Below are 110031 nucleotides of genomic sequence, written 5' to 3' on the forward strand. Positions count from 1 at the left end.
ACCTAAAAAATGGCGAAGCCTTTAAAACATGACCACCGTCAAAGACGGTGGTTTTTTAGACTGAAATAAAAAACAAAAAATAGTTTTGGTAGCTAAGTTATTAATCGTAATATTGCAATATAATAGTATTGACTTGAAATGGGACTTACCAAAACTGAAATATTTACAGATCAACAAAACGAAATTGCTTTAATAGCCAAAGCCATGGGTCACCCTGCACGTGTGGCTATTTTACAGCATTTGTTTAAAACAAACACCTGTATTTGTGGCGATTTGGTAGATGAAATTGGTTTGGCACAACCCACCATTTCCCAGCATTTAAAAGAACTAAAGCAAGTAGGTCTTATACAAGGCACCATTGAAGGTACCAGTATTTGCTATTGCATTAACCAAGATAAATGGGCACCTATAGCACAACTTTTCAACGCGTTTTTAAGTCAAAAACCGTCTAACGACAGTAGTTGTTGCTAAAAAAATTTAGATATATTAATCGTAATATTACAATAAAACTATGAAACTTTCAGAAATTAAAAATCACCTAAGCCAATTAAGCAGCATCGCGTTTAAACTACCAGATGGCAGTTTAGTACCCAGTCATTTTCACGTTACCGAAGTGGGTAAAATAACCAAACACTTTATAGATTGTGGCGGTACAGTAAGAAACGAAACCGTTGTAAACTTTCAGCTTTGGAATGCCAACGACTACAACCACCGTTTACACCCCGAAAAGTTATTGAGTATTATAAACCTTTCAGAAAAAGTATTAGGTATTGAAGATTTGGATATTGAAGTAGAATACCAAGGCACCACCATTGAAAAATTTGGTTTGGAGTTTGACGGTAGCAAATTTATACTAGCAACAAAACAAACCGATTGTTTGGCAAAAGACCAATGTGGTATTCCTGTAGAAAAACCAAAACTAAGATTATCCGATTTAAACGATGAGCCTTGTTGCGCTCCTGATGGCAATTGTTGCTAATAAAACAACCTAAAATATCTGAAAATGGCATTATTAAACCCAATACAAACTACCATTGCTGGTTTGCCGCTAGAAAGTGTTACCACAGAACGAAAAAAAACGCTTCAGCCCTTAATTGATTTTATTAAAAGTAAAGTAAACACCCAAGAAGACATTCGTATTAACTTTATTTGTACCCACAACTCACGCCGCAGCCACTTATCGCAGGTATGGGCACAGGTTATGGCGAAACATTTCAACATTAAAAATGTGTTTTGTTATTCGGGTGGTACTGAGGCAACAGCGCTATTTCCAATGGTAGCAAAAACCTTAAGCAATCAAGGGTTTCAAATTAAAACGCTATCAGAAGGCAACAACCCTGTTTACAGCATTAAATATGCCGAAAACGAACATCCTATTATTGGTTTTTCTAAAACTTATGACGATGCCTTTAATCCTGAAAGTGCTTTTGCAGCGGTTATGACCTGCTCTCAAGCCGATGGTGGCTGTCCGTTTATTGCTGGTGCCGAAAGACGTGTATCTATTACGTTTGAAGACCCAAAAGCCTTTGACAACACCCCAGAACAGGCCGAAAAATACAGTGAACGCAGTTTACAAATTGCTACCGAACTGGGTTATGTGTTTTCTCAAATAAACTCTTAACACATGGCTACTCAAAAAAAACTAAGTTTTATAGATAGCTATTTAACACTTTGGATATTTATAGCCATGGCCATAGGCGTTGGTTTGGGGTATTTTATTCCCTCGTTCCCCAATGTAATAAACGGTTTAAGCAGTGGGACCACAAACATACCCATTGCAATAGGATTGATTTTGATGATGTATCCACCACTAGCAAAAGTAAATTTTGCCTTATTGCCAAAAGTGTTTAGCAACACAAAAGTATTATCGATATCCTTGATACTCAATTGGATCATAGGACCTGTTTTAATGTTTATTTTGGCAATTACCTTTTTAAGGGATTACCCTGAATATATGGTTGGACTTATTTTGATTGGATTGGCACGTTGTATTGCCATGGTATTGGTTTGGAACGACCTTGCCGAGGGTAGTAGCGAATACGGTGCCGGTTTAGTGGCTTTAAATAGTATTTTTCAGGTATTTGCCTATAGTTTTTACGCTTGGATATTTATTACCGTACTGCCTCCCTATTTCGGTTTTGAAGGTGCTATTGTAGATATTTCCATTGCCACCATTGCCGAAAGTGTTGCTATTTACTTGGGAATCCCCTTTTTAATGGGAATTTTAAGCAGATTGATTTTGGCTAAACTATATGGAGAAACATGGTACAATACTAAATTTATCCCAAATATTTCGCCAATTACATTAATTGCACTGTTGCTTACCATTATTGTGATGTTTTCATTAAAAGGCGAGTTAATTGTAAAAATTCCATTCGATGTTTTAATCATTGCCATACCTTTGCTACTATATTTCACCATCATGTTTATTATCGGCTTTTTTATGACCAAAGCTTCAGGAGCAACCTACGATAAAACAACAGCTGTAGCATTTACTGCAGCTGGTAATAATTTTGAATTGGCTATAGCCGTTGCCATAGCTGTTTTTGGCTTGAATTCTGGGCAAGCTTTTACTGGGGTTATAGGACCTTTAGTAGAGGTACCAGCGCTTATATTACTAGTGAGGGTTTCATTTTGGTTACGGAAAAAATACTATAATAAAGTAATGGTTTCAAATTAAATAAATTTTTCAAGCAAAAAACAATAAGACTTCTATGAGTTTATTTTAACAATCTAGTATAGAGCAAATGGCAACAGATTTAGACACTTTTTATTTCAATAAAGACGAACCTAACAAAAGCTGTTTGCTTACTTTACGTAGTATTATCTTAAAGCAAGATGAGCTAATAAGTGAAACTATTAAATACGGAATGCCTTGTTTTTGCTATAAGAAGAAAATGTTCTGTTATTTATGGATTGACAAAAAATCAAATGAGCCTTATATATTATTTGTTGAAGGGCAGCACCTGGAACATCCAAAATTAGAAACAGGGAATCGGAATCGCATGAAAATATTTAGGGTAAACCCAAATGTAGATATCCCGATATATACCGTAGAACTATTACTGAACAAGGCTTTGGATTTGTATAGAAACGGTACGATAAACATCAAATAAAAAAGCGCCCAACTATATTGCTATAATCGGGTCGCTTCCCTAACAAAAAAACCAAAAAACCAAACCTTCAAATCTGGTTTTTTAAAAATAATTTTCCTTTTTCATCTGTTAGTAACTTATATTTCCTTTTTAATGAATCCCTCAATTAAAAGTATCCCTCTTTTTATATTTTAAAACGTGTAGGTAATGCTTCCTTTTATAAAAAATGGTGTTCCTGGTGTAAAGTGAATTTCTTCAACAGATTGTGCTTCATTCTGAAGCCTCGATTCGGTGGCGAATTGGGTTTCATTCCATTCGGTATCAAATAGGTTTTCAATAACCACACCTAAAGTGATGTTGTTAAACTTGTAATTGGCATTAAAATCGGTTACAAAATAACCAGTAGCCACAATACTATTATCTTCGTTTGCTGGTCTATCATCTACATATCTGTATCGGATACCTCCAGAAAAACCATTTAAGTTATTAACTGAAATACCTCCTGCCATGGTAAAATCGGGTGCCAACGGAATGTAATTTTGTCCGTTTGGATCTTCAGTACTACGGGCATGTGTATAAGTAGCATCGGTATCAAAGAACAACCAATTGGTTAATTGGTAACGCAATCCTAAATCGGCTCCATAACGGGCTGTTTTACCGCTAGGTTCTACAATGCCTGCATCGCCTACGTATACAAACTCTTGTTCTAAAAACAAATACCACAATGCCGAATTCACAATAAGTTTAGGCACCGGTTTCCAAACAGTTCCTAAATCTAAACCATAAGAGCGTGGTAATACTTCTTTTCCTTGTTGGCTCACCACCACTCGGGTATCGTTGGAATGAAAGCCCATGCCCGATTTTAAATACAGTTGTAAATTGGAGGCTGCATCATAATAAAAGTTAAGTTTCGGGCTTAAAATAGTTTTTGTTTCTGCTTGCGATGTGTAGTTTGTTTGCAACTTATCATTATATAAAAACTTAAAATAATCCAAACGTAATGCTGGAGCTATTTTAAATTTACCAAAATTGAACTGCACATTGGTAAACGCACTCAGGTTGGTTTGGTTTAAATCGCCCAACTGAATTTGTTCTAAAGTCGTACTGCGGTTTAAGGTGTGCGATAACTCAATATCATTTACAATATCATGCCTAAGGCTAATGCCCCATGTGGTGGTAACCTCGGTAGTACCCAATCGCGATTCGTTGGTTATAGCCGTATTAAAACCTAATATGCTTCGGTTTTCCTTTTGTTTAATTTGGTCGCCATTCACAGCATCTTCTAAAAAAAATGTAAAATTTGAATATAGTTCGAAGCCATAATGCGAATAAAACGCATTGTTTTTTAAGATGGAATTATCAGAAATATACTTGTTGAATTCTACATTAAAATTGGTACGCTCCGTATTACCGCCCTCGGTATCATCAATAGCACCAAAACGGGTTGTGTTTCCATTATCCACTTCCCGTTGCGGGATTTGACCAGAAGCATCCCACCTACTTGTAAAATGCGATAAGGTTAATGAAAGTTTATCGTTATTGGGTGAAAAGCTTACATATTTCCCAAACAAATTCAGTCTGTTAAAATTTTGTGGCGACTCATAAGGACCATCATTGGCAATATACTCTGTAGCTAAATAGGCATTTTGATTTTTTGTATTCTCTAATAAATTAAACAAGCCAAGGGTACGCAGGCTGTTAAATTGACCAACAGATAAGGCTACCGAGCTTTCTTTTAAATAATCTTTAGTGGAAAAATCAACATACCCTGCAGTTGCAAAATCACCGTGGTTGGCATAGTACGACCCTATACCAAAGTCTATTTTATTAACCGTTTCTGGTATTACAAAATGTAAATCACTGTATCCCTGCCCATGTGCATGCGATACCATATTTATGGGCATCCCATCAACCGAAAGCGAAATATCGGTACCATGATCTATATCAAAACCACGTAAAAATATTTGTTCAGCTTTACCGCCACCTGCATGTTGACCTATAATTAGACCAGGAACTTTACGTAGAATTTCTTGAGAGGAATTCACAGGATTGGTGTTGATATCCAATCTAGTAATAGTGCTAACAGGATTTAATGTTTCAGTAATAACCAATTCATCTAATTGAAATGATTTTTCTTTTAATGAAACGGTTAGTTTAGTTTGAAAATCTGAAGTATTCAAAGCAATCGTTTTATTATGAAACCCTAAAAGCCCAATTCTTATTGAGTCTCCAACCGCATTATTTTCCAAAACAAACACCCCGTTTTCTGATGAATGCGCATGACTTTTTGATTTTAGATTGTAAATATAAGCCGCCTCTAAAGGTTGATTAGCTTCATTAACTATAACACCTTTTATTTGTTGCGCTGATGAAACAGTTACAAATACTAATAAGAAAAAAAGTAGGTTAAATTTCATGTCTTTTTAAATTTTGTTGATTTCAACTTCCATTAACGGACCGAGCTCAAAAGTACTTTCCAATAATTCTTTTTTCAAATTTTTGGCTTCTTTTAATTTACCATTCGCTTTATAAACTTGGGCTAAATGAAATAAGGTATGTGGTTCTTCGGTTTTACCAGACACATATTGCTCCATAATATTTAAAGCTTCCTTGATTTGTCCTTGTTTGAAATATACCCACGCCAACAAATCGTAAGACTGTGGGGTTGGCCTATTGGCTATTTCTATTTTAGCTAAAGTCAAAGCTTCATCTAAATTTTCAGAGGCATCTGCATACAACTGTGCGTTATAGGTATTGTACATATCGCCATAAGATTCGTTTTTAACAGCTGCTTTATATAATGCCAATTCTTTGTTATACATGATGGCATCTCCTTTATATTCTGCAATTTCAGCTTTCAATAAATGATAATCGGGTGCATGGTATGTTTTGGTAACCGTATTTAAAATGCGAAGGGCTTCATCTGGGTTTTTCTCGTAAGAATACACAATCCAAGCAATACCTTTTTTGGCGTAAGCATCATTAGGAAACAACTCCAAGGCTTTTAAAAAGTGATTATATGAGGCTTCAATATTTCCGTGATGCCCATAAAAATCGCCTAAATTAGTATAAATCCATTGCTTTAATTGCGGTGTGTTTGCTAACTCTGCTTTATCTCTGGCTTTTTCCAAATATTTGATAGCCGCATCTAAATTACCTCGGTGATCGCTCCATTTGGCTACACGTATTAAATAATCGAAATCGCTATCATCGCTAAACTTATCTAAATAGTTTTTTGCTAATTGATAATTGCCCAACTCTAAATGCACATCGAACATCATTTTTTGAGTGCCTTCTAACTTATCGCCGTGAGATTCCGCTTTGGTTAATAATTTCAAGGCTTTTCTAAATTTGTGTTGTGATATATAATTGGAAGCCAATCCTTTTAAATAAGAACTGTTGCTATAATTTGTAATGCTATTCAATTCTAAATAAGCATTTTCAGCATTCTTAAGGTATTCTATATTACCTGTTATTGCGAATAAATGACCGTAAGCTCCCGCCATTTTTGCCAAATATGGAAATTGGTTGGGTTGCTTTTCTAACTTTTGTTGCCAAAACACCAATTCGCTTTGGGCATTTTGCAATGCTGTAGCATTTGAAGATTCCAAATAAACATTATATGCATTGGTATCTGTTATTTTTTTTGAAGATGTTGAATTTGTACAACTTAACACGGATGCAAGTACACAAAACATCATTATAAATTGTAATTTCATTGTGTTTAGGTTTTAGGTTTTTGTTAAAATAAATTCTGGAACAAGGAGAGACGATGTTTTACTTGCTCCAGAATTAAAAGTTATGCTTCTACCAAGGAGAAGCTAGATATGGAAATGAGGCAAGAAAAGGTTTATCGTTAGCATCAACATTATCGTTAGACAATCCTGGGTTTTCAGAAAAATCTTCACCACCAAAAATCAACAATAACTCTACAGTAATTACATCATCAGCCAAGGCTCTACCTGTTAATATATTAGTACCATCAAAAAATGTGGTTTTGGTATCTAACGACACATTTAACACATCGGTAGCTAAAAGCCCTGTAAATGCTGCTGCATCTTGACCTAAAGCATTTTTACCCCCATTAGCATATGCTGGACTTAAAGCCAATAAATTGCTTTGGAACATGCTTTGAAACGCTGCACTTTGAGCACTGGGTTTGGTAACATTAAACATATCTTTACTTGCAGCCGATACAAATACCGTGTTTACTGCTGGTCTACCCATTTGATCTTCTTGCATATAGGTTCCTGCTAAATCTGGAATGCCCAATTGGCTTTTCCCTGAGCCATCTGTATCACAGTTAACTAGCATAAGAGAACTTAATACTACTCCTAAAATTGTTTTTATATTTTTCATAATTATCATTATTAAATTCTTAATTTATTTTATTGCTTTCTTTTAGATTCTACCCATGTATTTATTGTTCCCGAACCACCAATCATTGATTTTGGTACTTCAACAACAATAGATAGTACATTTGATCCTGCAAAAGTGTCGCTACCTGGATTATTAAAGCTGCTTGCATTACCCCCTATAATAGCACTGTACTGTGCAAAATCCATAAAGAAAGGATCGTCGCGTGGACCGGCAAAAACACTTATACCACCTTTGGTTGCAGTAATAGCATCCATTCCATAAGGTGTAATATCTACAGATACAGCGTCTTTGGCTCCATTAGCATTTAAAACGCTCATTACGCCAGTTGATCCAGGTTTTTTTGGTCCAATCACATACATCCTTCCGTTTTTGGCAATGGCCTGAATTACTAAGTCTTCAACATTGTCGCCAGTGTTATCGATATTAAACTCAACCATAACGCTCTCGTCAAAAGCTGCAGTTATAGTGTTTTCAGGACTTAATAGTCCCTGCACGTTAGCAACAAATACCAAATTACTTGTGCTTTCACCTTGGAAGGCATAAAAATCTGTAATATCACTGGTACCACCTTGCACCGCTGGTGCATCGATGTGGTCTGCCGCAATTACGAAGTAACTAGCTACCGCTAAAACTCCAATTCCTAAAATTTTCTTTAAATTTTTCATACGTTTTGAGATTTAATTATTAGTTATTTATTTTACTCTCACACATACCTACGGAAAAACTTAAAGAGCGGTTTTGTTAAAATTTTGTTAATGAAAATATTTGCTATTAATTCAGGTAAAGCATTACTTTTGTATGCATAAACAAAAGTGCTATGAACCCATCAGCTAACGGCTGGATAAAAAAACTGCTTAAAGAAATTGCAAAAAACAATTCGTTTTTAAATGTTGAAAGCGAAACCTTTTACAATGCTTTAAGAGATTGTGGCTTTATATATGGAAGTAATTTTGATGTTGTTTGCAATATTTTTGCCAATAAAGACTTTACAGATGAGGAGCTTTCAAAAACGAATTTGTGTTTAGCATTGCTGTACACGCACAAAAATGCCGAGGTTGAAACACCTTTTGTTGATAGTGTTATTAATTTCTATACTGAGATAAATGAACTTAAAACCTCATTTTTCTTAGGGTTACTTGGTGAAAAAAAATCTAACGAACAATTAGAAAAAATAATACACAAGCGTATTCAAATTGATGACAACTTCATCACCAAGAACTTTAATTATTTTATTATTAACGCTCTACTATATGTAGATGTTTTGGCATATAATGAATACTTAAAAAAAGAAACCATCTCTATTGAATACGTGAAAAACCTAGAATCTTCTATTGAAGCTATTTCTCTAGGTGCTTTAAACTCAAAAGCTTCAAAAAACAAATACGACGAGAGTTTAATAAAACTGTTTGAATCGTCGTTGCGCTATCATAACAACACCCCCATCAACTACCACGATGCCATTAAAAACATAAAAACCCCGCTAGAAAAATATTATATTCTAGACTTGGCATGTATGGCAACTTGGAGCGACAAAAACATTGATAAGCAAGAACAACAATTTTTAAATCAGTTAAGCAACAATTTACAGGTAGACGCTATACATATAAAGCAATCCATGAAAACGGTAAACACCTTTTACAACGTACATAGAGACGAAATTGCTTTATTGAGTTCCAGCAACATGGCGCAGAGTTTTTACAACAACTCCAGTAAAATGGTAAAAAAACTGATTACCAGAAATAGCAAACGCCTATACCAAGAGTTAAAGGACAGTAAAGAGCTTATGGTGTTGCTAACCAAGTCTACCCAACGCGATTTAACACCTATTGAACAGAAAAAAGTACAAGAACAGTTGTTGGATATTTTTAAATCCATACCAAGTCTTGCTATTTTCCTGTTACCTGGAGGCGCTTTATTATTGCCTTTGGTAGTAAAATTTATCCCTAAATTATTACCATCGGCTTTTGATGAAAACAGAATTGAGGAATAATAATTTAAAGTCTCAATTTTTTCATTAAATTTACAAATACTTCTTACTAACAAATAAAACCCAACTTATATTTTGAAGAAATCGTACTCCATTGAGGAAATTAATAGCATTTTAAATGGCGAGTTAATAGGAAACACTACGCAAACTATTGAAGGCCCTGAACAATTACAAAATGCTAAAAGCAACCATATTTCCTTTATAGGAAGTGTAAAATACACTAAATATTGGGCCGAATCAAAAGCCTGTGCTGCCGTAATAAACGATAATTTAAAATTAGAACCTGGTGAAAATAGGGCGTTAATAAAAGTGAAAAATGCCGACTTAGCCATGGCTAAAATATTGGAACTTTTCAATCCGCCGCCACCGGTTTTTGACACCGACATCCACCCTACTGCTGTAATACATGAAACCGCAAAAATTGGAAATGGTTGTAAAATTGGTGCCAATTGCTATGTTGGTAAAGATGTTGAATTAGGAGACGCTGTTGTTTTATATCCTAATGTATGTGTGTTTGATGAAACCACTATTGGCAACAATACGGTAGTATGGTCTGGTACGGTTATTCGTGAGCGTTGTATTATTGGTAGTAACTGTATTTTCCATACCAATGTAAGTATTGGTGCAGATGGTTTTGGTTACAGACCAAGTGATGATGGACGAGGACTTGTTAAAATACCGCAAATTGGTAACGTTATCATTGGGCATTATGTTGAGATTGGTGCAAATTCCTGTGTAGATAGGGCCAAATTTAGTTCGACTATTATAGGCGATGGTTGTAAAATTGACAACCTGGTACAAATAGCGCATAACAGTATTATGGGGCGCTCATGCATTATGGCCGGACATAGCGGACTTGCAGGTTCGGTAACTTTGGGCGATGGTGTTATTATTGGTGGCAGTGCTTCTATTAAAGACCATACCACCATTCATTCTGGTGCTACCGTGGGGGCTGGTTCTGGTGTTGTAGGCGATGTGGAAGCTGGAAAAACCGTTTTAGGATATCCGGCGCAAGATGCCAGAGATATGCTAAAACAATGGGTGGCCATGCGCCAGTTTATGAAAAAACAGTAAACCTGTTTTTGTCCTTGTAATTTTATTAAATTTACTTGGTTTTGCGTTAGGGATTGAAGCGGAAAGCCCACAGTGAGGCACGAACGAGGACTTGTAGTGGAAAGCCCGACCCTTGCGGTAACGCCCAAATAATTATTTATATTAAAAGCATTTAATTTATACATGATACGTAATATTGAAAACATAGAATTACAGTATTTAACTTTACAAGACTACCAACAACTTAAAGAGGTGATGATTGAGGCCTATGAGAGTATGCCGGGGTCTTACTGGAGGAAATACCATATAAAATCTTTGATTGAAAAATTCCCGGAAGGGCAAGTAGTTATTAAAGTTAATGGGCAATTGGCAGGTTGCGCCCTATCTATTATTTTAGATTACAACCAATTTGACGACCACCACACCTATGAAGATATTACGGGGAATTTCACATTCAGCACACATACCGATAGAGGCGATGTGCTGTATGGTATTGATGTGTTTATAAAAAAGGAATACCGAGGTTTACGCCTTGGTAGACGTTTATACGATTACCGAAAAGAATTGACGGAAAAATTAAACCTTAGAGGCATTGCATTTGGTGGTAGAATACCTAATTACCATAAGTACGCTGAGCAAATGAGCCCTAAAGAATATATTGATAAGGTTAGAAGAAAGGAAATTCACGACCCGGTTTTGAACTTTCAAATATCGAACGATTTCCACCCATCTAAAATATTAAAAGGCTATTTGGAAGGCGATACGGCTTCGGGAGAATTTGCGGTACTTTTAGAATGGGACAACATCTACTACGAAAAGAAAACCAACAAAGCCATTACCAAGAAAAAAGTGGTGCGCCTTGGTTTGATACAATGGCAAATGCGTTTGTATAAAGACATGGAAGAACTGATGCAGCAAGCGGAGTTTTTTATAGATTCGGTGTCGGCATACCGTTCAGATTTTGCCTTGTTTCCAGAATTTTTTAATGCACCTTTAATGGCAGACCACAACCACATGCCCGAAAGTCAGGCTATACGGGAATTGGCAGCACACACGCCAACTATTGTTCAAAAGTTTTCGGAATTTGCCATTTCATACAACATCAACATTATTACGGGCAGTATGCCTGAGTTAAGAGGCGATTTGTTATACAATGTGGGGTATTTATGCAAGCGTGATGGGAATACCGAGCGCTACGAAAAACTACATATCACACCCGATGAAGCCAAAATTTGGGGCATGCAAGGTGGTAACGAATTAAAAACCTTTGATACCGATTGCGGAAAAATTGGTATTTTAATTTGTTACGATTCTGAGTTTCCTGAATTGAGCAGAATACTTGCCGATGAAGGCATGGACATCCTATTTGTACCGTTTTTAACCGATACCCAAAACGGCTATTCCAGAGTACGTCATTGCGCCCAAGCACGTGCCATTGAAAACGAATGTTACGTAGCCATTGCGGGCAGCGTTGGCAACTTGCCCAAAGTACATAATATGGATATACAATTTGCGCAATCTATGGTGTTTACCCCTTGCGATTTTGCGTTTCCTGCAAACGGTATTAAAGCGGAAGCCACTACCAATACCGAAATGATTTTAATTGCCGATGTAGATATTGATATGCTTCGCGAATTAAACCAGTTTGGTAGCGTTAGAAACTTGCGTGACAGACGTAAAGATTTGTTTGAGTTGCGGAAGAAATAAACTAAATTTAAAATTATATATTTAGAATCCTGATAAGTTTATCAGGATTTTTTTATTATTTGAAATTCACTATTGACTTTGTAGAAAATTTCAACTAAATTCGTTTGACTTTAGTTATAAAAATTAAAATGATTTCATATCATCTAGTTGTACGCAATGATGAAAAACCTACTAACAATATTTGTTTTTGTAATTATAATTATAGCTTGTAAAGAAAAATCATCTGAATTTGAAAGCAACGAAACTGTTGAATATTACCCAAACAAACCTAACCTAATCTTCAAGAAAACTGTAAACCTGACAGACTTTGATAGTGTTTATTACTTTTATGACAACGGCATTCTGTTTAAAAAAGGCAAGCAATTTAAAGAAAACCAAAAAATCGGAATTTGGAAATTATATGACCGAAACTCAAACTTACGTGAAATTAGAGAATGGTTTACGATAAATGGAAAGTCAAGGGCTAATCGTGTTTGGCATCTAAGTGAAAAAGGTGATACTCTTGCTTTGAGATATCAAGATTCAATATATAAACAAAAAGAATTTATTAATGACACAACATATTTTAGAAATACTAATTACGACATTGTCTATTTTAATCGAGACACTATTAAATTAAACGAACCTATAAGGGGTTATATTGAAATAGGAACAAGAGTTTTAAGACACTATCCAAATTATCATGTAAGAGCATGTATAGCAACAGAAGACAAAAACTATAATTATGATTTTTCAAACACAAAACAAGTTAAATTAGATACTTTCTACGACCTAACAATTAATACAATAAACCAAAAATGGTTTGAAGGAGCGAACTTTAACCAGCTTGTAGTAATTGGAAAATATTTTGATACAACCGGCGATAAAACAATTCGCGGTTTTTATGAGCAATACTCCTACGGACCATTTGAAAAGGACGAAAACGGACAAACTATAGATAGTATTATTAGCTATAAAACATTTTTCGAGAAGAAAATTCATGTAAAAGATAGCCTTAAAATAAATCACAGCGTACAACATATATAAAAAATTGCTAGTTTTAGCTAAATCAATGTTAGTTGCTTGTTTGTTTACTTCCGTATAAATAAACATTAAAAGAACCTACCTCAACCCCTAATAAAAGCTTAATTTTTTTAAACATGAAACCAACACCAGAACACAACAACCGTATGGCGACCATGACATTTGCTTCTGTCTATCCACATTACGTGACTAAAGTTGAAAAGAAGGGCAGAACAGAGGACGAATTACAACAAGTTATTGAATGGTTAACAGGTTTTAACAAAAAACAAGTACAGACACTTATAAATGAAAAAGCAACGTTTAAAACCTTTTTTGAACAAGCAAATTTAAACCCCAACGCCCATTTAATTAAAGGCGTTATTTGCGGTTACCGTATAGAAGACATTGAAAACACATTAACCAAACAAGTAAGATATTTGGATAAATTGGTTGATGAATTGGCAAAAGGGCGTAAAATGGAAAAGATTTTAAGAAAGTAAATCTATTGAGAAACTTTACTCAATGGAAACCCTACTTTAACCACACTTTGTAATCTTTCACGCGATCGCGGGCAACAATGACCTCATCGTCGTTAAAAATGTTTGGCTTTATTTACAAAAACACTTAGCTCTAATTGCAAAACTCATTGTTTTACAAAGAACCTGCACATTGAGCAAATATTTAAGTATCATTAAAAAAGCAGGTTAACGAAAAAACAATTGTTTAATCGTTTTTGTAAGAAAAACTGATTAACATTGCTTAGATTTTACCTATTATATTTAATTATTTTATACTGACCTTTTATTCTACTATATGAAAACCAAGCTACTTTACATTACTCTCCTTATTCTATTATTCACAACTTTTAAAAGCAACGCACAACGATTAGTTAAAAGTTTTGAAATGCCAACCCCAATTACCACTGTTTTTCTTAATACTATAAAAGTTGATGCTGAAAACAGAATTCTACTATCGGGAAAAATTGATTTTTATGATGGCATTAAGCAACCCAATCTAATTAGATTAAACTCTGATGGTAATTTAGACCCAAGTTTTAACTCTAATTGTGAAAGCATATTAAATGACATCGACTTTCTATCTACCGGAGAAATAATAGGTGTAAATAATGATTCTATTTATAAAATAAGTTCATCTGGTATAATCATCAAATCTATAAAAATTGAACCTTTTATAAGTATTGTTATTAAAGATGATAACATTTATGCTGTTTCTGAAGCTTTTGGTTTTAAAAAATATAATTCAAATCTCAATCTAGATGCTGTTTTTAAACAAGATAATGTCTTTGCTGGTGGTAATGCAAATGCTGTTGCCATTCAAGGAGATAATATTTTAGTTGGAGGAAGCTTTACTGAAGTAAACGGTTTTACCAAAAATTTTATCGCAAGATTTGATACTGACGGTAATTCTGATAATACATTTGAAACTAATTATACAACAAGTTCTATTTCTAGTCTAATGGTTCAAAATGATGGAAAAATCATCATTAACAAAGGTAAAACCAGGCTAGAAGTAAATGGTGCCATGGATTCTAGCTATGCTCTAGCAGCATCCGTTGGAAATGGATTAGGTACTGCTTTATTTCAAAATGATAAAATATTATTAGTGGCATATTTAAATAGTGAATTTGCGACACGTAAATTAATAAGGTTAAATAATGATGGTTCACTTGACAATTCATTTAATATGGTTGATACTAATAGTGATGAAATGGCATTAATGGCAGACAATAGTATTTTAACTGGTTCAATACTTTATAATTTGGGATTTACAAAATATTCTTCTGAAGGTGTTTTGATAAGTGAATTTTCTCCACCAATTTCAAGTATTGGTTTTTTTGAAAATGCAACTTACTTTAATGGGAGTATTGTTCTCACGGGGGATTTCTATGCACTTAATGACCACAATACTTACCAAATAGGAAAGATAGATATTACTGGAGTAGTTGATTCAAATTTTACCGTAACTCGTGATATTGTACCATACAGAACTGGAGATGTAAAGATTAAAGATAATGACCAGATTTTTGTTGCGCAAGGAAATAAGCTGTTAAAATTAGACAACACAGGGAACCTTGTAAATGGTTTTAATACACCAACTGAATTAATCAAGCCTAACAGTGTTTATAACGATACTTATTTTGCTAGTAAATTTCAGCTTTATGAAAATGAAAAAATAGTAACAGCTGGTCCCAATGGCGTTTATTTATTGAACTCTGATGGCAGTCAAGACACAAATTTCGCATATCAAAAAACAGCCGGAGGCAGTAGTACGGCCGTCGGACTGGACTTACAATCTTCTGGAAAAATAATTAGTGGAAATATTTTCACCGAAGTTAATAACATTCCTGCAAACGGTTTGGTAAGAGTCCTCCCAGACGGTAATGTAGATGAGTCATTTGACATTGGTGATGGCCCTAATCCCGATACCCGTATAAGAGGCGTCTATGTATTACAAAATGATGAAATTATTGTCAGGGCTTATGATCCTAAAGCTCTTGCAGATGATCCTACTGTTAACAGTGGAGGCTTCAATAATTTGAGCAGTAACCTTCAAATTTATAAATTAGGTATTAACGGCAGTCTTGATACGGAATTTTTAGACAACCTTAACTCCAACTTCGCTGAAGCAAGCAGATATGGAATAGGAATTAGCTACATGGAAGATTCGTTTATATTTAATTATTATGATGCTGCATCTACACCTTTTTCTTTGGCAAAAATTGATTTTAACGGTAATAAAGACAATAATTTTTCTATTGAAAATGATGTTAAACTAATGGGAGGTAGAGGTATAATAAATATAGATAAGCGGATGTTTTTAGTCATAGCAGATTTAGAAATAAAAGCAACTGGAGCCATAAAAAAAGGCGCTTTATTTATTGATGATAACGCACCAATAGTTACTGGAACTATTGAGAATTTAACAACACCTCAAGATACCCCTAAACTTATTTCGGTTACAGATTTAACAATAGAAGATCCTGACAATGCTTTCCCTGATGATTTTGTACTTACCGTTTTAGATGGAGAAAATTATACTGTTGTAAATAATACAATCACGCCAGATTTGGGTTTTTTAGGCTCTCTTAGTATAAATCTTGTTGTTAATGATGGACAAGGGAATAGTCAACCTTTTCAGATTAATATTGAAGTCACTGAGTCTTTGGGATTTGAAAACGATTTTTCAAAAAACCTTTTTTCCGTTTATCCAAACCCTATTGAAAATAGTTTACATATTAAACCTAACAATCTAATAGATACTTTTAAAATTAAAATTTCGGATACTAATGGCAAGCTGATTTACTTAAAAGATGGTATAAAAAATGACGTTGAAACTATAAATTTAAGCACATTGCAAAATGGACTCTATATACTTCAAATTGTTAGTAAAGATAACGTTGAAACTATAAAATTACTTAAAAAGTAGCCACTTGGTTTCTGTGTGTTTACTCCAACCACGCTTTAAAATCTTTTATACACACTCCGTCAACAATAATGGCATCACCTCTATACGAGTTTTAGTTTTAAAGTTTTATATGCTGAATGATTGATTCGTTTTTTATTTCAAATTTGGCATCTTCCCATTTTGGAGGCCCCATAAAACCTTTAGCATTGTTGGAACATCCATAATCTTCTTTAGGAATGCCCATAAAATTAGTATCCATTTTATTATTATCATTTTCATCATGAAACATAGATACAGCATAAGTACCGTTAGGAATATTTTTAAAAGTTACGGTGCAACTGTTGTTTTCAATATTTTCAATATTACCCTTTATTCCCTTACCTAAAAAAGTGGATTCTGAATTGTAAAGTGCCGCAAATACTTTTCCATTATTACTTTTAATGTTTGAAATAACAACTGTTATATCGTTTTGGTTAGATTCCTGCGCATTTAAAGCTATAACACTGAAAAGCGATAGGCAGGTTATTTTTATTAGATTCTTCATGATGGTTTTTTTATTAATTATGATACAAATATCAAACATCTTAACTGGTTTTTAAAACACGACTTACCCAACTGTTATTTTTTATGGATGGAATGTAATTTTTAAAAATACCTTCTATATTAGGCTTTAGTACAGACAAAAATGAAGCGTGTCACATTGAGCTCAGTCGAAATGCTATTAAAAACGATATTTCCAATATCTTCAACTGCGCTCAGACTAACACAACTCAATGTATTTTTATTTTTGTCATGTACTATAATTTTAGGCATAAAAAAAATCAAAAGACATAACATCTTTTGATTTTTTAAATATGGTTGTTAAACAAAACCACTATTGTTCATATTTAAAATAAATAGGCACAGCATAAGCTACTCTAACGGGTCTTCCGCGTTGTTTGCCTGGTTGCATTTTTGGCAATAGGCCAATAATTCGCTCAGCCTCTTTTTCTAAAATCTTGTCTGGGCCTCTAGAACGTATTCCACTAGTATTCCCTTTGGAATCTATAATAAATACTACCGATACACGCCCTTGAATACCAAGCTCCATTGCTGTTTCCGGGTAATTAAAATTCTTAATTACATGCTCTTGTATTTTTTTTTGAAAACATTCCTTCGTTTTACTTTTCGATAGGCCTTCGCAACCTGGAAACACAGGCACATCTTCAATAACGGCAAAAGGCACATCAACATCTTCTTCAATTACAGCTACCTTAACATCACTTACCCCTACACCACCTACTTCTCCTTTGTAGTTTGAAATAGCTTCACTTTGGTCTGTTTCACTGCTTATCATAACAGTTTCTTCGACCTCTTTTATATCGTCAACTATTTGAATATTTTCACTTATTGCTACGGGAACAGCAGCAGGTGGTGGCGGATTGTAATTCACAATGGGTATTTCTTCCTCTGGTTGCGCTTCCATAGTTATAACACCAATATCAACCTCGTTTTTCTCATAAGTTTTATACTCTAAAGCTTGCCAAGAAAAAAACAACATCAGATTTAAACCCATGGCAAAATACAAACTACTGTTTCTGCCAATTTCTAGTTCCGGATTTTTTTTACCAGATAACATGACACTTAGAATTTATTATACTAAAATTACTGAATATCGATGGCATTAACTATGACTTTTGTCATATAACTTTGTTAAATAAAACTGAAGCCAACTTCAGACAAATCAAATATGGCAACCCAAATTTGATGTTATTTTTAATGATTTTAGGATGATTTTTTAACGAATAAGACCATGTGTTTTTTATCTTTTTAAAGAAGAAAAAAGGAATAAAAAAGACCGCTTTTCAAACAACTATTTCATCATTTTTTTGGCAAGTAATTCTCATCGTATTTGAAAGATAATTTGAGCGATTTTTTCCTTTCAAAATTGAATAGATTCTTGCCATTTGAACGATGTTCATTTTTATGCTTTTAAACCAAAGAAGCGTTTTAAAAATAAGGTAGCATTTTTATTTTTTAGCCATTATTTTTTTTATAATTTTCGAGCAGTTTATTAACCTTAAATAAACTTTACACGCTTTTTCTACTTGCCAGTATCTTAAGACCATTGTCGAACGAAACACACCCTTTTTTTATCGTTTTAAGGCTTAAAAAGCTATAATAGACAAAATCTATACTATATGTTCAAAAATTTAAAAATCAATTACTTAAAATAATTATAGTAAACTATTACTTTAATTTATTAAACGGACGTATAATAAGTCGTGCTGCCTTATCAAAATTGATATAATTATAGCACCAATTAAAGAAAACCACCACTCTATTACGAAAACCTACCAAGGCCATAAGGTGTACAAACATCCAAACAAACCACGCAAAAAAGCCACCAAATTTATAGTGTTTCAAATCTACAACCGCCTTGTTTCTACCCACAGTTGCCATCGATCCTTTGTCTATATATTTGAATTTTTTAAGCGGTTTTCCTTCTATTAATTTGATGATATTTTTACCCAAAAGTTGCCCTTGCTGAATGGCTGGTTGTGCCACCTGCGGATGCCCATTCGGATACTCTTCTGAAGCCATTAAAGCAATGTCTCCAAGAGCAAAAATATTGCTGTATCCTTCCACCTGATTATAGGCGTTTACTTTGTATCGATTGGCGCGCTCCATTAAGGCTTCAGCTTTCAATCCTTTTACCAAATCTCCCGTAACACCTGCTGCCCAAATTAGGGTATCAGACTCTAATTCCAGACTTAAATTAGTCGTTACTTTTTTACCATCGAAGTCTTTTACAAAAGTATTGCAATGTACAAGAACCCCTAACTTAGTTAAAAATCGTGCCGCTTTTTTTGAAGCTTCTTCACTCATAGTTGGCAACACTCTAGAACTACCTTCCAATAAATAAATTTGCATATCCGCTGCAATCAAATCTTTATAATCCCGAGGTAAAATATAGTTTTTAAGTTCTGCAATCGCTCCTGCAAGCTCTACCCCAGTTGGTCCGCCTCCTACAATTACAAAATTCAATAAAGCCTTTCGGGTGGCTCTATCACTTGTTATAGCGGCTTCTTCAAAGTTTTGCAAAATCAAGCTTCGTATATTTAAAGCCTGAGGTACTTTTTTCATGGGCATGCTAAAGGTTTCAATGGCCTTATTACCGAAGTAATTTGTTTTGGTTCCTGTGGCAATCACCAAATAATCGTAACCAATCACCCCAATATCTGTATGGATTTCATTGGCATCAGCATCAATATTTCGCACTTTCGTCATTCGAAAATACATATTGTTATAACGCTTTATAATTTTTCGAAGCGGATATGCAATAGAATCCGGCTCCAAACCTGCCGACGACACTTGATACAATAAAGGTTGGAATGTATGGTAGTTTCGCTTGTCAATCAACACAACTTGTACTGGCTTATTACCTAATGTTTTTGCTAAATTAATACCGGCAAAACCACCGCCAATTATTACAACTCTAGGAACGCTTACTTGGGGAATATTCATTGAAAAAGAAATAAATTTTATTTTTTTTGCAAAGATACCATGCATCAGGTTTAAAAACTATTTTTAAATTTAATTTTATATTGGTGTAACATTTTAAAACCTAAAGCTACTTACATAGTAACCAAACCATCAACTTGAATAAAGAATTAGAACATAGTTTTGTTGAATTGCTAGAAGCGCATCAAAATATCATACATAAGGTATGCCGTTTGTATACCAACAATTATGATGCGCATAACGATTTATTTCAGGAAATAACCATTCAGCTTTGGAAAGCATATCCAAAGTTTCGTGGCGATGCTAAATTTAGCACCTGGATGTATCGTGTAGGGTTAAACACCGCCATTACGCTTTATAGAAAATCGAAACGTACCATAAATACACAAGATTTTGAAGGCGTTGCGTTTAAAATGACCGCAGATGCTTATGACGACACCGAGGAACAACAACTCAAAATATTATACAAAGCCGTACACCAATTAAACGACATTGAAAAAGCGCTTATATTTTTATACTTAGAAGATAAAGATTATAGAGAAATTAGCGAAACCATGGGAATTAGTGAAGTGAATGCCCGAGTGAAAATGAACAGAATTAAAACAAAACTTAAAACCATACTAAACCCCTAAGGCTATGGACGAATTAGAGTTACTTAAAAAAGACTGGAATAAGGATGCCAATAAGTATCCCAAGCTTACATACAACGAAATCTACAAGATGATTTTAAAGAAATCATCCTCTATCGTAAAATGGATATTCATTATAAGCGTATTGGAATTTATTTTCTGGACGGCCCTTTCTCTATCCTTAAAAGATTCCGAAAGCATGAAACGCTTCGAACAGTACAACGCCGAAGCCATTTTCATCCCCCTTATGGTAATAGGCTATATTGTTTTAGCGTACTTTTTCTACCTGTTCTTTAAAAACTATAAAACCATTTCAGCTACCGATAGCACAAAAGTTTTAATGGAAAATATCTTAAAAACCAGAAAAACGGTTAAGTATTATGTCGCATTTAATTTAGTCTATCTGGTAGCTTCAACTGTAGTGGTATTGTTTTTGGAATTGGACAGAGACCAATTGGTCATAAACAAAGCGCAACTGGCCGCCGCCGATGGTGAAATACTTAAATTCTACGCGGTTTTTATCATCGCAACCGTATTGGTTTTAGCAGCAGCCATAGGTATTTTACTCTTGTTTTATTGGCTTATTTACGGTATTTTACTAAAAAGGCTCAACCAAAACTACAAAGAATTAAAAAAACTGGAAGTTTAAACTATTTGGGCGCTCCCCATATCCTGAAACAAGTTCAGGAACTGGGTCGGGTTTTCAACTATATCTTTTGTTTTTTTGTCATTCCTGCGAAGGCAGGAATCCACTATTCAAGTAAGTAGTGTCTATTAAAAGTAATTTCCATTAACAAAGAAAAACAAAAGTATGCCGTTTCAACCCCTAACGCACCCATTTCGCAGCTAAAAGCTAAAAGCTTAAACCTAACACATACCGTCATGCTGAACTCGTTTCAGCATCACATTATTCAAATCCATTAAGTACTCTTTTCATCGCGACCCTTTTACAAATTCTAGTAAACGTAGGCTTGATACTTTTTTAAACCAACCTAAAATCTACAAACTCAACCACATCACCAACCTGCATCGTGTTCAAATGGATATTTTCCACCCGAACACGCACTAAACGCAAGGTAGGAAACCCCACTGCCGAGGTCATTTTACGCACCTGCCGAAACTTTCCTTCGCTTAAGGTTATCGAAATCCATGATGTTGGTCCATGTCTAGCATCCCGTATTTTTTTGGACCGCTCTGGCAAGTTCGGTGCGGCATCCAGCTTAAAGACTTTACATGGTTTGGTTTGGTATTTTCTGCCATCAAAACCAATCTCTACCCCTTTTGATAATTGAGCCATAGCCTCACTTGTTATAGCGCCATTTACCAAAGCATAATATTCCTTTTCAACTTTTTGGCTGTTCACAAAATCACTCATTTTACCATCGGTAGTAAGCAATAACAAACCTTCCGATTTTTCATCCAACCTACCAATAGGCATGATCCCTTCAGGAAAATCGTGTAACAAACCCAAAAACTTTTTAGATTGCTGCTTGCTATCATTACTTCCAAACTGACTTAAAACGCCATATGGCTTGTAGATGATGAAGTGTCTGTGCATAGTGTATATTTATACAATAGTAGAAATTCCTTTTTAGGCTTAAACAAGACCTCACAGGTTTTTAAAACCTGTGAGGTCTTACATTATTTAGCTGCTTTCAAAATACTAAAAACCAATTCCTTGGTTGGTTTCTGTCCGTTTATTTTTTCTCTTACGGTATCAAAAGTTACTTTAAAGTCGCATCCTGATTTATAGTTACTGCACCCATAAGCCGTCTTTCCTTTTATTACGGTACCTTTCTCACACTTGGGACAGATCAATTCATCAGGAATTTCCTTGGGCTTTTCCGCTTTTCGCTTTGGCTCAAACTTAAGCTTGAAATTTTCATCAAAACGCAACAACCCCTCCACAGTACCCGTACTTATTTTAAAGTCCTTTAAATTCACCGTAGAACCTTTTTTAAGCAACCTAATGTATTGCTTCTCCGATATTTTTTTATCTGCATAGGTAAACGGCAACACAAAATCGCAGCCTGCTTTGTAATTACCACAACCGTAAGCCGATTTCCCTTTTATAATGGTGGCCTTTTTGCATTTAGGACACTCTTCGGCCAAAATACCTGCTGCTTTCTTTTTCTCTGCTTTGGCTTGCCTTTTTTGAACCGTGGCCGCATGCGATATGTTAGCACGTGTGGTTTCACTACACACTTCGTACACCAAAGCATCTACCATGCGTTTCATGTTGTTTATAAAGGCACTAGCGGTAAACGCGCCTTTCTCAATATCCTTTAATTGCTTTTCCCATGAGCCCGTTAGTTCTGCTGATTTCAACAAATCGTTCTGAATAGTATCTATCAACTGAATGCCCGTTTGGGTTGGCAACACTTGTTTTTTATTTCTAACAATGTATTTACGCTTAAAAAGGGTTTCAATAATGTTCGCCCTTGTAGAAGGACGTCCAATACCGTTTTCCTTCATCAAATCGCGCAATTCTTCATCGTCTACTTCTTTACCTGCGGTTTCCATAGCCCGAAGCAAAGAAGCCTCTGTAAACTGATTGGGTGGTTTGGTTTCCTTTTCCAAAAACGAAGGCTCATGTGGTCCCTTTTCGCCCTTTACAAAGGTTGGCAATAAATCGGGTTCTTTTTCTTTAGCGTTTGGGTCTTCAAACACCACACGCCAGCCTTTTTTCAATATTTCTTTTCCTGTGGTCTTTAATGATACGTCGGCTGCTTTTCCAATAACGGTAGTGTTGGATACATCACAATCATCATAAAACACCGCAATAAAACGCTTTACAATAATATCGTACACCTGTTGTTGGCTGTAGGGCAAATTACTTTGCATGCCCGTTGGAATAATGGCATGGTGATCGGTTACTTTTTTATCGTTAAAAACCTTGGGCGATTTTTTTATCTTTTTTCCTAAAAGCGGTTGGGTTAAAGTAGCATAATTAGTCAGTTTTTGTAAAATGCCCGTTACTTTTGGATAAATATCGTTCGGTAAAAAGGTGGTATCTACTCTGGGGTAGGTAATTACTTTTTGCTCGTATAGGGTTTGGGCAATTTTCAAGGTATCTTCTGCTGAAAACCCAAACTTGGTATTGCAATACACCTGCAAGCCTGTTAAATCGAAAAGTTTTGGGGCATACTCGTTGCCTTTTTTCTTTTCAATAGATACTATTTCAAAATCGCTTTCCTTTACTTTATTGGCCAACAGTTCGCCGTCTTCCTTGTTTAAAAAACGCCCTTCTTCATAACTAAAAAGCGTTTCGCGGTACATGGTTTGCAATTCCCAATACGGCTGCGGTTTAAAGTTTTCTATTTCCTTAAAACGATTGACCACCATCGCCAAGGTTGGCGTTTGTACACGCCCAATAGACAATACTTGTTTGTAACCACCATGTTTTACGGTGTACAAACGGGTAGCATTCATACCCAATAACCAATCACCAATGGCTCTGGAAAAGCCTGCGTAGTATAAATTATCGTAGTTGGCAGATGGTTTTAAATTTTCAAAACCTTCTTTAATGGCTTCGGTGGTTAAGGAAGAAATCCATAAGCGTTTTACTTCGCCTTTGTATTTTGCCTCGTTCATTACCCAACGTTGAATGAGCTCTCCTTCTTGCCCAGCATCCCCGCAGTTTATAACTACTTCGGCTTTATCAAATAGACTTTTTACTATTTTAAATTGCTTTTGGATGCCCGAATTTGCCACCACTTTGGTTTCAAATTTTTCAGGAAGCATGGGCAGGTTGTTTAAATCCCAGCTTTTCCAATAGGGCTTATAATCGTTGGGTTCTTTTAAGGTGCATAAATGCCCAAAAGTGTAAGTTACTGCATAACCATTACCCTCGTAATACCCATCGCGTTTGGTATTCGCACCCAATACGGAGGCAATTTCGCGTGCTACACTTGGTTTTTCGGCTATACAGACCTTCACTTCTTTCCTTTTTAATTGAAGCCGCAAAATAGGAATTTAGAAGTTGGTTTAAAAAAGGAATTGTTAGGAGTTATTAACGGATTTAATTGGTTCTAGAAGTATTCGTTTACAAACTAGTTCCATGAATCATGTAACTCAATAAAAATATTGTGTAACACCTCCGTAAATTAAGAGCCTACCTTTGACATGTGATATATTTCACACCCAAATAACAAATAAAAATATGAAAATTAGAACAATTTTAATGTCCCTATTCATGGTGTCAGTTATCTTATTCACTAGTTGTGATAATAATGATGACCCTAATAATGAGCCACCTGCAACTATTAATGAAACCTATCCTACTAATAATACAGCGGGTGTTTCACGTAATGCAGTTATTACCGCCACATTCAGCGAGCCAATGAATGCATCAACTATCACGACTTCCAGTTTTACTGTAAAACAGGGAACAACGAATGTTTCTGGATCGGTTGACTATTCTGGAAATATCGCAACCTTTACGCCAACAAATAATCTTTCTGCTGGTAAAATTTATACAGCCACCATCACTAGAGACGTAAAAAACCTTGAGGGTAAAGCTATTGCTGCCAATATGGTTTGGAATTTCACCACTGGCGGTACTTTAACCACGCTTAATGCCGTAAACCTTGGTGCATCAGCAAATTATGTTGTTTTGGCTAAAACAGCCATTAATAATTCTTCTACTTCAACCATTGTTGGTGATTTGGGATTAAGCCCTGCTGCAACATCTTATGTTACGGGATTAGCTTTAACCAATGCCACAGGCTATGCAACATCGGCACAAATTACCGGTAAAGTATTTGCGGCTGATATGGCTGCTCCTACCCCTATTAATTTAACTACAGCTGTTGAAAATATGATTACTGCTTACAACGATGCTGCGGGTAGACCTTCACCAGATTTTGTTGAATTTGCAACAGGAAACATTGGAGGAAAAACACTTTCACCAGGGCTTTACAAATGGACCAATTCTGTGACCATACCTTCGTCAATCACCTTTTCTGGTACAGCTACGGATGTTTGGATTTTACAGATTGCAGGCAACCTCAACATGAGCGCCGGTATTAATATAACTTTAACCGGAGGTGCACAAGCTAAAAACATTTTCTGGCAAGTAGCTGGTGATGCTACTTTTGGAACCACGTCACATTTTGAAGGTATTTTACTTTCAAAAACAGGAATTACATTGCAAACAGGAGCGAGCATGACAGGTAGAGCGCTAGCACAAACTGCAGTTATCCTTGACGGAAGTTCAGTTACGAAACCGCAATAAGGGATAGCACAAGTAAATTATAATAACCTAAGAGATGAGCCTTTCGGTTCATCTCTTTTTTTTTTATGGATTTAGATTATATATTGAATTTGAAATCAACGATTTAGACCTAGTTTTGAAGTGGCATTTTAGCCGTTATTAACGGGTTTTCATAGGTGGCAAATCAAACGCTTTGGCGTCATGCTCAAAATGGTTGCGGTGTGCGCCATCGCAAAAAGGCTTGTTGGCTGAGTGCCCACAACGGCAAATGCCCAATACGTCTCTACCTTGTAAACCATATACATTGCCTTGGCTATCTACTATTTCAAAATCGCCCTCTACTTTTACAGACCCGTTGCTGTTTGGACTTACAATAAAAAGTCGGACATTTTTTTTAAGACCTATGCTACATTTTTAAATTGATAAAATTCTTGTTCTACTTCATAAGGAGTTTTATACCCTAAAAAAGAGTGTAAACGTTTTCTATTATACCATATTTCGATGTACTCAAAAACAGCAGTTTTAGCCTGTTCTATAGTTTTAAAATCACCATCATAAATAAGTTCTACCTTCAATGTTTTAAAGAATGATTCAGCAACTGAATTATCCCAACAATTTCCCTTTCTACTCATAGATTGGGTTACCAAAGGATTGGATTTAATAAAAGTTCTAAATGTTTTTGAGGCGTATTGTATTCCTCGATCAGAGTGAAATATTAAATCCATGTTTATGGTACGCTTGCTTACAGCCATTTTCCAGGCTGGAATTATAGTTTGATCGGTATGTAAACTTGTACTTAATGACCAACCATTACCTGCCTATCAAACAAATCAATAATTGTTTAGGTATAACCACCCTTGATTAGTTTGAATATAGGTGATGTCGCTAACCCAAGCTTCATTTAATCTACTGGGATTAAAGTTTCTGTTCAATAAATTTCTGCAAACCGGATAACTGTGATTGGAATTTGTGGTAGCTTTAAATTTTCTTTTGTGTTTGCTTACCCAATTGTTAGACCTCATAATTTTAGCCACTCTAAACCTGGATATACAGTAGCCTTTACGTTTAAGTTTTTCTGCTATTCGTGTAGAGCCTATCGTTTTTTACTCTGGTCAAATTCCTTTTTAATCAAATCCGTAAATAAGCTAAGTTCCAATCTTCGTTTTGATGGTCCAGCCGTATACCACCTATAAAAACTACTCCTACTTATTTTAAAAACCTTGCACATCCTCTTAGGTAGGATATAAATGTTTATAGCTGGCTATAAATCCATAGATTTCCCATCGCTCTTGGAGAAGATGTACACGGCCTTTTTTAATATCTCAAGTTCAAGTTCCTTTTCTCTAAGAGCTTTGCGCAGTCTTTTAACCTCTAATGTGTCATCAGGTACTGCTTTTTCTGGCTTAGGAGATATTGTTGTTTTGGCTGCCTTTCGCCATTTATAAATCCTTTGGACTTCTAAACCCAACTCGTCTGCTAATTCTTTTATATTCTCGCGTTGATAACTTAACCGAACTGCTTGCTCCTTTAATTCAGGTCTGTAATATCGTTTTTTCATGTTTCTAAGATATTTGTTTTATAACAAACAGTCTTAAATTTTATGTCCGAGTAAAGGTAGCAACTCCAAGTTAGGGACGCTAACTTTAAAGCACAAAAAAAATCCCAAGCAAAGCTCAGGATTTTATATTATTTTAATTGATAATTATTAATTACCAATTGTTAATTGTCCATTACCCTTCTGGGTGCATAAAGCGTTGTTTAGCTAAAAGCTCCTCTTCGGTTTCTACATGGTCATCATCAGGCACACAACAATCTACAGGACATACCGCAGCACATTGTGGCTCATCATGGAATCCTTTACACTCGGTACATTTATCGGGTACAATGTAGTAAATCTCATCGCTTACAGGTTCTTGTGCTTCATCAGCATCCACCTCTGTACCGTTGGTTAATACCACTTTACCTGATAAACTGGTACCATCTTTATAGCGCCAATCGTCTGCGCCTTCATATATTGCTGTATTTGGGCACTCAGGTTCGCAAGCACCACAATTTATACATTCGTCTGTTATAATAATTGCCATAGTGTATTTTCTTTCTAACTTTGTATTCGCAAAAATAACGCCAAAAGTATTCATAACCAAATTAAGCATGCAATTACAACAAAGAATTTACGCATTTGTGAAATTAGGAGATTTTTTAAGTCAATTTTCTAATGAAATTATTCAAAAGAAAAATAATATTGAACACAACGACATATTCTTTGAAGGTTTTAAACATCAATTAAAATTGGCAGAAGAACACAATGGCTGGTTTACAAAGGAAAATATAGCCTTTGCCATAAGCGGTTGGGTAGCTTCTTTAACCCAAGAAAATTTAACCAAATGGCTTGACCCTTATAATATGGGCACCATTACCCCAAAACAAGTGGCCATTATTATGGCTGGAAATATTCCGTTGGTAGGCTTTCACGATTTTTTATCAGTGCTCATTACAGGGCACGATGTTTTGGTAAAACAATCATCAAACGACAAACACCTCCTACCCTTTTTGGCTAAATATTTAGAATTTGTGGAACCCGGGTTTAAAGGAAAAATTACGTTTACCGAAGATAAAATAGACAATTTTGATGCGGTCATTGCCACGGGCAGCAACAATACGGCACGTTATTTTGAATACTATTTTAAAGGAAAACCATCTATTATTAGAAACAACCGGAACTCGGTAGCTGTTTTAACAGGACAAGAAACGGAAGACGACCTAAAAAACCTAGCGGAAGATATTTTTAGATACTACGGGTTGGGTTGCCGTAACGTTTCAAAACTTTTCATCCCTAAAGATTATAATTTCGATGCCTTTTTTAATGGCATGTACCACTGGCATCCTATTATTGATAAGGCTAAATATGCTAACAATTACGACTACAACAAGGCGGTGTATTTAATGAGCGAATTTGATATGCTTGAAAATGGGTTTTTAATGATTAAGGAAGATGCCAGTTACGCATCGCCCATTGCCACCGTTTTTTATGAGTACTACAATAACATTTCAGAACTAAACGAAAAGCTTAAGGCAGATAGCAGCCAAATACAGTGCATCGTTTCTAAAGGTTTTACAGAAAACGAAATAGCTTTTGGTGCTACACAAAAACCTGAACTTTGGGATTATGCGGATAGTGTTGATTCTATTGAATTTTTGTTAGCAATTTAATAAAAAAATTATTGAATTTTTACCTTAAAATTTCTAATTAATTAGCAACTTTGCATCTTTAAATTCAACAACACAAATGAAGAAACACAACTTTAGTGCAGGACCAAGTATATTACCACAAGAAGTCATCCTTAAATCTTCTCAGGCAGTGCTTGATTTTAATAATGAAGGATTATCTATTTTAGAAATATCCCATAGAAGCAAAGCTTTTATTGATGTTATGGAACAAGCCAGAGCATTGGTTTTAGAGCTTATGGGACTTGAAGGTAAAGGCTATAAAGCATTATTTTTACAAGGTGGCGCAAGTACACAATTTTTAATGGTTGCCATGAATCTTTTAGAAAAAAGAGCCGGCTATTTAAATACAGGTGCGTGGAGTGCTAAAGCTATTAAAGAAGCTAAGAAATTAGACGATATTTACGAAGTAGCATCTTCTAAAGAAGCTAACTTTAATTACATTCCTAAGGCTTACGACATACCTGAAGATTACGATTATTTCCACTGTACATCTAACAATACCATTTTTGGTACACAAATGAAAGCGTTCCCTAACTCACCAATCCCTATGGTTTGCGATATGAGTAGCGATATTTTTTCACGTCAGTTAGATTTTTCACAGTTTAGCTTAATATATGCTGGTGCTCAAAAAAATATGGGGCCTGCAGGAACTACATTGGTTGTTATTAAAGAAGATATTTTAGGAAAAGTTTCTCGCAACATTCCTTCAATCATGGATTACAAAATCCATATTGAAAACGGTAGTATGTACAATACACCTCCAGTATTTTCGGTTTACACATCTATGCTAACTCTAGAATGGATTAAAAATTTAGGTGGTATTAAAGCTGTTGAAGAACTTAATGAGAAGAAAGCACAAGTAATGTATTCTGAAATAGATTTAAACCCATTATTCAAAGGTTTTGCTGCAAAAGAAGATCGTTCGTTAATGAATGCTACGTTTACTTTAGAAAACGAAAATTTAAAGGAAACTTTTGAAACCATGCTTAAAGAAGCTGGCATAAGCGGTGTAAACGGACACAGAAGTGTTGGTGGATACAGAGCATCTATGTACAACGCCTTACCAATTGAAAGTGTAAAAGCACTTGTTGAGGTAATGAGCGAATTGGAAAGCAAAGCATAAAATTAGTTTGCAGTAAGCAGTAACAGTTTTCAGTGCTTACTCAAAATTGAAAAACAAAAATTATAATTTTTCGCGTTAGCGGAAATAAAAAATAAAATTAATCAGAAGTATAAAGTATAATCGTTCTCGAAACTTTTAACTTTTAACTTTTAACTTTTAACTAAAAAAATGAAAGTATTAGCAAACGACGGTATTTCACAAACTGGTAAAGAAGCTCTTGAAAAAGGAGGTTTTGAAGTGATTACAACAACCGTAGCACAAGAACAATTAGCAAACTACATAAACGAAAAGCAAATTGACGTTTTATTGGTGCGCAGTGCAACCACAGTACGTAAAGACTTAATTGATGCTTGCCCAAGCATTAAGATTATTGGTCGTGGTGGTGTTGGTATGGATAACATTGATGTAGATTATGCAAAAGGCAAAGGACTACATGTTATCAATACACCGGCTTCTTCATCACACTCTGTAGCTGAATTGGTATTTGGTCACTTTTACGGATTAGCACGTTTTTTACATAACTCAAACAGAGATATGCCATTAGAAGGTGATGCTAACTTTGGAAAACTTAAAAAAGCATACGCTAAAGGTGTTGAATTAAAAGGAAAAACTTTAGGTGTTTTAGGCTTTGGACGTATTGGACAAGCCACTGCAAAAGTAGCTTTAGGTGCTGGTATGAAAGTTATTGCGTTCGACCCATTTTTAGAAAAAGCTAATTTAGAATTAGAGTTTTTTGATGGTCAAAAAGTAAATTTCGAAATTAAAACGATTTCTAAAGAAGAAGTTTTAAAACAAGCTGATTTTATTACGTTACATGTTCCTTCTCAAAAAGAGTACGTTATTGGTACTCCAGAATTTGAAATGATGAAAAAAGGTGTGTTTATTGCAAATGCAGCGCGTGGTGGCGTGGTAGATGAAGTCGCTTTAGTTAAAGCTATTGAAAGCGGAAAAGTAGCTGGTGCTGCTTTAGATGTTTTTGAAAACGAACCAAAACCAGAAATGCAATTATTAATGAATTCAGGTTTATCGCTAACACCTCATACAGGTGCAGCTACAAACGAAGCCCAAGATAGAATTGGAACCGAATTAGCGGAACAAATAATAAGCATCTTAAAATAGGAAACAATAAAAATTGTGACCTTATAGATTTAATGGAGTCCTAACTTGTAGTTAGGACTTTTTTTGTACCTTGAAATGCCAACTTTTTAAAAAGTTAAAAGTTAAAAGTTAAAAAATCATAAATCGTGAATCGTGAATCACAAATCGTAAATCATAAATCATAAATATAAAAATCATGTCAGGAATTTTAGACCTATTAAACAGTGATCTAGGAAAAAACATCATCAATGGTGTTTCAAATCAAACCAATCAACCACAAAACAAAACGCAAGAAGTGTTAACCATGGCATTGCCTGTTTTAATGGCAGCCATGAAACGTAATGCGGCAACACCTCAAGGCGCAGAAGGATTACTTGGCGCTTTAAATAGTGGTAAACACGATGGCAGTATTTTAGAAAATCTTGGAGGTTTATTTAGTGGTGGTGTAGACGCCAATGTTTTAGAAGATGGAAGCAAAATACTTGGGCATGTGTTAGGTGGCAAACAACAAGCCGTTGAAAAAACTTTAGGAGCTAAAGCTGGCATGGATGCCAATTCGGTAGCACAAATTTTAAAAGTAGCGGCTCCCATACTTATGGGGGTTATAGGAAACCAAGCCAAAAAACAAAACGTAAACAGCACCAGTGGTATTGAAGGATTGTTAGGCGGGTTACTTGGTGGCAGCTCTGCTAAAAACGAGCAAAGCTTTTTAGAATCTATTCTAGATGCCGATGGCGATGGCAGTGTTATAGATGATGTTGCTGGTATGGTTTTAGGCAGTTCTAAAAAGAAAGGCGGACTTGGTGGTTTACTAGGTGGACTTTTTGGAAGTAAATAAAAACAACTTTATACATTATTCAAAAGAAGCTGTTTGAAAAGTATCAACAAGTGTCATTCTGAATTTATTTCAGAATCTTAACTCGTTGATAATCAATATTTATTAGAAACTGAAACAAGTTCAGTTTGACAATATATAGACTTTTCAAACAGCTTCTTTTTTTATTAAATCAATTCAAAAACAAGCATTTAAGGAATGATTTTTGTAATTTTAAGTAAAAAGAAAAGACTATGTTACTAACTCAAAAACAGGGTTTACTCATTCATGCTTTTATAAAAGTACATTGGGTAGTAGTTTTGGATAAAAAAACTTAAAACGATGAAATCAATTATATTCATATTACTCATTTGTGGTTTTGCTATTGGTTGCAATACTACAAGGTCCAGTACTTCTAATAAAAATGAACTGTTACAAAATACCAAGTTTAGCGATACCGTTAGCATTTCTAATGAGGAATTGGAATACGAAATCATTATTATAGAACCGGGTTTTAACTCTTGGTTAGTAAGTATTGCTAAACCTGAAGGCTACTACTCACAACAGTATTTAGAAAACAGAAATTTAATTTATGTTAATGAATGGAACAATCGTGTGATACAACCGCAACGCTATAACCCCAATTTATACGAAATGCAAATTGATTATCAGAGCGGTATCGATTATGGTTACGAAGTAAACTACAAGTTGTATAACTATTTTATTTATTTTCAAATAACATACAACCAAAGATTAGGGCCATTTATTCCTCGAATTTAAACTTGTTTACTTACTTTTGCACCATAAATAAGGTTTGTGGAAAAATTAAAAGAACGCTGGGGCATTGAACAGAATTGGCAAATAATCATAATTTTGATTGTATTTGCCATTACGGGTTCTACCGCATCATTTATTGGAAAGCCCATATTAAATTATCTAAACATTACTTCTGAAAACTTTGGAAGCTTTGGCTATTGGGTGGTTCGTATTGTTTTACTATTCATCATGTACCAATTTATGCTGGTTTTCTTTGGCTGGTTATGTGGGCAACATAAATTTTTCTGGAATTTCGAAAAAAAGATGTTAAAACGCATTGGCTTTAAACGTTTTGTAGATTAATGCAAAAGGTACAGGAACATATCGCATTTAAAACCATCACAATAATGCTCGCATTGTTGTTGTTAGTTCCTGCTGGTGCTAAATTTGTCCATATTTTTGCACATCATAAACATGATATTTGTAAAGGTGAAAAATCAACACATTTACATGAAATAAATACGGATTGTGATTTTTACAAATTCAAATTAAGTACGTCTTACAATATTACTTTTTTTAACGTTGAATTAATTTCTCCTAAGGAAAGTACTTTAGAAATTGTTTCCCAATATCAATTTTTAAGCAAGTTTCAACGTTTACAAACAGCACTCCGCGGGCCTCCTTCTTTAATTTAATAGTTCAAAATTCACTGAAAACCATTCAGTTAAAAACATTATTAAATTAAAAAAATACTACATGCGAATATTATTAAATACGTTGCTATTCCTAGCAATTACAAACTTATATGCACAAAATTCAATAACAGGAACCGTTGTTGATACCAATACAAAACAAGGTTTAGTTTACGCTAATGTCTATTTTACAGAGATTGAAAAAGGCACAGCAACCGATGAAAACGGTTTTTTCTCATTAGAAAATATCCCTTCGGGACAATATAAAGTTTTGGTTTCCATTTTAGGTTATGAAACAAAATCGGTTAACGTAAACATTCCCAACACCACAAATTTAGAAATAGCATTAACACCTTCAGCCATTGAAATGGAAGCCGTAATAGTTTCTACGCCGTTTCACAAACTTCAAAGCGAAAATGTGATGAAAGTAGAACACGAAACCATGCAAAATTTAAAAGCGAAAGGGGCCATAAATTTATCGGATGGAATTACAAACATTGCAGGTGTTGAAAGTGTAACAACTGGTTTAAGTATTGGAAAACCTGTTATTCGTGGGTTAAGTTCCAATCGGGTGTTGGTTTATGCCCAAGGGGTACGTTTGGAAAACCAACAATTTGGAGACGAGCACGGTTTAGGGCTAAGCGATTCGGGTATTGAAAGCGTTGAAGTTATCAAAGGCCCCGCTTCCCTACTCTATGGTAGCGATGCGCTTGGTGGGGTGCTTTATTTAAACCCTGAAAAGTTTGCCCAAAGCAATACTTCAAATGCCGATTTTAGTGGCAATTATTTTAGCAATACCCAAGGGTTCAATACCAATGCTGGATACAAATCGTCCGACGAGCATTATAAATTCCTGTTTAGAGGAAGCTTAACCGAACATGCCGATTACCAAACCAACGACTATCGTGTTACCAACACACGTTTTAGAGAGCAAGATTTTAAAGCTGGCTTGGGTTACCAAAAAAACAGTTTTAAAACAGAGTTTCGCTACAATGTAAACAATTCCAAATTGGGAATTCCTGAAGATATTGGCGAACAATCTACAAACAAAACACCCTTACTTCCTTTTCAAAATATAACAAACCATCTGTTCAGTTCAAAATCGACTGTATTCTTCAAAAACTCTCGTTTAGATATTAATTTGGGATACATTTATAATGATAGAAAGGAGTTTGAAGAACACCACCATCACGAGGAAGATGAACATGAGGAAGAAGAACATGAGCATGATGAACATGAAGAAGAAGCATTAGAAGCAGCGCTTCACATGAAGTTAAAAACCGCTAATTATGATATTAAATACAACCTGCCAAAACTAGGGAAGTTTGAAACCATTGTTGGTGTACAGGGTATGAACCAAATAAATACCAATTACGGCGAGGAACAATTAATTCCAGATGCTACTACAAATGATATAGGAGTGTTAGCAACCTCACACATTCATTTCGAAAAAGTAGATGTACAATTAGGTGCGCGTTTTGATAACCGAAGTTTAGATGTTGCCACAGGTTTGCAAAAAGATTTCAACAGTTTTAATGGTGCTTTAGGCTTTAAAACCAATATTGCCAACAACATTACGGCTCGTGTAAATTTTGCGTCTGGGTTTAGAGCGCCCAATTTGGCTGAGTTAACTTCCGACGGGTCCCATGAAGGCACCAACCGCTATGAAATTGGAAATCCTAATTTGGATAATGAACAAAATTTCCAATCGGATGTCGCGTTAGAATTTAAAAATGACCATGTTGAGTTTTTTGTGAATGGATTTTATAACAAAATCAACAATTACATTTATCTATCGCCCGATGGGACTGAAATTGATGGGGATCCGGTTTTTGTTTATCTACAAAACGATGCCAATTTATATGGTGGTGAAGTTGGGCTGCACATACACCCGCACCCTTTAGATTGGTTGCATATAGAATCGAGTTTTGAAACCGTAACCGGAAAACAAGCCAACGATGATTACTTGCCGTTAATTCCCGCAAATTCATTAACAAATATTTTAAGGGTTGAATTTGAAAAACCGTGGTTTAAAAAAGGCTATGCCTTTATAAAATTAACAACCACGTTTAACCAAAATAACATAAGTGCTTTTGAAACCAGTACGGATGGTTATAATTTACTAAGTGCTGGATTAGGTGGTAGTTTCAAACTGTTTAATAATGAAGCTTCTATTACTATATCTGGAACTAATTTAACTGATAAAACCTATATAAACCATCTATCACGTTTAAAACCCGATGGTATTTTCAATATGGGGAGAAATATAACTATTGGATTAACTTATAATTTGTAAATTTATAAACCTAATAGAAGTAATTTGATGTTGTCTTTTTTTCTTTTAAAAATTAAAAAAAATCAATTTCACAAAAATTATAGAAACTTACCCCTATTAATACTACTTCTATTAGGTTCATTTTCAATTATATATTCACAAAACAAAATTGTTGATAATTTAGCAACTCAAATAACCAATTTATCAGAGCAACATATTTCTGATATAGTTTATCTACAAACAAGCAAAAGTATTTATGAAACCGAGGAAGATTTATGGTTTAAGGGTTATGTATTAGATGCTCAGTTACTTTTACCATCCCTAAAAAGCAAAATATTTTTTGTTCAATTAATTGAAGACAAAACAGATAAGTCCGTTTGGGAAGAAAAATATGAAATTGAAAATGGTTTTGTAAATGGACATCTGTATTTAAACGATTCCTTACAAACGGGTTCTTATACACTGGCAGCCTATAGTTCACATTCATTCTATAATGATACCAAAGAGTTTCATGCTCTACGCAAATTACAGATTCTTAAAAACATAAAAAGGAAACCAAGACAACAATTTGCAACAAAAGATAGTATTTTTAATTTCACAATCTTTCCAGAAGGTGGCGATTTGGTTTCTGGCATTCAAAATAAAGTAGCCTTTAAAGCTGAAAATTCAAAAGGCTTTCCCATTGATATTTCGGGCACCTTATATGAAAACAACACTCCAATAACAGAGTTTAAAAGCACACATGCCGGTATGGGGAGCTTTCTGTTCACTCCAAACCCAAACAACAATTATCATATACAGCTTACCGAACCTGAAAAAGACAATATTTATAATTTACCTAAAATTCTTTCAAGTGGAAAAACATTACAGTTATTGAATATTAATAAAAACCATGCCTTCTTTAAGGTTTCTCAAAGTTCCGATTTAACAGAGAAGCCTATTTATTTAAGAATACAGTCCAGAGGTATTGTATATAACATTGCCATGGGTACTTTAAACGAAGAGCTTCTTATTAAAATCCCACTAAAAGATATACCGCAGGGCATTGCCGAAGTCACCCTTTTTGATGAAAATGCAGTACCAGTGGCCGAACGTTTAATCTATGTAAATCCTCAACAAAAACTAAACATAAAAACCGTACTTAACAAAAGTGAATACCTAACCAGGGAAAAAGCAGTTCTTAAAATTAAAGTAACGGACCAAAACAATGAGCCTGTTGTGGCCCATTTAGGTTTAAGTGTCTTTGATGAGATATATAACAATAAACTGGATACCAAAAACATACTAACACATTACTATCTTTCCACACAGATAAAGGGGAACATTTACAATCCTGCATATTATTTTAACGAGGACAATAAAGACAGGCACGAAGCATTAAACTTATTATTACTAACTCAAGGTTGGAGACGCTATGTATGGAACGAAGCTAATTTAAAAGGACATAATGAACATTTCCAGCACCTTCTTTCAGATAGTATCGTTGGACACATAAGGTTAGAAAATCCCAACAAAAAACCAGACCAACAAGGACAAAAAATTGTAATGGCATATACTCCCGATTCATTGCGAGGTAAAGATATGATAATGACCAATTCCAAAGGAATTTTTAATATTGACTATACCCATCTTAAAATGGCAGAGAAGGGTTATTTGTACATAAAACCTATGACACCTGTGAAACCTAAATATGTTATTGATATTAAGGATGTATCATTTGAGAATATCAATACACATCGACAAAACCTAACATTAAAGTATCCTCTTACTAAGCAAGAAAAAGAAGAACAAAAAGAAGATTCAATAGATAACTTTATTTTGCCCGACAATATAAATAAACTAGAAGAGATAGTTCTTTCCACAAAGAAAAAGCAGATATTTAGAGACAAGTACTTAGGTACTTTGGATAGTTTACTAAAGTTTGATATTAGAGATTATGTATGTAGCTATGGTAATTTAAATTGTATAAATCATCCCGAAGATTATAATAGAAAACCTATTGAAGGCGAAACATACTTGGCTGAGGATAGAATAAGTAAAATTACATACCGAACAAAAAAATATACTGAAGAAGAAATTCTAAAAAAATTCAACTTAAAAATGCTAAAGGGTAATTATGGCAAACGAGAATTATACCAGCCTGTATATAATGAAGAAACTATAAATGACCCTTTTCCTGATTATAGAAACACCTTGTTTTGGAAACCAGACATAATCACCAATGAGCAAGGAGAAGCTGTTATAGAATTTTATTGTTCGGATATAAACACAGGCTTTATGGGAATTATTGAAGGTGTTAATGGCACTGGGTTAGTGGGTAATGAAAATTTTAAATTTAAAGTGATTAAAAATTAATCTTTGCTGTGAGTGTTAATTTTTAATTTCTATTGCACTTTCTTCCTTACTAAAAACATAAGTGTAAATCCACATAAGCGTAAAGGTTGGAATCACATCAAAACCAGGCAAAGCTTCTTCAGTAAAACTTATTACCCCAGCTATTTTTCCCGCTTTACCTTTATAAAGTTTGGTCATTAACCATCCTGAAAGTGGTGCCCAAACAATATCTGAAAACTCGCCAATACCTGGAATTAAAAAAGAAACATAGCCCAAAGCATCAAACAGGATTCCTAAGGCTAATTTTGTGTATTTATTCATTCAAATAATATTAATGACTTCAGCAGAAACAAAAAACATACCAAAACTACTTCCCTATTAATTTTAGAAATTCGTTTCTAGTTTCTATTTTTTCAAACTGCCCGCGAAACCCCGATGTGGTCGTTACCGAATTTTGTTTTTGTACCCCACGCATCATCATGCACATGTGCGACGCTTCAATAACCACAGCAACACCTTGTGGTTTTAAAGTATCGTTTATACAATCCAAAATTTGCTCGGTTAAACGTTCCTGTACTTGTAATCGGCGTGCAAATATATCAACAATTCTTGGTAGTTTACTCAATCCAACAATATGTCCGTTTGGTATATAGGCAATGTGTGCTTTCCCGAAAAAAGGTAAAATATGATGCTCACAAAGTGAATACAATTCAATATCCTTTACAATGACCATTTCGTTGTAACTCTCTTTAAACATGGCGCTTTTAAGAATTTCAACTGGGTCTTGATGGTATCCTTGGGTTAAAAATTGCATCGCTTTGGCGGCACGCTCTGGGGTTTTCAACAAACCATCGCGCTGGGTATTTTCACCTAAATCTTCAATAATGTTTTTGTATCGGTCTTTAACATCATCAGTTACCTGCATGTTGTATTCTTCAATGGTTTTATAAGGCATTCTTTAAGTTTTTATCATACTAAATATAAAGTATAAATAGGACATAACAATAAAAACGATTCTTAATTGTACAGAACGGCTTAAAGTAGTATTTTCACAACATTATTTACAAGCTATGATTCAAGCAACAAACATTCATAAATATTACGGCGATTTACAGGTTTTAAAAGGTGTTGATATTCATATAAAAAAAGGTGAAGTTGTTTCTATTGTTGGGGCTTCGGGTGCTGGAAAAACTACTTTACTCCAAATTTTGGGGACTTTAGATAGAGCCTCTTCAAAAGAAAATTTTCAATTGACTATAAACAATACCAATATAAGTTCGCTTAACGATAAGGCTTTGGCCAAATTTAGAAATGAACATATAGGGTTCATATTTCAGTTTCATCAATTACTACCTGAGTTTACTGCTATAGAAAATGTGTGTTTACCTGCTTTTATAAAAGGTACTAAAAAGAATGATGCCGAAAAACGTGCTAAAGAATTACTGGATTTTTTAAGTTTATCGCACCGTTACAACCACAAACCCAACGAACTTTCGGGTGGTGAGCAACAACGTGTTGCCGTAGCTAGGGCTCTTATTAACAATCCAGATTTAATTTTTGCCGATGAACCTTCGGGAAACCTGGATAGTGAATCTGCCGAAAATTTACATAGTTTGTTTTTTAAACTTCGTGATGAATTTGGACAAACTTTTGTGATTGTAACCCACAACGAAGAGCTTGCTAATTTAGCCGATAGAAAGTTAACTATGGTAGATGGAAAGATTGTTAATTGATTTTTTTCTTTATACACAAAGCCATCAATCCTATCATAGGACCTACTGCCAATATGATAAAAAGATAATTTACTGCTATGACACTCTTTAAACTATTTAAGAGCTGTATACTAATTATTGTAATAAAAAAACCTATTGAATTAACTATAGTTAGAGCGGTACCTTTATGTTCTGGATGCGCGTTTTGAGCAACCAAGGTTGAAAATAATGGTGAATCCGCTACAACCACCATACCCCAAAAAATAAGAAACCCTACAAAAACAATTTCTGAATCGAATATAAAAAACAAAGGAGATAGTAAACAGCACAAGCATGATAAAGCAAGTGAAATAGCTGCTACTTTTTTTGAACCAAATGTTTGAGATAAATAACCAGACCAAATACAGGCTACTCCGCCCAAGGCAATAATAACAAAACTTAAAACAGGAACATTAAAATTAGTTTTAGGATATATCATCACATAAGTGGTAAGTAAAACTGGAACAAATGCCCAAAAAGCATATAGTTCCCACATATGTCCAAAATACCCAAAAGCAGCCGAACGAAAATTAGGAACTTTAAACACCTTGTAAATAATTGAAAAATCTAGCTTGGTAATAGGTTTTCTAAATGGCCCATTTGGCACCAAAAGCAACATAAGCATTCCTCCCAAAACAGCTAAAACAGAAGTAATGTACACTACTAATTTCCAAGAAATAAAGTCTGATAAACCTTTCAACAAGTGAGGAAAAGCGGTTCCAATAACAAGTGCTCCCACTAAAAAGCCAAGTGATTTCCCTAAACCTTCTCTATAAAAATCTGAAGCTATTTTCATTCCTACTGGATATATTCCAGCAAGAAAGAAACCTGTTAAAAACCTAAGCAATAATAAACTTTTTAAGCTGTTCCCATCAAAAACAATACACAAATTGAAAGTAGCCCCTATTACAGCACTAATAAAAAACACTTTTGAAGGCGGAAACCTATCTGTAATAGTTAACAGTGCAAATAAAAATGATCCAAAGATAAAACCAAATTGAACAGCTGAAGTTAAATGCCCTAGTGCGGAGGCTTTCAAATTAAAAGTACTTACCAAATCTCCCATAACACCATTACCTGCAAACCATAATGAGGTACAGCAAAACTGAGAAAAAACAATTAAAGGTAAAATTCGATTGGAATGCTTCATTATAATATAACTCACTACGAATTTAACTTTTTAATTAGAATAAATTAAAAATAAACAAAGGGATTATTACAGCTTATTTACAGCGTGCAATAATCCCTTTTATAAATTTTAACAGTAAAAATACTAATTACCAAAAGGATACTCTTTCCCAAATATGGTAATCATTTTAGTGGTATAATTTAATTTGATATCGTCAATATTACCAACGCTAACATCTAAAATACCAGACTTAATATTTCTTGGCAACAACACAAAATGAAGCGATTCTTCGGTAGTTAACGAATATGTAATGCCTTTAGAGCTTACACCCGATTGTGTGCCATCAAGCATATATTCATCATCCCAAATATTAAGTGGTGTATCAGATCCTGCTACCCAAGTTCTAGTGGAATTCTCCACATAATTGATGCTTCTACCTGTACTTGAGGTTATCTTTCCATTTTCGATGGTAACACTGTATTGTAAATCGCCATCACCGTTTTCTCCTAAATTATTTACAACATGAGTACCTTCAACTTTATAATCATTATGGTAATAGTTGTTAAAAGTAGTCGTATGCTTGCTGCCTTCTACACCATACCAATTGGTTGAAACAATGGTTGCAATTCCTTTACGGGTAATACCATCTTTACCTAATACACCATCTTGATAATCAACCGTTATGGTTTTAGGAAAGGTGGTGAAATCTAAAGGTTCAATGGTTATTATTGGACCATCAGCTTTTGTTTGGCTGCTTTTTGAACTTGATGCTAAATTTTCTGAACTTAAAACAGCATCGCCACTATTGTTACCTGCATCTTGAAAAACTTTATTCACTATGGCATATTCATTTAATACTTCGATAGCTGATGCAGAATCAACTGCTTTTTGTAATTCTTCTTCACAACTCATAAAAAAAAGTGCAAGAATTGGGACTATAATTTTCTTCATATGACGTTAATTTATTTGTGCTAAATAACGTTATAAATTTGAGTTTTAGTATATCGGGGCTTTCAAAACTCACCTTTCAAAGTTAAATTTTACCTTTTATCGATTATTTTTACTGTTTTCTCCTTCTTATATTTTCTGCCGTACCATAAAAGAATACCAGTTACTGGCAAGGTAGCGGTAAGTAAACTAACCAAAAATGCAATGATTTTTCCCGGTAAACCGCCAATGGCTCCTATGTGTATATCGTAATTCATACGAAGTATTTTTTCGGCCACTTTGGCATCGCTGTATTTGCCGTAAACCCCTGGCGTTTCAAGTTCTTCCAACGTGTTTTGGTCGTAAAAGCGGAAATCGGTATCATAAAAAACATCTTTACTGTTCGAAACCTCCACATAAACACTCGACGAATCTGTTTTGGGATAATGCAGCTCGTAACTTAGGGCATTTGGTAATTCTTGCTTTAGTTTTACTATTAAGTTATCAATCGCCAACATTTCGCTATCTAAAGGCGTTTCACTTTCATTTTGTGGAATGATAAACGCAGGCACCTTATCGCCACCCGCTGTTTTGTAAACCACATATTTCATCCAGTTATAGGACATTACCGTACCTGTAAATGCCAAAATGAGTGCGAGCGAACAAATGTAAAACCCAACAATGGCATGTAAGTCGAAGTTTTTTCGTTTCCATCGTGTTGTGGGTTTCCACATAAATTTTAAACGTTGCTTTAAGTTTTTACGTTTTTTGGGAAGCCATAAAATGAAACCTGAAATGATGATTAATATGAATATTAAAATAGACACCCCCACTATTTGCTCACCAATTTCTTTTGGAAACCATAAACGCATGTGTCCTTTTAATATGAACGAAAAGCACCCGGAAAGATGGTTTTCCACATGCATCACTTCACCTGAATACGGATTTAAAAACACACTTTGATAGAATTCTGGTTCAGCATCATAATAAATGATTTCAATAGCTTCTTTACTATTGTTAAAAATGCTTCCGTGAATGGTATTGTTAGGAAACACCGAACTTCCAATGGTTTTAACTTGGGTTGGGGTTAAAATGGGTTTATTCTGAATTTCAACCGTATAATCATCAAGGTAAAGACTTTCAATTTCATCTTTAAAAGCCCAACAACAACCAGTAATTGCCACCACAAAAACCACAACGCCTGTTGCTAATCCTAAAATTTTGTGTAGACAAAGAATGCTTTTTTTAAATGCCATATGTAAGAGGAAAAGAGGCTGTTTAAAAAGTGTCATTCCGTGTCATATTGAGCCTGTCGAAATATTTTAACTTACTAATAATTAGTATCGGTTTCGACAAGCTCTACCTGACAACGCAACTATAACACACTTTTTAAACAGCCTCTTTCATATATTTAATGATTAAAATCTATAAGTAACATTTGCCAATAAGGTGCGCGGTGCTTGCGGATTTATGGTAGACCAACCTTTATAATACTGTTTATTAAACGCATTATTCAATTTAAGGCTAATGGTATAGTTATCTACTGCATAAAAAACCGAAGCGTTTACAATGGTGTAGCTTGGTAAAACAAACTCACCAGTTGATGCGTAGTTTATAGCTAAACGTTCACTTGCACCATTAAGTCCGAAACCTAAACCAAAACCATCTAAATTTCCTTCTTGAAATTCATAATTTGCCCAGAAATTATATAGGTTTTTTGGACCAGCTTCTAAGGGTCTTCTGTTTAAGATATTGGCATTGTCCGATTTTGTAGTTTCACTATAGTTATTACTAAATCCACCACGAATGTTTAAGCCATTTATTGGATTTGCGTTAATTTCTACCTCAAAACCTCTACTTACCACTTCACCGCCTTGAATTTTGTTAAATGGCGAATCTGGATCTGTAATAACCCTGTCGGTTACTTTAATATCATAATAACTTAATGTAGCATTTAATCTGCTAGAAAAAAGGTTTGTTTTAACACCAAACTCTAACTGATTTGCTTGTTCTGGATCGAATGTTTTTAATGTTTGTGGCCCTGTACCTGGGTCGCCAACCAATGCTGGCCCTACGTTTTTGAAGCCATTTTGGTAATTAGCAAATATTGATAATTTATTTAAAATTGGTTGATACATCAAACCTAATTTAGGTGAGAATGTGGTTTGATCGTAATCATCCGTTGTGCTTGCTAAAGAACCTTCATTATCAAATCTATCGAGACGAAGCCCAACCATTGCTGAAAAATTTTGGGTAAAATTCAACACATTTGATGCATAAGCACTATAAATATGATATTTAGATTTTGAGTTTCCAACCGCTTGTGAAGCTAAAATGGCATCAACTCCTGAGGTAGATAATGGGTAACTATCGGTTTCAACGTCCGCTGTAAACGGGTTATCTCCACTTGCACCTCCTTGAGGCGTTACGTTACCGTAAAAAGCATAGCCCGTACCATTATCGGTTCCTGTGGCTGTAAAATAATCTAATCCTACAACTACTCTATTTCTTAAAGAACCAATTTTAAAGTCGCCTATAAAGTTTTGCTGAAAATCGGTTGTTTGTGTATTCGCATTTTGCTTGTTCAAGAAACGTGAAAATGTATTGTTACCCAAAACCAAATAATCAAATAAGTAGGTATAATATCCTTTTGTTGATGTAGAACTTTTTGAAAGTAAGGTTTGGGATTGCCAAGTATCAGACAATTTATAATCCATTTGAACCCTATAATTTTGAGTAGGATTTTCAAGTGATAAATCGTTACTGGTAAAAGATAATTTATTGTTATAATTCAACTCTTCCAGATTTGCAGCTTCCGTTGGAGCGCTTCTGTTCAAGAATAAAAATGTTGGGTTTGTTTGTTCCGCTTGCGTAATTTCACCATAAAATGAAAACGACAATTTGTTATTCACTTTATAAGATAGAGACGGTGCAACAAAAAACGATTTTCTAAATCCTGCATCTTGAAAACTTTGTTCTGTTGAATAGGACGTGTTCAACCTGAAATAAATGTTATTTTCTTTATCTAATGGTGTGTTAAAATCTGCTGTAATTTGATTTAAACCATAAGTACCCGAAGTAAACGAAAGCTCTCCTCCCTTACCTACATAAGGTTTTTTGGTTACTACATTTATTAAACCTCCATAAGAAGTTACAGAGTTGCCAAATAAAGTTGCCGATGGTCCTTTTACCACTTCAATATGTTCAATATTAGCGGCATTTATGGTACCGTTGGTTAAACCAGGTAAGCCATTCACCAATTCTGGTTGTACAGAAAACCCACGTAGCGAATAATACCCTGCACCATCGCCACCACGACCCGTAGATGTCCATAACCCTTCTACACCAGGAGCATTTTTAAGGGCATCGTCAAAATTTATTACTAATTGCGATTGCAACAATTCGTTAGTAATAGTGCTATAAACCTGTGTGTTTTCAATATCTTTTAATGGTAATTTAGAAACATAAGCGGTTTCCTTTCTTGAAAATTTATTGGTTCTATTTCCGTTGATAACAATTTCGTCTAGAATTTCATCGCCTTCATAAAGTGTAATAATACCTAAATCGATGGTTTCGTTTGTGTTTACTTTAAAAGGAATTTCTTTGGATTTAAAACCTAAGTAAGAAATAGCCAATATATAATTGCCACTTTGAAAATCAGAAATTTCAAAGGCACCTGTTTCATTCGTTTGCGTGCCTTTTATAGTATTCTTAACACTTACGTTTACCCCAAATAATGAGCTGTTGTTACTGTCTTTTATGATGCCTTTAACGGTTCCGCTTTGCGAAAAACCAAACATATTTAAGGATAAAAAAAGAATAATGGTTAGTTGTTTTTTCATTTGTTTTTATTTAGACTTAATATAAATAATTAATTTTGACGCAAAAATATATACAACTTTTAGTTATTGCAAATTATTTAGAATAAATCTAAACAAAACTTTTTAAGTGTTTGATTAATTATAATTTAAACTGAAGATTTGATGCATAAAAAGTAAAAAATTGCCTTATTTTTGAATTTTAATACGGAATACATTGAACAAAAACGAACTGAAAGACTTTCTAGATAGCAAAGTACTGGAATACAACAATCCCAAGTTTATTGAAAGCGACCCAATACAAATACCGCATCAATTTTCGATAAAAGAAGATATTGAAATTGCTGGTTTTTTAACTGCTACCATTGCTTGGGGCAATAGAAAAAGCATCATTAATAACGCCAAACGATTTATGGAACTGCTTGATAGTTCGCCTTATGATTTTATCATGAATCATGAAGACACCGATTTGGAAAAACTACAGCCATTTGTACATAGAACGTTTAATGGCGACGATGCCATTCAATTTATAAGCTGCCTAAAAAACATCTATTTAAACCATAACGGACTGGAAACTGTGTTTGCAAAACATGCCGAAAGCCATTCGGTACAAAACGCCATTTCAAAATTTAAAGCCACCTTTTTTGAAGTAGAGCATTTAACAAGAACACAAAAACATATTAGCGACCCGTTGAAAAATTCGGCAGCAAAACGCATTAACATGTTTTTACGTTGGATGGTTAGAAACGATAACACTGGTGTTGATTTTGGTATTTGGAACAGCCTCTCACCTGCTCAACTTTCATGTCCATTAGATGTACATTCGGGGAATGTAGCACGGAAATTGGGCTTATTAAATCGAAAACAAAATGATGGCAAAGCGTTGTTGGAATTGGATACTGCTTTAAGAAAATTGGATGCTAATGACCCAGTGAAATATGACTTTGCCTTATTTGGTTTGGGAGTTTTTGAAGGGTTTTAATTAATTATAAAATTCCATTAAAATAACTTTACCTTGCTCATTATAGAAACTCCATCCCTCAAAATATTTTCCTTCCTTATATTTTCCTTTACTTTTTAACTGCCCGTTAGGGTAATACGCTTCCCAAAGCCCATCTTTAATACCTTCAATAAATTTACCTCTATAATTTAATTGACCATTTTCATAGTATGCTTCCCAAAGTCCCTCTTCCTTGCCATCAACATAAAACCCTTTGATTTTAATTTTTCCATTTTGATGGTATGCCTCCCAATTTCCATTCCTTTTATCATTAATAGAATTCGAAATTATATTTGGTTGTCCATCTTTGCTATTTTCTTCTATTGGTACAATTAAAATTTCATTTTCTGAATTAAGTTTTTTGGAATCTATATAATTATAGTGCATATTACTAAAGTTTCTTGAGGTCTTTTCTTTAATATATTTTTCGTAGTCTCCGGGTGAGTGATTTGGTTGATTTGGAATATTAAAACCATTTTCTGGAGTCGCTAATACCGATGATAAAACGGATGCTAAAACATTTTCTTTTGGTTCATAATATTCTCTATTATTCAACTTTATCCAACCTTGATTATCAGGCTTACCATCTACAACAATTAAATATTTTTTAGCTTCATTTTTCCTGTTAAAGCGCATTACTTTACCTGTAACCAAAGTAGTATCTTTCTTTAAATAGAAAACACCCTTAATCTCAATGACATCTTTTAAATTAATTTCATTAAAATTATGTACAACACCCTTCTGAGCTTCACAAACAATTGAGAATACTAGTATAATTGATATTATTATTTGCTTCATAATAAAATTATATAAAATTCAACAAAAAGCGCTACATATATTAAAATACCATTACTAAAGGCTAAAGTAACTTAGGGGAAGAATCCATTCTGTTTTCCAGTTGGTTAAACAATTTACGAAAAATTGTAAGTTAACTCAAATGTTAAAAGTTAAATTTTTAAGTAAAATCACAGAGAACTAGCCTTACATTTATGTTCTTAGAGGATTAGAACATTACCTACTAAATATGATTTTACCTTATTTGGTTCAGGAGTGTTGGAAAATTTTAGTGCGTTACGATTTCAGCAGAAAGCGCAACTCTGGGGTAACATCATAAAAAAACGATTGACAAATATGGTTCATCAATCGTCAATCTTAATTCGTAATTCGTAATTCGTAATTCGTAATTCAAAAATTGTAAATCACATTAGCCTTTTAACCAAGCGTCACGCAAGGTTTTTTGAGCTGCCGTAGCATCGGCTTTTTCCATAATGCCTTCACCTGTTGTGTAAGTTGGTGTGGTTTTGGTTTTAATAACTACTTCTTTACCATCTCTTACCAATTTTACTTCAACATCTTTTCCTGGTTTCCACATAAATACACTTTGTAAAACTTCGTTAGCGTTTTGCATGGTAAGGTCGGTACCATCTATGGTTTTTATAATATCGTTTGGTTGCGCTCCATTATCGGCCCAAAAACTATTTTCTAACACTTTATCGGTAAAAAATATGGTTCCAGATTGTGGGTCGCCACTAACTATGGGAACTCCATTAATTAAAATATAATTGGTTTCTACTTTGCCTTCACCAATTTCCAATCCTACTTTTTCGAAAAACTCGTTGTAGTTTATAGGAATATCGCCCGCTACGTGCATAGTTAAAAAATCGTGTACCGATGGATAGGTCATTTTTGAAATCTCCTCAATAAGCTTATCGTCTTCAAACGGTTTGTTTTTTCCGTATTTATTTGATAGTTCTTTCATCAAAGACAAAATACCTCTATGACCGTTACTTTCTTCACGCATTAAAATATCAATGCACATACCAATTAATGCCCCTTTTTGGTAAACATTATAGTACTCATCCTTATATGGCGCTTTTAAAACATTCTCACTCATAATGGTAAAACTCATAGCATCGTTCATGGTTTTTGAACGTTGAATTTTATCCATCACTTTATTGTAGAACTCATTTTCGTCTATCAAACCTTGGTTTATTTGAAATAGATTGGCAAAATATTCGGTTACGCCTTCGTACATCCATAAATGTTTTGAGAAGGTTGGGTTGTTATAATCAAAATAATGCACGTCTTCAGAATGCACACTTAATGGTGTTACTATATGAAAAAACTCGTGAGATACTGTTTCTAACATGTTTTCTGCCAAAGTGTCTTCATCCATCGACTCTGGCATTACAACTACTGTAGAGGTATGGTGTTCTAAAGCACCAAATCCTTTTGGAGATTCTTCTTTTTCTTCAGATAAATACAAATAAATATCATAGCGAGGTGTAGAATTAATGTCGCCCAAAAACGTTTTTTGGGCTTGCATCATCTTATAAATAGTTTCTTTTAGGGATGCTGCAGAGTGTACTTTGTTGGGTGAATACACACTTAAAACTACTTTAATATTACCAACTTCAAACTCTTCAACACTCAAATTACCATACATCATAGGGTTATCTGTAATATCAAAATATCTGGTTGCAAAATAGCTCGTAGTTACACTGCTACCATCTTCACTGGTTTTTGTTCCTGTGTTTTGCAATGCCGAAGTGCGTATAAAATTGGCTGGGGCAGTAACATCCAATTTATATTGATTGTTCTTCAACACGTCAAAATACCCAATAAAACCATGTAGGTTTAATACATAATTATCGGGCTCTATATTTGTTCCTGCTGGAGAAAAAGGGTTTTCGGACCCAATTATACCAGAAACTTCAGTATCGTATGTATCGTTAACCCAATACGTTATTTTATCTAACTGCTTTGCGTTTTTAATAACCCAGGTGTTAACATCCGTTTTGGTTACAGACATTAGGTTTCCTTTGTAATCAAAGGCTTTAAAATCGTCAATATATTTTCCAAAATCACTTACCGAATACGTCCCTTGAACCACTTTTGGTAAATGGTAGGTAACAGTTTCAACCGTAAAACGCCCAGGATTTATGCTTACTGGCGCTTTATCGCTTTCAACTTTAGTTAAATTTATGGAAGTTTCTATAGGTAAACTTGTAGCTAAATCGTTACCCGATGCTTTTGTACCGCTACAACTTGCTAAGATGATACCCGCAAATAAAGCGGCAAATGTTTTAGTATTCATTAATGATTTTTTAAATTTTTTGTAATTGACGCCCAAATTACTATTATGTTACGCATCCACATCTTAAGGTTTTGTTAAAAAGCTTAATTATGTATATTCGCTGCATGCATAAACCGTTGATAAGCATTTTAACACCTTTTAAAAATACAGCGCCTTATTTAAGCGCATGTATAAATTCTATTTTAAACCAGACTTATCCGCATTGGGAATTACTAATTGTAGATGATCACTCTACCGATAATAGCTTTCATATTGTTAACGCTTTCGCGGAAAAGGACAACCGAATTAAATTGTTCAAAAACCCAGGAAGCGGTATTATTGATGCGTTACAATGCGCTTTTATACACAGTAAAGGCAACTATATTACCCGAATGGATAGCGATGATATCATGCTTCCAAACAAACTGGACGTTTTAATGAATAACTTAATAACGCATGGCGAAAAACATGTAGCCGTTGGTTTAGTGGAATATTTTAGTGAAACGGGCGTTGGTGAAGGCTATAAAAGTTATGAAATTTGGCTAAATAACTTAACAAAAACGGGCAGTAATTATTCTGAAATTTATAAGGAGTGCGTCATTCCATCGCCATGTTGGATGCTGCATAGAAACGATTTGATAGCTTGTGATGCTTTTAACCCACACCGCTACCCCGAAGATTACGATTTAACTTTCCGCTTTTACAAACACAACTTTAAGTGCGTTCCTTGTAATGTGGTACTGCACCAATGGCGCGATTACAGTACTCGAACTTCTAGAACCCACATACATTATGCACAAAACCATTTTACCGAATTAAAACTGCGCCACTTTTTAGAAATTGATTACAACAAAGAAAAAACCTTAACCATTTGGGGCGCTGGCACCAAAGGAAAATTAATGGCAAGCATTTTATTGGAAAAAAACATTCCTTTTGAGTGGATTTGCGATAACCCTAAAAAAATAGGCAAAGCCATTTACGGAAAAACCATGAAGGATTTTAATGCACTTTCCAACATACAAAACCCTCAAAGCATTGTTACCGTTGCCAATAAAACAGCCCAAAAGGAAATAAGGGATTATTTAAAAACATTAAATATGCAACCTTTACAAGATTATATATTCTTTTGTTAATTTAGCGTGTTCATCACCATTAAAAATTAACACCACAAATTTTAAAATACTTATAATGGAATAATTTGTGAATTTGCGGTTAATTTTCATAATTCATTCTTTATATTTGAAAAATCTAAAAAGAAATGCAGTTTAAACACCCCGAACTTCTTTACGCTTTATTTTTACTGCTCATCCCTATTATTGTCCATTTATTTCAGTTACGCAAATTTCAAAAAGAGGCATTTACCAATGTGGCATTTTTAAAGGAAGCCACCATACAAACCCGAAAAAGTTCGCAAATAAAAAAGTGGCTCATTCTTTGTACCAGACTCTTGCTATTAGCTGCGATTGTTATGGCATTTGCACAACCATTTACATCTAAATCGCATACGTTTAACTCCAAAAAAGAAACGGTGGTTTATTTAGATAATTCGTTTAGCATGCAGGCCAAAGGGAATCAAGGGGAACTTTTAAAACGTGCTGTACAAGATCTTATTGGCAATGTGCCTGAAGATGAAACCATAAGTATTTTAACCAATGATGATGTGTATAAAAACACCAGCATAAAAGCGGTTAAAAACGATTTGTTGCAACTCGATTATTCATCTAACAAATTATCGGGAGAAGCGGCCTTGTTAAAAAGCAAAACCCTTTTCAGTAAGCAAAAAAGCACTTTAAAAAATCTGGTTTTTATTTCCGATTTCCAACAGGATGCATCGGAATTTCTTCCTAAAACCGATTCGTTAACCAACTTACATTTGATACAGTTAAAACCTGTAAACAACAACAATGTGGCTATCGATTCTGCTTACATTACAGCCACTACTGCTTCATCCATAGAATTAAAAGTAACTTTAAAAAACAGTGGAAAAGCTATAGAAAACTTACCTGTTTCACTGTTTAACAATGAAGAATTGATTGCTAAAACATCGGTTGCCATTTCAGACAAAACAGAAACAACATTTTCATTACCTACCGATAAAGAAATCAACGGAAAAATCACCATTGACGATACAAATTTGCAATTTGACAACACCTTATATTTCAACATTAACAAAGCATCTAAAATTAACGTACTTGCCATTAATGCCGAAGATGGTGCTTTTTTAAACCGGATTTATACTGATAATGAATTCAACTATACGTCAACATCTGAAAGCCAATTAAACTATGCGATCATTGACCAGCAACACGTTATTGTTTTAAATGAATTGAACAGCATTCCAAATGCCTTGGTTGCTGCCTTAAAATCGTTTGAAAATCAAGGCGGTTCGCTTATCGTTATTCCTTCAAAAGACATAAATATTCAGTCTTATAATGCTTTATTGAACCATTTCGGATCGAATTTTAAAGATTTGGTTCAAACCGAAAAACGCATCACTAGCATTAACTATGTACATCCTTTATACCATTCTGGTGTATTTGAAAAGCAAGTGGACAATTTTCAATACCCAACCGTTTCCAGTTTTTACAATAGCAGTTTAAATACGGGGACTGCCATTTTAAGGTTTGATGATTCCAAACCTTTTCTGTACCAAACTAAAAACGTGTATGTGTTCACTTCGGCATTAAACGCTGAAAATTCCAGTTTTAAAAATTCACCATTAATTGTTCCTACGTTTTACAATATGGGGAAATTTAGCTTTAAAAATCCTGCTTTGTATTACACTATAGGAAAAGAGAACACCTTTGATATTGAAACGCAATTGCAACAAGATGATATCGTCACCTTGGCTAGTGATGCACTGAACATCATCCCAAAACAGCAATATTTCAATAATAAAGTGGTGGTAAATACGTCTGAAACCCCTGCTGTGGCGGCTATTTACAACCTTAAAAACAAAAACGAAACCATTAAAAACGTTAGTTATAATTACAATAGAGATGAAAGTAATTTGATGTACCAAAATCTTTCAGCTTCAAAAAACACGACCGTTAGCGATTCTATTACCGAAATTTTCGATACCATAAAAAGTGATGCAAAAGTTAACGCCTTATGGAAATGGTTTGTTATTTTTGCACTAGCGTTATTGATTATTGAAATGCTCATATTAAAATACTTTAAATGAACATACTTATAAAATCTGCCACCATTATAGATTCTAAAAGCGAGTTTCACAACACAACTCAAGATTTATTAATAGAAAATGGTGTGATTACAGACATTGCCACCACCATAAAAAACCCAAAAAACTATCAAGAAATTGCTTTTGAAAACCTTCATATTTCGCAAGGTTGGTTTGATAGCAGCGTGTGTTTTGGCCAACCCGGGTTTGAGGAACGCGATACGATTGCAAACGGATTAAAAACAGCAGCAGCCTCTGGTTTTACCGCTGTGGCTATGAATGCACATACCAATCCGGTAATCGATTCAAATTCAGATATTACGTTTGTAACTTCAAAAGCTGCTAATAATACGGTTACTTTGGTACCTGTTGGCGCCTTAACAGTATGTAGTAAAGGTGAAGATTTAGCCGAACTTTACGATATGAATACCGCCGGTGCCGTGGCTTTTTACGATTACAAAAAACCAATTTCCAACCCAAACCTGATGAAAATTGCTTTGCAATACGCCAGTAATTTTAACGGTTTGGTATGCTCGTTTCCGCAAGAGAATAAAATTGCAGGAAACGGTGTGGTGAATGAGCATATTACCAGCACAAAGCTTGGTTTAAAAGGCATTCCTGCGTTGGCTGAAGAACTTCAAGTGGCACGCGACTTATTTTTATTGGAATATGCAGGTGGAAAGTTGCATATCCCAACCATTTCAACCGCAAAATCGGTAGCATTGATTCGCGAAGCCAAAAAGAAAAAACTGGATGTAACCTGTAGTGTTGCCATTCACAACCTATACTTTACCGATGCTGTTTTAACCGATTTCAATACCCATTTTAAAGTATTGCCACCATTAAGAACACAAAGCGATGTGGATGTATTGGTAGAAGCTGTAAAAGATGGCACGATTGATATGGTAACCAGCGACCACAACCCTATTGACATAGAACACAAAAAAATTGAGTTTGATTATGCTGCTTACGGAAGTATTGGTCTAGAAAGTGCTTTTGGCGCGCTTCAAACGGTTTTTACCTCCAAAAAAACCATCGAGATTTTAACCAAAGGAAAATCGAGATTCGGTTTGGAACAAACACCTATAAACATTGGCAATAAAGCTGACATTACACTTTTTAATCCAGATACCAAATATACTTTTTCCGTAAAAAACATCATTTCAAAATCCAAAAATGCCATTTTTGAAAATGAAACTTTAAAAGGAAACGTGTATGGTATTATTTCAAATAACAAAGTGACTTTAAATTCATAAGCATGACAGAGCAAGATATTGATAGAGGACGACAAAATGCCATTATTAGCTATTTAACAATTATTGGCGTTATCATTGCTTTCTATTTAAATAAAGAAGAAGATAAAAGAAGTGATTTTGCCAATTTCCACATCAGGCAATCATTAGGCTTATGGCTTACTTTTTGGGCTTTAGGTTATATTATTGGAAGCTTTGATAGCTGGTTGGTTAGCTCTAGCTTTTACCTATGTTTTGCAGTACTTTTTATTTACGGATTTACAGGTGCTTTAGGTAGAAAAAAACAAATTGTGCCATTAGTTGGGGCATTCTACCAAAAACTTTTTGCGAACTTAGGTAACTAAAACATGATTAATACGTCACTTTCCTTATACCATATTGTTAGAAAATCTACGTTAACCGAAAATGCACCGTTGCTTATCATGATGCACGGTTATGGCAGCGACGAGAACGATTTATTTTCATTTTCACCTGAATTACCCGAGGAACTTTTTATCATTTCAGTAAGAGCGCCTTACCCAATGCAACCTTACGGAAACGCTTGGTATGCCATTAATTTTGATGAAGAACAAGGCAAATGGAACGATAACGAACAAGCAAAACAATCGCGCGATGTAATTGCTAAATTTATAGATGAAGCCATTGCCGAATATCCTGTAAACAAAAACAACGTGACGCTTTTAGGCTTTAGCCAAGGCAGTATTTTAAGTTATGCCGTGGCACTTACCTACCCTAAAAAAGTAAACAACATTATTGCTTTAAGCGGTTATGTAAACAAAGATATTTTACCTGAAAACTTACAGGAACAAGATTACTCCAACTTAAATTTTTACTGCTCGCACGGTAGCGTAGACCAAGTAATACCTGTAGAATGGGCACGACAAACCACACCGTTTTTAAACAGCCTAAACATTAAAAACCATTATGCTGAATTTCCTGTTGGGCATGGCGTAGCACCACAAAATTTTTATGAATTTAAAGATTGGTTAAGTAAGCGTATATAGTAAAATTAAAACTATAAAAAACATATAAAATCCTGATATAAATACTGTCGGGATTTTTTTATGGAATTTAAAATAAATCTTGTTTAATTTATCAGAAAAAGTAGCTAAATTCGTTTAAGGTATGATTCAAAATATTAAAACAATTTCATATCATTAAAGTTGTGAACATATTAACCAAAATACTAAAGTAAAACTTGAACTTTATAAATCTTGGACCAATTGGAACAAAGGAGGATGGTGATTTAAAAGGTGCCTTTCACTTAAACGGAAATCACTTCATGATTCATGAAAATGCTATCTACGAAATTGAACCAATAGAAAATGTAAAACAATCAAACTTACCTAAATTTATCCATCGCCTTATAATTAATCAAGGAACTAATCATCCAATTGTTGGACAAACTATTTTTCAGGCATTACAATTAGTGAAAAGTAACTTCATAGATTCTAAAATTGATAAGTCTCAATTGCTCAATATTTCCCTTGAAATATTACAAGAAGCAAAAGTATTAGAGCAAGAAGTTGAAAGCTATTGCGCTCTTGAAAAAAAACTAATTCAAACCGATATTGAAAATAAGGGTAATTCTATTCCTTCAATTAGAGACGTTACAACTCGCTGTAAAACAGTATTTCAAAAAGCTCATCACATTCAATTACTTATAAATAATATAATTTTACTATTCTACCCTAAACTAATTGATTACAAAGCAGATTACAAAACTTTTCTAATTAATGTTTCAGAAATCAACCCAACTGACAGCGTGCTATTTGAAAAAATAAAGAGTTGGTCAACTTCAATGAATTTGATTAGAGAAATGAGAAATAAACTTGACCATTTGAATACAAATCAAGTTTCAGTAAAAGATTTTTACTTTGACTCTGAAAAAGACCCAAGAGGTTTATATATAATGCGACCTTCTATAAAATTAGACTCCAAAAAAGCGAAATTGACAAGAACTGATTTATCTAAAGTATTTCCAAATACAATTTATACGATAATTTCAGTTTATCAAGACACTTTAGCTTTTTTAATAAACGAAAATTTACCTGCTGATTTAAATTTAACAGTTAATGAAATTCCAGAAGCTGAAAGAGAAAATAAGTGGGTTAAATATGGTTTTTTGTCAGCTCAAGGTAAGGTATATATTTAAAAATACGTTGTATAACAAGACATGTATAATTAATTGCTATGTCTAGTGCTCATTTTGAAAATTCCGAAGGAATTTTCTCTGACAAGTTTTTATTTACTAAATTTGTTGCTGCTCACGCAACTAATCATACACCAAACGTTAAACGAAAATCTTCTAAAATTATAAAAAATCCAGCAAGTTGCTGGATTTTTTATAATTTAATGATAACTTACAATTAGTTTACTACCAACCTAAAACCTTCTCCGTGTATGTTTAGTATTTCTACTTTTTCATCTAATTTTAAATACTTACGCAGTTTAGCAATGTACACGTCCATACTGCGGGATGTGAAATAATTATCATCTCTCCAAATTTTTGTAAGCGCTAATTCACGTGGCATTAAATCGTTTTCATGCAAAGCCAATAAGCGTAATAACTCATTTTCTTTAGGCGATAATTTAACAGGTTCTCCACCTTTATAACGTAAAAAACGTAGTTTAGAATTTAAATCGAAACCTCCAATTTTAAATTCAAATTGCTTACTATCAGAAATAGTTTCAGTAGCCTTACGTTGCATAATAGCCTTAATTTTCATTAGCAAAACTTCGCTATCAAACGGTTTGTTTAAATAGTCGTCTGCACCTACTTTATAACCTTTTAAAACATCTTCTTTCATGGTTTTAGCAGTTAAAAACACGATAGGCACATCGGTGTTTTTTTCCCTTATTTCTTTTGCTAGCGTAAAACCATCTTTATAAGGCATCATAACATCTAGAATGCATAAATCGAAATCGTCTTTCTTGAATTTTTCGAAACCTTCCATTCCGTTTTTGGCATGAACAACATCATAATCGTTCATCATCAAATAATCTTTAAGAACAATTCCAAAATTAGGATCGTCTTCTACTAGTAAAATTCTCTTTTTTTGCTCTTCCATATTTATGATATTATTGGAAGCTTTATTATAAATGTGCTTCCTTTGTCTTTTTCACTTTCTACTGATACATGACCTTGGTGGTCTTCTACAATTCGTTTTACGTAGGCCAAACCTAAACCATGGCCCTTAACGTTATGAATGTTTCCCGTGTGCTCTCTATAAAATTTTTCGAACACACGTTTGGCAGCTGCTTTACTCATGCCACTACCATAATCTTTTACTTTTAGTATAACATTATTGCCAACATTTTCGGTGTACACTTCTATTTTTGGTGCTTCTGGAGAATACTTTACAGCATTATCCAGCATGTTTACAATAACATTGGTAAAATGGGTTTCGTTTGCTAAAATGGACGATTTTGGCGCATCTAAAAATGTTTTGATGTAGCCTTGTCTGTCTTCAACTATAAGTTCTACATGCGTAATGGCATCTTGAACTAAGTCGTGCAAATCCAACCTATCCTTACTAATATTTAATTCATTTTTCTCTAGTTTAGATATGCGCAATACGTTTTCTACTTGAGCGTGCATGCGTTTGTTTTCTTCTTTAATCATTGCCAAATAGCGCACTACTTTTTCTTTATCATCAATAACTTTTGGGTTTTTAATGGCATCTAAAGCTAAATTTATAGTAGCAATAGGTGTTTTAAACTCATGCGTCATATTGTTTATAAAGTCTGTTTTTATTTCCGATATTTTACGCTGCTTAACCAATTGGTACAAAGCACCACCATAAGCTAAAATAATAATGGACGTAAAAATTATTGACAATACAATCATGCCCATATTTGACGATAAAATGAATTTTTTATCATCTGGAAAACTAACCAAAAGCCTATAACTACTTTGGTTGTTTTCATTATAAAACATAAACACACTGTATACAGAGGTTTCGTTATTTTCAAAATTATCACTTCGTATGCGTGTTGCTAAATCATTACTATAAATAGCAAATTCAAAATCGATATTGATGCCGTCTTCTTTTAGTTTTTCAGACAATAACTTTTGAATTTCTTCTTTAGTAACCCGTTTGTGTATGGGTAATCTTGAAGCTAAATCTTTATAAACGTCATCGTAAAGAATCTTATCTGTACTCGACATTTTATCTAAAAGCAACAACTTATCGTTGGTACTTAAATCTAAATCTAAACTCGCGCCACTATTCTGGTACACTTTGGTTTCCCGATTACTTAAAATACGCTTAACGCTAATGGTATCTAAACCTATGTCAAAGATCGATGAATTAAATTTATAGTTTTCTTCTAAGGTACCACTTCTATAAACTACGGTTTCTTTAGAATCAAAATCCTCTCGAATGATATATAAATTTCTAATGGCTGCTGTATCCACTTCAACACCTTTAGAAAGCAAATCTTGAATTTCATATACATATTCAGCATATTCTCGCTTTTCAATAGTGTTTGAAACGTAATTAAGTACCTTGTTTACATTGAACTTAAAACGTTCCTTTTCGTTTGTTACTGAACCATTTATATAATATGCTTGAACAAAAATGATACCTATTAGAGATAAACTCATTAACAAGATTAATAGTACGAAAATCTTTTTGCTCATTATTCAAAATTAACATTTTAACATTTAGTGCTAAGCCCTTTTAACCTTACATTAACAAAAATGTTAAAATTTGAGTTTATTTTATAGATTTAAGGATTTTAACGTGAATTTTCTTTACTTGATTCATAGTGTTTTCAAGTTCAATATTGGTTATTACATAATCTGAAAGTTTTACTTTTTCTTCATCAGACCATTGATTTCTCATGATAGTTTTCACTTTCTCTTCAGTAGTATCGTCACGTTTCAATAAACGCTGTATACGCACTTCTTTTGGCGCTGTAACGGTAATCACATAATCACATTGTTTATGTCCTCCATTTTCAAACAAAATAGCCACTTCTTTTATAACATAAGGACTGTTTTGCTTTGCTGCCCATTTTTTAAAGTGAGCTGCCACACGTGGGTGCACAATGGCATTCATTTTTTGCAAATAGGTTTTATCGTTAAAAATGATATTTGCTATAAAAGGCTTGTTTAATTGATTATCCAAATATGCCTCTTCACCAAACAACGCTATAAGTTTGCGCTTGATAACTTTAGAACGGTTCATGAGCCTTTTAGCTTCTTCATCTGCAATATAAACAGGAATACCCAATGCGTCAAATTGTTTGGCAACCGTTGTTTTACCACTTCCTATACCACCTGTTAAACCCACTACAATCATTCTAATATGATGAATTCTATACGTTGTTGTTTAATTTTTACATTTTTTGCTGATTTTGGAAACTTCTCCAATTCTGGCACCAGTAGCGATTGATTATTTATAACTTTACTGTAATCACAAACCACCCTAAAATCTTTAGCCGAAATGGAGTTAAAGTTACTTAAACTTACGTAATAAGACACATTAACTTCCTTAGGGAAATATTTTAAATTGATATTTTCTGGCACATTAATAACAAATACCGGAATTTTTAAAGTACCTTCTGTAAACTTTTCAACTTTTGCTTTTAAAATTATTTTGTCGGTTGAAAACTTTACATCTTTATTCTTTTTAGGTGTTTTCAGTTTAACGGTTTCGAATAGGTTTTTTTTAATATCGTTTAATGATACCTTTTCGGTTTTAACAAAATATATGTTAGACACCAATGCCTTCGGCCCCACTACAAGCAACGAGTCGGGTTCTAAAACATAAGGGGTGGATACATCAAAACCCACACTATATTTTATATCTGCATTTAGTTGTATAGGTACTTTTTTCACCATATTTAAACCATATCTGAACGTAAGTACCTCGGGAGTGATGTTTAGCAATTCAACTTGTTTGCCAAATTGTGTGTTTTCTAAATAGGCTTTGGATTTGTTCCAAACAAAAATAGAATCTTTTTTATATACATCTTTTTTAAAATCGATTTTAATTTTAGGCTTCGAAAAATAATAGGTCAGCCATTTAAATCCATGTGTTTTTAAGGTAATGTTTAGAGGTATGGAATCATCAAAAATGACATCTTCTTGTGGAACATTAATTTTTTCAATATTAAAAACCACAGTATTGGTGTAGGTTTTTGAAAGCTTGGTAAATATCAAAATAATGAATGCCAAGAGTAAAAACAGAAAAAACACATTTATTTTTTTGTTCTTGATGGAGGTTAATATGTCGGATTTTATTTTTTTTATCATGATGATTTAAAAAACAAATTAGGAAAATGCGTTTCTGGGTTGTTTTTGAAAACGTTGATAGCAAGTGTGGATTTTAAAAAACCATAACCATACCCAAAAAACTGGACTGTAATTGCCAATAACGACAAAACAGAAACCACCAAATTTTTAGTTGTATATAACGCTATTAAAAACGCCAAAACAAAGTAAAACGCATAAAAAGCAATGAAAAACTTTATTTGAAAAATTAGTGAAAGCAACGAAACAACAAGCCCTAAACTAAATACCGTTGGAAACCAATAAGTTATTTTTTTTGTTGAAGGATGCCACTTATTTAAAATAGGGCGTACCAACCCAAACTTATGTACTTGCTTGTAAAATTTACTCCAGGAAATACGTCGTTTGTGGTACACATATGCTTCTGGAATAAGCTTTGTTTTAAAACCTAAATTCCAAAGGCGAATGGATAAATCGGGGTCTTCACCAGGATGGATAAAACCAAAACCACCTGATGCTAAAAAAGCTTCTTTTGAAAGTCCCATATTAAAACTTCGGGGTTGAAACGTATCAACACTTTTTTTGTTACCTCTAATACCGCCAGTGGTGATAAAAGACGTCATTGAAAAATTAATGGCTTTTTGCAAATTGGTAAACGAATGGTGTGCCGTATCAGGACCGCCAAAACAATCTACATAATTTTTATTTAAGCTTTTTTCAACTTCAAATAAATAGTTTTCAGGCAAAATGCAATCGGAATCTAAAATAATAAAATAGTTGCCTTTTGCCTTTTGCATCCCAAAGTTTCTAGAATCTCCAGGACCTGAATTTTCTTTGAAATAATAAGAAATATCGAGCGAAGATGTAAAAGCATCCACCACTTCTTTAGATGATATGGTGGAGCCATCTTCAACAATAACAATTTCAAACTTAGTATCCGTTTTCAACCCAACAAAACTTCGCAAAAGTTCTTGTGTTTCGTCCGGACGATTGTAAACTGGAATGATGAATGAAAATTGTAGTTGCATAACACAAATGTAATTAAAGCAAACAAAAAAGCCACCTTATACAAGTGGCTATGTTTTTATTTTTTTAGACCTCACAGGTTACAAAAACCTGTGAGGTCTATCTATACTTTTTATTCTTCTCCTACAAAAGTGCTCATTACAGCATCACTCACACCCATGTTGCTAAAACCACCATCGTTATACAGGTTTTGTAAGGTTACGCGTTTTGTTAAATCGCTAAACAATGTTACGGTGTAGTTTGCACAATCTAAAGCCGTAGCATTACCAAGTGGCGACATTTTATCGGCATAAGCAATAAATCCGTCAAAACCTTTTACACCGCTACCAGCAGTAGTTGGTGTTGGTGATTGCGAAATGGTATTTACACGCACTTTTTTATCACGACCAAAGAAATACCCAAAACTACGTGCAATACTTTCTAAATACGCTTTATTATCGGCCATATCGTTATAATCTGGAAACACGCGTTGCGCCGCCATATAAGTTAAAGCCACAATGCTTCCCCACTCGTTCATAGCATCTTGCTTGTAAAGAGTTTGCATTACTTTATGAAAAGACATAGCAGAAACATCAGTTCCTTTTTGTGTCCACTCATAATTTTGGTCGGTATAGTGCTTTCCTTTTCTAACGTTTATAGACATCCCAATGGAATGTAAAACAAAATCTATTTTACCTCCAAGAATTTCCATAGATTGCTTCACCAAATTTTCTAAATCTTCTAAAGAAGTAGCGTCAGCAGGAATAATTTGAGACCCTGTTTTTTCAGCTAGCTCGTTAATTTGCCCCATACGCATGGCAACTGGCGCGTTGGTTAAAACAAACGTTCCGCCTTCTTCATGAACACGTTCTGCTGTTTTCCAAGCAATTGAATTTGAGTCTAATGCTCCAAAAATGATTCCTCTTTTTCCTTTTAGTAAATTATATGACATATTTATTTTTGTTAGTTGTTAGTTGTTTGTTGTTTAGTTGCTTGGTTTGATTATAATTTAGACTTAACAACTCCACGACAACCGACTTAACTTATTAATAGACAAAAGTAATAAACTTTAAACTTTTAAACTTGAAACTTTAAAAACTTTTCAATTTAACAATTCTTTAGCGTGAGCTATGGCAGAAGACGACATTTCAATACCGCCCAACATTTGAGCGATTTCAACAATGCGCTCGTCGTGGTTTAATTTCACTAAGTTTGTTTGCGTAACGTTGTTAACATCTTCTTTATATACTTTGAAATGTGAATGGCCTTTGGCTGCAATTTGTGGCAAATGGGTTATTGAAAATACTTGCATAGTTTTGCTCATTTGCAACATGATATCGCCCATTTTATTAGAGATTTCACCCGAAACACCCGTATCAATTTCATCAAACATGATAGTTGGCAACTGTATATATTTTGCCAATACCGATTTTATGGCTAACATAATTCGAGACAATTCGCCCCCAGAAGCCGCTTTTTTAAGCTCGTTAAAATTTCCACCTTTGTTGGCTGAAAACAAAAAGGACAAATCGTCTTTTCCGTTAGCAAAAAATTCGGCACCGTAAACAACGTCTATTTTAAACTGGGCGTTTGGCATACCCAAAGTGGCCAAAATAGTTTCCAATTTTTCTTTTAATTGTGGAATGACCTCAGTACGCTTGTCATGAATAGCTTTTGAAACAACATCAAGTTCCGCTTCTTTAGTAGTAATTTCCATGCGCTTTTTCTCGATAGAATCATCTAAATTTTCAGTAAACGCTACTTTTTCTTCCAGTTGATTTTTTATATCAATTAATTCTGAAATACTATTTACTACATGTTTTTGCATCAAATTATGAAGCACGCGCAATTTCGAATCTACGACTTCCAATCGTTTTGGATCTGCTTCCAAATTTTCATGCAATACATCAACTTCTCTAAAAACATCATCCATTTCTATTAAACTACTATTTACTCTATTGAATAAATCTTCGTATTTAGCAGCATAGCTTGATAGTTTTTGAAATGTATTTTTCAAAGATGTCAAAGTTGGCAACACCCCTATTTGCTCTTCATTTAATAATTGATAGGCCTCAGAAAGTTTTTCTTTAATGCCCTCAATATTATTTAAAGTTTCATATTCTTCTTCAAGTAATTCCAATTCGCCTTTAATTAAATTGGCTTCCACCAATTCATTCAGTAAAAACGAATTATAATCGTGTTCTTTTATGGCTTCCGCTTGAAAATCCAAAAGTTCTTGAAGCTCTTTTTTTAATTTTTTATAAGATTTTAATTCTAATTTATATGTTTGAAGCGCTACTTCATTATCAGCCAAGGCATCAATAATTTGAAACTGAAACTCGTTGCTTGTAAGCTGCAAGGTTTCGTGTTGCGAATGAATATCAATCAATCGTTCACCTAACAATTGCAAACTATTTAAATTTACAGGTGAATCGTTTACAAAAGCCCTCGATTTTCCAGAGGGTAATATCTCTCTACGGATGATTGTTTCATTTTCATAATCTAAATCTTCAGCTTTAAAAAGCGATTGAAGTTTGTAATTTGAAATATTGAAAACCGCTTCAATTACACATTTCTCTTCGGTGTTTTTTAAGCTGCTTAAATCGGCTCGCTTTCCAAGAATTAAAGACAAACCACCTAAAAGTATGGATTTACCAGCACCAGTTTCTCCTGTAATTATTGAAAAACCATCGTTGAAATCTACATGAAGATTATCAATTAAAGCGTAGTTTTTTATAGAAAGTGATGTTAACATTGAAGTTAAAAGTTGTAAAGTTAAAAGTTGAAAGTTGGTTTACTTAAAACTTAATATTTTGCCATTTGCTACTGTGCATAGGCGCTACTTTTTGTAACGTTTCTTTAACACTGGCTATGTTTACATTGGGTCCGTCACTAAAAACTTGCTCAATTTCATCTGCTTTTGCATCAAAAAAAGTACGTAGCAAAAAGGAATTTGGTCTACGACTATTCATAGCTTGAAATTTTTTTAACGATGCCGCTATTTGCTCTTTACCTTCTTTGGCGTTATCACTCATTACATCCAAACCTTTACGGTGGTAAGTGTACATTACCTCTTTATATTCTTTAAAAGTTGGCGACAAAATATTATCTATAAGTGCAAATCGACTTTGTAAACCGTCTGATAATTTCCAACCTTTAAAATTTTCTTGTTGCGAATAATTAACAATGGTTTGAGCTTGTTTAAAGTACGTATCGCCTCCGTTTTCAGCAAACGATTCTGCATCCAATCCTAAAATCATATACACATGAAATGCCAAAACTGATACTAAGTTAGATTCGTATTGTGTAGGGTTAAAAATTAAGTTTTGATATTCTAAATACCTAAAATTAAAATCTTTATCATTAAAATTATAAATAGGTGTTGTAAATGATGAACCAAAAACAGGACGTGATGATTGTATTTGTAGTGATGCTTGAAATGCTTCGCCACTATAACCTACTATATTTATTATCATACTGCAGTCTATACGCTCTTGAAACGCAAAGGTTTTGTTTGTCCATTTAGTATTATTTACAAACTCTTTTAACTGCTTCTCTAGAGTTTTAAAAATGGGCAAATTTTCGTTACCTGTTTGTTGTGCATTTACAACCACATTACAATTTAGCTCTTGGGAAAAACCTGTAATCCCAAAACTGAATATTAAAACTATAAGTATGTTACGCATTAATTTGTTCTAAAATTTTATTTAATAAATCGGTTGCTACTTCAGCTTTCGATTTTAGTTGATATTCGGTTACAGTTTCATCTGCATCAATAAAAGTTACCTTATTAGTATTGCTTTTAAAACCTGCGCCTTTATCATTTAACGAATTTAAAACAATTAAATTTAAATTCTTTCTTTTTAATTTGTCTTTTGCGTTTTCGAGCTCGTTGTTGGTTTCTAAAGCAAACCCCACTAAAAACTGATTGGTTTTAATAGTTCCCAAAGACGCTAAAATATCCTTTGTTTTTTCCAACTCTAAAGTTAACGTAGCTTCTTTCTTTTTTATTTTTTGAGAAGCCACTTCTTTTGGCTTATAATCGGCAACTGCAGCTGAAAGTATGGCGATATCTACTGAATTAAAATACTCGTGAGCTGCATTATACATATCATTAGCACTAACAACAGGAATAAGATTTATAAGACTATGAGAAACCTTTTGGTGTGTTGGTCCTGAAATTAGAATAACCTCAGCGCCTAAATTTGCAGCCGCTTTTGCTATTTCAAACCCCATTTTTCCGCTGGAATGATTGCCAATAAAACGAACAGGGTCTATAGCTTCGTAAGTTGGTCCCGCCGTAATAAGTACTTTTTTTCCTTTTAGGGGGAGTTTATTTAAAATATCGTTTTCAATAAAAGTTACAATATCTTCTGGTTCTGCCATTCTACCCTCGCCTATTAAACCACTTGCAAGTTCACCATTGGTGGCGGGAATCATGATATTTCCGTAGCTTTTTAAAATCTTAAATGAACGCAATGTGCTTTCGTGTTTGTACATGTCCAAATCCATTGCAGGTGTAAAGTACACAGAACATTTTGCCGATAAATAGGTTGCCAACAACAAATTATCGCAAACGCCATTTGCCATTTTTGACAAGGTATTTGCTGTGGCAGGAGCTATAATGAATACATCTGCCCACAAACCTAAATCTACATGGTTATTCCACACAGCATTATCATCTTCTTCATTAGTGAACGATGAATTAACAGGATGTTTTGAAAGAGTTGATAAAGTTAAAGGGGTTATAAAATCTTTAGCAGAAGGTGTCATAACTACTTTTACGTTAGCACCCGATTTTACAAACAACCTTACAAGAGAAGCTGTTTTGTAAGCGGCAATACCACCACTAATTCCTAATAGTATGTTCTTGCCGCTTAATATTGACATTTTAAAAAAGTTTACTGATTATCTTCCTCAGTATTTCTAAAATATATTTTGTCTGTTAACCATTCTTGAACAGCCAAAGCATGTGGTTTTGGTAATTTTTCGTAAAATTTAGAAACCTCAATTTGCTCTTTGTTTTCAAAGATTTCTTCTAAACTATCGTTATAAGTAGCAAATTCCTCTAACTTATCGATAAGTTCTTTTTTAATCTCTGTGTTAATTTGTTCAGCACGTCTTGCTATGATTGAAATTGACTCGTAGATGTTCTCTGTTGGTTCGTCAATTTGGTTTCTGTCGTACGTGATGGTATTAACAGGTGCATTGGTTTTCTTTAAATCCATTGTCATTGATATTAACTTTTAGTGCTATATTTTTGTAATTCTTCGTCAATTGTCGAAGCCATTTTGTTTACTTCTTCTAAATGCTTCGAACTTGCAAATGCTTTTTTAAAGGCAGTTGAATATTCTTTGGCTTGTTCTAAACGCTCTTTTTTAAGGTGAACAATGCCGTTTATGGTATTTTTATATTCCACACTATTTACGGCTAATTTGTAAGCCGAATCTAATCTGTAATACAACGCTTCCTCGCGTAATGTTGAACCTGGAAAATCGAACATGAAATTATCAAACGATTTTACAGATGCAGGAAAATCTGAAATTGTATTGTATTGTTTAGCAATTTCAAAAGCTTTCTTTTCTAACTTATAATCTAATTCTTTAACCAATTTGTTTGCTTCAGAAAGATACTCAGATTGAGGAAACAAATTGATGAAATCTTGAAGTTTTTCAATAGCCTCTTTTGTTTCTTTTTGATCTTTAGAATAAACAGGAGATAGCATATAATAACTCTTGGCACTTAAAAATGAAGCTTCTTCTAATTTTTCACTTTTAGGATAACTGGAAGCAAAACGCTCAAATTGATAGCCTGCCGTATAGTAATCTTTCATTTGATAAAAAGAATTTGAATACAGGTACATCAATTTTTCCGCTTGGGGCTTACCTCTATAATTTGGTACTATTTGCGCAAAAAGTTTATTCGCTTTTGCAAATTTACCTTCGTTATATAGTTCTTCTCCCATTTTAAACTTTGCCGCAATATCCTCTTTCTTAAGAACCTTTTGATATTCGCTACAAGAGCTTAAAAGTGCGATAGTTATTAATATATAAAGAAATCTATTCATATGAGAATTAACATCTGATTTTTTAAAGTCATATGCAATCGCTACATTTTTAATGCTATTCAAAAGAATATTGTAATTGCGATTTCATAATTTTAAACAAGATGCAAAATTAAGTTATTAATATGGATTTTAAAAATATTATTTTAATGCTAAAATAACGGCTTAAATACAGCAATCATAAGGATTAAGTAATATTTAACAGATAAATAATTTAACCGTACCCTTAAAACTTGTTTACAAACGATTTGATTTTTTCTTTTAATTGATTTGAAGCTGGCACTAAAGGCAACCTAACACTGTCTCTACACATACCTAAAGCTTCAAAAACACCTTTGATGCCGGCTGGATTGTTTTCTTCAAAAATATAACCGATAACATCCATTAATCTAAAATGAAGTTTGTAAGCTTCTTTAGCATCACCTTTCAATCCTAAACGAATCATTTCTGAAAATTCTTTAGGAAATCCTTGCCCTATTACCGAAATAACTCCCGCACCGCCTGCCAAAACAATACCTAAAGCTAGATCGTCATCTCCAGAAATAATCAAAAAGTCATCCGGTTTGTTTTTAATTAACTCTAAATATTGCGACACATTATTTCCTGCCTCTTTTACGGCAACAATATTTTTAAAATCGTTAGCTAATCTTAAAGTTGTTTCAACTTCAATGTTTCTAGAAGTACGTCCAGGAACGTTGTACAAAATAACATCAACCGGAGAAGCCTGGGATATCGCTTTAAAATGCTGATAAATACCTTCTTGTGTTGGTTTACTATAATATGGAGACACCGATAAAATAGCATCAATATTACTTAGATTGGTTGACTTAATTTCGTCTATAACTTCTGCTGTATTATTTCCGCCAATACCTAAAACCATAGGCACACGCCCATTGTTTGCTTTAGATATAGTTTCAATAACATCCTTTTTTTCTTGTTTAGTAATGGTAACGCTTTCTCCTGTTGTACCACATACCACAAGATACTCTACGCCATTTTCAATATTGAAATTCACAATATTTGTTAAGGCATCATGATCTATAGTTAAATCTGATTTAAAAGGTGTAACTAAAGCAACTCCAGTTCCTAGAAACTTACTATTCATTTTTAATTTTATTTAATATAGTTAGGTATTTAAACATTTCGGCTTTAAATACGTCAAATTCTTTTAAGTTGGTTTTAATGATTAAATCGTTTAAACGTTCATCGGTTTGCAAAATCCCTATTTTAAACTGCGCTTTAGATGCTGCTGTAATCCATTTCAATTCTGTTACTTCTGCTTCGTAATAACTTATCAAAACATCAAACTTAATATCTAAAAAATCTTGCAATTCGTTATTTTTAATAACGCCATTCCAACCAAAATCGTTCGGGGTATAACAAACATCCCAAGACTTAAGGGTTTCATTTTTACTTGCAGAAAACGCTATAATCTTCAGTCTGTTTGGCAGCACTTTTAAATAAGATGACAGTGTGTTGAACTTTTCAAAATCTTCAACTTCATCCATATTAAAGATAATCCCCAAACTTTCAACCTTATCATCTATAACATTTACTTGCCTTTTAGATAACAATTTGTTGATATGCTTTTTAATAGATTTTTCTTTAAAACCTTTTAAAATCATTTATCTTTATACTTTGCGCAAAGGTAACAAAACTACACTCAAAAAATCTACTAAAAATATGAGGTTTACATATTTAATTTATTTGTTATATATATTACTATTTTTTAATTGCAAGCAACCCAAAGCGTATTTAACACAAATTGACGGCAAACAAATTCCTGTTGAAGAGTCGGTTAGTCCAGATTCCGAAATTGAAGCCTTTATTAAACCATACAGAACACACATTCAAAAAGATCTAGATAATGTATTGGCCTATTCCAAAGCTACCTACACAAAATCTGATGGCGAGTTCAATACCGCCCTTGGAAATTATATGGCCGATGCTGTTTTTGATGAAGCCAACCCTATTTTTAAGAGTAGAACAGGTAAAAATATAGACATGGTAATTTTGAACCATGGTGGTATCCGCTCCATTATTTCCAAAGGAAATATAACTACCCGAACCGCTTTTGAATTGATGCCTTTTGAAAACAGTATCATGGTTGTTGCTTTAAAAAGTCCCCAAATAGATAGTTTGATCAACTATTTAAGTAAAGCACGAAAAGCCCACCCCATTTCGAAGCTTAAACTTGCAATAGACAAAGATTTTAATGTGATTGAAGCTACTGTAAATGATGAGGAAATTGATTCCAACAGAACCTATTTTGTTGCTACGAATGATTATTTATATAACGGTGGCGACGGCATGACCTTTTTTAAACCCAATGAAGCCGTTTTTATTTTAGACTATAAAATACGCAATGCATTAATAGATAATTTCAAAAAAGTGGACACTATAAACCCTGTTAGAGACGATAGGTTTATTATGATTCAGTAGTAAAGAAACAAAGTAACAAAGTTTCAAAGAGGCAAAGTTATGGTTTATGAGTTTATGAGTTTATGAGCAAAATAAGAGTAACTAAACTTAATACCCTTTTAACCTTGAAACTTTGAAGCTTTGAAACTTTGAAACTAAAAAGACAAAAATGAAACGTAGAGACTTTATACAACAAACATCGGCCACCGCAGCATTGGTTACTATTGGTGGTTTAGGACTTCAGTCGTTTTCAACAGTTGAAAAAGTATCCAAAATTACCATATTACATACCAACGATGTGCATAGCCATATAGACACTTTTGGTCCTGAAGATGCACGAAATGCCAATATGGGAGGTGTTGCCAGAAGAGCTAGCTTGATTGAATCTATTAGAGGCGAAAACCCTAACACGCTTTTACTGGATGCCGGCGATATTTTTCAAGGCACACCCTATTTTAATTATTATGGGGGCGAGCTGGAATTTAAATTGATGAGCAAATTAAAATATGATGCCGCCACTATTGGCAATCATGATTTTGATAATGACATTAATGGTTTGTATGCACAACTTCCCCATGCCAAATTTCAATTTATCTCATCTAATTACGACTTTTCCAATACCGTCATGAACACCCATGTAAAGCCCTATAAAATTTTTAACAAAAGCGGTATTAAAATTGGTGTTTTTGGATTGGGTATAGAACTAAATGGCTTAGTAGATCCTGCCATGTACAAAGAAACCAAATATCTAGATCCTATTGAAATAACACAGGACATGACGCGTGTTTTAAAAAATGAAGAAAAATGCGATTTAATTATTTGCCTTTCGCATTTGGGATATGATTACAAAACAAACCCCGACAAAATAAGCGACTTAAAATTGGCCGCAGCAACTAAAGATATTGATTTGATAATTGGCGGACACACCCACTCATTTTTACCTAAACCGACTGTTGTTAAAAATAATGAGGGCAAAAATATGCTGGTAAATCAAGTTGGATGTTACGGTATCAATCTCGGGAGAATTGATTTTTATTTCGATTCAGATAAAACCAAATCGGCAAATGGTACTTCCATTATTGTTTAAGATAAAACGGTATCAGACGAATATTTTTCCTTCAACTCTATATACTTAGGCTGTTTGGTTACTACTTCTTTATCCGTAATACATTTAAACATTAGGTAAAGCGCTGTAGCATACAAGAGTCTGTAAAGTAATTCTAAACTCCAATTGTTTAAGTAATATAAATTCACAGAACTTATCATTACGGACAATCCTAAAAACACTACTGCTGTTAAAAACAAAATCGATTGTTTGGTTTGGGTATTTAAATACACACCAAAGGATACAAATGTTAAGATTATTAAAACGAAGCTCTTTATTCCAAATAGAAGCACTTCATTATGATTTGGAACTACAACGTCCAAAATACTATAGGTTATGTAAAGAAAATAAACAGCTATTGAAAACACAACTAGCAAATAAGTTCCCACTAAAGCATTCAATTCTAAAAACTTAAATTTTGGAGCTACTATAATTAACAAGAAAAAATAACTTAAAATGTAAAGCACACTTGAAGCTTCAATTAAAACATCGTCTAAAAAAAGTAAAGCAGATGTATCTCCTAAAAAAGAAAACAATAAAAAAGAAATAAAGGCAATGCCTAGAGACTTGTCATTAATAAAAAAGAAAATTAAAAAAACAGGCACAAAAACAGACATCATCGTTTTCATAATTAGGGCGTCGTTTATAAAAACACCAACAATATTTACGGCAATTAATAAAATTAACGCACACAGAAATAATGTATTATAAGTAAAATTAAGCTGGTTTTTCACAATATTTAGATAAGTAGGTTGAATCAAATATAAAAAAAATATCATTTCAACACTTAAACAATACATTTTATCGATAATCAGTTATTAAATATAAGTTTTACCATACAAATAGATAGGGTTTTGATAAGTATCGGTATAAAAGACGTCTAACAAAATGACTTTCAAATTTTAGATAATGAAAAAATACATTTCGTTAGCACTAAGGATAATTGTTGCTGTTACCTTAATTCAAACACTCCGTTTTAAATTTACCGCGCACCCTGATAGCATTTATATATTTGAAAAAATTGGGTTAGAACCTTATGGAAGAATAGCCATTGTTTTTTTAGAGCTCATTGCTGGCATTTTGTTACTTATACCAAAAACAATTTGGATAGGAGCCACATTAACTATAGGAGTTTTAAGTGGTGCTATATTTATGCACGCAACTGTACTAGGCATTGAAATTAATAACGACAGCGGTTTACTTTTTTATACTGCAGTATTAACTTTTATACTATCTGTAATTATTCTATATCTATACAGAAAAGATATTCCTTTAAAAAAGTAAAAAAAACTAATTAATGAGCATATCAACTTCTTCTTGCTTAAATTCTTGTTCAATTTTAGATTGTTTATAGAAAAAATAATAGGCTAAAACATATAAAGATGTGGAAACCATTTGAAGCAAATGTCTTTCAGAAATATATGTGTAAGCCACCCAAATAACTTCGGCAAAAACAATACACAACGCACCTATAAACAAATACAACGCCTTCACATTATCCTTATAAAAATAGTTTACTAATGCTACCGACAGAAGCAATAACATTACAATATTATATATCAATTCCACATAATACTCGTTTGATTTTTCCACAAAGGGGTCTACTATAGTTTGTAAAACATGAATAATATATATGTTTAAAATAGTTAACACCAATAGATGAATTTTATAATTTCTTAACACATGATATAATGAAATTGATTTAGAAATTTCAATAATTAAAAAACTATAAGCCAGAATATATAATGAGTTTCCTAAAAAATAATCAAGATTATAAGACACATAAGGCCTGATAAAAACCATTAATTCTGAAAAAGAAAATAGCAGTAAAAAAACCGTAAAAAATAAAGACTTCTTTTTTACAGTTATAAAATAAAACAATGTTACTATAGGTAATATTGCTGATTTGAGATCAGTAGCAATTGCACCTTCATCTCTATACTGAAATGAAACAGATAGAACAAAAAGCAATAACGCTAAAATTACCAAGACTTTTGACTTGCTCATGATAACAATTTACGGTTCAAGTACAAATATAAATTAATTTTACAATTAATCGTTAAAAAAATACATTTTATCGATAAAATTACAATTTATTTAATTTTTTGTAAGAATTCATATTCGTTTATCAGTAAAATATTTAAATCCTCGGCCTTTTTTCTTTTACTTGGCCCCATGTTATCTCCAGCAACAATAAAACTTGTTTTTGACGATATAGAACTACTTACTTTACCACCATTATCTTCAATGAGTTTTTTTAATTCATCGCGAGAAAGCGATTCAAAAACACCAGATATTACAATACTTTGTCCTTTCAATATATCTGATTGTATACTTAATAATTCTTTTACATTAATAATTAAAGTAGAGTCATTGTTAAAATTGATTGTCTTCTTTGTATTGTTAGTTATTAATTTTTTATTCTTATTTTTTAAAAAAGAATTTGACTTAGTAAACAATTCAAAATCTTCAACTTGCAGAAGTATATGAAAAAAGACTTTTCCACATATAAAAGCATCCTCAAGCGCGTTATGATAATTTTCTTGAGGAATTTTAAAATATTGAGCAAGAGAACTTAGTTTATAATTGTCTAACTGAAAACGACTTCTAGAAAGGCTCAATGTGCAAAAACAAGTATTAATTGGCATAGGAATATTATACCTTTCTAGAGACGAATAGAGCACAGACATATCGAAACTTGAATTATGAGCTACGATAACCCTTCCTTCAAAAAAATGATTAATATCTTTCCATACCTCATCAAACTCCCTTTCGTTTGCCACTTGTTCTTCAGAAATACCATGTACTCTTTTTGCAAATGGATTAAATTTATCAATTTTTGGGTTTATCAAAGAATAGTATTCATTAATAACCTCTCCATCTTGAAATTCTACGATACCTATTGAACAAGGGTAATTACCATTTGCCGTTTCAAAATCAAAAGCTATAAAATTATTCATCCTTTAATAATTCATAAAATTCAACTTCACTTATCATTTTTATATTCTCTTTTTCTGCTTTTTCTCTTTTGCTTGGCCCCATATTTTCACCCACAATCAAATATGAAGTATTTTTTGATAATGAACTTATGTTTTTCCCCCCGTTTTCCTCAATCATTTTCTTTAATTCATCTCTCTCTATTGTAAACTTTCCTGAAACCACAAAATTTAAACCATTTAACTTTTCAGATTCAATCTTTTTCTTTTTTATTTCAAAATTAACACCACAAGCTTTTAACCTGTCAATAATTTTTACGTTTTTAGAATCTTTAAAAAATTGCATTACATTATTCGCAACACTTTCACCAACATCTCTAACAGAAACCAAATCATCATAACTTGCATCAATTAGGTTTTCTATTGTTAAAAAGTGATTTACTAGATTCTTAGCACTGACCTCTCCTACATCTCTGATACCCAACGCATACAAAACGTTACCAAAAGGTCTGCTTTTTGAAATCTCTATGGCTTTTAATATATTCTTTGCTGTTAATGATTGTATCCCAACCCTATTCCTATCACAAACCTTCACAATAAAATCTTCAAACCTTTTATCAGTATAAAATCTATTTAACAATAAAGCCTCGTCAATATAATTAAGTTCTTCTAATTCATTATCACCAAACAAACTCAATGAACTGCTTGGGAATTTCAAAATTAAAAGCAAATCAAAAGAAACGTAATGGTCAAAACTAAAATATTCCTGAAGATTTATCTTAAAAAGATTTTTTTTCAAAGTAGTTACAAATCTTTCAAATTTTCTCTTATCAACACCATCTGGAACTTCTGAAATATCAAAAACATCTTGCAATTTTTTGATTTTTTTAGCTATCAATTCAGAATGAGCTCTTGTTAAATTTCCCCAACCCTGACTTAAACCATATATCGCTTTTCCTAATTTCACTTGAAGTTGTCCGTTTTTTTTAAAACCAGCATCCTCATTATCCAACCACATTCTAATCCCCTCAATCTCATCATATTTCAAAAAATATAAATCTGAATAATTACTTACCTTATGATGATGATATAAAATCTCTATTATTCCTTTCCCCAGCCCATCAATATCCATGGCTTTCCTAGATACAAAATGCTGAATACGCCCAATTATTTGTGGCTGACACCCATTATAATTAGGGCAATAATGCTGTGCTTCTCCTTCCTGCCTTACTAATTCTGTTTCACATTCAGGGCAAGTTGTAATATATTCGGTTGGTTTGGAATGCGATGGACGTTTCGTTAAATCAACACCTAAAATTTTCGGGATAATTTCCCCTCCTTTTTCAACATACACCTCATCACCAACTCGAATATCTAATTTTTCAATTTGGTCGGCATTATGAAGCGATGCTCTTTTTACGGTGGTGCCAGCCAATTCAACAGGTTCTAAATTGGCTACTGGGGTAATAGCTCCAGTTCTTCCAACTTGATACGTAATACTATTTAATTTTGTTGACACCTGTTCCGCCTTAAATTTATAGGCCATAGCCCAACGCGGAGCTTTAGCGGTATACCCCAACTCCTCTTGTTGTTGCAAGCTGTTTACTTTAATAACCACACCATCAGTTTCGTAAGGCAACTCGTGGCGATGTACGTTCCAATGATCAATAAACTCTAAAACCTCATCAATGGAATTGGCAATTTTTGCTGCACTAGGCACTTTAAAACCCCATTGTCTGGCTTTTTCTAAACTTTCAAACTGGGTGCTAATTCCCAAATTGGAACCTGTTATGTTGTAAAGTAAACATTCCAACGGTCGCTTGGCAACTTCGGCACTATCTTGCAATTTTAGACTACCTGATGCTGTATTTCTTGGGTTCCTATAGGGCTCTTCCCCTATTTCAATACGTTCTTCGTTCATTTTGTTAAACCCTTCATAAGGCAAAACAATTTCACCACGTATATCGAATTTATGTGGATAATCGGTTCCTTTTAATCTCAAAGGCACTGATTTTATAGTTTTCACATTAGCTGTTACATTATCGCCATGAAAACCATCACCTCGTGTTACTGCACGAACCAATACACCGTTTTCATAAGTTAAACTTATGGAAGCACCATCATATTTTAATTCGCAAGTGTATTGAATATCGCCATCTATTTGCTTTTTTATACGTGTTTCCCAATCTAACAAGTCTTCTTTAGAATAGGAATTGTCCAACGAATACATACGATACTCATGCGGAATGGTCTCGAAATTTTTGGTAACCTCTCCTCCTACACGTTGCGTTGGTGAATTGACATCAAAAAATTCCGGATGCTTCATTTCCAATTCTTGAAGCTCTTTTAATTTGATATCGAAATCGTAATCTGAAATGGTTGCGCTATCTAACACATAATAGTTATAGTTATGCTCATTCAGCTCGTTACGAAGGTTTTGTATCTGTTTTTCTATATCCATAGTATTTATAGATGGTTGTTGGTTTTTAATTGTTGGTTATTGGTTAGTTTGCAAACCTTTTAATTGTTAATTGATTTCTCCTTTAATCATCCTATCTTTTTTGAAGATATCTTGTTTCAATTCTATATTTTTGAAGTTACTATTTACCAACAATTGTATCATCTCTTTCCCAAGATATTCATTGATTTCAAAAAACAACTCGCCATTATTAGTTAAATTTTCTACAGCAAACTCCGTAATGGCTTTATAAAACAACAGTGGGTTTTCATCTTTCACAAACAAAGCCAAGTGTGGTTCGTTATTTAAAACATTCGGTTTCATCAACTGTTTTTCTTGCTCTCTTACATAAGGTGGGTTGGAAACAATGACATCAAATGTCATTTTACTAAAATCGGGACTCCATGTTTCAGGCTTTAAAATATCAGCTTCAATAAATTCAACAGCTATACCATTTAATTGAGCATTTTTTTTAGCCATCTTTATAGCTTCATTGCTCACATCTAAAGCATAAACTTTAGCGTTCGGTAAGTTTTTAGCCAATGAAATAGCAATACAACCACTACCCGTTCCCACGTCTAAAATTCTGATTTCTGAATTCTGATTTCTAAATTTTGAAATGACCCACTCAACCAATTCTTCCGTTTCAGGTCTTGGTATTAAAGTATACTGATTTACCTTAAAAGGCAACCCGTAAAATTCGCTTTCGCCTAATATATATTGAATGGGCTGTTCTTCCTTTAACAATTTTAAAGCATTTAAAATAGCTTCGTAACCATCAACCGACAACTGTGGCTCCATGGCCAACTTCAATCTAGACACATTGCAATACGATTCAATAAGCATAAAAAAGAAGCTATCTACCTCTTCTTTATCATAAATAGCATCTAATTCTAAATGAAATGTCTTTTGTATGTCTTTTAAATTCAAAATAATATTTTAAAATAATTAGTGCTCGACTGTACTAGCACCTACGGTAATCTAATAAAAAATATTGATCACAAATCTTTTACCATCCAAACTCCACATGAGTAATGCCCGGTATTTCCCAAAGCACCTTTCAAATGCTTAAAACCGTAACTTTCGTATATATGAATAGCGGCTTTCAGTTGTGGCGTAGATTCTAGATAACACTTTTTATATCCTAAATTCTTAGCTGCCGACATACATTTATCAAGCAGCAATCTACCATACCCTTTTCCCCTAACTTTAGGCGAAAAATACATTTTTTGGATCTCGCAAATATCAGTTTCAAAATCCTTCAAGGGTTTTAAACCTCCGCCGCCCAAAATTTCACCATCTTGTTCAATTACAAAATAAACTTCATTGGCATTTTGGTAAGATTCATACATTTTAGGTGTTTCTTTATCCGAATACGCCGTTCCTTCCAAAGGAATTTTAAATTCATAAAAACACGCCCTAATAATCTGTTCTATCTGAGCATTATCATTAGGTTCAATTTTCCTTATAACTATAGTATCTTTGCTCATATAAAATGCTAATTTTGTTCCGAAATTTTTCGGTATGAAGATACATTAAATATAAAAAAAACAGAAATGAAACACGCTATAATCTTTTCAATATTTTTACTTGTTTTTTTTAATTGCTCTGTAAATGAGAAGCCTGTGTTTTTAGGTGTTGAAAATATAAAAATACTTGAATCTACCCCAGAATACGTCATTCTTGCTGCCGATGCTTTATTTGAAAACCCCAATACTATTGGTGGCGAACTGGAAGTTAACGATATAAAAGTTTATGTAAACAACAGTGAAATGGCTTCGGTTTCATCTAAAAATTTTAAAGTACCTGCCAAAAAAGATTTTTCTATACCTTTAACTGCAAACATATCTATTGACAGCATTTTTGGTGATGAAAATTTAGGCAGCTTAATAGGGAGTTTGTTAACCAAAAAAATAAACGTACATTATAAAGGTGTGATTAACTATAAAGTTTTAGGCTATTCACATGTTTATGAGGTTGATAAAACCGAAGACGTAAAAATTAAATAATCCATTCTTTTTTTTGAACAACCACGAAACATACATAAAACGCTGCATTGAAATTGCCAAAAACGGATTAGGCACAACTAGACCCAACCCCATGGTTGGCAGCATTATTGTTTACAACCAACAAATTATTGGCGAAGGTTTTACCAATGCTTATGGTGGCAACCATGCCGAAGTGAATGCTATAAATTCGGTAAAAGACAAGTCGCTTTTAAAAGAAGCTACTATATATGTTACTTTAGAACCTTGCTCCCATTTTGGAAAAACACCACCTTGTAGCGACCTCATTATCAAACACCAAATACCAAATGTGGTTATTGGCTGTATTGACGACAATATACAAGTTGCCGGAAAAGGCATAGAAAAACTAAAAAATGCGGGATGCCATGTAACTGTTGGTGTTTTAGAAAATGAATGCAAAGAGCACCATCAACGCTTTTTTACATTTCACAATAAAAAAAGACCTTATATTATTTTAAAATGGGCTGAAACTGCCGATGGTTTTATTGCCCCAGAAACAAAGAACGAACAAAAGCCCGTTTGGATAACCAATGAATATTCCAGACAGTTAGTCCATAAATGGCGCACCGAAGAACAAGCTATTTTAGTAGGAACAAATACCGTTTTACAAGACAACCCCAGCTTAACTGTTAGAGATTGGACAGGACACAACCCCATAAGAGTTGTTTTGGACAAAAACGTAAAGCTACCAAAAAACCTAAATGTTTTTAATGAACAAGAAGAAACAATTACAATAGGTTCTAAATACCAAAACACAAATTCTAAAAACCAAAATTTGAATATGGAATTTATAAATTGGAATTTAAAAACTTCTATAGCAAAACAAATTTGCGACTGTCTTTATAACCGTAACATCAATTCCATTATTATTGAAGGAGGCGCAAAAACACTTCAAACTTTCATAAATGAAAACCTTTGGGATGAAGCGCGCGTTTTTTCAGGAACTACTCAATTTAAAAATGGCATAAAAGCACCTGACTTTTCTGGAACATTAATTTCAGAAGAAAAAATACTAACCGATATACTCAAAATCTGCAAGAATGATTAAAGCCATTATATTCGACTTTGGCAACGTGTTCATCAATTTAGATATAGAAGGTGCCATTAAACACACTTTTAATCAATTTAAGATTGATAGCCTTTCGGAAGAAATGACGGCTTTTAATAGTTTTTATGAACAAGGATTAATTTCGACCGAAGAATTTATTGAATTTTATGTTGAAAACTTTCCGAATATTTCTTCAGAAGAATTAATAGATATTTGGAATTTCATGCTTAAAGATTTCCCTAAGCATCGATTGGAATTTTTAAAAGACTTAAAAACTTCTGCAAAGTATAAACTCATACTTTTAAGCAACACCAACGAACTTCATATAGATTTCATAAAAAGAAACATTCCGTTTTACGATGAATTCAAAAATTATTTCGATGCATTTTATTTATCGCACGAAATCAATTTAAGAAAACCTAACCGCGATATTTTCAATTTTGTTTTAAATGAAAACAAATTAAATGCCAACGAATGTCTTTTTATTGATGACAATGAAGATAATTGCAACACCTCAAAATCTTTAGGCATTGAAACATGGCACATCCATCCAGGAACCGAAGATGTTTCAAATTTGTTTAAAATTAAGAAAGGCCTATTTTAATTGAGTTTGATTGAAAAGGACACATACAAAACCATTGAAACTTCAACCGAAGCTATACTGTTTAAAGAAAAAAACAGTAAGTTTTTTGGTTATGCTTACCCTGTTTTGAATGAAGATGATGTAAAACTTCATTTAGAAACTTTAAAAAAGGAACACCATGCAGCAAGACATTGGTGCTACGCCTACCAACTTGGAACTGAAACCATATATTACCGAGCTAATGATGATGGAGAACCCAGTAATTCTGCAGGCATGCCTATTTATGGGCAAATACAATCGTTTGATGTTACCAATATTTTAGTTGTGGTGGTTCGTTACTTTGGTGGTGTTAAACTAGGTGTTGGCGGATTAATAAGCGCCTACCGAACCACCGCGCAATTAACATTGGAAGCATCCACAATTATTAAAAAAACCATCAATGTTAATTATTTAATCTCTTTTGATTACAAAAACATGAACACAGTGATGCGTATCATAAAAGAAAAAAACTTAAACATTACCAACCAAAAATTGGAATTGAATTGCCAAATAACAATCTCTGTTAGAAAAAAAGAAGCAGACTCAGTTTTTGAAGCCTTCAATCACCTTTTTGAAATCGACATAAAAGAAATTTAGATTAATTATTAATAGCGTCCAAAATGTATTGAGGTGCCTTCATTGGCTTATTAGTTTTCATATCTATAAACACTAGAGTGGTACTTGCCAGAGTTAAAATTTCACCCTTTTCATTAGTAATTTCATACTCAAATTCTATCTTGGCTGTGGGCCTATTTTTCAGTTGAGTTTTTACATTAATTACATCATCATAAACCGCTGATTTTTTATAGTTTATACTCAAATAAACTACGGGTAGCATCACGCCATTTTCCTCCATACTCTTATAAGAAACCCCTAATTTTCGAAGCCACTCAATACGCCCCATTTCTAGATATAGTGCATAGTTTCCGTGATAAACAACGCCCATTTGGTCAGTTTCACCGTATCTCACTCTTATTTGTATTTCGTCGATTTTCATAAGGTTTATTAATTTTTTTTTTGTAGCTTCGGCAAGAGGTTAAACATGGGGAAAAATTTCTGAAAATTCAATACTATTTGATTTTTTTTTTAAGAATTTTGTTCACATATTTGCCAAACCATAAAGGGGGTTAATATTATTAATTTTCTTTCACAAACCTAACGAACAAAACCAGAAGAATAAAAATGAGTATAACTGCGCAAACGGTATGGAATAATTGTCTTGAATTCATAAAGGATAATATTCAACCGCAAGCTTACAAAACTTGGTTTGAACCCATTCAAGCAGTTAAACTTACAGATAACGCATTGAGCATTCAAGTACCTAGTAAATTCTTTTACGAATGGCTTGAAGAACACTACGTAAAAATCCTTAAGGTATCATTAACTAAAGAATTGGGCGAAAAAGCCAAACTTGTTTACATTATTAAAATGGAAAACACGTATGGCAACAAGCAACCTTTTACCGAGAAAATTCCAAGCGCCAACAGAAGCGCCATGAAATCTCAGGAAGTTGATGTACCACTAAACAATAAAAGTCCAGAATTACGCAATCCATTTGTAATTCCAGGTATTAGAAATGTTAAGATTGAATCGCAACTTAATCCTAATTACAGTTTTGAAAACTTTTTAGAAGGCGATTCCAACCGTTTGGCACGTAGTGCTGGTTTAGCGGTGGCTTCCAAACCAGGAGGCACTTCTTTTAATCCGTTACTTATTTTTGGAGGTGTTGGTTTAGGAAAAACCCATTTAGCGCATGCTATTGGTGTGGACATTAAAGACAAATACCCTGAAAAAACGGTTTTATACATTTCTGCTGAAAAGTTTACACAACAATACATAGATTCTGTTAAGAAAAACAACAGAAATGATTTTATACATTTCTATCAAATTATTGATGTGTTGATTATTGACGATGTACAATTCCTTTCGGGAAAAACTGGTACGCAAGATGTATTCTTCCATATTTTCAACCACTTACACCAAAATGGTAAGCAGGTTATTTTAACAAGTGACAAAGCACCTGTTGATATGCAAGATATTGAACAACGCTTGTTATCTCGTTTCAAATGGGGACTTTCGGCTGAATTGCAAACACCGGATTTTGAAACCCGTGTTTCAATTTTAAAAAATAAATTATATCGTGATGGTGTAGATATGCCAGATGATATTATTGAATATGTTGCCAAAAACATCAAATCGAATGTACGTGAGTTGGAAGGTGCTATTATTTCTTTAATTGCGCAATCATCTTTCAACAAAAAAGAAATCACTATTGATTTAGCTAGAATTATAGTTGAGAAGTTCGTAAAAAACACCAAACGTGAAGTTTCTATTGATTACATACAAAAAGTAGTGTCCGATTATTTCCAAATGGATATTGACACACTTCAATCAAAAACCAGAAAACGACACATTGTTCAAGCGAGGCAATTGGCCATGTTTTTTGCTAAAAAATTCACCAAAGCTTCATTGGCAAGTATTGGGTCTCAAATAGGAAAACGCGACCACGCCACCGTTTTACACGCTTGTAAAACCGTAGACAATCTATCTTCAACAGATAAACAATTTAAAAAGTACGTTGAGGATATTACAAAAAAACTATCTGTTTAAAACACAATTAAGATGACTAAAATTCTGATGGTATGCTTGGGAAACATTTGTCGTTCTCCGCTTGCCGAAGGCATTTTAAAATCAAAACTTCCCAACGATTATTTTATTGTAGATTCTGCTGGCACGGGCGATTACCATATTGGTAAAAATCCAGACAACCGTTCCATTGCCGTTGCTAAAAAATATGGTTTAGATATTTCAAATTTAAGAGGCAGACAATTTAACGTATTCGATTTTGACACATTCGATATTATTTATGTGATGGACGAATCGAACTATCGAAACGTAATACAACTTGCCCGAAACGAACAAGATAAAGCAAAAGTCAACTTCATTTTAAACGAAATTCACCCAAACCAAAACTTTAATGTTCCAGACCCCTATTATGGCGGAAACGATGGCTTTGAAAATGTTTATAAGATGTTAGACGAAGCATGTTCGGTTATTGCCACCAAGCTCCAAAATTAATTCCTATAGTTTTCATCAAAGATTTTTTGTAATTTTAGGAAGCTACAACTCCCAAAAACTAACACGATGAAAAGCTTTGCCTCTCTTTTTATAATCTGTTTTACTTCTATAATAATAGCACAAAACATCGATATTGAATTAGTCGCAAACGGTTTTGACGCTCCCGTAAGCATCAAAAATGCAAACGACAACAAACTATTTATTGTTGAACGAAAAGGCGTTATTAAAATTTTAAACGCCGATGGCAGTGTAAATAGTACGGCGTTTTTAGACATTAATGGTAAAGTAAGCGATTCTGGTGGAGAACGCGGTTTGCTAGGATTAGCGTTCCATCCAAACTATACTAGCAATGGCTATTTTTATGTAAATTATATAAACAACTCCGGAAACACAGTTATAGCGAGATATTCTAGAACAAATGAGACTACAGCCAACGCTAATTCTGAACTTATTTTACTAACAATAAACCAACCTGCATCAAACCACAATGGTGGCGATATGAATTTTGGATCTGATGGTTATTTATATATTGCCAGCGGCGATGGCGGGGGTTCAGGCGACCCTAACAACTATGCTCAAAGCCTAAATACGCTTTTAGGAAAACTGCTGAGAATTGATGTTGATAATGCCAGTAATGGAAACAATTACGCCATTCCTGCTAACAATCCGTATTTGAATGATGGAAACGCTAATACGCTACCTGAAATTTGGGCTTACGGATTAAGAAATCCTTGGAAATTTTCATTTGATAAAACTACTGGTGATATTTGGATAGCCGATGTTGGTCAAAACAACTACGAAGAAATTAATAAAATTAATATTTCAAATGGCGTTGCGAACAACTTTGGTTGGCGTTGTTTTGAGGGCAATAACCATGTTTTCAATTCAACAGGCAACTGCAGTACAATAGACTTCAATATTACGGTTGCCCCCGTGGCAGAGTATCCGCACGTAGGGTCTGGGTGCTCGGGCTCCATAACAGGAGGCTATCTGTATAGAGGTTCTCTTTACAGCAGCTTTATTGGCAAATATTTTTTTGCAGACTATTGCAAGCAGACCATTGGAGTTTTGACCGATACTGGATCTGGTTGGTCGCTTTCTTTTCAAACTCCAAACATCACTGCAGGTTGGACAACTTTTGGAGAAGATGTAAATGGTGAAATTTATATTGCAGGCGGTTCTTCTGTCTACAAAATTATAGATGCTAATTTAAGTGTTAAAGATGATACTATTTCAAATATCAAAATATATCCAAACCCTACAAATAATATTTTAAATTTTAATGTGTCGCAAATAAGCAAGCCTTTAGAAAATATAAAAGTCATTGATATTCAAGGCAAACAAATAAAATCAATCACTTCCATTAACAGCCCTATAACCACCATATCAATAAACAACTTGGAAAATGGTATATATTTTATAGAATTATCAGATATTAGCGGTGTAAAAGCAATTAAAAAATTCATTAAATATTAATGGCAAATCCTTTAGGAAAATTATTCCTTATACCAACAACATTAGGTAACAACGAACCTTTAGAGGTGCTTCCAATTACCGTTAAACAAGTTATTGAAGAAACCGATACATTTATTGTTGAAAATGATAAAACAGCTAGACACTTTATAAAGCGTATTACTCCAGAAAAATCGCAACCTTCATTAAAAATGTTTCATTTGAACAAACATACTGATGTTGCAGATTTACCAACCTTTTTAGAACCCTGTTTAAACGGTATCAACGTTGGTCTATTATCTGAAGCGGGCTGCCCTGGCGTTGCAGATCCTGGTGCCGACATTGTTAAAATTGCACATCAAAAAAACATTAAAGTAATTCCATTGGTGGGGCCATCGTCTATTTTGATGGCTTTAATGAGTTCTGGTATGAATGGACAAAGTTTTGCTTTTAATGGCTATTTACCAATTGATAAAGGCGAACGAAAAAGCGAAATTAAACGCTTAGAACGTTTATCTGTTGAACACAATCAATCGCAAATATTTATTGAAACCCCTTACAGAAACAATAAAATGCTTGAAGATTTAAGTAATATCCTGGAACAGAACACCCAAGTTTGTGTGGCTTGCGATATTACTTTATCTACCGAATTTATAAAAACACAAACAGCAAACCAATGGAAAAAAAATATCGTAGACCTTCATAAAAGACCCACGATATTTATTATACATAAAAGCTAAAATTAAATAGCTTTTGCTTTCTTATTTGCTGTAATTGATGAAGTATCGTAACCAGAAAACTTTTTCATATAGTACTCAATAGTAGTACCATAACTGTCTTCAAAATTATCAATACCATAACTTCTTAAATAGTTTTTCACACTTCCAGCACCTGCTAAATGGGCAGCTGCCAAAATACCAGATTCAGTAATTAAAATACCATTAAGCTTTTTACCAACAAAATTCTTGATGTCTCTACGTAAAATCCATTTATTACGCTGGGTATTAGCTACAAAAGCTTTCTCTTGAAGCTCAGGGTCTTTTAAGAATAATGACGGATTGTAGATACCAATTAATTTTAAAGTTCCTGCTCCAAATTGATATTTTCCTAAATAACCTAATGTATTTACTACAAAATAATTGCCTCTAGATTCTTTAAACGCTAAGGCTTCTTTAAAACCTACAAACGATTTCCCAAGAATAGGAGAAATAGGTTTGTTCACTTCATTTGACGCAAAAGTATTATCTTTAATGCTTTGGTCCTGACTTACGGTATAGTACAACTCTAAGCCAGCTGTTGAGTATTTACTTAAATCAATCGTTTCATCTGATGAAAACGATACGAACAATAGAATACATATTGTTAGAGTTAGGGTTAAGTAACTTGCAATACTTTTTCTCATAATTTTTAAATTTTTTCAGCAAAAATTACATAGTAAAATGCCTGAAAATTTGAGCGTGCAAAATTAGACTTTTTTTTAATTATATCAAAACTAATCGTTTAACTACTTTTTTTAGTAGTAGAATAGATGAAATACACAGTCTTTTTTATTGAATTCTAAAGTTGGCAAGGGAACTTTTATCATATTAAAAATATCTAAAACCGACCTAAGTAACTTTGAGTTTGTTTCAATGTTTGATAAATTTACATCCAAACTCAAATAGAATTGTCGTTGCCTTTTTAAATTTGGCAACAACTGATTGTCAGTATCTTTAACGCCAGTCAACATGCCATCAGCCCCATATCCTACTGCTATATTCAACCATTTAGGTATGTTTTTTTCTTTAAAGAACGAATGCAAATTTCCACTTAGCCAATATGTTTGACCGTTATAGTCCTTCAAAACCTGTTCCAAAAATCCATTTCCAAGCTTATCAGGACGTTCTAAAGCATATTTTGTTTGATGAAAAGAGAATTTCAAAGCGATGCGTTGTTCATTCCAAAGCAATTCTTGACCTACATATAAACCCGTTCCGGTTGCATTTGCCAAAATATCACCCCAAGAAAAACCCCATTCTTGGGAGTAACCATCAAAAATTTCAACGGTTGTTAAAAACCCAAAGCCTAAAGTAGCTCCGTAAATTAATTGGTCTTTTTTACCAACACCACTCCAATTTAATAACTGCGCACCATGTTTCCCCATTTGATACGAGGTGAACACATGCCCCATTTTATCCATTTGAAGCCACTCATTGTTATCATTTATAGTATGAAACTTTGATTGCTTATAATCGGCATACCAAAGTTGGTGCAGACCAATTAAGGAAATGCCTGCAAGTGAAGCCTCGGCAATTACAACCGCATTTCGTCTGGGTTTATTAAGTGTATCGCTGGGTGTTAAAAAAGCATCAAGACTAGATTGTGAAAACGAGAACAGAGGCAATAAAACAAAAAACAACAGGTATTTTTTAGCCGAATGTATCACTATTTATTTATTCCCTGAGATGATAAATAGTGTTGATATTCACGTGCGTTCGCATTATGCTGCGATAATGTTTTAGCAAATTTATGAAATCCTAAGCGTTTAGCATCCGCACAGAAATACAGATAATCGTGTTTTTCATAATTTAAAACCGCATCAATAGCCGAAATATCGGGCATGGCGATAAGTCCTGGTGGTAATCCTAAATTTTTATACGTATTATAAGGAGACACTATTTCCTTGTGAATATTTAAAACACGTTTAATAACGGTATCTTTATATTCTGGCAATTGATATGCTGCAAATTTTAACGTTGGATCTGCCTGCAGTGGCATACCTATTCTAATACGTTTCATGTAAACACCTGCAATACGTGGTTGCTCTGAAGCTTGTTTGGATTCTTCATAAACAATGGATGCCAAGGCAATAACTTGATCTCTAGATAAACCAATGGCTCTTACCTTTTCATTTCGAGCCTCCGTCCAAAAACGATTATATTCTTTAAGCATACGTTCTCTAAATTGTTCTGCGGAAGTGTTCCAAAAAAACTCGTAACTATTTGGTAAATACATTCCTAAAGCCGTTGCATTGCTGAAACCGTATTTAGATAAAAAAGAAGTGTCTTTCATCGCTTTTAACAAAGACACACTATCTGCTTCAATTTGTGAAGAAACGCGTCCTGCTAATTTCTCAAGGCTTTCCTGATTATTAAACGACAATTTTACCGGAAGGTTTTTACTTCTTATAGAATTGATAATATCGTTATTGTTCATGCCTTTGGTAATGGCAAAACGTCCTGCTTTCACATTAGTAACATACTTTTTTTGTTTCGCCAAAGCATCAAACGTGTTGATATCTTTCAATAAGGGTTCCAATTGTTCCCTAACATCTACATAGGTAGCATTAGTGGCCACAAAAACATAAGCCGTATCATTATTAAAAGCGGTGTTGGAATTCATCATAATGCTATAAACATAGTAAGCAAAATATGCGGCAACAGCCAACCCAATAAGCGAAATGGCAATAAGTATTTTTTTTATGTACATTTAATTTTTAATAAGCTGAAATATAAACTCATTTTTATAAGAACCGTTAACTAGATTCCAATCCTTTTTTAATCCTATTTTTTCAAAACCTTGATTGGAAAAAAGCTTGATACTTATATCGTTTTCTTCAGAAATATTACAATACAACTGATGCAAACCTAAATGGTTGAAACTGTAATTTATAAGCAATTTAATGGCTTCACTACCATAACCTTTGGCTCTGTCTTTAGTTTCCTTTACCAAAATACCCACACCTGCCCTACTGTTTTTAAAATCGAAATCAAATAAATCGATCATACCCAAAGCAACATCATCATAACTTGAAATAACCAAGCGCAATTGTTTCACTTCAAAAATATCTTTATGGGAATGTTTTAAATACTGCTTAATTAAAAACTTGGAATAAGGTGTTATGGTATTGCTTATTTCCCAAACCGATTCGTCGTTTTCAATAGTATGGATAAACTCTAAATCTTCTGGCTCTAAAGCACGTAAATAAATATGTTCTCCTTTTAGGGTAATCATATAGTTCCGCTAAACACGTAAGTTGCTGGCCCAATAAGCCATACGTTTTTATAAACGCCATTTTCCACATCAAAACTCACTTGCAATTCGCCACCTTGAACTTTTAAGGTTATCAAACTCTCGTCCGTTTCTTTTAGTGCATGCATTGCCAAAGCTACAGCTGTAACACCGGTTCCGCATGACAAAGTTTCATCTTCAACACCACGTTCGTAAGTTCTAACAGCAAAAATTTGATCGCTGATTTTCTTAACGAAGTTTACATTACTGCCCACTTCGTTATAAGGTGCACCGTATCTAATTTTGGCACCTTTTGTTTTAATATCGAAATTTTCTATTTGCTCTTCAAACTGTACATGGTGTGGCGATCCTGTATTTAAAAATACGTGGTTTTCGTGTTTTTCAACCAAATCTACATCTAGCATTTGAAGCTTTACAATGCCATTGTTTATAGTAGCATGGTGCAAACCGTCTATTGCTTCAAACACCGCTTTATCTTTTATAACACCTAATTGATTTGCGAAAGCCACCAAACAGCGCCCACCGTTGCCACACATGGTACTTTCGTTGCCATCGGCATTGTAATACACCATTTTAAAATCCAAAGTTGGATGGTTTTCCAATAGAATTAAACCATCGGCACCTATGCCAAAACGACGGTCGCACAAGAATGCGATGTGTTTGGTATCTTTTTTGTTGAACGTTTCTTGACGATTATCTATCATCACAAAATCGTTTCCTGTTCCTTGATATTTGTAAAAAGTCTGTTGCATAATAATGCACAAAGATAAAGAAGTCTTTTTATGATTTACGAATTTTGATAAACGATTAACGAATTTTTGACTATTACTAAGCCTGTTGCTAGGTCCGTTAGGAATTACTCATGCATGCTACATTAAATTAATGATATCGTGAATACTATGCATTTGAAGTGGAAAGCCCGACCCTTTAGGGTAACGCCCAAATTAGGCTACGTTTGTGTTTGTTAAATAGGCGTTAAAGTGAGCGTTAAAAATCGTTAAAGTTGAATTGTTAAGTCAATAAATATTTAATTTTAATCGTTAATTAAAAATAAAACTTAAACTGAAAATATATGAAGAAGATATTATCATTAGTACTGGTTTCGGCATTAGGTGGCGCTTTAACCCTTGGGGCTTACAAAATTTTTGTAGAGCCAAAAAGTGAATTTGTTTTAACTACCCCTGCTGCGAATCCGGCATTTTTGCCTACTAGCAATGTGAATAATTTGGCTTACGAAGCTCCTGATTTTACAGTGGCCGCAGAAAATGCGGTGAATGCTGTGGTGCACGTTAAAAACGTGTCGATTAGTTCAGGACAATTGAGTTTGCAGGATTTGTTTTCGGGAAGAACAACACCACGAGCACAAATGGGAACAGGTTCGGGTGTTATTATTAACTCGGATGGCTATATCATCACTAATAACCACGTTATTAATAATTCGGATGAACTATCAGTTACCTTGAACAACAATAGAACTTATAAAGCAGAAATTGTGGGGTCTGACCCAAAAACCGATATTGCACTTTTAAAAATTGATGCTGATGAAGATTTGCCTTTTGTAACGTTTGCCGATTCGGACCAAGCTAAAATTGGCGAATGGGTATTGGCTGTTGGTAACCCGTTTAACTTAACATCTACCGTTACAGCGGGTATTATAAGTGCGAAAGCCAGAGATTTATCGGGTACCAGTTCGCAATCGTTTATACAAACCGATGCTGCTGTAAACCCAGGTAATTCTGGTGGTGCGCTTGTAAATACCAGAGGGGAACTTATTGGTATCAATACTGCTATTTCATCGCAAACAGGGTCTTATATAGGTTATTCATTTGCCGTGCCTAGTAACATTGCGCGCCGCGTTATTGAAGATATTATGGAGTTTGGTAACGTGCAAAATGGTATTCTTGGTATTAGTGGTGGCTCATTAAACAGTGAAGTTTCTGAAAAATTAGGAGTTAACGATACTGAAGGTATATATGTAGACAGCGTTGTTGAAGAATCGGGTGCTGAAAAAGCAGGCATTAAAAAAGGAGATATTATTAAGGAAATTGACAATGTTAAAGTTTCTAAATTTGCCGATTTAACCGGACACATTGGCGCGAAACGTGTGGGCGATGTTGTGAATTTAAAAATATCTAGAGATGGCTCGTTGAAAACCCTTCGTGTAACATTGACCCGAAATGAAACTTTAACGCTTCCATTGGTAGGTCGTGTAAAAAATGCAAAACATGAAGATTTAAAACGATTTAAAGCTTCGAACGGTATTAAAATTATTGAACTGGATGAAAAATATGCCGACTATTGGAAAAAGAACGGTGTAAAAGAAGGAACCATAATCACATCTATCAACGATACTAAAATAAATTCGGTTGATGATGCTCAGGAAGCTATTAAAAACAAATCGGCTTACGAACCGTTACGCATAGAACTTATAAACGCCAATGGTGAAAAAGAACGCTATAATTTCAGATAGTATTTAAATATTTATAAACTTAAACAACCTCTTGAAAATTAATTTTCAAGAGGTTGTTTTTTAATAAAACCATAGCAGTCCACACATCTAAACCTTAAAATATATTGCAAAAATTATGATATTGTATTATCCATTGATTTAAAAAATCTAAATTGCATTTTCATCCGTATATAATTTAGCCTCACTTTGTGAGGCTTTTTGTTAAATTTAAACCGTTTGTTGACAATATTTTTTAAATTAGTAAACTGAAAACCCATCAAAAATGAATTTTATCAAACCATTAACCTTATTAACCTTCCTATTCTCATTAACAATTTTTGCTCAAACACCCGATTCTGATGAAGACAAACTTTCTTTAAATAGTGGCACGCTTGATAACCAATTTGATTATGTAATTAAGAAATCGAACGGTTGGAGAGATGAACGCGGTCAAGAATATCGAGTTATAAAAGCCTATTGGCTAACCGATTTAAAATCACATGTATTAGACTCATTACAAACCGTACGAAAAGATTTAGTAGCTACCGAAATTACCTTAAAAGCCCAAGCCAAAGAAATAGACGATTTAAAAACCAGTCTCTCTAATACACAAAATGATTTAGACAAAACCAAAGGCGAAAAAGATAGCATGATGCTATTTGGTGTACAAATGACCAAAGGTGGATATAGTGGCTTAATGTGGTCTATAATAGCTGCTTTATTAGCACTATTAATATTCTTCATCTATAAATTTAAAAATAGTAACATTGTTACCAAAGATGCAAAACATGCTCTTTCTGAACTTGAAAATGAGTTTGAAGAACACCGTAAAACAGCTGTTGAACGCGAGCAAAAAGTAAGACGCCAATTGCAAGATGAAATAAATAAACAAAAAGTAGTTAAGACGAAGAAGTAAGTTTTAACTATTTTTATAAAAGGATCTTAAAAATCTGTAAATTACTTTACGGATTTTTTTTTGACTTTATCAAAAAAAACACAACTTCGTTTAACAGCCGAAATAGACAATTAAAAGAGTCTAAATCTTTAAGTTAAACGGACCACCAAAAAACCCAACATTAAAATTCATTAATTCAATTATCTTTGCAGTTCATAATTTTGAACCATGCGCATAGACATTATTACCGTTTTACCAGAATTGCTTAAAAGTCCGTTTGAAGCCTCTATTTTAAAACGTGCTATTGAAGCTAATTTGGTTGAAGTCCATTTTCATAATTTACGAGATTATACATCAGATAGGTATAAATCTATAGATGATACGCAATTTGGTGGCGGTGCCGGTATGGTAATGATGATAGAACCTATTGATAAATGTATTTCTGCTTTAAAGGAAGAACGCCACTATGATGAAATCATCTACATGACACCCGATGGCGAAACCTTAAAACAAGGTATTGCCAACCAGTTATCGCTTAAAGAAAACATCATCATTCTATGTGGTCATTATAAAGGTGTAGACCAACGGGTGCGCGACCATTTTATAACCCGAGAAATATCTATTGGCGATTATGTATTGTCTGGTGGCGAATTGGGAGCAGCTGTACTTTGTGATGCCATTATTAGATTAATCCCTGGGGTTTTAGGCAATGAAACCTCTGCGCTAACCGATTCGTTTCAAGATAATTTATTGGCGCCTCCTATTTACACCAAACCCCGTGAATATAAAGGTCTGAAAGTACCCGAATTATTATTTAGTGGCAACTTCCCGAAAATTGAAAAATGGCGGGAAGAACAGGCTTATTTACGCACGAAAGAGCGCAGACCCGATTTGCTGGAAGAATAGGTTTTGGGTTTTGGGTTTTGGTAAAATATATTTTTTTTCTGAATTCAATTTCTTTAGTAAGTCTAAATATTGAAACCTTTACGAAACACTGCAAAAAGGCCCGTGTTAGGGATTGCAGAGGAAAGCCCACAGCGAGGCACGAGTGAGGACTTGTAACGTAAAGCCCGACCTGTAAGGAAACACACAAATAAAAAATAATTATTAATTGTTAATTATCAATTATTAATTATCTTTGCAGCCAATTTCGGGTTAACCTCTGGCGAGAATCGTGAATGTTGTTTCGAATTAACCATTATTAAAATTTAAAGATATGGAATCTTTAGTAAAGTTTGTACAAGACGAATTTGTAGCAAAAAAAGACTTTCCAGAGTTTGGAGCTGGAGACACAATTACTGTATACTACGAAATTAGAGAGGGCGAAAAAGTTCGTACTCAGTTTTTTAGAGGTGTAGTAATTCAAAGAAGAGGATCTGGTTCATCAGAGACTTTTACAATCAGAAAAATGTCTGGTACTATTGGCGTGGAGCGTATTTTTCCTGTTAATTTACCTGCATTACAAAAAATTGAAGTTAATAAGCGCGGTAAAGTACGTAGAGCTAGAATTTACTACTTTAGAGGTCTTACTGGTAAAAAAGCAAGAATTAAAGAGCGTAGACATTAATAACGCACTATTGCAAATGCATTTAAAAAGCCCTGAAAATTTTCAGGGCTTTTTTTATTAACAAAAGTTAATAACTATGGTTTATAAATGGTTGATAATTAAAATGTTAAATATTTTGGTTAATTGGCAGATGTATAGTATCTTAGTAAAAAGAAACGAGAACAGTTTTGGCTGGTTTCATCTAAAAAATGAATTTGAATTAGTTTCTTTATAAGGTAACGTTCTTTATTTAATAGTAATTATTTTTTGAGGTTTTATTGCAGCAGGTGTAAGCGTGTTATAGCAATATAACCATGATATTATAAAAAGTACCGCATATAGATGTAGGCAGTAACTAGTATAATTGAAAGCTTGAAAAAATAACAGTGCCGAAAGGATTGTTATTGTAATTAAAGCAATGTCTTAAAAAAACTTATCGTGAGTAACGAAAAGAAAGATTAATGGCATCAAGAAAAATAATTATTAGAAACATTTTTGTTAATAGGTCAATACATTTTGAAAATTACAGAAATGTTTACTTGAAATAATAGCACTAAATTGAAAAAATTTAGACGTATGAGCTAAATTAATTTAGTAGTAATACTAAATAGATTGGGTTATATTATTTCAAAGAAAGCCATGTCAAGGTAGATTAAATTCTGCAGGGATATGGCTTTTGTTTTTATAGCTTCTCTTATATTTTATTAATAATTTCTTAATAGTTACTCGCTTTTTTATAATTCTGTGAAATATGGTCCATATTAACGTTTTTGATTAAACGTTTAAGCTAATATAAAAGTCAATTTTTGTATATTCGCGTCGCGAAAACATTATTGGTCCTCGCATTTTACATTATAGCCTAAATATTAACATACAAAACCGTTACATTAATGTCTAAAATTATTTATACAAAAACTGATGAAGCTCCAGCATTAGCAACACGTTCTTTACTACCAATTGTTAAAGCTTTTGTTAAATCTTCTGGTATTAATATTGAAACTAGAGATATCTCTTTAGCTGCAAGAATTTTAGCCGTTTTTCCTGATTTTTTAAATGAAGATCAACGCGTTTCTGATGATTTGGCTATACTTGGCGAATTGGCAAAAAGCCCTGACGCTAATATTATTAAATTACCAAACATTAGTGCTTCTGTACCCCAGTTAAAAGCTGCTATAAAGGAATTACAATCTCAAGGGTTTGCTATTCCAAATTATCCAGATGAAGCTACTACTGATGCTGAAAAAGACATCAAATCTCGCTACGATAAAATAAAAGGAAGTGCCGTAAACCCAGTTTTACGTGAAGGAAACTCAGATAGACGTGCTCCTAAAGCTGTAAAAAATTATGCAAAAAAGAATCCACACTCTATGGGGGCATGGAGCAGTGATTCTAAAACACATGTAGCCACTATGGATACTGGTGATTTTGCGCATAATGAAAAATCGGTAACCATTCCAGAAGCCACTAGCATTCAAATTGTACATACGGATGCCAACGGGACTTCTACTGTATTAAAAGATAGTTTCAAATTACTAAAAGACGAAATAATTGATGCCACTGTTTTAAGTAAAAAAGCTTTGGTAAGCTTTTTAGAAGCTCAAATTGCCGATGCTAAAGCTAAAAATATTTTGTTTTCATTACACATGAAAGCGACCATGATGAAAGTGAGCGACCCCATTATTTTTGGTTACGCGGTAAAAGCTTTTTTTAAAAACGTATTTGAAAAACATGCTGAAACTCTAGAAAAAATTGGTGTTGATGTAAATAATGGATTTGGAAATTTAGTTGAAAAAATCCAGACATTACCTGAAGCTAAGCGTAACGAAATTCAAGCAGATATTGATGCTGCTTTTAAAAATGGTCCTGCGGTAGCGATGGTAAATAGTGATAAAGGCATTACCAACCTACACGTACCAAGTGATGTAATTATTGATGCGTCTATGCCTGCAATGATTAGAACTTCTGGACAAATGTGGAACGCTGCTGGAAAACTTCAAGACACTAAAGCAGTAATTCCAGATAGTAGTTATGCTGGTATTTATTCTGCAACTATCGACTTTTGTAAAAAACACGGTGCATTCGACCCAACAACTATGGGTACAGTACCTAACGTTGGTTTAATGGCTCAAAAAGCTGAAGAATATGGTTCTCATGACAAAACTTTTGAAATAGCTTCAAACGGAACTGTAAGCGTTATTGATGCTTCAGGAAACACCTTATTACAACATAATGTTGAAACTGGTGATATTTGGAGAATGTGCCAAACTAAAGATGCTCCTATTCAAGACTGGGTAAAATTAGCCGTAACACGTGCTAAAGCATCTGAAACTCCTGCCGTTTTCTGGTTAGATAAAAACAGAGCGCACGATGCCGAATTAATTAAAAAAGTAAACACATATTTAAAAGATCACGATACAACTGGATTGGATTTAAGAATATTATCTCCTATAGATGCTACGTTATTTACTTGTGAAAGACTTAAAGAAGGTAAAGATACTATCTCGGTTTCTGGAAATGTATTACGTGATTATTTAACAGATTTATTTCCAATTTTAGAAGTTGGTACCAGCGCAAAAATGTTATCAATTGTACCATTAATGAATGGTGGCGGTTTGTTTGAAACCGGTGCAGGTGGATCTGCTCCAAAACACGTTGAACAATTTACTACCGAAAACCATTTACGTTGGGATTCTTTAGGTGAATTTTTAGCCTTAGCAGTGTCTTTAGAGCATGTTGCAACTGTAAATAACAACCCTAAAGCTCAAATTCTAGCAGATACTCTAGATGAAGCTACAGGTCTTTTATTGGATAATGGCAAATCGCCTTCTCGTAAAGCTGGAGAATTAGATAACAGAGGTAGTCATTTTTATTTAGCATTATATTGGGCACAAGCATTATCGAATCAAACCAAAGATGCCGCTTTAAAAGCCGAATTTGAACCAATTGCTAATCAATTATCAGCAAACGAAACTGTAATTGTAAACGAGCTAAATCAAATTCAAGGAAAACCAGTTAATATTGGTGGCTATTACGAACCTAATGAAGGTTTAGTAACCAATGCGATGCGACCAAGCAAAACCCTTAATAGTATATTAAGTTAACAAGAAATAAATTCCATTTAAAAAAGCTCCCAAAAGGAGCTTTTTTTTTTATACATTTATAAAAAAGTTTTTAATGAAAAACATAATCTTATGTTTTCTTCTTATATCTTGTTTTAGTATTACATATACAAACGCTCAAGAAAAACTCACTTTAAAAGGAATTATTTCTGAAGAGAAGAACAATGAAACTCTTATTGGTGTTAGCATTATTTTCCCAGAACTGAACACAGGCACTACCACCAACGAATATGGTTTTTATTCCATAACCTTACCTAAAGGCACCTACCAAATTGTAATTAGCTATATAGGTTTTGCTACAAAAAATGAAACTATTGTTCTTACTGATAACCTTACCAAAAACTTTAGTTTAACAGATTCCTTTGAAAGTTTAGATGAAGTAGTGATAACCGAAAATGTAGAAAAGGTAAACATTCAAGCGCCCCAAATGAGTGTAAACCGATTAACCTCTAGTACTATAAAAGAAATTCCTGTGGTATTAGGTGAAGCAGATATTATCAAAGCAATTACCCTATTGCCTGGGGTTACTACGGCTGGTGAAGGGGCTTCTGGATTTAATGTACGAGGTGGTGCGGTAGATCAAAATCTAATTCTTTTGGATGAAGCTACCATTTTCAATTCCTCACATCTGTTTGGGTTCTTTTCGGTATTTAACCCCGATGCCATAAAAGATTTAAAACTTTATAAAGGTGGTATTCCAGCAAGATATGGCGGCAGAGTGTCTTCTGTTTTAGATATTTATCAGAAAGAAGGAAATAGTAAAGAGTTTCATGCCAATGGAGGTGTTGGATTAGTATCTAGTAGATTGCTAGTTGAAGGGCCTTTAAAAAAAGACACAGGTTCGTTTCTTCTTGGTGGTAGATCTAGTTATGCGCATTTGTTTTTGCCTCTTTTTGACAATAATAACATAGCCTATTTTTACGATTTAAACACCAAATTAAGCTACAAACTAAACGAGAATAATAATATTTATTTATCAGGTTATTTTGGACGTGATGTTTTTAGAATTAGCGAAACCTTTGATAATACTTATGGAAATTCAGTTCTGAATTTTAGATGGAACCATTTGTTTTCTGACAAATTATTTTCAAACTTATCGCTCATTTATTCTGATTATTATTACGGTTTAACCTTAAGTTTTGTTGAGTTTGATTGGGTTTCTGGCATAAAAAATTTCAACTTAAAATACGATTTCAAGCATTATATATCCAATAACTTTAAGCTACAGTATGGATTAAACAGCATTTATTACAAGTTTAACCCTGGAGAAATAAACCCTACAACAGAAACTTCGGGCATCAACCCTTTTAAACTAATAGATAAATTTGCTTTTGAAAATGCCATCTATTTAGATGCTGAACATAAAGTAGCCGATAAACTGGCATTGTCATATGGTTTACGCTTTAGTTCTTTTCATAGATTAGGTCAAGATGAATTAAATCTATACGAAAACAATCAAGCCGTTGTTTATAATGAAGATTTTAAAATTTACGAAAAAGTAGATCCCATTGGTACAGAATCATTTAAACGAAGTGATGTTATTGCTAAGTTTTTCAATATAGAACCACGTATGTCTTTGGCTTATCAAATTAATAGTAAAAACTCTATTAAAGCGAGTTATAACAGAATGAGTCAATATTTACACCTGCTATCAAATACAAGTTCCCCTACGCCGTTAGATATATGGACACCAAGTGGCAAATACGTTAAACCCCAATTACTAGATCAACTTGCTGTTGGATATTTTAAAAATTTCAAGAATAACATGTATTCATTGGAACTTGAAAGTTTTTATAAAACAGTAAAAAACCGAATTGACTACATTGATGGTGCCGATTTAATTGCCAATAATGCCATAGAACAGATTATTTTAAATGGTAGAGCAAAAGCTTATGGTTTAGAACTTCTTTTAAGAAAAAACGAAGGCAAATTTAAAGGTTGGTTGGCATATACATTATCAAAATCTGAACAGCAAACAAAAGGTAGAACCCCAACAGAAATAGGAATTAACAACGGACGTTGGTACAACACACCTTATGATAAAACGCATGATATTTCCTTTACGGGTAGTTATAACCTGAATGAGAAAATAAAATTTAATACCAATTTTTTATTTCAAACCGGACAACCAAGTACATTTCCAAACGGACAGTATTTTTACAATGGTGTAAGCATTCCAATCTATAACCCTAGAAATTCCGATAGATTGCCTGCATATAATAGACTGGACCTTTCGGTTACTTATACACCAAAACCAGAAAAAGTTAAAGGTTGGCAAACTTATTGGGCTTTTGGTATTTATAATGTCTATAACAGAAAAAATGCTGCTTCCATATCATTCGGTCAAAATGAAGTTACTCGAGCAAACGAAGCTTATAGACTATCTATTTTTGGTATTGTTCCATCAGTATCTTACAATTTTAAATTTTAAGACTATGAAGAAAATAATCTATATAGTATGTTGCTTTTTTTTCTTTACCTGTGAAGATGTTATCGAATTAAATTTAAAAACCTCTGAACCAAAACTTGTTATTGACGCCTCATTAGTTTGGTATAAAAATACCGATGGTAAAAGTCAAGTTATTAGACTAAGCCTAACTGCTCCTTATTATGATTCCATCATTCCTCCAGCTTCTGGAGCTACCGTAATGGTTACCGATACCAAAAATAATACCTTTCTTTTTTTAGAAGAAGAAAACACAGGCACTTACAAAAACCAAACATTTATTCCAGAGATAAATGGTGTTTATACTCTTGAAATCACATATAATAATGAAGTTTACACCGCTTCAGAAACACTAATGCCCGTTGTTCCAATTGATAAAGTGGAACAAAAAAACAATGCAGGCTTTTCAGGTGATGAAATCGAAATTAAAGCTTTTTATACCGACCCAAAGAGCATTAACAATTATTACTTTTTTGAATTTCATAATATTGATTTAAAGACCTCTAGTTTAGATGTATATGATGATTTATACACTGATGGAAATCAAATTTTTGCTTTCTTTTCAAGTAAAGATCTAGAAACAGGAAGCGAATTAATTATTCAAAACCATGGTATTTCTAAACGCTTTTATGAATACATGAATATTCTACTTCAACAAAACAACGACGAATCTGGCGACCCCTTTGAAGTACAGCCAGCATCTCTGCGAGGAAATTGTATAAACATCACCAAACCAGAAAACTATCCGTTAGGATATTTTAGAGCTTCGGAAGTTTCAGTGTATAATTATGAAGTAAAATAGCTTGCTTTTTAGTTTGTTTTTATCTAAATAAATTCTTTCTAAATTCAAAAAAAGCAAACTTTATGAGAATTTTAACTATATAAAATCTTACAAGAGTTATTTTAGCTATCAAACTTTCATCAATCAAAAATCGTTCTTATGAATAAAAAAAAGATAGCATTAATTATTTCTGGAATCGTTATTTTAATTCTTACTTATTCATTTTTTAGTTCCTCAAGTGACGAGGACGTTTTATTAACAACAAAAGTTCTAAAAGGCACCTACCTAAACGAAGTTGTTATTTCTGGAGAAGCACAATCTACAAGTTCAAAAGAAATTAATGGTCCTAATAATGCCAGACGTTTCAATATCTACCAAATGAAAATCCAAGATTTAGTTCCTGAAGGCACCATTGTAAAAAAAGGTGATTATATAGGTAAAATAGATGCTTCTGAAGTGAACGGAAAAATTAATGAAGCCCATTTAAATTTAGAAAAAGCAGAATCTAGATATACACAACAGCAACTGGATACCATACTTACTTTAAAACAAGAACGTAATGCCATTAAAGACCTTCAATTTAATATTGAAGAAAACCAATTGGAATTAAAACGTTCCATTTATGAACCACCAGCAACTATTAGACAATTAGAAATTAAAATTGAAAAGTTTGAACGCGACCTGAAAGAGAAAAAAGAAGACTACTCCATTAAAAAAAGACAGGCAAACGCTAAAATGATTGAAGTTGGTACCGAAGTATCTAAAATTAAAAAGCAAATAGAAGAGTTAGTTGATTTACAAAAGCAATTCACCGTATACTCTGAAGATGATGGTATGGTAACTTATGTTAAAGATTGGGGTGGTAATAAAAAGAAAGTAGGAACCACAATATCACCTTGGGAACCCGCTATGGCGAGTTTACCAGATTTAACAAAAATGGAATCTAAAACCTATAGTAATGAGGTTGATATTAGAAAAATTAAAAAAGGGTTAAAAGTTAAAGTTGGTTTTGATGCTTTCCCAGAAATAGAAATAAATGGTGTTGTTACAGAAGTTGCAAATGTGGGTGAAAACAAAAAAGGATCTGATATTAAACTTTTTCAAGTATTAATAAAACTTAATGAAACCAATAAAAATATTAGACCAGGTATGACAACATCCAATAGGATTTTAACGCATCAAGAAGACAATGTGTTAATGGTACCGCTGGAAGCTATATTTTCAAAAGATTCCATTAGTTATACTTACGTAAAATCTGGTTATTCCATTGAAAAGAAACAGGTTGAATTAGGTTTAGCCAACAATGAAGTGGTAATCATAAAAAAAGGACTAAAGGAAAATGATGTTGTTTATTTAAACGCGCCTGCCGATATGGAAGAAAAAAGTATAACGCTATTAAAATAAAACATGATAGACAAAATACTTTTAGAAAAACTAAAATCCAATTTTAATGAAGCATATTGGTTTATTAAAACCAATAAAGTAAGAACCTTTTTAACAGCATTAGGTATTATTTTTGGAGTGGCATCGGTAATAACCATGCTTGCTATTGGAAATGGTGCCGAAAAGGAAATCTTATCTCAACTGGAGTTGGTTGGTGTTAACAATATAGTAGTAACACCTCTACCAGATTTGGAAGATGATACAGAAAGTGAAAACGAAGAGGAAACGACTGATAATGATTCTAAAAGATTTTCTAAAGGTTTAGATGTTTTAGATGCCTCAAGCATTTCTAAAAATATTCCAAGTGTAAAAGTGGTAAGCTCCGAAATCATTCTCGACACCTATGTTATAAATAATGGAAAGCAAAACTCCGTTAAACTTATTGGTGTTTCTTCAACCTTCTTTGATGTTTCAAACATACATATTGAAAAAGGCAAAACGTTCTCAGATTATCAAATTAGAAATGCACTGCCCGTTTGCATTATAGGTAAAAAAGTAGAGAAAAAATTATTTACGGGAGAAAGTGCCTTGGGTAAACAGATAAAGGTAAAAGATGTTTGGTTGCAAGTTGTTGGCGTTATTGAAGAAAAATTAATATCCGATAAAGCACAAGAAGATTTAGGTATCAGAGATTTAAACCAAGATATCTACATTCCCATAAAAACATTTTTGGTACGCTATAGAGATAGAAAAATAATTACCGACGATTTAGACGCGAGGAACAACAATCAAAACGGACCAAAAAAGAGAATAGCTAGAGGTAACTATCATCAAATAGACAAACTAACCATTCAGGTTTTCAACTCCAACGAATTAAAAGCTACTGCTGAAGTTTTAAGTAAACTCCTTAAACGAAGACATAACGATGTGTTGGATTTTGAAATAGCCATCCCTATTCAACTTCTAAAACAACAACAAAAAACAAAACAAATATTCAATATTGTATTAAGCATCATTGCTGGTATTTCATTACTTATTGGTGGTATAGGTATTATGAATATCATGTTGGCATCGGTACTGGAAAGAACCAAGGAAATAGGTATTATTCGTGCTATTGGAGCTACTGAAGAAGATGTGATTTTACAATTTTTATCAGAATCGGTATTAATTAGTGTTGGCGGTGGTATTATAGGCATAATAGTAGGAATAATTGGTGCATATGTTATAGAAATCGTGTCTGGTATTGAAACCGTATTATCACTAAACTCTATATTACTTTCCTTTTTTATTGCCGTAATTATAGGTCTTGTTTTTGGAATATTTCCTGCTAAAGCAGCTGCCAATAAAAAACCCATTCACGCACTTCGGTCTGAATGATGCATTATACCTTAACACAAAGCCAAAGAGATGAAAAAAATATTGCTCGTATTAATCGTAATTCTACCTTGTTTAACGTTTTCGCAATCAAAAAAAATAACATTAAACGAAGCCATTGATTTAGCCCAAAAACAATCTCCAGATTATAAAATAACCTTAAATAGAAACCAGTCAAATTACTGGCGTTTTAGAAATTATAAAGCGAGCTTTCTTCCGCAATTAAGATTTAATGCAACTTTACCCGAATACAACAAAGCGGTACGAAGAATAACAAATGATGAAGGTCAAGACATATTTGTAAATCAAGATCAGTTGTTACTGGAAGGTGGATTATCTATAGCACAAAACATTCCTTATACAGGTGGGACACTCTCTTTAAATTCCAATTTAGAACGCATAGAGCTTTTTGGACTTGATGATAACATTGGGTATTCAGTAGTGCCTTTTTCCATAAGATATTTTCAAAACTCCTTGTTTTACAACCCTTTTAAATGGGATAAAAAAATTGAACCTTTAATTTATGAAGAATCAAGAAGGGATTTTATTGAAAAAATGGAGACCATTTCAGTAACCACTTGCCAAAGATATTTTCAATTGTTAAAAGCTCAAATGCAGTTGGATATAGCTAAAGTAAATCTATCAAATCAAGATACTTTATACCGAATTTCTCAAGGGCGGTTTAAAATTGGAAAAATTGCAGAAAATGAATTGTTGCAAGTAGAATTAACTTTATTAAACTCTAGAAATGTTGTGACCACCAATACCATTGAATTAAAAAGAACCTCTCAAAATTTGGCTAGATATTTAGAGTTAGATACTGAAAACATTGAATTGGATGTTCCAGATAAATTACCTCTCTTTGAGGTAGATATTGATAAGGCTTTAGAAGAGGCGCAATCAAACAGAAAAAAAGTTATTGAATTTAGAAGAAAACGTTTGGAAGCAGAAAAGGAAGTTGCTTTTCAAAAAGGAAATAATAGATTGAAATTAGGTGTGGCTGCTAATTTTGGAATTTCTCAAAATGGTAATGATTTTGAGAACCTTTTTGACAACTTCAATCAGCAACAAAATATTTCTGTTTCTGTTAGTGTGCCAGTTTTCGATTGGGGTGTTTCTAAATCGAGACGCAAAATGGCTGAAGCAGATTTAGATTTAACCAATAACAATATAGACCAAGACAAACAAGCTTTTGAACAAGAAATTTATTTGCATGTTCTAAACTGGTCCAACCAAAGAGACTTTTTAGCAACAGCTGAAAAAGCAAAAGAAATAGCCATCAAGCGTTACGAAATTTCACAGAAAAGATACGTTTTGGACAAAATAACCATCACCGATTTAAATATTGCTTTACAGGAAAAAGACAAAGCGGTTCTTCAATATTTGAACTCGCTCGAAAAATTTTGGCAAGATTATTACATTTTAAGACAGTTAACGCTTTATGATTTTATAAATGATAAAAAATTAGAAGTTGACAACATTCTTTTTGATTAAAATCAATCAATAATTCATACTTTTGAGATATGAGTTTTATAAAAACCACCGAACAAGATTCCAACTACAATCATCTGGAAAAGATGAGCATTTCAGAATTATTAAGTAACATTAATAATGAAGATAAAAATGTGCCTCTGGCAGTTGAAAAAGCATTACCTCAAATTGAACCTTTAGTAAGTATTATTATTCAAAAATTAAAGGATGGTGGTCGCCTATTTTATATGGGTGCAGGTACCAGTGGACGTTTAGGCATATTAGATGCTTCGGAATGCCCACCTACTTTTGGAGTTTCTCACGATTTGGTAATTGGTTTAATTGCAGGGGGCGATTCGGCTATTAGAAAAGCTGTTGAATTTGCAGAAGATTCTACCACACAAGGTTGGGACGATTTAAAATCGTATCAAATTTCAAGTCAAGATGTTGTTGTGGGTATTGCTGCTTCTGGCACCACACCTTATGTTATTTCTGCCTTAGAAAAATGCAACGAGAATAATATTATTACAGGATGTATAACTTGCAATAAAAACAGTCCATTATCTCAAGCAGCAACATATCCCATTGAAGTTATTGTAGGTCCTGAATTTGTAACAGGAAGCTCTAGAATGAAAGCCGGTACTGCTCAAAAATTGGTCCTTAATATGATTACCACCACCACAATGATTCAGCTTGGGCATATTAAAGGCAACAAAATGGTTGATATGCAGTTAAGCAACAACAAACTAGTTGATAGAGGCACAAAAATGATTATGGCTGAACTTAACATTTCAGAAGAAGAAGCAAAAAAGCTTTTAATAACACATAAAAACGTACGTTCAGCAATTAAAAATTATAACAATGGAAACTAAAAAAACAGATAAAACACTACTTGTAAAAGGCATAAAAACATTGGTTTTCGCTTTGTTAAGCTTATTTATTGGCCCTATTTTAATGACAATGGCACTTGGCGATAAGGAAAACTCGCTTTATATTCCTCTGCTAATTGTTGCTTGTTTGATATGTGCCGCCGCCGTGTTTTTAATTTTTAAAGGCATACGCACTATCATGGATAGTATGTTTAAGAAAAACAATTAGTTTAAAGAAGTTTGCTTTGGAGTTGTTGGATTGTATCCAAATTCAGAGTCTTTAAATGAGATATTTAAACCTTCCATAATATAATTTATGATAGCATAATGATGAATGGTATGGCTATTTGCCTGTGCAAATAAAGAACCGTAACTATAGGTCATTGTCACTTTTCCTAAGCCTAAATCATCAGTAACTAAAAGAGAATCGGTCATATCTAATTCAAATGTATTTAATTTTTCTATAATGGAATTTAAATATGTTTTGGCACTACAACATACCGTTTCTACTTCTTTATTTCTACTTCTTGCTGTTAAATCTATCTTGTTTTCTAAATTAACACTGAAAATGCAGTCATAAAAATCTAAAATATGTCTGATATGGGTTCCAATACTCGAGTAGTAAGGTGACACAGATTTGTTACACAAAGTATCGTCGGTCAAATTATTTAATAAAGCTTGAGCCTTTTTTAATGTTTGTATTGAAGATTCTATAATTATATCCATAGGCTTACTAATGTAATTAAATAATTTCAACTAAAGCATTAGTGTTTTTTCAATGGGCTTCCTTACACTAATAAAAATTATATTATTTTTTATGGGTTATGGCTAAAGCTAAATGTTCTAAAACCAATCGTATCTCACCATAGCTAAATTTGTCACCCAATTGGTTTTTTAAATCTGATAGATTTTCAAAAGTTTTCTTCGGAATTGTTTCTTTTAGTTCATTAAAGTGTTTATTCAACATTAAATCTGAAACCATAATTTCGCCCGAAGGAATAAAACTTGCCAAATGTCCGAATATGGTGTTTTCATTCAATTCGCGCTCATTAGCAATTTCTTCTATATTTTTTCCAGATTTAAACAATTCTAAAGATACTTTTTTGGTATCTACTTTTTTTTCTTTTGATTTCTCAGTTTCAAAAATATCCACATCGGTGGAAGTTTCTATACCATTTTCATCACAATATGCTCTAATTACTTTTAAAATAGCATCTCCATATTTTTTTATCCGAACATCGCCCATACCATTCACTTTCTTCAATTCCTTTTTTGTAAGTGGTAAAGTTTCGCATATTTCATACAAGGCTTTTTGAGCAAAAACTTGATAGTGAATTAAATCATTTTCTTGGGCTATATCGTTTCTAAGAATTCTTAAGCGCTCAATCAACTCTACATTTGTGGTTCCATCAATAACGGCCTTTTTAGGTCTTTTAGGAGTTTCTTTAGAAAGAAAAACAGCTTTCGCTCTAAGTTCTAAAAATTTACTGGTTGAAAATCCTTGATGCAAATTATTAAAATATAACATCTTAGCTTGCAACAGTTCCTCAATAGTATCAATACTTTTTGTAATATCGCTCCCCACAGCCTTATTATCGGTAGTAAAACTAAATACTTTTAAAGAAGAAACTAAATGGGTTTCCGTTTCGGTTTTAAAATAATTAATTGCTTTAGAAAAACGTTCTTGAATAACACTGCTTAACTCGGGAAGTCCTTCTTTATTTGAAAGTTGCTTCAACTGAGTATTAAACCCCGCACTAACTTTTAGAAGATTTGTAACCACATTTTTAATAGTTAACAGTGGTGCTTCAACTTGTCCTTGAACAACCGTTCTGTTCTTATAAAAAATATCCAAAACTCGGTTAACAGGATATAAAAACTCATAAAAATCAAATACCTCAAAAATTAAATCTAATTGGAAGTTCTTTTGTGAAAGTTCTAAAACAGACACATCAGGCTCATTTTGTTCTGCATTTTTATTAAACGAAATTACGTTGCTATCACTAATTATTTGATTAGTATGAATTTCACTTTTCAACACCAACCCTTCCAAAGATTTACATCTACTTAACGCCACATAAGTTTGTCCATGCGCAAAAGCGCCTTGTGCATCAATAATGGCTTTTTCAAAAGTTAAACCCTGACTTTTATGTATGGTAATAGCCCAAGCCAACCGCAAAGGCATTTGAGTAAAAGCACCTATTCTCTCTTCTGAAATAGCTTTGGTTTCAGCATCAACCGAATAATTAATGTTCTCCCAAATTTCTGGTGTGGTTATAATATTAAAATCATCATCAGGACAATGTACCACCACTTCATCTTTATCTAAATGAATAACTTTACCTATTTTACCATTAAAATAACGCTTATCTGGTCCGCTATCGTTTTTCACAAACATAACTTGCGCCCCAACCTTTAACTCAAGCTGCTCACTATTTGGATACGAATATTCAGGAAACTTACCTTCAATGGTAGCCTTATAAGTATATGTTTTCGTATTCAATTTAGCCAACTCCGCACTATTGGTGGTCTCTGCTTTATTGTTGTGCGTTGTTAACGATATATAACCAGCATCTGGTTCGGGTGTAAAATCAGGAATATACCGTTTGTTTAATTCTTTAGCTGAAACTTCAGAAAGAACATTATTCCTAATTTCATTTAGTATTTCTATAAACTTAGGGTTCTCTTGTCTGTAAATATGCTTCAATTCTATGGATATAGCATCACATGATTGATAAGCATGACTACTGAAAAAAAATCCATTGTTATAATAAGGCTTTAATAACTCCCATTCATTATCTCTAATAACAGGTGATAATTGTTGCAAATCACCAATCATTAATACCTGAACACCTCCAAAAACCTTATTTCTATTTCTAAAACGGCGCAAAGTTCTGTCAATACCATCTAACAAATCGGCTCTAACCATACTAATTTCATCAATAACCAATAAATCCACCGATTTAATAATATCAATTTTGGTTTTACTGAATTTTCTATTAAAACCACTGGAATTATTCAAATCCATATCAGGTAAAATAGGACCAAAAGGCATCTGAAAAAATGAATGTATAGTAACCCCTTTAGCATTAATTGCTGCTACACCTGTTGGTGCCACAACTACCAAGCGTTTCAAACTATTCATTTTTAAACGATGCAAAAAAGTGGTCTTTCCAGTACCCGCTTTACCCGTTAAAAAAATAGAACGATTTGTTTTATTTACAAACTCCCAAGCTAGTTCAAGTTCTTTATTAATGTCCATTAAGTAGATTTAAAATAGATCTTTAATATACAAATATAGCTGTATTAGTTTTGCAAGTTTTCGCAAAAAAAAGCAAAAACCGCGTTATCCGTTATATCTTTTTATGGGGGGGGGGGGGGGGGGTTGCATATCGGTGAAGTCTTATTTCAACTTATAAAACTTAGAAAAATATAAAGCACAAAAAAACCGAGTTCCCTCAAACTCGGTTTTTTCTCATTTGCTTTTTCTATTATGAAGTAGATTTAGGGTCTCTATTTCAACGACATAATGCAAATATTAATTAATTAATCCATTGAACTAAAAAGTATGTCATTTAGTACACTTCAAAGATATAATTAAAAATGAATTATAACGACAAAATACACTAAAAATCGATGAAATACATATAATTTTAACATTTAAAGACGAAATATTGTATTTAATCGACGAAATACATATTTTAAAAATGACTTTAAATAAAAAAAGCATCCTTTTTGGGGATGCCTTTTTACTAACTAACCAACTAAAATATGAATTACTATTCAAGGTTTAAAGTAACCACTCAATAAACCACGTATGAATATAATCGTAATTTAAATATCAAACACTGTGCCAAAAACTAAAAATAGAGTATAAAATAAAAAATAATTTTCACTACAAATACTTAAACAAGAATCTTATAAATTAGCAACTAGCAGTTAGTATTTAAAATATAATTATAAGATATTTGCGCTATATAAAATAACCCAATTAATGAAAAAAGTATTATACATCTTCCTATCTCTATTAATTATTGCTTGCAGCAAAGAAGAACACGACCTTACGGTAAAGGTTAATGTAAACGGATTAAAAAAAGGAGTGCTTTATTTGAAAAAAATAAAAAACAACAATTTAATTACGGTAGATACCGTTGCGGTAAACGGGCAATCGGATGTTGAATTACGCGCCGCTTCACTACAATCGCCTGAAGTATTTTATCTGTTTTTAGATAAGAACAGTTCAGAAAAAGATCAAATTAAATTTTTTGCCGATAAAGGAATCACAGAGATCAAAACTTCTGTTAAAAACTTTGGATTGGAAGCCAAAATAAATGGTTCTGAACAGCAAAAGATATATGAAGATTACAGATTGGTAATGTCTCGTTTTAATGAACAAAATCTAGATTTAATAAAAGAGAGATTTGAAGCTTTGAAAAAAGGCGATACCGCTGAATCTAACACTATTCAAGAAAAATCGGATAGCAACTTAAAACGCCGATATTTATATACGGTTAACTTTGCTTTAAACCATAAAGACAGCGAAGTAGCCCCTTACCTAGCACTAACAGAAATTTATAACGCTCAAGTTAAATTTTTAGACACCATAAACAATTCTTTAACACCTAAAGTGAAGGCGTCTAAATACGGTAAGGAATTACAAGAGTTTATTGATGAAATAAAACAATCTGAGAAATAATAAGATCTGTCTAGTCCTAAATAACCGATACAGATTATTAAAGGATTAAATTTATAAATTAAAGCTGAACAATATTATCATT

103 protein-coding genes and 1 pseudogene are annotated in these 110031 nt (G+C 33.5%); 55 read left to right on the plus strand and 49 right to left on the minus strand.

Annotated elements, in window-relative coordinates; genetic code table 11:
• The first annotated feature begins 138 nt into the window (after window positions 1-138).
• The 5 genes from ACGK9U_RS13055 to ACGK9U_RS13075 all read left to right on the plus strand — a co-directional run bounded on the left by ACGK9U_RS13055 (window position 139) and on the right by ACGK9U_RS13075 (window position 3116).
• Complete coding sequence (locus ACGK9U_RS13055) at window positions 139-471, plus strand: ArsR/SmtB family transcription factor (protein ID WP_394466826.1); 333 nt, start codon at window positions 139-141, stop codon at window positions 469-471.
• 40 nt (window positions 472-511) lie between these two features.
• Window positions 512-979 (plus strand): DUF6428 family protein, encoded by a 468-nt coding sequence (locus ACGK9U_RS13060; protein ID WP_394466827.1) that lies wholly within the window; start codon window positions 512-514, stop codon window positions 977-979.
• A 24-nt stretch (window positions 980-1003) separates the two neighbouring features.
• On the plus strand, window positions 1004-1621 hold the full coding sequence (locus ACGK9U_RS13065; RefSeq protein WP_394466828.1) for a low molecular weight phosphatase family protein: 618 nt from the start codon (window positions 1004-1006) through the stop codon (window positions 1619-1621).
• A 3-nt stretch (window positions 1622-1624) separates the two neighbouring features.
• A complete protein-coding gene (gene arsB / locus ACGK9U_RS13070) occupies window positions 1625-2680 on the plus strand; it encodes an ACR3 family arsenite efflux transporter (protein WP_394466829.1) in 1056 nt (351 codons plus the stop codon).
• A gap of 67 nt (window positions 2681-2747) precedes the next feature.
• Window positions 2748-3116, plus strand: coding sequence for a DUF1801 domain-containing protein (locus ACGK9U_RS13075; protein WP_394466830.1), 369 nt, complete (start codon window positions 2748-2750; stop codon window positions 3114-3116).
• A gap of 170 nt (window positions 3117-3286) precedes the next feature.
• Here the strand turns inward: ACGK9U_RS13075 and ACGK9U_RS13080 are convergent, their stop codons facing one another.
• The 4 genes from ACGK9U_RS13080 to ACGK9U_RS13095 form a co-directional block, all read right to left on the minus strand.
• Entirely contained in the window at window positions 3287-5512 is a 2226-nt protein-coding gene (locus ACGK9U_RS13080) for a TonB-dependent receptor (RefSeq protein ID WP_394466831.1), read from the minus strand.
• 6 nt (window positions 5513-5518) lie between these two features.
• Window positions 5519-6814, minus strand: a complete 1296-nt coding sequence (locus ACGK9U_RS13085; protein ID WP_394466832.1) for a tetratricopeptide repeat protein — start codon at window positions 6812-6814, stop codon at window positions 5519-5521.
• 88 nt (window positions 6815-6902) lie between these two features.
• A complete protein-coding gene (locus ACGK9U_RS13090) occupies window positions 6903-7454 on the minus strand; it encodes a DUF4331 family protein (RefSeq protein ID WP_394466833.1) in 552 nt (183 codons plus the stop codon).
• Between the two features lie 29 nt (window positions 7455-7483).
• Window positions 7484-8140, minus strand: coding sequence for a DUF4331 family protein (locus ACGK9U_RS13095; protein WP_394466834.1), 657 nt, complete (start codon window positions 8138-8140; stop codon window positions 7484-7486).
• A gap of 152 nt (window positions 8141-8292) precedes the next feature.
• Between ACGK9U_RS13095 and ACGK9U_RS13100 the strand changes: the two genes are divergently transcribed.
• The 6 genes from ACGK9U_RS13100 to ACGK9U_RS13125 all read left to right on the plus strand — a co-directional run bounded on the left by ACGK9U_RS13100 (window position 8293) and on the right by ACGK9U_RS13125 (window position 16671).
• Complete coding sequence (locus tag ACGK9U_RS13100; RefSeq protein ID WP_394466835.1) at window positions 8293-9465, plus strand: LETM1-related biofilm-associated protein; 1173 nt, start codon at window positions 8293-8295, stop codon at window positions 9463-9465.
• Window positions 9466-9537: 72 nt separating this feature from the next.
• Window positions 9538-10536: a UDP-3-O-(3-hydroxymyristoyl)glucosamine N-acyltransferase gene (gene lpxD, locus ACGK9U_RS13105; RefSeq protein WP_394466836.1), complete on the plus strand. Its 999-nt coding sequence runs from the start codon at window positions 9538-9540 to the stop codon at window positions 10534-10536.
• Between the two features lie 162 nt (window positions 10537-10698).
• Window positions 10699-12222 carry a GNAT family N-acetyltransferase gene (locus ACGK9U_RS13110; protein WP_394466837.1) on the plus strand — a complete coding sequence of 508 codons (1524 nt, stop codon included), beginning with the start codon at window positions 10699-10701 and terminating at the stop codon, window positions 12220-12222.
• Window positions 12223-12378: 156 nt separating this feature from the next.
• Window positions 12379-13248 carry a hypothetical protein gene (locus tag ACGK9U_RS13115; protein WP_394466838.1) on the plus strand — a complete coding sequence of 290 codons (870 nt, stop codon included), beginning with the start codon at window positions 12379-12381 and terminating at the stop codon, window positions 13246-13248.
• 113 nt (window positions 13249-13361) lie between these two features.
• Window positions 13362-13724 carry a DUF2200 domain-containing protein gene (locus tag ACGK9U_RS13120; protein ID WP_394466839.1) on the plus strand — a complete coding sequence of 121 codons (363 nt, stop codon included), beginning with the start codon at window positions 13362-13364 and terminating at the stop codon, window positions 13722-13724.
• 403 nt (window positions 13725-14127) lie between these two features.
• Window positions 14128-16671 carry a T9SS type A sorting domain-containing protein gene (locus tag ACGK9U_RS13125; RefSeq protein WP_394466840.1) on the plus strand — a complete coding sequence of 848 codons (2544 nt, stop codon included), beginning with the start codon at window positions 14128-14130 and terminating at the stop codon, window positions 16669-16671.
• A gap of 97 nt (window positions 16672-16768) precedes the next feature.
• Here the strand turns inward: ACGK9U_RS13125 and ACGK9U_RS13130 are convergent, their stop codons facing one another.
• The 3 genes from ACGK9U_RS13130 to ACGK9U_RS13140 form a co-directional block, all read right to left on the minus strand.
• Window positions 16769-17194, minus strand: coding sequence for a DUF2141 domain-containing protein (locus tag ACGK9U_RS13130; protein WP_394466841.1), 426 nt, complete (start codon window positions 17192-17194; stop codon window positions 16769-16771).
• Window positions 17195-17524: 330 nt separating this feature from the next.
• Window positions 17525-18268, minus strand: a complete 744-nt coding sequence (locus tag ACGK9U_RS13135) for an energy transducer TonB (RefSeq protein ID WP_394466842.1) — start codon at window positions 18266-18268, stop codon at window positions 17525-17527.
• A 611-nt stretch (window positions 18269-18879) separates the two neighbouring features.
• A complete protein-coding gene (locus ACGK9U_RS13140) occupies window positions 18880-20157 on the minus strand; it encodes an NAD(P)/FAD-dependent oxidoreductase (protein ID WP_394466843.1) in 1278 nt (425 codons plus the stop codon).
• 134 nt (window positions 20158-20291) lie between these two features.
• Between ACGK9U_RS13140 and ACGK9U_RS13145 the strand changes: the two genes are divergently transcribed.
• Window positions 20292-20786, plus strand: a complete 495-nt coding sequence (locus tag ACGK9U_RS13145) for an RNA polymerase sigma factor (RefSeq protein WP_394466844.1) — start codon at window positions 20292-20294, stop codon at window positions 20784-20786.
• Between the two features lie 4 nt (window positions 20787-20790).
• Window positions 20791-21432: a hypothetical protein gene (locus ACGK9U_RS13150; RefSeq protein ID WP_394466845.1), complete on the plus strand. Its 642-nt coding sequence runs from the start codon at window positions 20791-20793 to the stop codon at window positions 21430-21432.
• Between the two features lie 333 nt (window positions 21433-21765).
• Here ACGK9U_RS13150 and ACGK9U_RS13155 read toward each other — a convergent pair whose 3' ends face one another.
• Window positions 21766-22341: a pseudouridine synthase gene (locus ACGK9U_RS13155; protein ID WP_394466846.1), complete on the minus strand. Its 576-nt coding sequence runs from the start codon at window positions 22339-22341 to the stop codon at window positions 21766-21768.
• Between the two features lie 83 nt (window positions 22342-22424).
• Complete coding sequence (locus tag ACGK9U_RS13160) at window positions 22425-24722, minus strand: DNA topoisomerase 3 (RefSeq protein WP_394466847.1); 2298 nt, start codon at window positions 24720-24722, stop codon at window positions 22425-22427.
• Window positions 24723-24945: 223 nt separating this feature from the next.
• Between ACGK9U_RS13160 and ACGK9U_RS13165 the strand changes: the two genes are divergently transcribed.
• A complete protein-coding gene (locus ACGK9U_RS13165) occupies window positions 24946-26019 on the plus strand; it encodes an ice-binding family protein (RefSeq protein WP_394466848.1) in 1074 nt (357 codons plus the stop codon).
• 138 nt (window positions 26020-26157) lie between these two features.
• Here ACGK9U_RS13165 and ACGK9U_RS13170 read toward each other — a convergent pair whose 3' ends face one another.
• From ACGK9U_RS13170 to ACGK9U_RS13190, 5 genes and pseudogenes are all read right to left on the minus strand, one after another.
• Window positions 26158-26373, minus strand: a complete 216-nt coding sequence (locus ACGK9U_RS13170) for a CDGSH iron-sulfur domain-containing protein (RefSeq protein ID WP_394466922.1) — start codon at window positions 26371-26373, stop codon at window positions 26158-26160.
• A 26-nt stretch (window positions 26374-26399) separates the two neighbouring features.
• A pseudogene (locus tag ACGK9U_RS13175) lies at window positions 26400-26795 on the minus strand (transposase); the annotation flags it as partial.
• A gap of 33 nt (window positions 26796-26828) precedes the next feature.
• Entirely contained in the window at window positions 26829-27095 is a 267-nt protein-coding gene (locus tag ACGK9U_RS13180; protein ID WP_394466923.1) for an IS3 family transposase, read from the minus strand.
• Window positions 27096-27259: 164 nt separating this feature from the next.
• Entirely contained in the window at window positions 27260-27556 is a 297-nt protein-coding gene (locus ACGK9U_RS13185) for a transposase (RefSeq protein WP_394466849.1), read from the minus strand.
• Window positions 27557-27728: 172 nt separating this feature from the next.
• Entirely contained in the window at window positions 27729-28082 is a 354-nt protein-coding gene (locus ACGK9U_RS13190) for a 4Fe-4S dicluster domain-containing protein (protein WP_209655501.1), read from the minus strand.
• A 67-nt stretch (window positions 28083-28149) separates the two neighbouring features.
• On the opposite strand from ACGK9U_RS13190, the gene ACGK9U_RS13195 reads away from it, so the two are divergent.
• From ACGK9U_RS13195 to ACGK9U_RS13235, 9 genes are all read left to right on the plus strand, one after another.
• Window positions 28150-29208: an acyl-CoA reductase gene (locus tag ACGK9U_RS13195; protein ID WP_394466850.1), complete on the plus strand. Its 1059-nt coding sequence runs from the start codon at window positions 28150-28152 to the stop codon at window positions 29206-29208.
• A 76-nt stretch (window positions 29209-29284) separates the two neighbouring features.
• The gene (gene serC, locus ACGK9U_RS13200) at window positions 29285-30349 is read left to right on the plus strand and encodes a 3-phosphoserine/phosphohydroxythreonine transaminase (protein ID WP_394466851.1); all 1065 of its coding nucleotides are present in this window, start codon (window positions 29285-29287) and stop codon (window positions 30347-30349) included.
• Window positions 30350-30517: 168 nt separating this feature from the next.
• On the plus strand, window positions 30518-31468 hold the full coding sequence (locus ACGK9U_RS13205) for a D-2-hydroxyacid dehydrogenase (RefSeq protein WP_394466852.1): 951 nt from the start codon (window positions 30518-30520) through the stop codon (window positions 31466-31468).
• A 175-nt stretch (window positions 31469-31643) separates the two neighbouring features.
• A complete protein-coding gene (locus ACGK9U_RS13210; protein ID WP_394466853.1) occupies window positions 31644-32285 on the plus strand; it encodes a DUF937 domain-containing protein in 642 nt (213 codons plus the stop codon).
• Between the two features lie 318 nt (window positions 32286-32603).
• Window positions 32604-33041 (plus strand): DUF6146 family protein, encoded by a 438-nt coding sequence (locus ACGK9U_RS13215; protein WP_394466854.1) that lies wholly within the window; start codon window positions 32604-32606, stop codon window positions 33039-33041.
• A gap of 36 nt (window positions 33042-33077) precedes the next feature.
• Complete coding sequence (locus tag ACGK9U_RS13220; protein ID WP_394466855.1) at window positions 33078-33380, plus strand: DUF6787 family protein; 303 nt, start codon at window positions 33078-33080, stop codon at window positions 33378-33380.
• The gene (locus ACGK9U_RS13225) at window positions 33380-33712 is read left to right on the plus strand and encodes a hypothetical protein (protein ID WP_394466856.1); all 333 of its coding nucleotides are present in this window, start codon (window positions 33380-33382) and stop codon (window positions 33710-33712) included. Before ACGK9U_RS13220 ends, ACGK9U_RS13225 begins: the two co-directional genes overlap by 1 nt.
• A gap of 61 nt (window positions 33713-33773) precedes the next feature.
• Window positions 33774-36005 (plus strand): TonB-dependent receptor domain-containing protein, encoded by a 2232-nt coding sequence (locus ACGK9U_RS13230; protein ID WP_394466857.1) that lies wholly within the window; start codon window positions 33774-33776, stop codon window positions 36003-36005.
• Window positions 36006-36032: 27 nt separating this feature from the next.
• Complete coding sequence (locus ACGK9U_RS13235; RefSeq protein WP_394466858.1) at window positions 36033-38339, plus strand: hypothetical protein; 2307 nt, start codon at window positions 36033-36035, stop codon at window positions 38337-38339.
• A 15-nt stretch (window positions 38340-38354) separates the two neighbouring features.
• Here the strand turns inward: ACGK9U_RS13235 and ACGK9U_RS13240 are convergent, their stop codons facing one another.
• Together ACGK9U_RS13240 and folE are read right to left on the minus strand one after the other, a co-directional pair.
• The gene (locus tag ACGK9U_RS13240; protein ID WP_394466859.1) at window positions 38355-38639 is read right to left on the minus strand and encodes a hypothetical protein; all 285 of its coding nucleotides are present in this window, start codon (window positions 38637-38639) and stop codon (window positions 38355-38357) included.
• A 46-nt stretch (window positions 38640-38685) separates the two neighbouring features.
• Window positions 38686-39273 (minus strand): GTP cyclohydrolase I FolE, encoded by a 588-nt coding sequence (gene folE, locus ACGK9U_RS13245; RefSeq protein ID WP_394466860.1) that lies wholly within the window; start codon window positions 39271-39273, stop codon window positions 38686-38688.
• 115 nt (window positions 39274-39388) lie between these two features.
• On the opposite strand from folE, the gene ACGK9U_RS13250 reads away from it, so the two are divergent.
• Window positions 39389-40051, plus strand: coding sequence for an ABC transporter ATP-binding protein (locus ACGK9U_RS13250; RefSeq protein WP_394466861.1), 663 nt, complete (start codon window positions 39389-39391; stop codon window positions 40049-40051).
• Here the strand turns inward: ACGK9U_RS13250 and ACGK9U_RS13255 are convergent.
• From ACGK9U_RS13255 to ACGK9U_RS13270, 4 genes are all read right to left on the minus strand, one after another.
• Window positions 40044-41219, minus strand: coding sequence for an MFS transporter (locus tag ACGK9U_RS13255; protein WP_394466924.1), 1176 nt, complete (start codon window positions 41217-41219; stop codon window positions 40044-40046). The genes ACGK9U_RS13250 and ACGK9U_RS13255 overlap by 8 nt on opposite strands.
• Window positions 41220-41342: 123 nt before the next feature.
• Window positions 41343-42149 carry a hypothetical protein gene (locus tag ACGK9U_RS13260; protein ID WP_394466862.1) on the minus strand — a complete coding sequence of 269 codons (807 nt, stop codon included), beginning with the start codon at window positions 42147-42149 and terminating at the stop codon, window positions 41343-41345.
• Window positions 42150-42238: 89 nt separating this feature from the next.
• Window positions 42239-43381, minus strand: a complete 1143-nt coding sequence (locus ACGK9U_RS13265) for a PepSY-associated TM helix domain-containing protein (protein WP_394466863.1) — start codon at window positions 43379-43381, stop codon at window positions 42239-42241.
• Between the two features lie 162 nt (window positions 43382-43543).
• Complete coding sequence (locus ACGK9U_RS13270) at window positions 43544-45967, minus strand: TonB-dependent siderophore receptor (RefSeq protein WP_394466864.1); 2424 nt, start codon at window positions 45965-45967, stop codon at window positions 43544-43546.
• 193 nt (window positions 45968-46160) lie between these two features.
• Between ACGK9U_RS13270 and ACGK9U_RS13275 the strand changes: the two genes are divergently transcribed.
• A complete protein-coding gene (locus ACGK9U_RS13275) occupies window positions 46161-46925 on the plus strand; it encodes a TIGR02757 family protein (RefSeq protein WP_394466865.1) in 765 nt (254 codons plus the stop codon).
• Here the strand turns inward: ACGK9U_RS13275 and ACGK9U_RS13280 are convergent, their stop codons facing one another.
• Window positions 46926-47741, minus strand: a complete 816-nt coding sequence (locus ACGK9U_RS13280) for a toxin-antitoxin system YwqK family antitoxin (protein WP_394466866.1) — start codon at window positions 47739-47741, stop codon at window positions 46926-46928.
• A gap of 406 nt (window positions 47742-48147) precedes the next feature.
• Window positions 48148-50040, minus strand: coding sequence for a peptidase M61 (locus ACGK9U_RS13285; protein WP_394466867.1), 1893 nt, complete (start codon window positions 50038-50040; stop codon window positions 48148-48150).
• Window positions 50041-50144: 104 nt separating this feature from the next.
• Between ACGK9U_RS13285 and ACGK9U_RS13290 the strand changes: the two genes are divergently transcribed.
• From ACGK9U_RS13290 to ACGK9U_RS13315, 6 genes are all read left to right on the plus strand, one after another.
• A complete protein-coding gene (locus tag ACGK9U_RS13290; RefSeq protein WP_394466925.1) occupies window positions 50145-51152 on the plus strand; it encodes a glycosyltransferase family 2 protein in 1008 nt (335 codons plus the stop codon).
• A gap of 125 nt (window positions 51153-51277) precedes the next feature.
• Entirely contained in the window at window positions 51278-53203 is a 1926-nt protein-coding gene (locus ACGK9U_RS13295) for a BatA and WFA domain-containing protein (RefSeq protein ID WP_394466868.1), read from the plus strand.
• Window positions 53200-54456 carry a dihydroorotase family protein gene (locus ACGK9U_RS13300; RefSeq protein ID WP_394466869.1) on the plus strand — a complete coding sequence of 419 codons (1257 nt, stop codon included), beginning with the start codon at window positions 53200-53202 and terminating at the stop codon, window positions 54454-54456. Before ACGK9U_RS13295 ends, ACGK9U_RS13300 begins: the two co-directional genes overlap by 4 nt.
• Before the next feature lie 2 nt (window positions 54457-54458).
• Complete coding sequence (locus ACGK9U_RS13305; protein ID WP_394466870.1) at window positions 54459-54797, plus strand: hypothetical protein; 339 nt, start codon at window positions 54459-54461, stop codon at window positions 54795-54797.
• 3 nt (window positions 54798-54800) lie between these two features.
• Window positions 54801-55457 (plus strand): alpha/beta hydrolase, encoded by a 657-nt coding sequence (locus ACGK9U_RS13310; protein WP_394466871.1) that lies wholly within the window; start codon window positions 54801-54803, stop codon window positions 55455-55457.
• Window positions 55458-55651: 194 nt separating this feature from the next.
• Window positions 55652-56608: a hypothetical protein gene (locus tag ACGK9U_RS13315; protein ID WP_394466872.1), complete on the plus strand. Its 957-nt coding sequence runs from the start codon at window positions 55652-55654 to the stop codon at window positions 56606-56608.
• A 214-nt stretch (window positions 56609-56822) separates the two neighbouring features.
• Here ACGK9U_RS13315 and ACGK9U_RS13320 read toward each other — a convergent pair whose 3' ends face one another.
• The 13 genes from ACGK9U_RS13320 to ACGK9U_RS13380 form a co-directional block, all read right to left on the minus strand.
• Entirely contained in the window at window positions 56823-57524 is a 702-nt protein-coding gene (locus ACGK9U_RS13320; RefSeq protein WP_394466873.1) for a response regulator transcription factor, read from the minus strand.
• 2 nt (window positions 57525-57526) lie between these two features.
• Window positions 57527-59062 carry a sensor histidine kinase gene (locus tag ACGK9U_RS13325; protein ID WP_394466874.1) on the minus strand — a complete coding sequence of 512 codons (1536 nt, stop codon included), beginning with the start codon at window positions 59060-59062 and terminating at the stop codon, window positions 57527-57529.
• Between the two features lie 112 nt (window positions 59063-59174).
• Window positions 59175-59762: a dephospho-CoA kinase gene (gene coaE / locus ACGK9U_RS13330; RefSeq protein ID WP_394466875.1), complete on the minus strand. Its 588-nt coding sequence runs from the start codon at window positions 59760-59762 to the stop codon at window positions 59175-59177.
• Window positions 59759-60718, minus strand: coding sequence for a YbbR-like domain-containing protein (locus ACGK9U_RS13335; RefSeq protein WP_394466876.1), 960 nt, complete (start codon window positions 60716-60718; stop codon window positions 59759-59761). The genes coaE and ACGK9U_RS13335 overlap by 4 nt, the downstream gene beginning before the upstream one ends.
• Window positions 60715-61722, minus strand: coding sequence for a glycosyltransferase (locus tag ACGK9U_RS13340; protein ID WP_394466877.1), 1008 nt, complete (start codon window positions 61720-61722; stop codon window positions 60715-60717). The genes ACGK9U_RS13335 and ACGK9U_RS13340 overlap by 4 nt, the downstream gene beginning before the upstream one ends.
• Window positions 61723-61832: 110 nt before the next feature.
• The gene (locus ACGK9U_RS13345) at window positions 61833-62651 is read right to left on the minus strand and encodes an enoyl-ACP reductase (protein WP_394466878.1); all 819 of its coding nucleotides are present in this window, start codon (window positions 62649-62651) and stop codon (window positions 61833-61835) included.
• A gap of 150 nt (window positions 62652-62801) precedes the next feature.
• Complete coding sequence (recN, locus tag ACGK9U_RS13350) at window positions 62802-64454, minus strand: DNA repair protein RecN (protein ID WP_394466879.1); 1653 nt, start codon at window positions 64452-64454, stop codon at window positions 62802-62804.
• A 43-nt stretch (window positions 64455-64497) separates the two neighbouring features.
• Complete coding sequence (locus tag ACGK9U_RS13355; protein WP_394466880.1) at window positions 64498-65385, minus strand: DUF4835 family protein; 888 nt, start codon at window positions 65383-65385, stop codon at window positions 64498-64500.
• Window positions 65378-66589, minus strand: coding sequence for a bifunctional phosphopantothenoylcysteine decarboxylase/phosphopantothenate--cysteine ligase CoaBC (coaBC, locus tag ACGK9U_RS13360; RefSeq protein WP_394466881.1), 1212 nt, complete (start codon window positions 66587-66589; stop codon window positions 65378-65380). Before coaBC ends, ACGK9U_RS13355 begins: the two co-directional genes overlap by 8 nt.
• An 11-nt stretch (window positions 66590-66600) precedes the next feature.
• Window positions 66601-66927, minus strand: a complete 327-nt coding sequence (locus tag ACGK9U_RS13365) for a DNA-directed RNA polymerase subunit omega (RefSeq protein ID WP_132218790.1) — start codon at window positions 66925-66927, stop codon at window positions 66601-66603.
• Between the two features lie 11 nt (window positions 66928-66938).
• Entirely contained in the window at window positions 66939-67766 is an 828-nt protein-coding gene (locus ACGK9U_RS13370; RefSeq protein WP_394466882.1) for an outer membrane protein assembly factor BamD, read from the minus strand.
• A gap of 223 nt (window positions 67767-67989) precedes the next feature.
• The gene (gene dapA / locus ACGK9U_RS13375; protein ID WP_394466883.1) at window positions 67990-68868 is read right to left on the minus strand and encodes a 4-hydroxy-tetrahydrodipicolinate synthase; all 879 of its coding nucleotides are present in this window, start codon (window positions 68866-68868) and stop codon (window positions 67990-67992) included.
• Window positions 68861-69388, minus strand: coding sequence for a DUF6913 domain-containing protein (locus tag ACGK9U_RS13380; RefSeq protein ID WP_394466884.1), 528 nt, complete (start codon window positions 69386-69388; stop codon window positions 68861-68863). Before ACGK9U_RS13380 ends, dapA begins: the two co-directional genes overlap by 8 nt.
• A 58-nt stretch (window positions 69389-69446) precedes the next feature.
• Here ACGK9U_RS13380 and ACGK9U_RS13385 point away from each other — a divergent pair, with 58 nt between their 5' ends.
• On the plus strand, window positions 69447-70205 hold the full coding sequence (locus ACGK9U_RS13385) for a 5'-nucleotidase C-terminal domain-containing protein (protein WP_394466885.1): 759 nt from the start codon (window positions 69447-69449) through the stop codon (window positions 70203-70205).
• 148 nt (window positions 70206-70353) lie between these two features.
• A complete protein-coding gene (locus ACGK9U_RS13390; protein WP_394466886.1) occupies window positions 70354-71271 on the plus strand; it encodes a bifunctional metallophosphatase/5'-nucleotidase in 918 nt (305 codons plus the stop codon).
• Here the strand turns inward: ACGK9U_RS13390 and ACGK9U_RS13395 are convergent.
• The gene (locus ACGK9U_RS13395) at window positions 71268-72023 is read right to left on the minus strand and encodes a hypothetical protein (RefSeq protein WP_394466887.1); all 756 of its coding nucleotides are present in this window, start codon (window positions 72021-72023) and stop codon (window positions 71268-71270) included. The two genes, ACGK9U_RS13390 and ACGK9U_RS13395, sit on opposite strands and share 4 nt — an antisense overlap.
• A 175-nt stretch (window positions 72024-72198) precedes the next feature.
• Between ACGK9U_RS13395 and ACGK9U_RS13400 the strand changes: the two genes are divergently transcribed.
• Entirely contained in the window at window positions 72199-72573 is a 375-nt protein-coding gene (locus tag ACGK9U_RS13400; protein WP_394466888.1) for a DoxX family membrane protein, read from the plus strand.
• Between the two features lie 6 nt (window positions 72574-72579).
• Here ACGK9U_RS13400 and ACGK9U_RS13405 read toward each other — a convergent pair whose 3' ends face one another.
• The 5 genes from ACGK9U_RS13405 to ACGK9U_RS13425 form a co-directional block, all read right to left on the minus strand.
• The gene (locus ACGK9U_RS13405) at window positions 72580-73296 is read right to left on the minus strand and encodes a hypothetical protein (protein ID WP_394466889.1); all 717 of its coding nucleotides are present in this window, start codon (window positions 73294-73296) and stop codon (window positions 72580-72582) included.
• 86 nt (window positions 73297-73382) lie between these two features.
• Complete coding sequence (locus ACGK9U_RS13410; RefSeq protein ID WP_394466890.1) at window positions 73383-74249, minus strand: exonuclease domain-containing protein; 867 nt, start codon at window positions 74247-74249, stop codon at window positions 73383-73385.
• Complete coding sequence (gene ligA, locus ACGK9U_RS13415) at window positions 74242-76686, minus strand: NAD-dependent DNA ligase LigA (protein WP_394466891.1); 2445 nt, start codon at window positions 76684-76686, stop codon at window positions 74242-74244. The genes ACGK9U_RS13410 and ligA overlap by 8 nt, the downstream gene beginning before the upstream one ends.
• 66 nt (window positions 76687-76752) lie before the next feature.
• Complete coding sequence (gene prmC / locus ACGK9U_RS13420; RefSeq protein WP_394466892.1) at window positions 76753-77613, minus strand: peptide chain release factor N(5)-glutamine methyltransferase; 861 nt, start codon at window positions 77611-77613, stop codon at window positions 76753-76755.
• A gap of 68 nt (window positions 77614-77681) precedes the next feature.
• A complete protein-coding gene (locus ACGK9U_RS13425) occupies window positions 77682-78173 on the minus strand; it encodes a GNAT family N-acetyltransferase (RefSeq protein ID WP_394466893.1) in 492 nt (163 codons plus the stop codon).
• Window positions 78174-78239: 66 nt separating this feature from the next.
• Here ACGK9U_RS13425 and ACGK9U_RS13430 point away from each other — a divergent pair, with 66 nt between their 5' ends.
• From ACGK9U_RS13430 to ACGK9U_RS13445, 4 genes are read left to right on the plus strand one after another with little or no spacing between them, the layout of a single operon-like run.
• On the plus strand, window positions 78240-78692 hold the full coding sequence (locus ACGK9U_RS13430; RefSeq protein ID WP_394466894.1) for a hypothetical protein: 453 nt from the start codon (window positions 78240-78242) through the stop codon (window positions 78690-78692).
• Window positions 78693-78705: 13 nt separating this feature from the next.
• Entirely contained in the window at window positions 78706-79758 is a 1053-nt protein-coding gene (gene ribD, locus ACGK9U_RS13435) for a bifunctional diaminohydroxyphosphoribosylaminopyrimidine deaminase/5-amino-6-(5-phosphoribosylamino)uracil reductase RibD (protein WP_394466895.1), read from the plus strand.
• Window positions 79751-80362 carry an HAD family hydrolase gene (locus ACGK9U_RS13440; protein ID WP_394466896.1) on the plus strand — a complete coding sequence of 204 codons (612 nt, stop codon included), beginning with the start codon at window positions 79751-79753 and terminating at the stop codon, window positions 80360-80362. The genes ribD and ACGK9U_RS13440 overlap by 8 nt, the downstream gene beginning before the upstream one ends.
• Window positions 80363-80368: 6 nt before the next feature.
• Window positions 80369-80977, plus strand: a complete 609-nt coding sequence (locus ACGK9U_RS13445) for an IMPACT family protein (RefSeq protein WP_394466926.1) — start codon at window positions 80369-80371, stop codon at window positions 80975-80977.
• A 1-nt stretch (window position 80978) separates the two neighbouring features.
• On the opposite strand, the gene ACGK9U_RS13450 is transcribed toward ACGK9U_RS13445, so the two are convergent.
• Entirely contained in the window at window positions 80979-81377 is a 399-nt protein-coding gene (locus ACGK9U_RS13450; RefSeq protein ID WP_394466897.1) for an acyl-CoA thioesterase, read from the minus strand.
• 185 nt (window positions 81378-81562) lie between these two features.
• Between ACGK9U_RS13450 and dnaA the strand changes: the two genes are divergently transcribed.
• The 4 genes from dnaA (at window position 81563) to ACGK9U_RS13470 (ending at window position 85650) form a co-directional block, all read left to right on the plus strand.
• On the plus strand, window positions 81563-82990 hold the full coding sequence (gene dnaA / locus ACGK9U_RS13455; RefSeq protein ID WP_394466898.1) for a chromosomal replication initiator protein DnaA: 1428 nt from the start codon (window positions 81563-81565) through the stop codon (window positions 82988-82990).
• Window positions 82991-83002: 12 nt separating this feature from the next.
• Entirely contained in the window at window positions 83003-83458 is a 456-nt protein-coding gene (locus ACGK9U_RS13460) for a low molecular weight protein-tyrosine-phosphatase (RefSeq protein ID WP_394466899.1), read from the plus strand.
• A 66-nt stretch (window positions 83459-83524) separates the two neighbouring features.
• On the plus strand, window positions 83525-84934 hold the full coding sequence (locus tag ACGK9U_RS13465; RefSeq protein ID WP_394466900.1) for a PQQ-dependent sugar dehydrogenase: 1410 nt from the start codon (window positions 83525-83527) through the stop codon (window positions 84932-84934).
• Window positions 84934-85650 carry an SAM-dependent methyltransferase gene (locus tag ACGK9U_RS13470; protein ID WP_394466901.1) on the plus strand — a complete coding sequence of 239 codons (717 nt, stop codon included), beginning with the start codon at window positions 84934-84936 and terminating at the stop codon, window positions 85648-85650. The genes ACGK9U_RS13465 and ACGK9U_RS13470 overlap by 1 nt, the downstream gene beginning before the upstream one ends.
• A 2-nt stretch (window positions 85651-85652) precedes the next feature.
• Here ACGK9U_RS13470 and ACGK9U_RS13475 read toward each other — a convergent pair whose 3' ends face one another.
• The 5 genes from ACGK9U_RS13475 to dapF all read right to left on the minus strand — a co-directional run bounded on the left by ACGK9U_RS13475 (window position 85653) and on the right by dapF (window position 89673).
• Entirely contained in the window at window positions 85653-86312 is a 660-nt protein-coding gene (locus ACGK9U_RS13475) for a peptidoglycan-binding protein LysM (protein WP_394466902.1), read from the minus strand.
• Window positions 86313-86423: 111 nt separating this feature from the next.
• Complete coding sequence (locus ACGK9U_RS13480) at window positions 86424-87335, minus strand: DUF2279 domain-containing protein (protein ID WP_394466903.1); 912 nt, start codon at window positions 87333-87335, stop codon at window positions 86424-86426.
• Window positions 87335-88378: an endolytic transglycosylase MltG gene (mltG, locus tag ACGK9U_RS13485; protein WP_394466904.1), complete on the minus strand. Its 1044-nt coding sequence runs from the start codon at window positions 88376-88378 to the stop codon at window positions 87335-87337. Before mltG ends, ACGK9U_RS13480 begins: the two co-directional genes overlap by 1 nt.
• Window positions 88379-88903, minus strand: coding sequence for a GNAT family N-acetyltransferase (locus tag ACGK9U_RS13490; protein ID WP_394466905.1), 525 nt, complete (start codon window positions 88901-88903; stop codon window positions 88379-88381).
• Window positions 88900-89673, minus strand: coding sequence for a diaminopimelate epimerase (gene dapF, locus ACGK9U_RS13495; protein WP_394466906.1), 774 nt, complete (start codon window positions 89671-89673; stop codon window positions 88900-88902). Before dapF ends, ACGK9U_RS13490 begins: the two co-directional genes overlap by 4 nt.
• A gap of 320 nt (window positions 89674-89993) precedes the next feature.
• Between dapF and ACGK9U_RS13500 the strand changes: the two genes are divergently transcribed.
• From ACGK9U_RS13500 to ACGK9U_RS13555, 12 genes are all read left to right on the plus strand, one after another.
• Window positions 89994-91391: a trypsin-like peptidase domain-containing protein gene (locus ACGK9U_RS13500; protein ID WP_394466907.1), complete on the plus strand. Its 1398-nt coding sequence runs from the start codon at window positions 89994-89996 to the stop codon at window positions 91389-91391.
• 262 nt (window positions 91392-91653) lie between these two features.
• Entirely contained in the window at window positions 91654-92286 is a 633-nt protein-coding gene (locus ACGK9U_RS13505; protein WP_394466908.1) for a tRNA (guanine-N1)-methyltransferase, read from the plus strand.
• A gap of 207 nt (window positions 92287-92493) precedes the next feature.
• Window positions 92494-93171, plus strand: coding sequence for a tRNA (guanosine(37)-N1)-methyltransferase TrmD (gene trmD, locus ACGK9U_RS13510; RefSeq protein WP_394466909.1), 678 nt, complete (start codon window positions 92494-92496; stop codon window positions 93169-93171).
• 310 nt (window positions 93172-93481) lie between these two features.
• Window positions 93482-93832, plus strand: a complete 351-nt coding sequence (gene rplS, locus ACGK9U_RS13515; protein ID WP_394466910.1) for a 50S ribosomal protein L19 — start codon at window positions 93482-93484, stop codon at window positions 93830-93832.
• 869 nt (window positions 93833-94701) lie between these two features.
• Window positions 94702-96912, plus strand: coding sequence for an NADP-dependent isocitrate dehydrogenase (locus tag ACGK9U_RS13520; protein WP_394466911.1), 2211 nt, complete (start codon window positions 94702-94704; stop codon window positions 96910-96912).
• A gap of 73 nt (window positions 96913-96985) precedes the next feature.
• On the plus strand, window positions 96986-99361 hold the full coding sequence (locus ACGK9U_RS13525) for a carboxypeptidase-like regulatory domain-containing protein (RefSeq protein ID WP_394466912.1): 2376 nt from the start codon (window positions 96986-96988) through the stop codon (window positions 99359-99361).
• A 4-nt stretch (window positions 99362-99365) separates the two neighbouring features.
• Window positions 99366-100178 carry a DUF4249 domain-containing protein gene (locus ACGK9U_RS13530; protein ID WP_394466913.1) on the plus strand — a complete coding sequence of 271 codons (813 nt, stop codon included), beginning with the start codon at window positions 99366-99368 and terminating at the stop codon, window positions 100176-100178.
• Between the two features lie 138 nt (window positions 100179-100316).
• Window positions 100317-101561: an efflux RND transporter periplasmic adaptor subunit gene (locus tag ACGK9U_RS13535; protein ID WP_394466914.1), complete on the plus strand. Its 1245-nt coding sequence runs from the start codon at window positions 100317-100319 to the stop codon at window positions 101559-101561.
• A gap of 3 nt (window positions 101562-101564) precedes the next feature.
• Window positions 101565-102917 (plus strand): ABC transporter permease, encoded by a 1353-nt coding sequence (locus ACGK9U_RS13540; RefSeq protein WP_394466915.1) that lies wholly within the window; start codon window positions 101565-101567, stop codon window positions 102915-102917.
• 30 nt (window positions 102918-102947) lie between these two features.
• Window positions 102948-104408: a TolC family protein gene (locus ACGK9U_RS13545; protein WP_394466916.1), complete on the plus strand. Its 1461-nt coding sequence runs from the start codon at window positions 102948-102950 to the stop codon at window positions 104406-104408.
• A 29-nt stretch (window positions 104409-104437) separates the two neighbouring features.
• On the plus strand, window positions 104438-105256 hold the full coding sequence (murQ, locus tag ACGK9U_RS13550; protein WP_394466917.1) for an N-acetylmuramic acid 6-phosphate etherase: 819 nt from the start codon (window positions 104438-104440) through the stop codon (window positions 105254-105256).
• Entirely contained in the window at window positions 105246-105482 is a 237-nt protein-coding gene (locus ACGK9U_RS13555) for a DUF6095 family protein (RefSeq protein WP_394466918.1), read from the plus strand. Before murQ ends, ACGK9U_RS13555 begins: the two co-directional genes overlap by 11 nt.
• Here the strand turns inward: ACGK9U_RS13555 and ACGK9U_RS13560 are convergent.
• A complete protein-coding gene (locus ACGK9U_RS13560) occupies window positions 105479-105979 on the minus strand; it encodes a hypothetical protein (RefSeq protein WP_394466919.1) in 501 nt (166 codons plus the stop codon). The genes ACGK9U_RS13555 and ACGK9U_RS13560 overlap by 4 nt on opposite strands.
• Before the next feature lie 82 nt (window positions 105980-106061).
• Complete coding sequence (locus tag ACGK9U_RS13565) at window positions 106062-108515, minus strand: helix-turn-helix domain-containing protein (protein WP_394466920.1); 2454 nt, start codon at window positions 108513-108515, stop codon at window positions 106062-106064.
• A gap of 732 nt (window positions 108516-109247) precedes the next feature.
• Here ACGK9U_RS13565 and ACGK9U_RS13570 point away from each other — a divergent pair.
• Window positions 109248-109949 carry a DUF4369 domain-containing protein gene (locus ACGK9U_RS13570; protein ID WP_394466921.1) on the plus strand — a complete coding sequence of 234 codons (702 nt, stop codon included), beginning with the start codon at window positions 109248-109250 and terminating at the stop codon, window positions 109947-109949.
• Window positions 109950-110031 lie beyond the last annotated feature (82 nt).

It is taken from the genome of Mariniflexile sp. HNIBRBA6329 (assembly GCF_043558645.1).
Taxonomy (GTDB): domain Bacteria; phylum Bacteroidota; class Bacteroidia; order Flavobacteriales; family Flavobacteriaceae; genus Mariniflexile.

Bases quoted from the DNA above. Each gene is read 5' to 3' on its own strand.
- ACGK9U_RS13055 (WP_394466826.1), top strand. From the start codon at position 139: ATGGGACTTACCAAAACTGAAATATTTACAGATCAACAAAACGAAATT.
- ACGK9U_RS13060 (WP_394466827.1), top strand. From the start codon at position 512: ATGAAACTTTCAGAAATTAAAAATCACCTAAGCCAATTAAGCAGCATC.
- ACGK9U_RS13065 (WP_394466828.1), top strand. From the start codon at position 1,004: ATGGCATTATTAAACCCAATACAAACTACCATTGCTGGTTTGCCGCTA.
- arsB (WP_394466829.1), top strand. From the start codon at position 1,625: ATGGCTACTCAAAAAAAACTAAGTTTTATAGATAGCTATTTAACACTT.
- ACGK9U_RS13075 (WP_394466830.1), top strand. From the start codon at position 2,748: ATGGCAACAGATTTAGACACTTTTTATTTCAATAAAGACGAACCTAAC.
- ACGK9U_RS13080 (WP_394466831.1), bottom strand. From the start codon at position 5,512: ATGAAATTTAACCTACTTTTTTTCTTATTAGTATTTGTAACTGTTTCA.
- ACGK9U_RS13085 (WP_394466832.1), bottom strand. From the start codon at position 6,814: ATGAAATTACAATTTATAATGATGTTTTGTGTACTTGCATCCGTGTTA.
- ACGK9U_RS13090 (WP_394466833.1), bottom strand. From the start codon at position 7,454: ATGAAAAATATAAAAACAATTTTAGGAGTAGTATTAAGTTCTCTTATG.
- ACGK9U_RS13095 (WP_394466834.1), bottom strand. From the start codon at position 8,140: ATGAAAAATTTAAAGAAAATTTTAGGAATTGGAGTTTTAGCGGTAGCT.
- ACGK9U_RS13100 (WP_394466835.1), top strand. From the start codon at position 8,293: ATGAACCCATCAGCTAACGGCTGGATAAAAAAACTGCTTAAAGAAATT.
- ACGK9U_RS13110 (WP_394466837.1), top strand. From the start codon at position 10,699: ATGATACGTAATATTGAAAACATAGAATTACAGTATTTAACTTTACAA.
- ACGK9U_RS13115 (WP_394466838.1), top strand. From the start codon at position 12,379: ATGATGAAAAACCTACTAACAATATTTGTTTTTGTAATTATAATTATA.
- ACGK9U_RS13120 (WP_394466839.1), top strand. From the start codon at position 13,362: ATGAAACCAACACCAGAACACAACAACCGTATGGCGACCATGACATTT.
- ACGK9U_RS13125 (WP_394466840.1), top strand. From the start codon at position 14,128: ATGCCAACCCCAATTACCACTGTTTTTCTTAATACTATAAAAGTTGAT.
- ACGK9U_RS13130 (WP_394466841.1), bottom strand. From the start codon at position 17,194: ATGAAGAATCTAATAAAAATAACCTGCCTATCGCTTTTCAGTGTTATA.
- ACGK9U_RS13135 (WP_394466842.1), bottom strand. From the start codon at position 18,268: ATGTTATCTGGTAAAAAAAATCCGGAACTAGAAATTGGCAGAAACAGT.
- ACGK9U_RS13140 (WP_394466843.1), bottom strand. From the start codon at position 20,157: ATGAATATTCCCCAAGTAAGCGTTCCTAGAGTTGTAATAATTGGCGGT.
- ACGK9U_RS13150 (WP_394466845.1), top strand. From the start codon at position 20,791: ATGGACGAATTAGAGTTACTTAAAAAAGACTGGAATAAGGATGCCAAT.
- ACGK9U_RS13155 (WP_394466846.1), bottom strand. From the start codon at position 22,341: ATGCACAGACACTTCATCATCTACAAGCCATATGGCGTTTTAAGTCAG.
- ACGK9U_RS13165 (WP_394466848.1), top strand. From the start codon at position 24,946: ATGAAAATTAGAACAATTTTAATGTCCCTATTCATGGTGTCAGTTATC.
- ACGK9U_RS13185 (WP_394466849.1), bottom strand. From the start codon at position 27,556: ATGAAAAAACGATATTACAGACCTGAATTAAAGGAGCAAGCAGTTCGG.
- ACGK9U_RS13190 (WP_209655501.1), bottom strand. From the start codon at position 28,082: ATGGCAATTATTATAACAGACGAATGTATAAATTGTGGTGCTTGCGAA.
- ACGK9U_RS13195 (WP_394466850.1), top strand. From the start codon at position 28,150: ATGCAATTACAACAAAGAATTTACGCATTTGTGAAATTAGGAGATTTT.
- serC (WP_394466851.1), top strand. From the start codon at position 29,285: ATGAAGAAACACAACTTTAGTGCAGGACCAAGTATATTACCACAAGAA.
- ACGK9U_RS13205 (WP_394466852.1), top strand. From the start codon at position 30,518: ATGAAAGTATTAGCAAACGACGGTATTTCACAAACTGGTAAAGAAGCT.
- ACGK9U_RS13210 (WP_394466853.1), top strand. From the start codon at position 31,644: ATGTCAGGAATTTTAGACCTATTAAACAGTGATCTAGGAAAAAACATC.
- ACGK9U_RS13215 (WP_394466854.1), top strand. From the start codon at position 32,604: ATGAAATCAATTATATTCATATTACTCATTTGTGGTTTTGCTATTGGT.
- ACGK9U_RS13225 (WP_394466856.1), top strand. From the start codon at position 33,380: ATGCAAAAGGTACAGGAACATATCGCATTTAAAACCATCACAATAATG.
- ACGK9U_RS13230 (WP_394466857.1), top strand. From the start codon at position 33,774: ATGCGAATATTATTAAATACGTTGCTATTCCTAGCAATTACAAACTTA.
- ACGK9U_RS13235 (WP_394466858.1), top strand. From the start codon at position 36,033: ATGTTGTCTTTTTTTCTTTTAAAAATTAAAAAAAATCAATTTCACAAA.
- ACGK9U_RS13240 (WP_394466859.1), bottom strand. From the start codon at position 38,639: ATGAATAAATACACAAAATTAGCCTTAGGAATCCTGTTTGATGCTTTG.
- folE (WP_394466860.1), bottom strand. From the start codon at position 39,273: ATGCCTTATAAAACCATTGAAGAATACAACATGCAGGTAACTGATGAT.
- ACGK9U_RS13250 (WP_394466861.1), top strand. From the start codon at position 39,389: ATGATTCAAGCAACAAACATTCATAAATATTACGGCGATTTACAGGTT.
- ACGK9U_RS13255 (WP_394466924.1), bottom strand. From the start codon at position 41,219: ATGAAGCATTCCAATCGAATTTTACCTTTAATTGTTTTTTCTCAGTTT.
- ACGK9U_RS13260 (WP_394466862.1), bottom strand. From the start codon at position 42,149: ATGAAGAAAATTATAGTCCCAATTCTTGCACTTTTTTTTATGAGTTGT.
- ACGK9U_RS13265 (WP_394466863.1), bottom strand. From the start codon at position 43,381: ATGGCATTTAAAAAAAGCATTCTTTGTCTACACAAAATTTTAGGATTA.
- ACGK9U_RS13270 (WP_394466864.1), bottom strand. From the start codon at position 45,967: ATGAAAAAACAACTAACCATTATTCTTTTTTTATCCTTAAATATGTTT.
- ACGK9U_RS13280 (WP_394466866.1), bottom strand. From the start codon at position 47,741: ATGAAGCAAATAATAATATCAATTATACTAGTATTCTCAATTGTTTGT.
- ACGK9U_RS13285 (WP_394466867.1), bottom strand. From the start codon at position 50,040: ATGAATACTAAAACATTTGCCGCTTTATTTGCGGGTATCATCTTAGCA.
- ACGK9U_RS13290 (WP_394466925.1), top strand. From the start codon at position 50,145: ATGCATAAACCGTTGATAAGCATTTTAACACCTTTTAAAAATACAGCG.
- ACGK9U_RS13295 (WP_394466868.1), top strand. From the start codon at position 51,278: ATGCAGTTTAAACACCCCGAACTTCTTTACGCTTTATTTTTACTGCTC.
- ACGK9U_RS13300 (WP_394466869.1), top strand. From the start codon at position 53,200: ATGAACATACTTATAAAATCTGCCACCATTATAGATTCTAAAAGCGAG.
- ACGK9U_RS13305 (WP_394466870.1), top strand. From the start codon at position 54,459: ATGACAGAGCAAGATATTGATAGAGGACGACAAAATGCCATTATTAGC.
- ACGK9U_RS13310 (WP_394466871.1), top strand. From the start codon at position 54,801: ATGATTAATACGTCACTTTCCTTATACCATATTGTTAGAAAATCTACG.
- ACGK9U_RS13320 (WP_394466873.1), bottom strand. From the start codon at position 57,524: ATGGAAGAGCAAAAAAAGAGAATTTTACTAGTAGAAGACGATCCTAAT.
- ACGK9U_RS13325 (WP_394466874.1), bottom strand. From the start codon at position 59,062: ATGAGTTTATCTCTAATAGGTATCATTTTTGTTCAAGCATATTATATA.
- coaE (WP_394466875.1), bottom strand. From the start codon at position 59,762: ATGATTGTAGTGGGTTTAACAGGTGGTATAGGAAGTGGTAAAACAACG.
- ACGK9U_RS13335 (WP_394466876.1), bottom strand. From the start codon at position 60,718: ATGATAAAAAAAATAAAATCCGACATATTAACCTCCATCAAGAACAAA.
- ACGK9U_RS13340 (WP_394466877.1), bottom strand. From the start codon at position 61,722: ATGCAACTACAATTTTCATTCATCATTCCAGTTTACAATCGTCCGGAC.
- ACGK9U_RS13345 (WP_394466878.1), bottom strand. From the start codon at position 62,651: ATGTCATATAATTTACTAAAAGGAAAAAGAGGAATCATTTTTGGAGCA.
- recN (WP_394466879.1), bottom strand. From the start codon at position 64,454: ATGTTAACATCACTTTCTATAAAAAACTACGCTTTAATTGATAATCTT.
- ACGK9U_RS13355 (WP_394466880.1), bottom strand. From the start codon at position 65,385: ATGCGTAACATACTTATAGTTTTAATATTCAGTTTTGGGATTACAGGT.
- coaBC (WP_394466881.1), bottom strand. From the start codon at position 66,589: ATGTCAATATTAAGCGGCAAGAACATACTATTAGGAATTAGTGGTGGT.
- ACGK9U_RS13365 (WP_132218790.1), bottom strand. From the start codon at position 66,927: ATGGATTTAAAGAAAACCAATGCACCTGTTAATACCATCACGTACGAC.
- ACGK9U_RS13370 (WP_394466882.1), bottom strand. From the start codon at position 67,766: ATGAATAGATTTCTTTATATATTAATAACTATCGCACTTTTAAGCTCT.
- dapA (WP_394466883.1), bottom strand. From the start codon at position 68,868: ATGAATAGTAAGTTTCTAGGAACTGGAGTTGCTTTAGTTACACCTTTT.
- ACGK9U_RS13380 (WP_394466884.1), bottom strand. From the start codon at position 69,388: ATGATTTTAAAAGGTTTTAAAGAAAAATCTATTAAAAAGCATATCAAC.
- ACGK9U_RS13385 (WP_394466885.1), top strand. From the start codon at position 69,447: ATGAGGTTTACATATTTAATTTATTTGTTATATATATTACTATTTTTT.
- ACGK9U_RS13390 (WP_394466886.1), top strand. From the start codon at position 70,354: ATGAAACGTAGAGACTTTATACAACAAACATCGGCCACCGCAGCATTG.
- ACGK9U_RS13400 (WP_394466888.1), top strand. From the start codon at position 72,199: ATGAAAAAATACATTTCGTTAGCACTAAGGATAATTGTTGCTGTTACC.
- ACGK9U_RS13405 (WP_394466889.1), bottom strand. From the start codon at position 73,296: ATGAGCAAGTCAAAAGTCTTGGTAATTTTAGCGTTATTGCTTTTTGTT.
- ACGK9U_RS13410 (WP_394466890.1), bottom strand. From the start codon at position 74,249: ATGAATAATTTTATAGCTTTTGATTTTGAAACGGCAAATGGTAATTAC.
- ligA (WP_394466891.1), bottom strand. From the start codon at position 76,686: ATGGATATAGAAAAACAGATACAAAACCTTCGTAACGAGCTGAATGAG.
- ACGK9U_RS13425 (WP_394466893.1), bottom strand. From the start codon at position 78,173: ATGAGCAAAGATACTATAGTTATAAGGAAAATTGAACCTAATGATAAT.
- ACGK9U_RS13430 (WP_394466894.1), top strand. From the start codon at position 78,240: ATGAAACACGCTATAATCTTTTCAATATTTTTACTTGTTTTTTTTAAT.
- ACGK9U_RS13440 (WP_394466896.1), top strand. From the start codon at position 79,751: ATGATTAAAGCCATTATATTCGACTTTGGCAACGTGTTCATCAATTTA.
- ACGK9U_RS13450 (WP_394466897.1), bottom strand. From the start codon at position 81,377: ATGAAAATCGACGAAATACAAATAAGAGTGAGATACGGTGAAACTGAC.
- dnaA (WP_394466898.1), top strand. From the start codon at position 81,563: ATGAGTATAACTGCGCAAACGGTATGGAATAATTGTCTTGAATTCATA.
- ACGK9U_RS13460 (WP_394466899.1), top strand. From the start codon at position 83,003: ATGACTAAAATTCTGATGGTATGCTTGGGAAACATTTGTCGTTCTCCG.
- ACGK9U_RS13465 (WP_394466900.1), top strand. From the start codon at position 83,525: ATGAAAAGCTTTGCCTCTCTTTTTATAATCTGTTTTACTTCTATAATA.
- ACGK9U_RS13470 (WP_394466901.1), top strand. From the start codon at position 84,934: ATGGCAAATCCTTTAGGAAAATTATTCCTTATACCAACAACATTAGGT.
- ACGK9U_RS13475 (WP_394466902.1), bottom strand. From the start codon at position 86,312: ATGAGAAAAAGTATTGCAAGTTACTTAACCCTAACTCTAACAATATGT.
- mltG (WP_394466904.1), bottom strand. From the start codon at position 88,378: ATGTACATAAAAAAAATACTTATTGCCATTTCGCTTATTGGGTTGGCT.
- ACGK9U_RS13490 (WP_394466905.1), bottom strand. From the start codon at position 88,903: ATGATTACCCTAAAAGGAGAACATATTTATTTACGTGCTTTAGAGCCA.
- dapF (WP_394466906.1), bottom strand. From the start codon at position 89,673: ATGCAACAGACTTTTTACAAATATCAAGGAACAGGAAACGATTTTGTG.
- ACGK9U_RS13500 (WP_394466907.1), top strand. From the start codon at position 89,994: ATGAAGAAGATATTATCATTAGTACTGGTTTCGGCATTAGGTGGCGCT.
- ACGK9U_RS13505 (WP_394466908.1), top strand. From the start codon at position 91,654: ATGAATTTTATCAAACCATTAACCTTATTAACCTTCCTATTCTCATTA.
- trmD (WP_394466909.1), top strand. From the start codon at position 92,494: ATGCGCATAGACATTATTACCGTTTTACCAGAATTGCTTAAAAGTCCG.
- rplS (WP_394466910.1), top strand. From the start codon at position 93,482: ATGGAATCTTTAGTAAAGTTTGTACAAGACGAATTTGTAGCAAAAAAA.
- ACGK9U_RS13520 (WP_394466911.1), top strand. From the start codon at position 94,702: ATGTCTAAAATTATTTATACAAAAACTGATGAAGCTCCAGCATTAGCA.
- ACGK9U_RS13525 (WP_394466912.1), top strand. From the start codon at position 96,986: ATGAAAAACATAATCTTATGTTTTCTTCTTATATCTTGTTTTAGTATT.
- ACGK9U_RS13530 (WP_394466913.1), top strand. From the start codon at position 99,366: ATGAAGAAAATAATCTATATAGTATGTTGCTTTTTTTTCTTTACCTGT.
- ACGK9U_RS13535 (WP_394466914.1), top strand. From the start codon at position 100,317: ATGAATAAAAAAAAGATAGCATTAATTATTTCTGGAATCGTTATTTTA.
- ACGK9U_RS13540 (WP_394466915.1), top strand. From the start codon at position 101,565: ATGATAGACAAAATACTTTTAGAAAAACTAAAATCCAATTTTAATGAA.
- ACGK9U_RS13545 (WP_394466916.1), top strand. From the start codon at position 102,948: ATGAAAAAAATATTGCTCGTATTAATCGTAATTCTACCTTGTTTAACG.
- murQ (WP_394466917.1), top strand. From the start codon at position 104,438: ATGAGTTTTATAAAAACCACCGAACAAGATTCCAACTACAATCATCTG.
- ACGK9U_RS13555 (WP_394466918.1), top strand. From the start codon at position 105,246: ATGGAAACTAAAAAAACAGATAAAACACTACTTGTAAAAGGCATAAAA.
- ACGK9U_RS13560 (WP_394466919.1), bottom strand. From the start codon at position 105,979: ATGGATATAATTATAGAATCTTCAATACAAACATTAAAAAAGGCTCAA.
- ACGK9U_RS13565 (WP_394466920.1), bottom strand. From the start codon at position 108,515: ATGGACATTAATAAAGAACTTGAACTAGCTTGGGAGTTTGTAAATAAA.
- ACGK9U_RS13570 (WP_394466921.1), top strand. From the start codon at position 109,248: ATGAAAAAAGTATTATACATCTTCCTATCTCTATTAATTATTGCTTGC.